The sequence below is a fragment of the Paenibacillus sp. H1-7 genome (assembly GCF_022354825.1).
Taxonomy (GTDB): domain Bacteria; phylum Bacillota; class Bacilli; order Paenibacillales; family NBRC-103111; genus Paenibacillus_S.
In genome coordinates, this window is sequence record NZ_CP031168.1 from 807501 (window position 1) to 922843 (window position 115343).

A 115343-nucleotide genomic window follows, 5' to 3' on the forward strand; every position below is an offset into this window, starting at 1 on the left:
CCCAAGTGTGTGTTAAGTGGGAAAGGATGTGGAGTTGCGCAGACAACCAGGATGTTGGCTTAGAAGCAGCCACCATTGAAAGAGTGCGTAATAGCTCACTGGTCGAGTGACTCTGCGCCGAAAATGTAACGGGGCTAAACACGCCACCGAAGCTATGGATGCAGAAATGCGTGGTAGGGGAGCGTTGTGTATACGTTGAAGGTGTACCGTAAGGAGCGCTGGAGAGTACACAAGTGAGAATGCCGGTATGAGTAACGAAAAGACAAGTGAGAATCTTGTCCGCCGAAAGCCTAAGGGTTCCTGAGGAAGGCTCGTCCGCTCAGGGTAAGTCGGGACCTAAGGCGAGGCCGAAAGGCGTAGTCGAAGGACAACAGGTTGATATTCCTGTACCACCGTGAACCGTTATGAGCAATGGGGTGACGCAGAAGGATAGTGACGCGGGCTGATGGATGCCCGTCCAAGCAGAGAGGCTGATGTGTAGGCAAATCCGCACATCGATAAGGCTGGTCTGTGATGGGGAGTGAAAATTATAGTAGCGAAGGTCATGAGTTCAGGCTGCCAAGAAAAGCCTCTAGCCAGGGAGAAGGTGCCCGTACCGCAAACCGACACAGGTAGGCGAGCAGAGCATGCTAAGGCGCGCGGAAGAACTCTCGTTAAGGAACTCGGCAAAATGACCCCGTAACTTCGGGAGAAGGGGTGCCTCGGTAGGGTGAATAGCCCGAGGGGGCCGCAGTGAAAAGGCCCAAGCGACTGTTTAGCAAAAACACAGGTCTGTGCGAAGCCGCAAGGCGAAGTATACGGGCTGACGCCTGCCCGGTGCTGGAAGGTTAAGGGGAGTGGTTAGGGGTAACCCGAAGCTATGAACCGAAGCCCCAGTAAACGGCGGCCGTAACTATAACGGTCCTAAGGTAGCGAAATTCCTTGTCAGGTAAATTCTGACCCGCACGAATGGCGTAACGACTTGGGCGCTGTCTCAACGAGAGATCCGGTGAAATTTTAATACCTGTGAAGATGCAGGTTACCCGCGACAAGACGGAAAGACCCCATGGAGCTTTACTGCAGCTTGATATTGGACTTTGGTACGATCTGTACAGGATAGGTGGGAGCCTAAGAAGCATGAGCGCCAGCTTGTGTGGAGGCGACGTTGGGATACCACCCTGATCGTATCGGAGTTCTAACCCGCGGCCGTGATCCGGTCGGGGAACAGTGTCAGGTGGGCAGTTTGACTGGGGCGGTCGCCTCCTAAAAAGTAACGGAGGCGCCCCAAGGTTCCCTCAGAATGGTTGGAAATCATTCGAAGAGTGCAAAGGCATAAGGGAGCTTGACTGCGAGACAAACAGGTCGAGCAGGGACGAAAGTCGGGCTTAGTGATCCGGTGGTACCGAATGGAAGGGCCATCGCTCAACGGATAAAAGCTACCCTGGGGATAACAGGCTTATCTCCCCCAAGAGTCCACATCGACGGGGAGGTTTGGCACCTCGATGTCGGCTCATCGCATCCTGGGGCTGAAGTAGGTCCCAAGGGTTGGGCTGTTCGCCCATTAAAGCGGTACGCGAGCTGGGTTCAGAACGTCGTGAGACAGTTCGGTCCCTATCTGTCGTGGGCGTAGGAAATTTGAGAGGAGCTGTCCTTAGTACGAGAGGACCGGGATGGACGTACCGCTGGTGTACCAGTTGTTCCGCCAGGAGCACGGCTGGATAGCTACGTACGGACGGGATAAGCGCTGAAAGCATCTAAGCGTGAAGCCCCCCTCAAGATGAGATTTCCCAGTATGTAAGACCCCTTGAAGACGACGAGGTAGATAGGTTCGGGGTGGAAGCACGGTAACGTGTGGAGCTGACGAATACTAATCGGTCGAGGGCTTATCCAATCATCTGTCATACGAGGTATGGTCAGATATGCAGTACACTTGCTCATTACACGCATCGTTTCGTATCTAGTTTTCAAGGAATAAATCCTTGAGCTGCATGCCCTTTTTAAGGGCTGATATTTTCTCGCAGCGAATTCGAGGCCGTAACGCTTCGAAAAATCCCGTTTGGTGATGATGGCGGAAGGGAACCACGCGTACCCATACCGAACACGACCGTTAAGCCTTCCAGCGTCGATGGTACTTGGACCGAAGGGTCCTGGGAGAGTAGAACGTCGCCAAGCAAAAAGCAGTTGATCTTATTTAAAGATCAGCTGCTTTTTTATTTTCATTAATAAGCTCGGTCCTCGCCACAAGGCAGCTGTTTGACATCGAAGTCAAAACGAAAACGCTGCTTTGTGGTTTTTTTATGCCGATCTATGGTAATAAATGCCTTGGTAAAATATAATAAACATAGAAACTAGTATGTCTGGTATGAATCAGTAATACAGATTATAGTGTGGGGGCGGTCGCGATAAATACCAATTCACTTCGTTACTTGCAAGTCAAGGAGCAGCTGATACAGCATATTTCATCCTTAAGGCCGCATGAACGGCTGCCGTCCAGAACGGACTTGTCCAAGGTGTATCAGGCTGCACGGACAACGATTGAGAGGGCTATATCCGAATTGATCGGGGAAGGAATCCTGTACGCGAAGGACGGAAGCGGAACCTATGTCTCGGAAGCGATGCGCGGACGTGCGGTCCGGCGCAAAAACGAACTAACGACATGGGGACTTCTTATCCCCGACATCCTGCATTACATTTACCCGGGTATCGTCAGGGGCATAAGCGACGTAGCAAACGATCATGATGTCAATGTGCTGATCTGTAATACAGATAATAGTTATGAGAAGCAAACGAAACACATAAACAAGTTAATAGACAGCGGAGTACAAGGAATGATCATAGTGCCGGCTATCAGCGGGACGATCGATTTAGAACCTTTTTATAAGCTGACGGAGGCGGGAATCCCGTTTGTATTTTGCCATCGTATGGTGGAAGGCATCCAGGCTCCCAGGGTAATCTCAAACAACTTTTACGCGGGCTATATGGCAACTAAGCATTTGATCGCAGCTGGATGTACGAGGATTGCCTTCATTTCAAGGCCGGTCTATTCGACGTCTTCGGAAAGATACCAAGGTTATGCAAGCGCCCTCGCAGAAGCCAGCATGCCGCTGCGGCAGGATCAAGTTGTATTTGAAGCTACCTTTGATACGGACGGGGAGGGATATGCCAGCGCACAGCAGCTGCTCAGGCAGGAGGAACGGCCGGACGGAATTTTTTGCTTTAACGATGGGATTGCGAAAGGGGCTTACGATGCATTAACCGAGCTAGGGCTGAAAGTGGGGCAAGATATTAAAATCGTAGCCTGCGACAATACGAACATATGCGAGACCCTGCCGACGAAGTTGAGCTCTGTGAAATTACCGACCTATGAGATGGGGGTTCAAGCTGCTCAGATGCTTGTCGACCATGACGCCTCTCTGCGTAACCCGACCTTATTATTGCAGCCGGAATTGATTATTAGAGAAAGCTCAGGGCCTGTTGTATAAGAAAGTATCCAAGGAACAAGGAGGTAAGAAAAACATGTTCCGGTGGTTTGCTGTATTGAATAAGTTGAAGAGGCGCAGCTTCTTCATCAAGCTGATCATGACTACCGTACTGATTGCCACAATTCCTAATCTGCTGTCCGATCTGGTGGCGTACCGCAAAGTGACCCGAACGTTCGAGCAGGAGACGGGGCAAAACAAGCTGCAATATTTGAACCAAACGATCAACGTGATGGAAATTGTATTGAACCGGATTAAGGAAAATTCCAACCTGCTGGTGCTGAATCAGTCTTTTCAGGACTTCGAGCGGTACCCGAACGGCAGCTACTATGAAGCGATACAGGGAGAAATATTGAAAGAGGATTTGCCCGCCCTATACGGGTACTTGGAGGCCAAGAAGAATGCGATTCTGACGATTAACGCGTTCAAGACGTCCAACGAATATGTCGATTCTGTCTATTTTTACGATAAGAACAAAAACCTCATCATGACCTCGGAAAGCGACGGAGCCAATAGGCAGTTCCCTCCGGAAGCTTTTTATGATAGTAACTGGTACAGTGCGCTAGCCGACTCCCATTATCTTGTTACCATGGAAACCCGAATGGCCAAACAGTATCATTCCTCTGAAAAGCATGTTTTATCCATCATCTACAAATCAACCAAAGGACAGAACGCCCTCATTATCAATCTCGATGCCGCTTTGATATACACCGAAATCATGAACAAGCTGAACCGTCAGGATGACATGTACGTGGTATCTCCGGAAGGAACGGTTTTGTTCCACAGCGATCCACACCGAATGTTCAAGTCACTGGACACCATACTGCCGGATAACAGTCGCATCTTTGGCGGCACAGGCTCTTTCGTAACGGAGCTGAATCAAAAGCAAATGCTGGTCAGCCACGCCACATCCAAACTTTTAAATTGGACGTTTATAAGCATCTCGGATATGCAAGCGCTTTCGAAAGGGACGGCTTCCATTAAGCAAACCATAGCGTTATCGGCGTTACTGCTGTTATTGCTCTCTGTTGCGCTGGCATACTTTTTCTCCAAAAGCTTGTATAAGCCCATTTCTTTACTTAGTGCGCTTACGATCGGCAAATGGGAGCGAAAGGCGGAGCATGCCGATGAAATTCATAGTATAGGCAGCTTCGTGCAATCTACGATTCACGAAAGGGATTTTTATAAAGAGAAGCTGGAGGAAAGCTTGCCGTTTTACCGCGAAAAGTTCAAGTATACGCTGCTGCACCGGCATTCTCTGACCATGGAGGAAATGGAAGAGAAGAAGCACTACTTGGGTCTCACTATCGCATCGCATGATTTGGCGGTATTGCTGCTCTCTTTGGAGGACGGGCGCGGCCGTATAACGGGGAGCGATATGATCACAAGCGATCTTTACAAAATGCGGGTCATCGAGGCGATTGATCGGTGTTCCGTGATGCGGGACGGCTATTTTGTCGTGGATTCGGAGAAAGATAAAATTGCGATTGTGGTCCATTGTCCGGGAAGCGACCGGCAGCAGGTGTTTCAGCTTGCGCAAAAGCTGCTGGATGAAGTGAACCTCGAGCTGCAGAGCGAGCTGACGCTGGGAATCGGAAGACTCTGCCCGACGATTCTGGACTTACCCCAAGGGTATGAGGAAGCGCTGGAAGCCCTCAAATACCGTATTTTGTATGGGCAAGGGGATGTCATCTCCATCGACGATAGAATGATCGACAGCGAAAGCGAATTTACGTTTCCGAAGTTGAAGGAGGAGCTGCTGCTCAGCCATATTAAGACGGCCAGAGAAGCGGAAGCGATTCAGGTGCTCAACGAGATCGTCATGGAGATCCAAGCCTGTAAAAACACGCTGCACTATAACCATATCCAACCGATCTTCATGCAGCTGCTGACCGGAATTATGAATACATATCACCAGTTGGGGGCTGACGTACGCGCTGTGCTAGGCAATGAAGCGGATCCGTACCGTGAGCTGCTGGATCAGGACTCACTGGATAGCATCGGGCGGTGGTTTCACAGGCTTATCGGCCTTACGGTTGCTTATATTGAGCGGGAAACGAGTGCCAGAGGGAACCAGCACATTGCCAAGGTGATCGATATTCTTGAGCGGGATTACAGCCAGGACATCTCCCTAAACTCGGTGGCGGAGCAATTGAACTTGAACCCTGCCTATATAAGCCGGTTGTTTAAGCAGAGCACCGGTCATCCGTTCGTCGATTATTTGAAGCGTGTCCGCATAGAGAGGAGCAAGGTGCTGCTGGCGGAGAGCGATATGAAAATCAATGAAATCGGCAAGCGGGTCGGTTACGGTAACTCGTATTATTTTATTAAGGTGTTTAAAGAGATGATGGGCTTGACGCCGGGCGAATATAAAAAAATAGTCGGTTCTTGAGCTGGCCCCTGTCACTGCCTGATGCAGCGGTGGCGGGGGTTTATTGTTGGCAAATGCATAATAACATTTTGATATGTAAAAATCGTAGTACGGATGTACGATATTTATTATTTAAAAACGCTTACATTGCATGCTACCGTTAGCTCAGAGTCAAGGTCCTGCACGTCGGGATCTGAAGCCAAAAGGGAGGAAAAGGGATGGTAAGCAAAAAAACGATCAGTCTATCCGTCATTGTTGCTTTATCTGCATCCGCATTAGCGGCATGCTCCGGCTCCGGTACGAGCGGTACGGCAAATCAAGGGAAAGAGGCGTCCAACGGGAACGGTGAAGCGAAGGCGTTGCCCAAAATTTATATTTATCAGAACACGGGCGCATTGAACCAAAAGCCGGAGGGAAGCGTGCCGGAGAAGCTCGAAGAGATGAAGAAAATGTACGTGGATAAGCTGGGCATTGAACCGATAGCGATTGTGCCGCCAAAAGGATCCGAAGGGGAGAAGCTGAACCTTCTGCTCGGCTCCAAGGATGAAATCGACACGTTCCAAGGCAATTGGGACGAATACGCGTCCAAGGGAGCGATTATTCCTTTGAATGATTTGCTCGATAAGTACGGGCAGGACATTAAGAAGGCATGGCCACAGGAAGCATGGGAGTACATGAAAGATAAGGACGGGAAAATATGGGGAATACCCCGTGGGGTACCATCGGTTCATTACCCGACTTGGGTTCGCTCAGACTGGGTTAAGAAGCTGAATTTGAAAACTCCGCAAACGATTGATGAGCTGGAGGCGGTGCTCAAAGCTTTTAAAGAGCAGGACCCCGACGGCAACGGTAAAGCCGATACGATTCCAATGATGACCGATCTGAATGGCATCAAGAATGCTCTGATGGGAGGCTTTGTAGAGCACGGGAACAGCAATTGGGTGGACCCTGCAGATAAGAAGCTGAAGCCGGTGGAGCTTGCTCCCGGATTCAAGGATTTTGTCGCCAAAATGGCCGACTGGTACCAGAAAGGCTACATCTATAAAGAAGCGTTCGCCAAGTTCGATCCGCTGGAGCTTCTGAAAACGAACCGGGTGGGCACTTCGACCATGTGGTATTCGAGAATCACGCTGCTATTCCCGCAAATCAAGCCGAGCCTTCCGCCGGAAGCGAATTATGAGATCGTGCGGGATATTCAAGGCCCCAAAGGCAAGCTGATCACAGCAACCGCAGCGAACACCAGCTCGATGGTCATTACGAAGAAAGCGAAGCATCCGGATGCGGTAATGAAGTTCATCAATTATCAATATCAGGATATGCCGACGAACACGCTGAACGCCGCCTTCGGAACGAACTGGAAATATACAGGGAACAACAAGTTCGATATTGAGCTGTTAAACAAGGATTTGTCGTATGCAGGCGAGTACATGGTGTCGCTCGGCATTGCTACGGAAAATAAATACGGCTTCAACGATCCGGTCAAAAAAATGCATGCGGATTATTTGAACAAGGAAGCACTGAATGTGAGCGTGGCGAAAATGCCGGTAGACGCAACCATCATGTACGATAAAAAAATGCTTCAGGAGAAAATCCCTACATTAGGCGATTTGGACCGTCTGCGCAGTGAAGAACTGGTGAAATTCGTTACGGGCGCAAGACCATTGAGCGATTTTGACAAATACATCGATCAGTTATACAAAGCCGGTTTGGACAAATGGATTGAAGAGTACACGAGACAATATAACGAAAAGAAGAAGTGAGGATTTGATCAAATGGAAGCTGCTGTAGGGCGGGAGTACGCTTATATCATGCAATGTGCGACGAGCTCGTTCGGGAATAAGGACGGGACCGTTCGCTGCAGATCCTGCCCCTTGCGGCTTGCCGTACCGTGAACGCATCATTTTTGTTGAAAGGAGGAAGCAGGTGTGAATACAAATACAAACGCAGAGCTGCCGCTTAGTCAAGCCTCCGCCTCCGCCAGGCAGTCCGTTTCCAGGAAAAAGCTATGGTCCGCGATCAAAATACACCGGTTTTACTACTATTTAATCATCCCGGGCATGCTGTATTTCCTGATTTTCGACTACATTCCGATGTTCGGCGTCATCATCGCTTTTAAAGACATTTCGCCCTTTGAAGGCGTCGAGGCGATTTTGACCGGACAATGGGTCGGGTTCAAGCATTTTATCCGCTTCTGGAATTCGTATTATTTCTGGAACGTGATGAGAAATACGCTGTTAATCAGCAGCTACAAGCTGTTTTTCGGCTTTCCCGCCTCCATTATTTTGGCCCTAATGCTCAACGAGCTGAGGCATGCTGTGTTCAAACGAGTCGTTCAGACGATTTCGTATTTGCCGCATTTCATCTCTACGGTTGTGGCAGCGGGGCTTGTCATGATGATTCTTTCCACCGATAAAGGACTGGTCAACGCGATTGTCGTTGCTTTCGGAGGGGAACCGGTCCATTTTCTCGGAGATCCCGATTATTTCCGGACGATTCTGGTAGCATCTCATGTATGGCAGACGATCGGTTGGGGGAGCATTTTGTATTTGGCGGCTATGTCCGGGATCGATCCGGGCTTGTACGAGGCGGCCAGAATGGACGGAGCTAGCCGGTTTCGGCAAATGTGGCATATTACGCTGCCGGGAATTACGCATGTTATCGTGATCATGCTGATCTTCTCCATCGGCGGTCTGTTGAATGCAGGCTTCGAGAAGGTATTGCTGCTGTATTCTCCGGCCGTGTACGAGGTCGCCGATATTATCGATACGTACGTGTACCGGGAAGGGTTAATTTCACTCGATTATTCGTTTGCTACGGCGGTCGGCTTGTTCAAGAACCTATTGGCCATGATTCTCATTCTTGGAGCCAATTATATAGCCAAAAAAATGAACCAGACGGGTATCTGGTAATGAAAGGAGGAAGTCTGGATGAGTTCCTTAAAGCCGACGGCAGGCGAGAGGTTGTTTGACGGTGTTAATATGGCGGTGCTGGTTATGCTGTCACTGATGTTCTTGATTCCGTTCGTAGCGGTACTGTCCACCTCGTTCATCAGTGCGGAGGAGTCGATGCGCAGAGGGGCGTTCGTCCTCATTCCGGAAAAGCTCGATTTTACCGCCTATGACCTGCTCTTAAATCGTGGACCGCTCATTTTTAATGCGTATAAAGTGACGATTTTCAAGGTGGTGGTCGGGACCTTCCTCAATCTGCTGTTTACGGCGACGCTGGCATATGGCTTATCGCGCAAGCAGCTCCCGGGTAGAAACGGGCTGGTGCTGATCATTTTTCTTACGATGATATTTCATGGCGGGCTGATTCCGACATACATGCTCATCGACAACTTGGGCATTAAGGATACGCTGTGGGCGCTTATTATTCCCGGTTTGGTGAGTGCGTGGAATTTGTTCATTTTGCGTAATTTTTTCATGAGCCTGCCGGAGGAGCTGGAGGAGTCGGCCATTATTGACGGGGCGTCGCCGGCGGTCATTTTGTGGAAAATCGTCATTCCGCTGTCGATGCCAGCCATCGCTACGATCGGGCTGTTCTATGCGGTCCATCATTGGAATGACTGGTTCGGCGCCTCCATTTACATTAACGAACAGAGCAAGCTTCCGATTCAGGTTGTGATGAGAAATATTTTGTTAAGCGGTGTAACGCAAAACGAGACGCAGCTGGAGTTCGTTCACGATCCGCCTCCGGCGGCGACACTGAAATCGGCGATCATTATCGTGAGTACGCTTCCGATCTTGTTCGTGTATCCGTTCATTCAAAGATATTTCGTGAAGGGCGTCATGGTCGGCTCGATCAAAGGATGAAGGCTGAAGGCTGGAACACCACTGGAGTAAAAGAGGAGGATTTATAAAGATGCTGCAGCAGGACGTATTGTTTGTGTCAGGACAGGACGGCTATCATACGTATCGGATCCCGTCCCTGCTTGTTACTTTGGAGGGCACGGTGCTTGCATTTTGCGAAGCGAGGAAAAACGGGGCGGGCGACGCGGGCGATATTGACGTCGTCGTTCGGCGCAGCCGGGATCACGGCAAAACGTGGGAGCCGTATCGGATTATCGCCGATGACGGCACGAACACGATCGGCAATCCTTGTCCGGTTCAGGACAGGGAGACAGGGACGATCTGGCTGCTGCTCTGCCGCAATGCGGAGGACGGCCATGAGAAAGATATTCTCGCCGGGAGGGCGGCGAGAGAGGTGCTCGTCATGAAAAGCGACGATGATGGAGTCACCTGGAGCGAACCGCGAAACATCACGCGGGATGTGAAGCGTCCGGAGTGGACCTGGTACGCAACCGGGCCGTGCCATGCGATTCAGCTAAAGAGCGGCAGGCTGCTCGTCCCCTGCAACCATGCAGTGCTTCAGCCCGAAGCAGGGCGGTCGGGCCCGTATACTGCACACGTGATCTACAGCGACGATCACGGGGAGAGCTGGCACCTCGGCGGCATCGTCGGCGAGAATACGAACGAATGCGCCGTCGCCGAGCTGCCGGATGGCACAGTGTACATCAATATGCGGAGCTACCATGGCCGCAACCGGCGCGCTTCCGCGTGGAGCCGGGATGAAGGGCGCACCTGGTCGGAGATCGCGCTGGACGAGGCATTGACGGAGCCGGTATGCCAAGGCTCCGTGCTGGAGGACGGGCGGGGCGGCATCTTGTTCTCGAATCCGGCCAGCACAGCGAGAGAGAAGCTGACGGTGCGAAGCAGCCGGGACGGAGGCAGAACATGGGCTGTACAGCAGGTGCTGCATGAAGGACCGGCCGCCTATTCCGATTTGGCCGTAACGAAGGACGGCCACGTCCTGTGCTTTTACGAATGCGGCGACGAAAGATGCTACGAGCGCATCACTTTGGCGCGTTATCCGCTCGAATAGACGTTCGGGCGAAGGTGCGCGTCGTCCGCAGAAGAAACGGAAGAAGGAGGCAGGAACGATGAGGAGACAGCGACTCTTGCTTATCATCGCTTTCTTATTGGCGTTAGGTCAGGCGATTCCCTTGTTTGCCGCCGGTGTTCAGGCGGCTGAAAGAGAGGAGGCGGCGGATACGGACCCTTATTATCGCAATATGGATCTATATGCAGCAGGGACGGAAGGATATCATACGTTTCGCATACCTTCGGTTTTGACGACCTCGTCGGGAACGCTGCTGGCTTTTGCCGAAGGGCGGAAAAACAGCGCATCCGATACGGGAGACATCGATCTGGTGCTGAAGCGCAGCTTCGATGAAGGGCGCACGTGGCAGCCGCTGCAGATCGTCTGCAACGATGGGATCAACACTTGCGGCAATCCGACTCCGGTGCAGGATGAGAGCACGGGCCGCATATGGCTGTTCATGACCCATAATTACGGCGAGGACACGATAGAGGAAATCAATAACGGCACGAGCAGAGGAGTCCGCACGATCTGGAGCTCATACAGTGACGACGAAGGTGCGACCTGGTCGGCGCCGGTCAACCGGTTCAACGAGGTGCAGCAGCCGAATACCCGGTGGGATGCGACAGGTCCCGGCATCGGCATCCAGCTTCGGCATGGTCCGCACAAGGGGCGGCTCGTCATTCCGGCTATCGGCCGCAACCTGCAAAGCGACGACCACGGCCTGACGTGGCAGGAGAGCGGCAGAATGCCTGCCGGAACGAACGAAGCTACGGTCGTCGAGCTGACGGACGGCACGCTGATGCACAACGACCGGCTCTCCACGCATCAGGAAGTGAGGAGGCGGGCGATCTCGACAAGCAGCGACCAAGGGGCTACCTGGTCGCCGATCCGTTACGCCGCAGAGCTGATCGATCCGATCTGCGAAGCGAGCATCATCCGGTATATGCCGGCCGACAACGGGCAAGGCAACCGGATGCTGCTGTTCGCGAACCCGGCGGACGAGAACCGCCGGGAGAAGATGACGCTGCGCCTGAGCGAGGACGACGGCGCAACGTGGACGATGGCGAAGACCGTATTCAAAGGGCCTTCCGCCTATTCGTCCCTGACGGTGCTGCCTAACGGGCACGTCGGCTTGCTGTTCGAAGGCGGAGAGAACAACGCCTACGAGAAGATCATGTTCGCGACGGTGAATCTTGCCTGGCTGTCTGTCGTCGAGCCCGATCTGGACAACGTAGTCATACCCGAAGGAGCATTAAGCCCCGTGTTCCGCGGGGATATCGAGGAATATCGGCTTCAGGTGTTCCCCGACATGGAGCAGGTGACGGTAACACCCGTCTCCTCGAACGGAAACATTACGATCGCGATCAACGGCGTGCAGGCGGTGGCTGGAGCTCCTAATGCCGTCCGTATTGCCGGGCTGGATACGATAACTATCCAAGCGAAGCTCGGGCAGCGAGTGAGGGATTATACGATACGGATCGATCGAACGAGGCAGAGGCCGGAGCTCATGCTGCACTGGAATTTCGATCAGACGAACTCTGGCGCCACCGTTACCGACCTGACCGGCAAGGGACACGCCGGGCTGCTGAAAAACGGGGCTGTCCTGCGGCAGGGAGCGGGAGCGTTAAGCGGATCGCTCTACTTAAACGGGAGCGGCGCTCATACGGAGATAACGAACGTTGAAGATTTGCATACCGGTACGGGTGACTTTACGTACTCCGTATGGGTGAAGCCCGAAGCGCTCGTGCAGCAGCGGCACATCATCTATTGGTACGGGCAAGCCGGCAAAGGTCTGCCGCAATGGTGGCTAGCCGTGGAAAAAAACGGCGCGGTCCGGATGAATATGACCGGATTGCCCTTGAAAGCCGAAGTGAGTGCCGTGACCCCTTCCGGATTAATCAAAGCCGGACAATGGGCGCATATCGCCGGAGTGAGGGACGGCTCCGTGCTGAAGGTATACGTGAACGGCGAATTGGCGAGCGCCGCCGTTACGTTCGACAGCGCCGGAATGGACATTACGAACCGCAGCGTACCTCCGCTCGTCGGCTTGGATAAAGGGACGGTGAACAACCGTCATTGGCTGGGTGAGCTTGACGAGCTGCGCATCTATAAGCATGCGATGAATGCGCATGAGATCAAGGGCTTGTACTGGAACGGCGATCAAGCCAAGCCGGTAACGGAGGCATCGGTGGAGCCTCAGCAGCCTAACGGGAAGAACGGCTGGTATACTTCCGACGTTACGGTGACGTTATCCGTCTACGACGACTTATCCGTCTACGACGACTTATCCGGAGCCGCCGGCACCGAATACCGGCTCAACGGAGGCGGTTGGAAGCCGTATACCGCTCTTGTCGCAGTAGATACGGAAGGCGTCAACCGGCTGGAATACCGGAGTACGGACCGGGCGGGACACGTAGAAGATCCCAAGGCGCTGACGCTGCCCGTGGATAAGACGGCGCCGATGCTCAGCGTCACACCGGATAAGCTCAGCCTGTGGCCGCCGAACCACAAATGGATTCCTATCCAGGTGACCATTGATGCGAAGGATCGGTCATCCGGCAACGTATCCGTCGTGCTCGACTCCATAACAAGCAGCGAGCGCTCCGGCGGCGCGGCGAACGATTTCGTGCAGGAAGCGCAGTTCGGAACCGACGACCGGAGCTTCCTTCTGAAAGCCGAGCGAAACGACGGCGGAGCGGGCCGGGTATATACCATCGTCTATACGGCAGAGGACGAAGCGGGAAATCGGGCGAGTGGAACGGCAGCTGTGACGGTTCCGCACGACCAATCGAAGTAAGCGGCTTGAGAACGAAAACAGCTTTTTACAGAGGAGAGAGACCATGACCATGGATACTGCAAAATTCAAGGGTATATTTACGGCGCTGTTGACGCCTATGCAGGAAGACGGCAGCTTGGATTTGGAATCGCTGAACCGGTTGGTGGAGCACCAAATAGAACAGGGTATCAAAGGCTTCTATGTGGGGGGCAGCACCGGAGAAGGCTTTATTTTGACAAGCGAAGAACGGATGACCGTACTGGAGACCGTCGTGCGTGCCGCCAGAGGCCGAGTCACCGTAATCGCCCATGTCGGCTGCATAAGCACGATGGAGAGCATCCGGCTGGCAAGGCATGCCGAGGAGCTCGGCGTCGACGCGATATCGGCGGTCGTCCCGTTTTATTACAAGGTCGGACCGCAAGAAATTCGCGCGCACTATGAATCCATCATGGAGGCTTCGCAGCTTCCGATGATCGTGTATCATTTTCCGGGGGCGACAGGCGTTCAGCTGTCTCTCGAATTTTACGAGCAGATGGCCCGCCATCCCCGCTGTCTCGGCGTGAAATTCACTTCGCTTAATTTGTTCGAAATGCAGCAAATCCGCAGCCGCTGCGGAAGCGGCTTCCTGATCTGGAACGGCCACGATGAGGTGTACGCCGGAGGAAGCTTGATGGGAGCGGATGGGGCTATCGGCAGCACCTTTAATATGATGCCCGGGCTGTTCGTGGAGCTGTTCTCGCAAGCGTCGAGCAGCCGGTGGGAGGCTGTGCAAAGCCTGCAGGCGAATGCCAACGAAATCATCGCTCATATGCTGAATTATGACGTGATCCCTTACGAGAAATATATCTTGTTCCTGCAAGGAATCATTCGCACCCCAGCCGTCCGCCAGCCTTTAAGACAGTTTACGGAGGAGGAGAAAGCGGGCATGGAAGCCTTCTTCTCGAACTCCCCGATTCTGCAAGGGAAAGGCAAGTAAGTCTGTACAGGCAGGGTCCTCCATTAGCAGTCCCTTTACGGTGGTTCGCCGTAGGGGGGCTTTTTTTGCATGCATACGCTGCCATAATAAAAAATTTATAGGAAATAAAATTTCAAAAATGTATTTACAATGAGAAATTTTATTTTATAATGAAATTGTAAAGAACAGTTACCGGTAGTTTATAAAAACCAGTTCAAAGGAGTCTATCGATGTTAAACGGCGGTCTGATCGGAATCAAGGAAGCGATGGAATCATTAAAGCCCATGGAGCAAAAAGTCGCACAATACATTCTGGAGCACCCTGAGACGGTAGTTAACGCATCGGTGCAAAAGGTCGCGGAGCTCGCCGGCGTGAGCGAGGCGACGATTATCAGGCTGGCGCGATCGCTTCATTTGAAAGGGTTTCAGGAATTGAAGCTGCGGATTGCAGCGGATTTGGCGAAGGCGTCTATCCCTGCGGATAGGACGTCGTATCAGGAAATCCAAATCGACGGTACAGTGCAAGACCTGATCCAATCCATCTCCCATAACAATATGCTGTCGATTCAGGATACGCTGACCGTTTTGTCACCCAAGGACGTAGAGAGGGCTATCGATTGCTTGAGTGAAGCACGGCGGGTCTATTTCTTCGGTGTCGGCGCTTCAGCCGTCATAGCGCAGGATTTCAAGCAGAAGCTGTCGCGGATTAACCGGTGGTGCGAGGCTGCTACGGACTTTGATTCGCAGGCGACGCTTGCAGCCAATATGACGGAGGAGGACGTAGCGTTCGGCATTTCGTACTCCGGGCAGACGGAGAATATTATTCAAAGTCTGGAAATAGCGAAGGCGACTGGAGCCACTGTCATCTCGCTTACCAAGTTCGGCAACAATCCTGTAGCGGAGACGGCAGACATCCGATTGTTCACGAGCTCTCTGGAGCAAAGCATCCGAAGCGGGGCTATGGCGTCACGAATAGCGCAGCTGAACGTGATCGATATTTTGTACGTCGGCATAGCGAGCCGAACATACGAAGAGAGCATTCAGGCGCTGGAGAAAACGAGAAAAGCCGTCAGCGGGTCGAAGCGCAATGGATAGCGTCGTCCGGCTCGTCGATCGTTGGGTCGAGGAACGTTCCATTCCCGGCGCCGTGCTGCATATTTCGCTCGGAAGCCGTTATCGGTGGCAGCAAGCGTTCGGGGAGGCGGACGTATCCTCTGAAAAGAAACCGTTTACAATCGATACGCGGTTTGACGCCGCCTCCTTGACGAAGGTTAGTGCGACGCTGCCCGCCATCTTAACGCTTGAGGCTCGCGGTTTCCTTGCGCTGAACGACCCGGTGCAACGATTTATACCGGAATTTCGCCATCGCAACGTAACGATAGCCCATTTACTGCAGCATGCTTCCGGTCTTCCGGCGGATTTGCCGGGCATGGAGCGCAGCGTGTACAGAGATGTCATGGAGGAAGCGTACCGGCAGGAGCTGCTGTTTGAACCGGGTCGTCAAGTGCTGTACAGCGACTTGGGTTTTATTTTGCTCGGAGCTGTAGTAGAGCGAATTACAGGTGAGAAGCTTGCTGAGTTCGTCCGCCGGGAAATCCATCAGCCGCTCGGGATGGCGGATACCGGATTTGTACCCGCGGAGTCGGAGCGGTACCGGATTGCGCCGACGGAGTTGTACCGTGGCTCATATATTACCGGAGAAGTCCACGACGAGAAAAGCTATCACCTAGGCGGCGTATCGGGAAGCGCCGGGCTGTTCACGACCGCTGCGGATTTGGCGCGGTACGGGGAGAGCTGGCTGCAGCCGGACGGCCCGGTTGTCCGGCGGGAATGGCGCGAGATATGCTGCGCGCAGCCTTTCATGGGACGCGGGCTCGGCTGGGAAGTATGGCACGGACAGGAGCCGGCGCCCAGCTGCAGCGACCGTTGGCCGCAAGGCAGCTTCGGCCATACCGGCTTTACCGGAACGAGTCTGTGGATCGAGCCGCAGAGCAAGCTGGTCGTCGTCTTCCTGACGAATGCGGTTCATTTCGGCAGAGCGAATCCGATCCGGCGTCTGCGCCCTCTTTTGCATGATGTTATTTATTCCTCGATTTCAGGGGTTAAATAAAAACACAAAGAACAATCCAAGGAGGAATAACAAGAATGAAACAGGTTTCTCTGATTGTTGCAGCCGCAGTAGCGGTATCATTGGCAGGGTGCAGCTCGTCGACGACGCCCCCGGCCCAGCAACCGGCCAAAGAAGGTAATGGGGGACAGGTTCAAACGCCGCCTGCGCAAAAGGTGAAGCTGACCATGGGCAGCTGGCGGACGGAAGATAAAGAAGCGTATGAGAAAATCATCAAGGAATATCAAAAGAAAAACCCGAACGTCGAAATCGAGTTCAAGCCTACGAAAAATACCGAATATAATACGGTATTGAACACGTCGCTGCAAACGGGCAGCGGTCCGGACATCATCCAGCTGCGGCCTTATGCGGCGGGTATCGCTTTGGCGGATGCGGGATATCTCGAGCCGCTCGATTCGGTCAAAGGCTTGAGCGTCATGTCGAAGGAGACATTGGCGGCGGCGACGGGCAAGGACGGCAAAGTATACGGCGTCCCTACCGTGTTCAGCTCTACGCAAATCTTTTATAACAAGAAGCTGTTCAAAAAGTTCAATATCGAGGAGCCGAAAACGTGGGACGATCTTATTAAGGCGGCCGAGACGCTGAAGCAGAACAAGGTGGCACCGTTTGCATTCGGTTCGAAGGAAGGCTGGATCTTATCGCTGACGCACGGGGCGCTCGGACCGGTATTTTACGGCGGAACCGACTTCGTGAACAAAGTCACCTCCGGCCAAACGAACTTCAAGGATAAAGCGTTCCTCGATTCGATACAAACGATGCAGGGGTTGACCAAATATTTCCCGGATAATTACGTCGGGCTGTCGATGGACGATATGCGTAATCTGTTCGTTACGGAGCAAGCCGGGATGATGGTGATGGGCGACTGGGAATTTGCCGTGATGAAGAAGATGAACCCGGCGCTGGAGATGGATGTCTTCCCGGTTCCTGCTCCTGCTGGCGGCAAAACGTCGGTAACGACATGGGTGGACGGCTCGTTCTCGGTGAACAAGGCGTCGAAAAATAAAGCGGAAGCATTGAAATTCATCGAGTTCATGACGACCAAGGAATTCGGTGCTCTTGTGGCAAACGAGCTGATGAAGCCGAGCACGATCCCGGGCGTGGAAGCGACGGACCCTACAGTAACGAAAATATCCAAGTTCGCCAACAGCATTTCTACTCCTTATTTATTCGTCGTCCATTTCAACTCGGGTAATCCGACATCGAAATCCGCATTTGAAGGTCTGCTGCAGGGGATGTACTTGAACAAACAGACGCCGCAGCAGGTGACGGAAGAGCTGCAAAAAAGCGTAGACTCCTGGTTTAAACCGGCCGGGAAATAATTTATTGGAAAAGGCGGCGAGGCGCATATGAAGGGGACGAACGTCCAATTGCAAACAGCCAGCTCAAAGCACAAACCATTCAACTGGAGAAAAGGGCTTGTCCATCTGTTCCCCCTCCCGGCCCTCGTCGTCTATACCCTGTTCATCGTTTATCCGATTGTGGCCGCTTTCAGCTACAGCTTGTTCGAATGGCAGGGGCTGCAAAAGGGCGGATTCATCGGGCTGGGGAACTTCGTTACTCTGTTCACGGTTGAGCCATTCAACGAGCGGTTCTGGAATGCGTTCGGGCATAACGCCTATTATTTTCTTCTTGAAATGGTCGTACAGAACGGAATCGCTTTCGTATTAGCGTACATCATCTTTTCCAAAGTAAAGGGTGCCGAGCTGTTCAAGATGGCGTACTTTTTGCCGAGGCTGCTGTCGGTTATCGTAGTAGGCTTCTTGTGGAAGCTGCTGCTGAATCCGAACTTTGGCGCGGTGAATGTCGTGTTGAAGCAGATCGGGCTGGAGGCTTGGGCCAAGCCATGGCTGGGAGATCCGGCTACAGCGCTGACAGCGATCATTTTGGCTAACTGCTGGTTCGGTATCGGATTTTCGGTGCTGATCTTTTTGGCGGGGCTTCAATCGATCTCGCAGGAGGTGCTGGAAGCGGCGAAGCTGGACGGCGCCAGAGGGCTTCGTCTTATCCGCTCTGTGACTCTGCCGATGATGATGCAATCCATTATCATTATTACGGTGTTCACGTTCGTTCACGCGTTTGAGGCGTTCGAGCTGATCTACGCGATGCAGGGCTCGCAAGGGGAGCCTTACTTTTCGACAGATACGCTTGCAGTCTTCTTTTACCGTACGGCCTTCGGCGGTTCGAGCGGGGACGGTGTGGCTATCGGGCTGGGATCTGCGCTTGCGGTTACCTTGTTCTTCATTATTGCGGTGCTGTCGGCGGGATTCATGGCCTGGATGAAAAAAAGGGATCTGGAGTAGGAGGCGAATAAGGTGAAACAACAAAAAGGAATCCGCATTGTCCAGTACGTTATTGCATGGTTGTTCGCGCTTGTAAGCCTCTACCCGATCGGCTTGATGCTGTTGTCCTCGTTCAAAACGAACATCGAGATTTTCAAAAATCCGATGGCTTTGCCGCAAGCCTGGAGCTTGGCTGCTTACCGCAAGCTGCTCGAACAGCTGCCGTATTTCGGCTATTTCTGGAACAGCGTTATCGTTAGCGTCGTATCGGTTGCCTTGATTATCGCTTTCGGCGCTCTGGCTTCCTTTTATATCGCGCGTTTTCCTTTCAAGTGGAACCCGGCACTGTTCTTCTTCTTTTTGCTGGGGATGATGATTCCGATCAAGCTGGGGATCGTCCCGCTGTTCATGCTGATGAAAAGCATGCAGCTGCTGAATACGCAGATGTCGTTGGTGCTCGTGTATACTGCGATTGGGCTTCCGCTGTCGGTGCTTATATTGACCGGGTTTTTCAAGACGCTGCCGAAGGAGCTGGAAGAGGCGGGAAAAATCGACGGCTGCTCGAACCTGGGCATTTTGCTTCGCATCATCGCTCCTCTTATGAGACCGGCGCTCGGTACGGTGATGATCATGAATTTTATTACGGTATGGAACGATTTTTTCTTTCCGCTCATCTTCGTCCAGGAGGAGGCACGAAAGACGATTCCGGTAGGGATGCTGACGCTGTTCAGCGAATACTCGACCGATTGGAGCGTGCTGTTCGCAGGCTTGACGTTATCGTCGCTGCCGATGATCGTGTTGTTCGCCGCAGCTTCCAAGCAATTTATGGACGGCATGACGGCCGGAGCGGTCAAATAGAGCAAGATGCTGGTAGGGAGGAGGAGCGGCATAGTGGAAAAGGACTCGTATCGGATGGATGATAGCGGAGGCGAGTATGGGACGAGGCGTAATATGGCTTTTGGAAGCGAGCCTGAAAGTCTAGGTCCCAGTCCAGGAGCTGGAGGGCGCAGGTTCATCGGCATTGACGGCGGGGGAACGAAAACCGCCTGCATGATCGGAGATGAGTGCGGTACAATAGGCGCCGTTTGCTACGGACCGTCCAGCAGCATTACATCGCGTCCGTGGGACGAGGTCAAGCGCGTGCTGTCCGATCTTATTGCCCAGTCGCTGGAGCAGTCGCGAAGCGAGCTGTCCCAGCTGGAGGGGATTTTCCTCGGGATGGCGGGAGCGGATCGTTCGGAAGCCAAGGAGCGGTTGTACGCCTATATGCGCGAGCTGCTGCCGGAGCGTGTGACGGTAACGATCCATAACGATGCGGTTACTGTACTGACTGCAGGTACATGGGGAGAGAAGGGCATCGTGCTCATCTCTGGAACGGGATCGATTGCATGCGGCTATATTCCGGAATCCGACATTTATGTAAGAGTCGGGGGCTGGGGGTATTTGCTCGGGGATGAGGGCAGCGGCTACGATATCGGGCGGCAAACGCTGAATGCGGTTATGAAGCAGCATGACGGGCGCGGCAAGAGAACCGTGCTGACGGAGCGGGTGCTGGAGCATTGGTCGCTGCCTGATCCGAACCGGATTATAACGCATGTGTACGGCCAGCCGAATGTACGGACGGCGATTGCCGAGGTGTCCAAGCTGACGGTGCTGGCGGCGCAGGAAGGCGATGAGGTTGCCGATGCGATTGTTACTTCAGCTGTAGAGGAGCTTGCTGTCTTGGCGGCATCGGCAGCGGCCGGATTGGTGGAAAGGCAGCCTGGATTGCAGGCGGCGGAAATGCCGCTCGTCCTGAGCGGAGGGTTGTTCCAGGACAATTGGTTCATGAACCGGTTGGCCGGTCATGAGCTGATCCGGTCCAACGGATTTCATGTGAACCGATTGACGGTTCCGCCCGTGACCGGCTGTTATTTGTTGGCGTTAAAGCAAACGGGTGTTCGGATCGATGAGGGCATCCGGCAGCGAGTGGAAGAGTGGAGACAGGGAGGGAAGCATATTGAATAAACACTACACTAGTCAACCTGTAACCGAGCAAAGAAACGCTAAATCGGAGCAGTTGGACCGAGCCGGCGTCCTTGACATTATAAAAATAATGAATGAAGAGGATCAAACCGTCGCTTTGGCGGTGGAACGGGCTTTGCCTCGTATCGCCGAAGCGATTGAAGCGATTGTGCAGGTTATGCAGCACGGAGGCCGGCTCTTCTACGTCGGAGCCGGGACGAGCGGGAGGCTCGGCGTACTCGACGCTTCCGAGTGTCCGCCGACGTTCGGCGTGGACCGTACGCTTGTGACGGGCCTCATCGCAGGTGGCGAAGCGGCGATCACAACGGCGATTGAAAACGCCGAAGATGACGAGGAAGCAGGAGCGAGGGAGATCACCGCACACATTACGGCGGGCGATGCAGTAGTAGGGATCGCCGCAAGCGGCAGCACGCCGTATGTGATCGGCGCCATTCGCCGGGCGAGGGAGCTTGGCGCCTTGACGGCGAGTATTTCCTGCAACGACTCCGCAGCGCTAAGCGAGGCGGCGGAATACGGGATCGAGGTGCCGGTAGGTCCCGAAGTCGTGACGGGCTCGACCCGGTTGAAGGCGGGGACGGCAACGAAAATGGTGCTGAACATGATCACGACGACCGCGATGATCAAGCTCGGCAAGGTGTACGGCAACCTGATGGTTAACGTACAGGCGACGAACGAAAAGCTGCGCGATCGCGTCGTACGCATCGTTAGCGAGGCGACCGGAGCAGCGCAGGTAACCGCTGCGCACTATGTGCAGCAGGCGGACGGAGACGCCCGTGTCGCGATATTGATGCTTCGCTTCGGCGTGGCGAAGGAGCAGGCGATGGAGGCGCTGCAGGCGTGCCGATATCATTTCGGCGACGCGGTGGCACGATTGGAGCAGAAGCAGGAGAGCGTGTAGTAACGCGTGATCCGCTTGTGTGCTGTAGGGTATGTGGCGCATTGAGTGTGGTGTTTCAGCATGGGGGATTCGTGAGTGCACTGCTAGGCGGATGGATCATGCCGGAAGGCGGGAGAGACATGGCGTGGTGCTATACGATGGAACGTACCGGAAGGGCGGAAGAGTCGAGGCGTGGTGCCAAGCGATGGATCGTGTGGAAGTGTGGAAGAGGCGAGGTGCGCGGCCTGGCGGCAATGGATCATGCCGGAAGGCGGGAGAGACATAGCGAGCTGCTACACGATGGAACGTACCGGAAGGGCGGAAGAGTCGAAGAGTGGTGTCGAGTGATGGATCGTGCCGGAAGTGAGGAAGAGGCGAGGCGTGGTGCGGAGTGATGGATCGTGCCGGAAGGGCGGAAGAGTCGAGGCGTGGTGACAAGCGATGGATCGTGCCGGAAGGGTGGAAGAGTCGAGGCGAGCTGGCAAGCGATGGATCTTGCCGGAAGGCGGGAGAGACATGCGAGCTGCTATGCGATGGAACGTACCGGAAGGGTGGAAGAGTCGAGGCGTGGTATCAAGCGATGGATCGTGTGGAAGTGTGGAAGAGGCGAGGTGCACGGCCTGGCGGCAATGGATCATGCCGGAAGTGAGCAAGGGTTGAAGCGTGATGCATAGCGCACTATGGATGATTTGGTTAGAAATGGGGGTATGGTGTAAGGTGTTGATTATCGGGGAGGGGAGAGGATGTGAGGTTGAGTGCGGCTGGAGTTCGGAGGTAATTTTCACTCACGGTCTGCGCAGGGAGTACATTGATACGGAGTAGGCTTGAGGGAAATAGGGAAACAGGCTTATGCCATGCCGAGGTAGCGGTTGATTCCAATGCGCCCAAATCCCAAGCGAGTTTCGGAGCCACGTGGCGATAGGTCAAACCCTACATTGGCAGAGAGGGTATGCGAGGATGAGTGCAGCCGTGGTTCAGGAGCAAACTGGCTGCGATCTGCACAGGGTGAACGGAGTGGTACGCAGTGGACTGAAGGAAGAGGGTAACACTGGTGTTTGCACAGGTATGGAGGGAACGGCACCGGCACCGGGAAGCTTCATTTGAGAAGAAATAGGTGTGCATGGTGGAGATGCAGTCTGGCGTTGCGATCTGAGTAGCCTAAAACGTACTCATGGCTGTTGGGAGATTGGTTGTTGGTATAGAGTAACTTAGGGTCCCGTCCATCCCCAAAAGAAACCGTCCCGATCCCATGCCGCTTTTCCGTGATGCAGTTTTTTAAATATCTTTTTGACCTCTTTGGCGATCGACTGATTCCCGTTTTCATTCACATAGATAAACTCTTCGCCAAAGTTAGCCAAAATATAATTAACCGCGTCCTGCTGATACAGGATCCCTGCAAACCTGACTTCCTTCAGCATCCATTCAGCAACATCGTTTGCTGTAATATCCATAATTTTCACTCCTAACAATTAATGATGTGATTCCTGATTGTAACATAAGGCTGGGTGAGTTGCACGTGATGTTGCATTAGGGAAAACCGAGTGAGGAGAGAGTAAATCGGCTGAAGTTGCTGGAGGACGTCTTTTGTAGCGCGGAAAAACCGACTTACAGCAGCCGATGAAGGGATTGAGGGAGCTGTAACTCGGAAAAACCGCGTTAGGAAGGGTGAATCGGCTGTGAAGGCAGAAGAGCGGTTCTGTAGCGCGGAAAAACCGTCTTACAGCAGCCGATGAAGGGATTTGATGAGCTGTAACGCGGAAAAACCGCGTTAGAGAAGGGTGAATCGGCTGTGAAGGCAGAAGAGCGGATCTGTAGCGCGGAAAAACCGACTTACAGCAGCGGATGAAGGGATTGAGGGAGCTGTAACGCGGAAAAACCGCGTTAGGGAAGCGTAAACCGGCTGAGCTAGCGTAAAGCGGTTCAGCTGTGATGGTAGAAATGCGGGGGTAAAACCCGCATTACAAATACAACCGCGGCCGTGGCGGCGAAAGCACCGGGAAAGCTCCAGCAGCATTCCCGGCTTGAGGCCTACGCCACGTTCCCGCCCCGCTCGCGATGCTTGCGCCGCCCGCGAGCCAAACCCAAATACCCCGGCCAGCTCCACATATGGGAGCTGGCCGGGGTATTCGTGCACCCGCTCTTCGCGCAAGCGAAGAGCGCGACGCTGCCTTGCCGCACCTAGAGCGGCAAGCCTTACAACAGTACGCGTCCTTGCGACCAGACGCGTTCGAGCTCCAGCTGCTGATTGAGCAGCAGCACGTCGGCTTGCTTGCCCGGCGCGAGGGAGCCGGTCAGCCGGTCAATGCCGAGCCTGCGGGCAGGTGTGCCGCTGGCCATCCGGCTGGCGTGCTCGACGCTGATGCCGACTTCGCGTACCGCATAGCGGAACGCTTCGATCATCGTGAGCGTGCTGCCCGCGAGGCTGTCGCCTTCCTTGAGGCGCGCGACGCCGCCGTTGACGACAACGTCAAGCCCGCCAAGCTTGTATTCGCCGTTGCCGAGTCCGGCGGCGGACATGGCGTCGGTGATGAGCAGCAGGTTGTCGGGGCCCTTCGTCTGCGCGAGCAGGCGAATGCATGCGGGATGCACGTGATGGCCGTCGGCGATCACTTCCGCCATGATGCCGGGATTGGTCAGCACGGCGCCGACCGTGCCCGGATCGCGATGATGCAGGCGCGTCATCGCGTTGAACGTATGCACCGCGTGGCTTAAGCCATGCTCCACCGCGAGCTGCACTTGATCGTACGTAGCGTCGGTGTGACCGAGCGCCGCAATGATCCCTTTGCCGGTCAAAGCTTCGATGTAGGCAAGAGCGCCTTCGGTTTCCGGCGCGAGCGTCTGCATGCTGATGAGACCCGGGAAGCGCTGCGTCCAATCCTCCAGCCAGGCAGGCTGAGGCGCTACAATGTGCTGCGGGTTTTGTGCTCCCGGCCATTTGGCGCTTATGTACGGCCCTTCCAGGTGGACGCCGTGCAGCTGCGCGTAAGGCATTCCGGCCTCCCGATACGCATGTACGCGCTCAAGCACCTGATCCAAGTCCGCTTTCGGAGCCGTTACTGTCGTTGCCAGCATCACGGTCGTACCGTTTTGTCCGTGAAAACGGGTAATCTCGTCAAGGCCCTTTGCATCCGCATCCATAAAATCATGGCCGTAGCCGCCATGGACATGGACATCGATGAAGCCCGGCAGCACGTATCCGCCTTGGCCGTCAATCACTTCACAATGCTGTGCGAGCGTGCGCGCATGCTCTACGCTTCCGGTTTCTTTGCCTATAGCGGAAATTCGCCCGTCAGTAAGGAGAATCCATCCGTTTTTCACGGTTGTATCGGGTGTGACAATGGTTGCGTTATAGATATATGTTGTTTTTACTTCATTCATTTGAACAGCCTCCCTGCTTCGGAATCCAGTAGTACGACCAGGTGCGGATGCGTCTGCAGGAGCGATGCCGGGCAGTCCGTCGTGATCGGCCCGGTCAGGGCGCGGTGAACGATTTCGGCTTTGTCGGCTCCCTTAACGACGAGCAGAATCATTTTCGCCTTCAAAATCGTCCCTACACCCATAGTCAATGCATGCGTAGGCACCTGATCCATCGAATCGAAAAAGCGGGCGTTCGCTTTGCGGGTTTGCTCCCGCAGCTCTACGACATGCGTGCCGCTGATCAGGGCGTGATCCGGCTCGTTAAAGCCGATATGCCCGTTGTGGCCGAGGCCGAGCAGCTGCAGGTCGATTTGCTTGGCTTGCTCCAGCAGCTTGTCATAACGCTTGCACTCCGCTGCCGGATCGGCTGCGTTGCCGTCGGGAATGTGCGCTTGGCTGCGGGGCAGATCGATATGATTGAACAGATGCATGTTCATATAATTGCGGTAGCTCTCCGCGTGGTCCTCGGGAAGCCCGACATATTCGTCGAGATTGAACGACGTGACGTCACGGAAGGAAACGATGCCGCGCTGGTAGCTTTTGACGATTTCCTCGTAAATGCCTACCGGCGTTCCGCCGGTGGCCAGTCCGAGCACCGAGCGGGGATTCGTTTGGACGAGGCCGGTAATAATGCTGGCCCCGGATTCATGCAGCTTGTCATGAGAATCGAAAGTAAGTAAATTCACGGGTATCTGCTCCTTGTGACTAACGGTATTTTTTAACCATTTGAAATGAATTTTCGAGACGGGGCACCAGGTCGTCGAACTGCTCGCTGATCAAGCCCACGAACAAAATATCGATGACATGCAGCTGAGCGATCCGCGAAGCCATATCTCCGCGCCGCATCCCTTCCTCCAGCGTAGAGGTGAACAATGAGATCGAGGCGAGGGAGGTCAGCGTGTTCGCGCCGAATTTCGTTAAGGAAATCGTCGTTGCTCCGTTCTCGGCCGCACATTTTAACGCCGCTATCGTCTCCGCCGTTTCCCCGGAATAAGAGATGCCGATCGCCACATCCTGCTCTGTCAGGCTGGAGGCCGAAGTGACCTGCATGTGCGGGTCCGAAAACGTCACGGCCCGCTTGCCGATCCGGATCAGCTTCTGGTAAAAATCCTGCGCGACGAGACCGGACGTCGCCACTCCGTACAGATCGATCTGCCGTGCCGACTTGAGCGCATCGATCGCCTTCTGCAGCTGCTTCATGTCAAGCAGCCGTGTCGTATCGGTAATCGAATTGACGTGATTCGCCTCCATGGCGGCAACGATGCTCGTAAGCGGGTTGCCTGCGACGATATCCTGATAGGACTGCACGCCGGATGGCGGCTGCTGTGCAAGCTCGGCGGCCAGCTTGACCTTGAACTCCATATATCCTGCAAAATGAAAATGCTTGCAGAAGCGGGAGATGGTCGCCGTGCTGCTCCCGGACTGCTGAGATAGGTCGGTAATGCCCATCTGGACTACGTCGTGGGAGTGGGCGAGGACGTAGGCTGCGATTTCTTTTTCCTTCGGATTCATCGTGTCCATTTGTTCTTGAATCGCGCTTAAAATTCCTGGCATAGGCTTCCTCATTATAAGAAAATATTTTTCATAAATCATTAATATTGAAGAAAATGTTTTACATTTTAACTATACCGAATTTCACGGCCAATAGCAATACGCTGCCGTACCCTTGTACATAATAGGGCGGTTCAACAGACACACTAGAGCGTGATAGACCGTCTATTGACGCAGGAGGTGAATATTATGGTCGAGAACAAGGAGCTTCGGGATCTGAAGACGCACCAGATGGGTGCGGTGGGGATGCATGAAACGCGTACGACGGACAAGCCCGTGCAAATAAATCCCCCGGTTTCGCCGAATCCGGGACCGGTCGATATGCGTGACGGGGACGAAGACGTTCAAGAATAAAAACGAAGGGAAGGTTCGGCCTGGCGCCGGATCTTTTCTTTTTGTCCATGCCCTCAATCCTCGTTTCGGACGTGCTGCCGGACAGTAATGGGACGATAAGATAGCGGTTCCAAAATTGAGAAGACGATTCCATAATTTATAAGACGACCCGTACCCGCGGGTGTAGAATGAAGCTTGCAATGAACTTGTAAAACCGAGGTGAAGGAAGAATGAGCGGGAATAGGGTATCCATTTTATTGGTCGGCATTGGCGGCTATGGAGCCAACTATGTTAACGAAATGCTGAACGGAAACTATGAAAATGAAGCTTTTATCGCAGGGGTAGTCGATGTAAAGCCGGAAACGAGCAAGTTTTACGAGGCGCTGAAGGAACGGAACGTGCCGTTTTATCCGACGATGGAAAGCTTTTATGCTCAAAGCACGGCGGATCTTGCCGTAATATCCACACCGATACAATTTCACTGCGAGCAGACCTGCCTGGCGCTGTCGAAGGGGAGCAACGTGCTGTGCGAGAAGCCGATTTCTCCTACGGTACAAGACGTTCACAAGATGATGGAAGCACGGGACCGTGCAGGAAAGTTCGTGGCCATCGGCTTCGACTGGTCGTTTACGCCGCAAATTCAGCAGCTGAAGCAGGATATTTCCGGCGGCTTGTTCGGGAAGCCGAAGCGGCTTAAGTCCATCGTGCTGTGGAGACGGACAGACAGCTATTTCATGAGCGGGTGGAAAGGCCGGAAAAAAGGCGATAACGGCGAGTGGATTTTGGACAGCGTAGCTCATAACGCTACGTCTCATTATTTGCACAATATGTTTTATGTCCTGGGAGGCCAGACGGATCGCAGTCTGCCGCTGCAAACCGTAGAGGCGGAGCTGTACAGGGCGAACAAGATTGAAAATTTCGATACGTGTGCGCTCAGGGCTTATGGCGATAACGGCGTGGAGGTTTTGTTTTACGCTACCCATGCAGTTAGCGACAACTACGGTCCTGCGCTTCATTTTGAATTTGAAAACGCTGTTATTACCTATTCGTCAGGAACAAACGAGAACCGTATCGAGGCGGTATTTAATGACGGTACGGTCAAGCACTATGCGCAGCAAAAATACAGTAAGCTCGGCACCTGCATCAAAGCTGTCTCTAACGGCGGATCAACCATTCCGTGCGGACTGGAAGCGGCGTATGCGGAAGTGCTGTGCATGAACGGGATGCTGGAATCGATGCCGGCTATCCGCACGTTCCCTGAGGAGCTGATCCAAAGGGACGAGGAAGTGAAGTTCAATTGGGTGCTAGGCTTGCGCGAAGCATTGCTGGACAGCTTCCATCGCGGGTCTCTGCCATCGGAGCTCGGGTACGAATGGGCGGCTAAAGGGCGCAGCACCGAATTGACTGAATACCGTGCTTATACAGGATAAAATGAATAGGAACGGGAAAACCGCTGATTCAAGCTGAGGCTTGAACCGGCGGTTTTATTTTTGTTTAGGAAATTATGCGGAGCAATTTCCTATGGATAATGGGGGCTCCCCCAAAAGCAACAGGATTAAGCTTCGAAGCATGATCTTAACCTTTGGGGGATTTGTTTTTAAGCCGGTGTGGTCCGGTGCGGAATTTTTCAATACCCAATCCCATGCGTTACAATAGAAGAAATCCGTCATGGGCTGGAGGGATGGCGTTGTATCGCAGAGACTATCTTTTACGAATGATTGAGCAGTTCACGGTTACAATGGCGCAGGTGCTGCTGAAGCGGCAAAACCGCAGGCTCGCGGAAGCGATGGAGCTTATCGCCCAGGCGATGAAGCAGCTGCTTGGACTCAATTCCAAGCTGGTCCGGGCGCTGTCCGTCAAGGATATCATTGGCTTGCTTTCGGCTAACGGCCATTTTGATGCGGGAAAAGGATTGCTGCTGAGCGACATGCTGAAGGCGGAAGGGGAGCTGCTTGGTGATGCCGGTGAGCCGTTGGAAGCGGAGAGCTGTTTCTTGAAGTCGCTGGAGCTGCTTCTGGAAATACGGCAAATGGAAGATGCGGAAGAGCTGCATCGTGACGCGGAGGAACGGGTGAGCATCCTACTGCCTCAAGTGAAGCAGACCAGAATGAATTTGCGGCTGATGGAGCTGTTGCTCGGCCACTACGATGCGACGGGCCAGCTGGCGAAGGCGGAGGACATGCTGTTTTTCATGCTCGACGACGATCCGGGCAATCCTAAGCTGGTGGAGCGCGGCATCGACATGTACGAGCGTTGGTCTGAGCTTGAGCCGGAGCAGTGGGCGGAGGGCAATTTGAGCGGGGAGGAAATTCAGGAAAGCCGTGAATTGTTGATTAAAATGAAACAAAATGGGAGTTAACTCCACATTTTGCCCGGTTATGCTATTTGAAATGCGAACTTTATAGGATTCTGATTCACATAATGTTCGTCTTTTTTTGTTGACACATGCCTTCCATCACTGGTAAACTAAAAGTGTAATCGTAACGTGGATTTTTAGCTGAAAATGTCAAATTTTCTCGTATAATGTCGGGGATATGGCCCGGAAGTATCTACCCAAAAACCATAAATTTTTGGACTACGAGTATGCGTGTTCGAAGGTCGGCACACCGGTGCTCGGCCTTAGCTTGCGCTGTGCAATACTCGTCGTCCTGCCGATAGACCATTACGGTGCCTATCTGCCGGGCGTTTTGTGTTTAATCAGGAAAATAGACGACGGAGGTTATTATGTCTGCTCTTGTTGGAGTGATCATGGGAAGCAAGTCCGATTGGGAAACCATGAAGCATGCTTGCGACATGCTGGAGGAACTCGGGGTGCCTTACGAGAAGCAAGTCGTATCGGCTCACCGTACGCCGGATTTAATGTTCGAGTATGCGGCGTCCGCGGCCGAACGCGGATTGAAGGTTATTATCGCGGGAGCGGGCGGAGCCGCTCATCTGCCCGGCATGGTCGCCGCAAAAACGGAGCTGCCGGTTATTGGCGTGCCTGTCAAAACGTCCACGCTGAACGGAATGGACTCGCTGCTGTCGATCGTGCAAATGCCGGGCGGCATTCCTGTGGCGACGGTAGCCATCGGTCATGCCGGCGCAACGAACGCCGGACTGCTGGCAGCACAAATCCTGGGCGCGTTCGATGCCGAGCTGCAGCAAAAGGTGCGTGACCGCCGCGAGCGGATTCGCCAATCGGTCATAGAAAGCAGCGTGCTCGAATGAGCCAAGCACAGAACAACAACGAGACGGGCAAGGTAATTCGTCCCGGAGGCACGATCGGCGTACTTGGCGGCGGCCAGCTGGGCCGCATGCTCGCATTGGCCGGAAGGGCCATGGGCTACCGCTTCGTGACGCTGGATCCGACCCCGGATGCGCCTTGCGGACAAGTGGCCGACCGGCAGATCGTCGCTTCCTATGATGATGTGGAAGCTGCAAGAGCTTTGGCGGAGCAATCGGACGTCATCACGTATGAGTTCGAAAATGTCGACGCCGACGTAACCGGCCTGCTGATGGCCGAATCGTACGTCCCGCAGGGAAGCCAGCTGCTGTATACGACGCAGCATCGTCTGCGCGAGAAGCGGGCGATTGAAGCGGCGGGCGTGAAGGTGGCGCCTTATGCGGAAATTGCCAGCGCCGAACAGCTTCGCGAAGCGGTACAACGCTTCGGTACGCCGTGCGTGCTGAAGACGGCGACCGGCGGCTACGACGGCAAAGGCCAATGGGTCATCCGGTCGCTGGATGAAGTCGAGGAAGCTTTCGCAACGCTGAGTAAAGCGAAGACGGAGCTGGTGCTCGAACAGTTTATCCACTTCGAGAAGGAACTATCCGTCATAGCGGCAAGAAGCCCAAGAGGCGAAGTGAAAGCATTCCCTGCGGCGGAGAACATTCATATCAATAATATATTGCATCTATCCATTGTTCCTGCGAGAACGAGCGAGAGCATTCAGCAGGAGGCGGAGCGGCTAGCGATGAGAATCGCGGCATCGCTGAACGTGATCGGGCTGATCGCCGTGGAGATGTTCCTTACCCGCGACGGACAGCTGTTCGTCAATGAGCTGGCTCCAAGGCCGCACAATTCGGGGCATTACACGATGGAGGCTTGCGCCACGTCGCAGTTTGAGCAGCATGTGCGCGCCATCTGCAATTTGCCTCTCGGATCAACGGAGCTTTTGACCCCGGTGGTGATGGTCAACGTGCTCGGACAGCATGTCGAGCCGCTGCTGGATTGGATCGTGAAGCCGGAATCGGAGCAGGTTGCTCCGGGCGTTACGGCTAAGGTTCATCTGTACGGCAAGAGCGAGAGCAAGCATAACCGGAAGATGGGGCACGTCAACGTGCTGGCCGGATCGACGGATGCGGCTATGCAGTGGATAGAGGCTTCGGACATATGGAAATCTAATAATTAGAACGAAAAGCATAGAATCGGAGGAAATACAATGATCGATCGTTACACAAGACCGGAAATGGCACGCATTTGGACTGAAGAGAACAGATTCAACGCATGGCTTGAAGTAGAGCTGCTTTCCTGCGAAGCATGGGCTGAGCTCGGCGTTATTCCGAAAGAAGACGTCAAGGAGCTGCGTAAGAACGCCGCATTCGATATCGACCGCATTTATGAAATCGAGCTGGAAACACGCCACGACGTAATCGCGTTTACCCGCGCCGTTTCCGAGAAGGTCGGACCGGAGCGCAAATGGGTGCATTACGGCTTGACTTCCACCGACGTGGTGGATACTGCTCTTGGCTACTTGCTGAAGCAAGCCAACGAGATTTTAGAGAAGGACATTATCAATTTCATCGAAATTTTGAAAAACAAAGCAATCGAGCACAAAGATACGGCAATGATGGGCCGTACGCATGGAGTACATGCCGAGCCGACAACGTTCGGATTGAAAATGGCTCTCTGGTACGAAGAGATGAAACGGAATCTCGAGCGCTTCCGCTTTGCGGCTGACGGCGTACAGTACGGGAAAATTTCCGGCGCGGTAGGCACGTACGCGAACATCGATCCTTTCGTGGAAAAGTACGTCTGCGACAAGCTCGGAACGAACCCGGCTCCGATCTCGACCCAAACGCTGCAGCGTGACCGTCACGCTGAATATATGGCTACGCTGGCGCTGGTTGCCACTTCGCTCGACAAGTTTGCTACCGAAATTCGCGCGCTGCAAAAGAGCGAATTCCGCGAAGTCGAGGAGCCGTTCGCCAAAGGGCAAAAGGGCTCGTCCGCGATGCCGCACAAGCGCAACCCGATCGGCTGCGAAAGCATCTCCGGCTTGTCCCGCGTGATCCGCGGCCACATGATTTCCGCTTACGAGAATGTAACGCTGTGGCATGAGCGCGACATTTCGCACTCGTCCGTAGAGCGCATTATTTTGCCGGATGCGACGACGCTTTTGAACTACATGCTGAACCGTCTCGGCAATATCATCAAGAACTTGACCGTGTTCCCAGAGAATATGAAGCGCAATATGCAAAGCACGTACGGCGTTCCGTTCTCCGGCCGCGTGATGACGAAGCTGATCGACAAAGGCTTCAGCCGCGAGCAAGCGTACGATACCGTACAGCCTAGAGCAATGCAGGCTTGGGAGCAGCAGCGTTCGTTCCGCGAGATCATCGAGAGCACGCCGGAAATCCGCGAGCAGCTGAGCCTGGAGGAAATCGAGGATTGCTTCAATCCTAGCTGGCATTTGAAGCATGTGGATACGATCTTCGAGCGTTTGGGCTTAATTTAATCTATAAATAAAACGTGTTTGAAGCATGATCAGGGCGGACAAGTAATGGTATAGGATCTCAGCTCTCATGCTTCAGGCACCTTTGGGGAGGACCAACTCAATCATGGCCGTAACGAAGGCGATTTCTAGCGCTGAACCTTTTGTCAAAGCACCACTGCTGTATAAAGGCAAAGTCCGCGAGCTGTACGATCTGGGAGAGTATTATCTTATCGCGGTAACCGACCGCATCTCGGCGTTTGACTGGGTGCTCTCGCCAGCCGTAACCGATAAAGGGAACGTGCTGAACAGCTTGAGCAAGTTCTGGTTTGAGCAAACGAAACACATGATGCCTAACCATGTGGTACATGGCGATGTAGAGCAGCTCGGCGATATCGTCACCGACCGCGACATCATGAAGGACCGCTTCATGGTGACCAAGAAAGCGGAGCGGATCGACATTGAATGCGTCGTGCGCGGCTACATAACCGGCGGCGGCTGGCGTCAGTATGAGAAGACAGGCGAGATCAACGGGCACAAGCTGCCTGAAGGAATGCGCAAAAACGAGCGTTTCCCGAAGCCGATCTTCACTCCTGCCGCGAAAAACGACGTAGGCCACGACGAAGACATTTCGATCGAGCGTATGAAGGAGCTTGTCGGCGCCGAGCTGACGGAGCAGCTGGAAGCGAAGAGCATCATGCTGTATGAATTTGCCCGCCAGTTTTGCGAGGAGCGGGGCATCATTTTGGCGGATACGAAATTCGAGTTCGGCCTGATCGACGGAGAAATTATTTTAATAGATGAAATTTTCACTCCGGACTCCTCCCGTTTTTGGGCGAAGGAAAACTACGCATTCGACATCGAGATCGACAGCATGGATAAAGAACCGGTCCGGACCTACTTGTCGGGAACCGATTGGGACAAAAACAGCGAGCCGGACCCGCTGCCGGATGACGTCGTTGAGGAAACGTCCCGCCGCTACAGAGCGATTTACGACCGTTTGGTGAAATGATTCGACGACCGAATTATTAGCGCCGTTCACGATATACGAGATCCATCATTTATAGTGTGAAAGAAACCACTTACTCCCAAGGAGGATTCACCCCATGTTAAAAGCAACCGTTTATGTAACGATCAAGCAAAGCGTACTCGATCCGCAAGGCGTAGCCGTTCAAGGCGCTCTTCATTCCATGGGCTTTGACGAAGTGGGCAAAGTGCGCGTAGGCAAATACTTGGAGCTGGAGCTCGGCACGACAGACCGCGCTGTAGCGGAAGAACGCGTAAAGGCGATGTGCGAGAAGCTGTTGGCTAACACCGTTATCGAAGATTACCGCTACGAGCTCGTTTAATCCAGACTACCATCCGGACACGACGGATTTATAAATCGACAGAGAATAGATCGACCCTTAAAGGAGGAGCACGTGATGAATTTCGCTGTACTGGTGTTTCCCGGCTCTAATTGTGACATCGACTGTTATAAAGCGGTAGAGGACACGATCGGCCAGCCTGTTAGCTACGTTTGGCATACCGAAACGGATTTATCTTCTTATGACTGTATCATCGTTCCAGGAGGCTTCTCTTACGGAGACTACCTGCGCTGCGGCGCTATCGCCCGCTTTGCTCCGGTAATGAATGCGCTCGTTCAAGCTGCGGAGCAGGGAAAATATATTATCGGGATTTGCAACGGATTTCAAATTTTGCTTGAATCGGGCTTGCTTCCTGGAGCTATGCTTCGCAACGAATCGCTCAAATTCCGCTGTCACGCAGCGATGCTGCAGGTGGAAAATACGGCGACTCCGTTTACGTCGGAGTACAAGCAAGGCGAGCTGATCAACATTCCGATCGCTCACGGCGAAGGCAACTACTACTGTGACGATGCAACATTGGCGGAGCTGAAAGCCAACAATCAGATCGTGTTCCGTTACGAAGCGGGCAGCAATCCTAACGGTTCCGTGGACGACATCGCGGGAATCTGCAGCAAAAACGGCAACGTGCTTGGCATGATGCCGCATCCGGAGCGCGCAGTGCACGAGCTGCTCGGTTCGGCGGACGGCAAACGGATGTTCACATCGATCTTGAGCACTTGGAGGGAAAAACATGGCGCAGCAACTATCGGCTAAGGAGCCAACTGCAGAACAAATCGCAGAACAACAAATTTACAAGCAGATGGGCGTAACCGATGCCGAATACGATAAAATTTGCGGCTTCCTCGGTCGTCAACCGAACTATGTGGAAATCGGCGTATTCAGCGTTATGTGGTCCGAGCACTGTTCTTATAAAAATTCCAAGCCTGTACTTCGCAAGTTCCCGGTAACGGGTCCTCGCGTATTGATGGGACCGGGCGAAGGCGCGGGAATCGTCGATATCGGCGACAACCAGGCGGTCGTATTTAAAATCGAAAGCCATAACCATCCGTCCGCGATCGAGCCTTATCAAGGCGCAGCGACAGGGGTCGGCGGCATTATCCGCGACATTTTCTCGATGGGTGCGCGTCCGGTAGCATTGCTGAACAGCTTGCGCTTCGGCCGTCTCGAGAATGAGCGCGTCAAATATTTGTTCGAGCATGTAGTATCCGGGATTGCAGGCTACGGTAACTGTATCGGCATTCCGACCGTCGGCGGCGAAGTGATGTTCGACGAGAGCTACGAAGGCAATCCGCTCGTTAACGCAATGTGCGTAGGGATCATCGATCACGACAAAATTCAAAAAGGCGTAGCCAAAGGGGTAGGCAACCCTGTGTTCTACGTAGGTCCGGCAACGGGCCGCGACGGCATCCACGGTGCGACGTTCGCATCCGAGGAACTGACCGCCGAATCCGAAGCGAAGCGTCCGGCTGTGCAAGTCGGCGATCCGTTCATGGAGAAGCTCGTATTGGAAGCTTGTCTTGATCTGATCAACTCCGGCATCGTGCTCGGTATTCAAGATATGGGTGCCGCAGGCTTGACTTGCTCCAGTGCGGAAATGGCAAGCAAAGCGGGCAACGGTATGGAGCTGTACCTCGACGAGGTTCCTCAGCGCGAGGAAGGCATGACGCCTTACGAAATGATGCTGTCCGAATCGCAGGAGCGCATGCTGTTCGTTGTCGAGCCTAAGCATGAAGCTCAAGCCAAAGCAATCTTCGAGCGTTGGGGCCTTCACTGCGCGAAGGTCGGCAAAGTTACCGACGACGGCCGTCTGAAGCTCTTTCACAAAGGCGGGCTGGTAGGCGACATGCCTGTAACCGCGCTTGTAGACGAGTGCCCGGTATACAACAAGCCTTCCCAGGTTCCTGCTTATTATGTTGACAATGCTTCCGTCGATACGACTCGGTATCCGGAAGTGACCGATTTGAACGGCGCTTTGGAAAAAGTGCTCGCATCCCCTACGGTTGCAAGCAAAGAGTGGGTTTACAACCAATACGATTACATGGTTCGCACCAGCACGGCGGTACGCCCCGGCTCCGATGCGGCTGTAGTAACGATTAACGGCTCGCGCAAAGCGTTGTCGATGTCCACGGACTGCAACGGCCGCTATGTGTACCTCGATCCGGAAGTAGGCGGTATGATTGCGGTTGCCGAAGGCGCACGCAACAACGTATGCTCCGGTGCGGAGCCATTGGCGATTACGGATAACTTGAACTTCGGAAGCCCGGAGAAGCCGGATATTTTCTGGCAGCTGGAAAAAGCGGCGGACGGTATGGCGGAAGCTTGCCGCAAGCTGGAGACTCCGGTTATCGGCGGTAACGTCAGCTTGTACAACGAAAACGCAAAAGGCGCGATTTACCCGACGCCGGTTGTCGGCATGGTAGGTCTCGTACACGATACGGATCACATTACAACACAAGGCTTCAAAAAAGAAGGCGACATCATCATCCTGCTCGGCGAGACGAAAGCGGAGCTGGGCGGAAGCGAGTTCCAATACGTGCTTCACGGCGTAACGGAAGGACGTCCTCCGCAAATCGATCTGGATGTAGAGAAAAAGCTTTTGAATACCGTTCTTGGCGCGATCCAAAAAGGGTACGTTGCTTCTGCGCATGACTTGTCCGACGGCGGCTTGGCCGTTGCTTTGGCCGAAAGCTGCATCAGCGGCCGTCTGGGAGCCAGCGTGAACTTCACCTCCGAGCTGCGCAACGATATCGCGCTGTTCAGCGAGAGCCAATCCCGTATCCTGCTAAGCGCATCGCCTGAACAAGCCGGAGCATTGAAGCAGTGGATCGCCGAGCAAGGCGTACCGTATCAAGAGCTAGGCCAGGTTCAAGGCAACGAATTACAAATCCAAGTGAACGCTAAACCAGTCATCCAAGCACCTGTTGCACAACTAGAAAAGGTTTGGAAGGATGCGATTCCATGTCTGATGAAGTAATGCAGCCGCAACCGCAGCTTTGGACAGGACGTTTCTATAATGATGGAATCAACAGCCATGACGGTCTGTTTGACAAGCTTCGCGAGGAATGCGGCGTATTCGGAGTGTACGGTCACTCCGAAGCCGCAAACCTTTCGTACTACGGGCTTCATGCTTTGCAGCACCGCGGTCAGGAAAGCGCAGGCATTTGCGTAGCCAACGGAACCGACTTTCATTATCACCGCGGCATGGGTCTGGTCAAGGAAGTATTCAACAACGACAATCTCAGTACCATGACGGGATCCAATGCGATCGGCCATGTCCGATATTCCACGGCTGGCGAGAGCAAGCTGGCGAACGCTCAGCCGCTGGTGTTCAAATACCGTGGAGGCGATCTTGCCATCGCTACGAACGGGAATCTGCACAACGCGGGCGAGATCAAGAAAGAGCTGGAGGCTCAAGGGTCGATCTTTCAAACGACGAGCGATACCGAGGTTATAGCTCACTTGATCGCCCGTTCCAAGCAGGATGATATCGTAGCGGCTATTAAGGAAGCGCTGCTCCGGGTAGACGGAGCGTATGCCTTCTTGTTCCAAACCAAAGATAAAGTGATCGCTGCTCGCGACCCGCACGGCCTGCGCCCGTTCGTTATGGGGCGCCTCGGCACCGCGTACTTGTTCGCGTCCGAGACCTGTGCGTTCGATGCGGTCGGCGGCACGTATTACCGCGATGTCGAGCCGGGCGAGCTGCTTGTGCTCGACCCGAAGCACGGCTTGAAGGAAGACCGTTTCTCGCCGATCAAGCAGCGCGCTATCTGCGCAATGGAGTACATTTACTTTGCGCGTCCGGACAGCGATATCGACGCGATCAACATCCATTCCGCGCGCAAGCGGATGGGCCGTCAGCTCGCGCTTGAGTCGTTCGTGGACGCCGATGTCGTTACCGGCGTGCCGGATTCCAGCATCTCGGCTGCCATCGGCTATGCGGAGCAGACCGGTATCCCTTATGAGCTTGGGCTCATTAAGAACCGGTATACCGGCCGCACGTTCATTCAGCCGAGCCAGGAGCTGCGCGAGCAGGGCGTGAAGATGAAGCTGAGCGCCGTGCGCAGCATCGTAGCGGGCAAACGCGTCGTCATGATTGACGACTCCATCGTCCGCGGCACGACTTCGCTGCGCATCGTCAATCTGCTTCGCGAAGCGGGGGCTACCGAAGTGCACGTGCGCATCAGCTCGCCGCCGTTCAAGAACCCTTGCTTCTACGGCATCGATACGCCGGACCGCAAGGAATTGATCGCCGCTCAGAAGTCGATCGAGGAAATTCGCAAAGCGATCAACGCCGATTCGCTGCATTTCTTGAGCAAGGACGGCCTGCTCGCTTCGATCGGCCGTCCGAACGTCGAATTCAACCGCGGCCATTGCACGGCCTGTTTTGACAACAGCTACCCTACTCGCGTCACGGAGGAGTCTTCTATCAGCTGCGGCTGTGATTAAGGTATTGTCGCTATAATTAGGCTAATCAGAAGCCTGCGATGAAGTCCAGCGAGAAATAGGTGGCGAGCAGCGCCTGCAAAGGGCGCTCTGCAATGCCACCAGCAATCTTATTAAAAACCAAGGCGGAGGAGGATAACGACTCCGCCATTCTATACTAAACGCAGCCGAGTTTGAGGCGCGTTGGAAGCGGTCTGGCTAAGCCGCCAAGGCACCATGAGCCACACACCTTTTCCAAGCGCCACAAATCTCGGCCCTAACTGAGGAGTGAAACCCTGTGTCGGATGCATATAAAAAAGCCGGCGTCGATATCGCGGCGGGCAACGAAGCGGTAGAACGAATGAAGAAGCACGTGAAAACGACGTTCCGTCCCGAGGTATTGACCGATTTGGGCGGATTCGGCGCGCTTTTCGGCTTGAACAAAGACAAATACGAGGAGCCGGTGCTCGTTTCCGGTACGGACGGCGTAGGCACGAAGCTGAAAATTGCTTTTGCCATGGATAAGCATGACACCATCGGTATCGACGCGGTTGCCATGTGCGTCAACGATATCGTGGTACAAGGCGCGGAGCCGCTGTTTTTCCTGGATTACCTCGCCTGCGACAAAGTGATCCCTGAGAAAATCGAAGCGATCATCAAAGGGATCAGCGACGGCTGCGTGCAATCCGGCTGTGCCTTGATCGGCGGCGAAACGGCGGAGATGCCGGGCATGTATTCCGAAGGCGAGTACGATATCGCCGGCTTCACCGTAGGGATCGTGGACAAAAAGAAAATCATCGACGGCTCGACCATTCGTCCGGGCGATGTCGTGCTTGGCCTTGCATCCAGCGGCGTACACAGCAACGGGTTCTCGCTCGTCCGCAAGCTGCTGCTTGAAGAAAAAGGCTACAGCCTGCATGACCACATCGATGCGCTGGGCGGCAAGCTGGGCGACGTCGTTTTGGAGCCGACCAAAATTTACGTGAAATCCGTATTGGCAGCATTGGAGTCCGTTCAGCTTAAAGGCTTGGCGCACATTACAGGCGGCGGTTTTATCGAGAACATTCCTCGTATGCTTCCGGCTGGCGTCAATGTAGAGATCGATTACGGCTCCTGGCCGATTTTGCCGATCTTCCAGCTGATGCAGCAAGAGGGCGCGATCAGCAACAACGACATGTTCCGTACGTTTAACATGGGCATCGGCATGGTGATTGTCGTTTCCGAACAGCAAGCAGCGGAAGCAGCGCGCATTTTCGAACAGCACGGAGAGAAAGTATATACGTTAGGCCGAGTGACAGCAGGTGAACGCATCGTAACGTTTAACGGGGCGGTAGTATGAATAAGCCCCTTCGCATAGCCATATTCGCGTCCGGAAGCGGGTCGAATTTCCAGGCCATTGCGGATGCGGTACAAGGTGGCAAGCTCGATGCGAGCATCGAGCTTTTGGTTTGCGACCGGCCTCAAGCGCCGGTCGTTCAGCGCGCGCAGGAAGCGGGGGTAGCGGTACATACGTTCCGGCCGAAGGAATATCCGTCGCGCGAAGCGTACGAGCAGGAAATATTGGAGCTGCTGCGCGGCAAGCAGGTTGATCTGGTGGTGCTTGCCGGCTACATGCGGATTTTGACCGATGTGCTGGTCGGAGCTTATTGGGGACGGATGATCAACATTCACCCGTCGCTCTTACCGTCTTTTCCGGGATTGCATGCGGTGCGTCAGGCGCTGGTGCATGGCGTCAAGGTGACCGGCATTACGGTACATGTGGTCGACGGCGGGCTCGACAGCGGGCCGATTTTGGCACAGCGCGCACTCGATATTGTTCCCGGTGATACCGAGCAATCGCTCAGCGAGCGCATTCATCCGATGGAGCACGAACTGCTGCCGCACGTCATAAGCCAGATCGCTTCAGGACAAATTGATCTAGAACCTTATATAAATCTCAAACCGAAGGATGGGATCCACTCATGAGCCAGACTACGAACGGGACGAACGTGCTGGAATTGCGTTACGGCATGAACCCGCATCAAAAACAAGCGAAGCTCTACACCGAAGGTGAACTGCCGATCAAAGTTCTGAACGGGGACCCGGGTTTCATTAACCTGCTGGACGCGCTTAACGGGTTCCAATTGGCACGCGAGCTTCGCCTTGCGACCGGTTTGCCAGCAGCAGCATCGTTCAAGCATGTCAGCCCTGCAGGCGCTGCAGTAGCAGCACCGCTCACAGACGATCTGAAAAAAGCTTACTTCGTCGAAGGCTTGGAGCTGTCTCCGCTCGCGACGGCATATGCACGCGCGCGCGGAGCGGACCGGATGTCCTCCTTCGGTGACGCAGCCGCACTGAGCGACGTAGTGGATGCTTCCACGGCATTGCTGCTGAAGCGCGAAGTGTCCGACTTGGTCGTTGCACCTGGTTATACGGATGAAGCGCTGGAAATTTTGAAAGCGAAGAAGAACGGCGGCTACCTCATCTTGCAAATCGATCCGGACTATGTGCCGAATCCGGTAGAAACGCGCACGCTGTTCGGCTTGACGATGCAGCAGGAGCGCAATAACGGCGTTATCGACGCGTCCGCTTTGGACAAAATCGTAACGGAGAACAAAGACCTTCCCGACAATGCGAAGCGTGACCTTCTGATCGCGCTCGTGACGTTGAAATATACCCAATCCAACTCGATCTGCTATACGCTCGACGGACAGACGATCGGTATTGGAGCGGGGCAGCAGTCCCGGATTCACTGTACCCGACTTGCCGGCGATAAAGCGGACCGTTGGTTCCTTCGCCAGCATCCGCAGGCGCTCAACATGAAATTCCGCCAAGGGCTTTCCCGCGCGGAGCAAAACAACGCCATCGACCTGTGGCTCGAAGAAGAGCTGACTCCGGTAGAGCAGGCGGCATGGGAAGCATGCTTCGAGGAAGTACCTGCACGATTGACCCGCGACGAGAAGCGCGCATGGCTCAGCAAGCTGACGGGCGTATCCTACGGCTCCGACGCTTTCCTGCCGTTCCGCGACAATCTTGACCGTGCGAGCCGCAGCGGCGTGAAATACGTCGTTCAAGCGGGCAGCTCCATGCGTGACGAAGAAGTGGTCAAAGCCGCTAACGACTACGGTATGGTCATGTGCTATTCCGGCGTTCGTTTGTTCCATCACTAATCCACGCATAAGCCTAGGGAGGATATAAACCGTGACAACGACAAGAGCCGCTCAAGCGGATCAATATTTGAACAGCTTGCAAAACAATGTGTATCCGGGCCGCGGTATCGTGATTGGCGCAACGCCGGACGGTACCCGACTCGTACAGGTGTACTGGATCATGGGACGCAGCGAAAACAGCCGCAACCGGGTGTTTATCCAGGAAGACAACGGCTTTGTACGCACGGAAGCCAAAGATCCCGCGAAATTGACGGATCCTTCGCTTATTATTTACTATCCGGCAAGACATGTGGACGGAGCTCATATCATTACGAACGGGGACCAAACCGATACGATCTATGAAGCTCTGCAATCCGGCGGCACGTTCGAATCGGCGCTTGCAACCCGTACTTATGAGCCGGACACACCGAATTTCACGCCGCGCATCAGCGGACTGGTCGATCGGAAGGACGGCCAATTTGCTTATAAGCTGTCGATTTTGAAATCGAACGACAATGTGGAAGACCAGACGCTTCGTCATACGTATACTTACGAAAAAGCGATTCCAGGCTACGGCCATTGCATTCATACGTACCAAGGAGACGGCAACCCTCTGCCGTCGTTCCAGGGCGAGCCGGCGCTGGTTCCTCTGTCCGACGACATTCGTGAAATCGCCGACGTGTACTGGAAGGCGCTGAACGAAGAGAACAAAATCTCTTTGCTTGTCAAAACGATTCAAATCGGAAGCGGCGAAACCGAGCTGCTTGTTGTGAACAAACAGTAAAGGGGAGCTTAATACCGTGCGGATATTAGTAGTTGGCGGCGGAGGCCGCGAGCATGCGATTTGCTGGGCGCTGAAGAAAAGCCCGAAGGTGCGCGAGCTGTACTGCGCTCCGGGTAACGGCGGCATTGCCGAGGTTGCGGAATGCATCCCGCTGCAGGTCAATCAGTTCAATGAGATCGGCGAATTCGCCATCGACAATGCGATCGATCTGGTCGTTATCGGACCGGACGATCCGTTGTCCGAAGGGATCGTGGATCATCTGGAAGCAAAGAACATCCCGGTCTTCGGACCGCGTCAAAATGCCGCGATTCTAGAATCGAGCAAGGTGTTCTCGAAGCAATTGTTCAAGAAATACAACATTCCTACCGCTGCCTACGAGTCGTTCGACGATTATGAAGCCGCGCTTGCCTATTTGCGCAAGCAATCGATTCCTACGGTTATTAAGGCGGACGGCCTTGCGGCCGGCAAAGGCGTCGTCGTAGCGCAATCGATGGAAGAAGCGGAGAAGGCGCTTCACGATATTATGGTGAGCAAAATTTTCGGCGATTCCGGCAATCAGGTCGTGATCGAGGAGTTCCTCACCGGTCAGGAAATGTCGATTCTGTCGTTCGTCGACGGCAGCGTCGTCCGTCCGATGGTACCGGCTCAGGATCATAAAGCCGTATTTGACGGCGACAAGGGACCGAATACCGGCGGTATGGGCACTTATACGCCGCTGCCGCATATTCCGCAAGCCGTGATCGACGAAGCGATCGAAACGATCATCAAGCCGACGGCGGCTGCGATGGTCAGCGAAGGCCGCCCGTTCCGCGGCGTGCTGTTCGCGGGACTTATGATCACGCCGCAAGGGCCTAAGACGATCGAGTTCAACGCACGCTTCGGCGACCCGGAAACCCAAGTCGTGCTGCCGCGGCTGAAAACCGATCTGCTCGATATTTTCCTTGCTGCCGTGAATGGCCATCTGGAGCAAATGGATATTCAATGGTCCGATGAAGCCGCCGTATGCGTCATTCTCGCTTCGGAAGGCTATCCTGGCTCGTACCCGAAAGGCTTGCCTATCGAAGGCTTGAACGAGGTTCAAGGCTCCGTCGTCTTCCACGCAGGCACTGCCCTGAAGGACGGTCAGATCGTGACGAACGGAGGCCGTGTGCTCGGTGTTACCGCGCTTGGCAAGGATATTGCCGATGCCCGCGCCAAAGCGTACGCAGACGCGGACCGCATTCGTTTCCAAGGTAAGCATTACCGTACCGATATCGCCAAAAAAGCGCTTGTATAAAGCGCTGCGGCAAGCCTGAAAGAATTCGTTCTTTCAGGCTTTTTTTCTTTTTTCGGGCGGGGCCGTAATCAGGGCTGATAGAACGTGTAGGAGTGACTGCTCACTTTCGGCCGCTGCCCTTAATAATAATCCGGTCCCAATTTTTATAGACAAGAATGGCTGCCCCGATAAGTCCTACAATGAGTACGGACGAAAGCCAGTAGTGATGAAAATAATAGGAAAAACCGTTCATGGCTTATCCCTCCCGGCTGCATTTTTCCTTATCGTTTCCTGCCGCTCCTCAGTTCATTCCGGACCGTGAAAAAGTTCACCGGTCCTCCATCATCTTTTACCCCAAAAGCTGTTATACTAAAAGGATATACAGTGGAATTTGAAAAACCGGGAGTGATAAAGCCGATGATGGTTATTAAAACAAAAAGCGAAATTGAGCTTATGCATGAAGCCGGCAAGCTGCTTGCCGCCTGTCATAGAGAAATTGCCAAGCTAATCAAGCCGGGCGTTACCGGGTTGGATATCGACCGATTCGTCGATAAGTTTTTGGCGGAGCATGGCGCAACACCGGAGCAAAAAGGATATAATGGGTATCCGTTCGCGACATGCTCCTCGGTGAACGATGTTATATGCCACGGGTTCCCTACCGATAAGCCATACGAGGACGGCGATATCGTCACGATCGATATGGTAGTGAATCTGAACGGCTGGCTTGCAGACTCCGCCTGGTCGTATCGGGTCGGCAGCGTGTCGCCGGAAGCTGACAAACTGCTGCGGGTTACGGAAGAAGCCTTGTACAAGGGAATCGAGCAGGCAGTAGAAGGAAATCGGATTGGGGACATCTCCCATGCGATTCAGGTGTATGCCGAGGCGGAGGGGCTGTCCGTAGTGCGGGATTTCGTAGGTCACGGGATCGGCAGCAAAATGCACGAGGAGCCGCAGGTGCCGCATTACGGCCCGGCGGGCAAAGGCCCGAGATTGAAGGAGGGCATGGTCATTACGATTGAACCGATGCTCAATATCGGCGGCTTTAAGGCAAAAGTCGATGCCGACGGATGGACGGCGCGAACCGTGGACGGAAGCTTGTCGGCGCAGTATGAGCATACTATCGCCATTACGGCGGAAGGTCCTCTGATTCTTACGAAGCAATAAGGGAAAAAGCTCCGAAACCGTTGGATACGGGTTCGGAGCTTTTTTGCTGAGAAACCAAAGGAAATCGAATTTTGATTGTATACTCCGATGGCGGGGTACGCCCCTTCAGACAGGCTGCGAAGGATCGGACAGGAGATCCGTTATTTCGTGAAATCATGATGTTTTTGGGGAGCGATCGGACCGAGAGGCCGTTATTTGCTATTTTTACCTCGAAAACAAGTGAATTTCCGCGAAATAAAGGTTCTGTAGTCCGATCATCCTGCAAATTGAGCCATTTTTGGTAAAATAGCGGATTCAGGGTCCATAGAGCTTGCCGAGAAACCTTACTAGCGGCAATTTTCTGAAAACAAAGCCGAGCGCATGCGCTCCTTCAACAGATACCCCGCCTACCCCCTAAGGCATTTTCGAGTAAAAATACTCGACAATCTGAACGGACTTACGGTCCGCAACTCAAGTACGTTCACCAACGGATGGGTACACTAACGAGTTGGGAGTCAACAGCCTGGCTCCGAGTCGTTCAATACGGTTCGGAGCTTTTCTGTAATAATAGTCGCGCCTCACACTTAATAGCGTCTTCGGGAGCGGCTACTTGGATACAGGAACCGCGTTATAATATTCCTCCATCGTGATGCCTTTGCTTGCAATCTCTTTGGCGATGGACTCTCCTACATAACGGAGATGCCATGGCTCATATTGATAGCCGGTGATAGACTCCTTGCCTTTCGGATAGCGGATGATGAAGCCGTACTCTTGAGCGTGCTTGGCAAGCCATTCGGCTTCCTTCGTTCCTCCGAAGCAGTCCTGTGCGGCGCATTTGCCGTCGCTGCCGGATACGTCGATGGCGAGTCCGGTTTCGTGCTCGCTTGTTCCGGGAACCGCACTGTACATCTTCGCTTTTTCTTCCCCGTCTTTTTTGACGTAGTTGTTGAACAATGTTGTTTGTGTCGCATGGGAGCGGTAGGCGGATACACCGGCCAGCGAAATGCCGCTCTTTTTGGCGCCGGCAAACATTTTCTCCAGCGCCCCTGCAGCTTCCTTACGCATTTGGCGTTTCTCTATTTTCTCTTTAAAGGTAAAAGGAACGTCAGGGTATACGAGATCCGCAGGCGCGTATTTATCCGGAAGGGAGAACTGCTTGTTCACCAGTACGGTAATGCTTTCTGGCTTGGCCACGACCTGGATGGATCCTTTGCCGGCGTCCGAGGTTTTCCCTTTATCGCTATTTCCCGCTGACCCTCCAGGAGCAGGAGTTGAGGAAGGGGTAGGTGTCGGTGTAGAGCTTGAACCGGGCTTCGGCGTCCCTCCCGCCTGATTGGCAGGCGGTGTAGCGGCCGTATTGTTGTTTTGCGCAGCCGGCGGAGGCGTCTCGGATGGATTGGCGGCCGAGTCCGTCTTGGAGCTTTCGCAGCCCGCAAATAAAGCAAGAGATGAAGCAAGCAGCAAAGCGGTTAAAGATGTTTTTTTCATAATTCCTCCGTTGTCCTTGATGAATCTATCGTTTTCATTTGAATTGCGAAGCGGAGCATGGTTCCGCAAGTCGCATTTTCTTATCATACTATAGACTGTGGTTTGCCTTCAAAAGTTACACGTATGCTATGAAAATCCCGAAACGGTTGACTTGCCCATCGTTTTCGTAAACGATAGATACAGAGACTGGCAACGGAGCCGGAACATCGGGAGGAGAAACAAATGAGCATTGCTTACGGAGTGCTAAAGTGCAAAGCGATCGGCCGGAAGGCGGGAACGGGAGCCCATCCCCATTTCCAGATCCATGGCATAGCCGGAGGAGTACAATATCGGATAGCCGTAAACGTAAAATCACAGCTTCATCCATCGGAATTGCTGTATTACACCGACGAATGGTTCGAGCATGAAGTGACGGCGGGCCTGCCTGAGCTGCCGTTCGGCTTTACACGTCTGCCGAACCGGCCCGGAGGCATGGCGCTGGATTATATTCGCGGTAACTTGTTCGACCGGCGGAACCTGGTTCCGCTTGCGTTTGATGTCCCGGGACGGGATAACGATTTAAACGAGAAGCTGGAAATGTACATCAAACGCGCTATGGATTGCGAAGATGCCGTGCTGTATGCGTATGGCGATCCATGGGGGCCGGAGCCGAAGCTGCCGGACACCGTGTTCGGCTTCGTTCCCGGCAGCGGAGTTCATGATATTCACATGAATCAAGGCAATTCCGGCTCCTACGCTAAGGATAACGGCGTATATCGGGACGGGGGCCTGCTGATCCATTTCCCGGCGGATCGCCGCTGGATCGCGATCTTTCTCGCGTTTCAATCGCAATCGTGGCATACGGACGACCGGACGGGCAGTCCGCTCGATTGGGACGGGCAGACAGAGCATGGCCCGTCTCCAAATGCCATAACGGCACCGGAGGAAGCCGTTACCATTGTCGGCGCTGTCGTCCTGCCCGCGAGACGGGCAGGCTTCGCGACGGTCACGCTGCTGAACGCTTCGGAACAAACCGTCCTGCTGGACGGATGGTCTCTCGCGAACAAGCTGAAGCAAAAATACCGGCTGTCAGGCGGCATCGCTCCCGGCCAATTCAGGACGCTGGAGCTGGAGGGACAGCCGGATTTCCTCAAGCAGCGGGGAGACATTATTACGCTGCTCGATCCGCGCGGACTGAAGGTCCACGGCGTCTCCTACACCCGCCGTCAAGTCCGCCCCGGCTGGACGATCCGCTTCTAGTAGCTGCAGCATCCGATAACCCCATCACCCCGATGGGGGTCTTTGTGTTGTTCGGATGACAAATGTCATATGAAATCGATGACGTTCATGAATACCTTAACCGGCGCTGCGCCTTTACACTAAGTACATGAAATAAACGACGAGGTGAACGAAATGAATCCGGCTATCCAACTGGAGCATGTGAGCAAGCATTATAAAGGAAAGATTGCCGTAGACGATCTGTCCTTGACGATAGAAGAAGGCAGCGTCGTCGCGCTGCTCGGGCCCAACGGTGCAGGCAAAACGACGACGGTGTCGATGACGCTCGGGCTGCAGCAGCCGACGTCGGGCACGATCCGGCTGCTGGACGGGAGCCCACAGGACCGGCATGTCAAAAACCGGCTGGGCGCGATGCTGCAGGATGTGAACGTCATTGACGGGCTCAAGGTAGGAGAGACCATCGAGCTGTTCCGCCACTATTACACGAATCCGCTGTCCATGAAGCAGCTGCTGAAGCTGTCCGATCTGGAGGCGGAGAAGGGCAAGATGGCGACTTCGCTGTCCGGAGGCCAGAAGCGCCGGCTGAATTTCGCCTTGGCTCTGGCGGGCGATCCGTCGATTATGTTCCTGGACGAACCGACGGTCGGAATGGATGTGACGTCGCGGCGCACGTTCTGGGAGGCGATAAGAGAGATGGCCGGGAGCGGACGCACCATCATATTGACGACGCACTATTTGGAGGAAGCGGATGCCATTGCGGACCGCATCGTGGTCGTAAATAACGGGCGCCTGATCGCAGACGGCACGCCTGCATCCATCAAAGCGTCCGTTAGCGGACGGACGCTGTCGTTTACAGCGGGAGCGGGCGTAACGGACGAAACCGTCCGGCGTCTGCCTGGAGTCCGCCGGACCGATTGGCACGGGCGCAGAGTGAGCATTGTGAGCGATGATACGGATCTTCTCGTCAAGGCTATTGTGCTGCATGAGCTCGAAGCCAAAGATATCGAGATCCGAAGCGGCGGTCTGGAAGAGGCGTTCCAGCAGCTGGTGCATCATGAAGCCAAAGAGCAAGAATTTGAAAGGAGATGAACCTGATGACGGGCATGATAGCTCAATGCAAGGCGGAAATATTGCGTACGCTAAGAAACCGGAAATTCGTTGTGACGGCTTTGCTGATGCCGGCCATCTTTTACTTTATATTTACAAGCACGATGGATGCGAATATGAATATCGGCGGAATTCAATGGAAAGCGTATTACTTAATGTCCATGACTGTATTCGGAGTCATCGGGGGGAGTATGAACACGATCAGCATCCGGTTCGCGCAAGAGCGCAAGCAGGGCTGGGTGCAGCTGCTGCGCATCACGCCGCTTCCGTCCGGAGCGTATGTATTTTCAAAAATCGCCGCTCAGTCGGTTATAAATCTCGGCACGATTGTGTTCATGTTTCTTATCGGCGGTCTGTTCAAAGGAGTGGAGCTGACGTTCGTACAATGGCTTTCCTGCGGGTTGTGGATTTGGATCGGCATTCTCCCCTTTCTTGCTCTTGGAACGCTCATAGGGACTATCCGCAGCGTTGAGGTGGTACAAGTGATATCACAGGTGATCTTCATTGTCATGTCGGCGCTCGGCGGTCTTTGGATGCCCATTCAGTCCATGCCGTCGCTAATGCAGCACATTGCGGAATGGCTTCCTTCGTACCGGTACGGACAAGGAGCGTGGAATATGGTGGCGGGAGCTTCTCCGGATTGGATAGGCATTGCTCTGCTTGCTGCTTACGCCGCCGTCTTTATGGTATTATCTTCCTATAGAATCAAGAGACAGGAAGCGATATAAGCGATGTTCAAGAAAGCGTCCGAGCCTTTCGGCAGCGGAATCAGTATTTTCCAAATGATTTGGCTGGTGTATATGGCTGCTCCCATCTACAGCATGCTGCAAAAGCCGGTTCCCGAAATGTGGATCGGTTTTCCTTTATTGATATTATTTGTAGCCTTAAATATCGCCTCGTACAGGGATGTGCCGCGCCGGCTCCTGTATGTGCTTCTGATGTACGGCATCGTGGTCTATTTATGCTTCCGCTACGATATCACCTTTTGGTTCATGGGCTTCTATGCGGCTCCGATCATTGGGCTGCTTCCCTCCAGGAAGCAATTTTACTCGGGCATGGCTGTTATGCTGCTCTTGTTTGTATTTGTATTCGGCTCACATACGCATCATTTCACCGGGAGCGATCTGGTGCTTATGATCCCTTCCTCGGCGCTGATGATCGGATTGCCGTTCATTCTCCGTGCCGGTGTGAGGTCAAGGGAGCTTAAGGCCAAGCTGCATTCGGCCAACGAGGAAATAGCAAGGCTTGTGCAAATAGAGGAAAGGCAGCGCATATCCCGGGATTTGCACGATACGCTGGGACATACGTTATCTTTGATCACGTTAAAAAGCGAGCTCGCGGAAAAGCTGGTGTTGAAGCAGCCGGAGCGTGCCGTACAGGAAGTCAGGGATATTCAGATGACGGCTCGCGCTGCGCTGAAGCAGGTGCGTGAGCTTGTATCGGGAATGAATGCGGTGACGCTGACGGAGGAAATTCAGCATGCAGGACGGATATTAGCTGCAGCCAATATGGAGCTTACCGTGGAAGGAGATGCTTCGCAGCTCAAAGCGTCGCCTGTCATCCAAAACATCCTCGGCATGTGTCTGCGAGAGGCAGTTACGAATGTCGTCAAGCACAGCAAAGCGACATGCTGTGGGATTGTTGTGCAGGAAGACCGAAGCGAAATTACCGTCACAGTCCGTGACAACGGCGTCGGACTGCAGGAGGCGGCTGTCGCAGCATCGCCCTCCGGCCATGGACTGGTAGGGATGAAGGAACGTCTCGACTTGATCGACGGCAGGCTGGAGCTGCAATCGGAACCGGGAAAAGGGACGCAGGTCACACTATCCGTACCCAATATCGTGAAGAATCAACAGGCAGGTGACAATAAACGATGAAAGTGATTATTGCAGAGGACCAACGAATGCTGCGGGGCGCCCTGAGCGCTCTTCTCGATCTGGAGGACGATATCGAAATCATCGGACAGGCGGAGCAAGGGGAGGAAGCGCTGCGCATGATTGTGGAGCTGAATCCCGATTTGTGCCTGCTCGATATTGAAATGCCGCGGATGACCGGCCTCGACATCGCCGAGCGGCTGCAGGAGCTTGGGCATCCGTGCCGTGTCGTCATTTTGACGACGTTTTCCCGTGCCGGCTACTTTCAACGGGCGATGAAGGCGGGAGTGCAAGGGTACTTGCTTAAGGATTCGCCTATCGACGAACTTAGCAGCGCGCTGCGCAAAGTTCACGCCGGGGGCAAAGCGATCAGTCCCGAGCTGGCCTTCTCGTTCTGGGAGGCGGAGAATCCGCTCACGGATCGGGAGCAGGAGGTGCTGATGCTGGTGGCCCAGGGCATGTCGGCGAATGAAATCGCCCGGGAGCTGTTCTTGTCGGGCGGGACGGTACGTAATTACGTATCGGAAATTATGCAAAAGCTGGAGGCAAAAAATCGGATCGAAGCCATCCAGATCGCCGAGAAAAAGGGTTGGCTGAAATAAAAGGGACGGTGAAGGGGCAACAAAGCATGCGACGGCTCGGACAAGGGGTCACGATTTACGAAAAATGCAGAATGAGTGAGCAGGAGGCAGTATTCTAGAGATCGATCTTTAAGTAAGCGTTACCATGATTTGAATTCGTTTTATATCATCGCACAAGTCCCTCGGGTGTTCTTTACAGAAAGGAGCAACAGGCGTAATATACAATTCATGATTTGTTAATGTAGTTTCGATTCTTGATCGCTCAATTTCCGTAACTGGAAAGCGGGGGAACCAACGAAGCGGTGCGCGTACGGTGTGAGAGCCGTTCGGGTATTGCTAGGGGTGAATCCCAAGGCATTCGCAGCAATGCTTTGGGTAGGGCGACTCTCACCGCCCGAATCCGACAGCTAACCTCGTCAGCGTGGATAGACATGGCTTGTTTATAAGCAAAGCGGACATGTCAATGAGAGAGGATGATGAAGCTTGTGATCGTTTATTACGGCCACAGGGCTTATGCCTCTGTGGTCTTTTTTGCGTTCAAACATAGCAAAATGAATCGCTGAGTCCTTGGGCTATAGGTCTTAAGGATCGGGGGAACCGACGAGCCAAATGGCTCATGGGGTGAATCTTGCAGCAGGAGCGGTTAATCCAGGGTGCAAGTAGGGCGACTCTCACGCCCGAATCCGACAGCTAACCTCGTAAGCGTATCGGGAGAGGCAACTAATATCGTGTGCAGGCACAGCGGAATGCTGTGCTCTTAAAGAAGCCGCGAGAAGAGTTCTCTTCTCGCAGGCTTCTTTTTTGCTGCCTCGGAAACGGACGATACTAATTTTCGTTGCCGTCAGGGATGAGGCCAAAATTTGCGGATATAAAAAATGGCAGATTTGTGCGTCTCCCGGGGATAACGGTTGCCTCCTCAAGGGAGAATAGGAGGAAGAGATCGATGAACGCCACGCAAGAGTACATTCTTGTATCGGCACCAAACAAAACCGGAGAAAGCTTCATCCGGATGCTCATGTCCAAAGAAATTCCCTTCGCCGTCATAACAAACAGCAAGGGAGAGCAGGGCCGGCTCGCCCGGATTGGCGTAAAGCATATTATTTTCATTGATACGAACGAATATGAATCATGGGTGTTACCCGAGCTTCCCATCGGCAAAGTATTTTTATTCGAAAGCTCCTTAAATTTATGCTGCCGGTTTATCCAAATATGCAGAACGTGGACGTCCCAAGATATATGCGTTATCACGCACAATAGCAATCCGAGGCTCGTATATAAAGGCCTTGGAGCGGATGAAGTGATTCATACGCCGAGCCACGAAGTGTCCTTTTTGGTAGAGGGCAGGGTGCAATAGCTTGCCGGCAGACGGTGTCATTTATCAATCCGGGAGGATGCCATGGAAACCTTTAGAGGGAAAACGCCGGAGGAAATACTGTTATCCATCTCCAGGCTCCATCGCGGAAGACTGAAGGTGTACATCGGCGCTGTCAGCGGCTCCGGCAAAACCTACCACATGCTCCGTGAAGGGCAGGCGCTCAAGCAGCAGGGGATCGATGTGGTTATCTGCGCGGTCTCGACGATGCAACGGCCGGAGACGGTAGAGCAAATAGGCGACCTGGAGCGGGTGCCGAGCATCCATTGGCACGGCAAGGAAGGTACGGAGAAGAAGGATTTGAATCTGGAAGCGCTGCTTAAGCGTAATCCCGAGGTTGTTCTGGTTGACGGATTGGCCCACCGGAACCGCAAGGATGCCCGTTACCCTACCCGTCTGGATGACATCAAGCAGCTGCTCAGCCATGGCATAAGCGTTATTACGACGATCAACGTGTATGAGCTGGAAGGAGCGACGGAGCTGGCCAAACGGTGGACCGGTATCGAAGTGCGCGAAACCGTACCAGCCGACACGCTGGAGCTGGCGGATGAGGTCGTGCTCATCGACGTGACGCCGGAAACGCTGCTGACCCGTGCGGCTGAAGGGCAAATGCGGCTCAGCTGCGAAGCGGATATTTACAAGCGGGGGAACCTGGCCGTGCTGCGGGAGCTGGCGCTTCGTCTCGTTGCCGAAGGCGTGAACGACACGCTGGAGAAGCACCGCGAGGAAATGGGGCTCCTGGGGCCCTCAGGCGCCGCAGAGCGCATTCTCGTGTCCGCGCAATACCATTGGAACGGATCGATCCACGTGCGCCGCGGACAGCAGATCGCCAAGCGGCTGAACGGCGAGCTGGTCGTCGTAACCTTCAAGGGGAAGCGGGAGATGACCAAGGAGGAGGCCGCCTTCAAACGGTCGATCGTGAAGCTGACCGAGAAGGTAGGCGGAAGCTTCGAGGAGCTTCCTTTGGGCTCGCGCCGGGCACTCCCGAAGCGGCTGGTAGATTATGCGATCGAGCACAATGTAACGAGAATCGTCATGGGCCATTCCAAGCAAACGCGATGGCAGGAGCTGTGGCAAGGCTCGATCGTTCACGACATGCTGAAGCGGACGAAGAATATCGACATCTTCATCGTTGCGGACCGGGCGGAGCACGAGGGAGAACGGATTCTTCCGGCCCGGATGACAAGGCAGGCGGACGACCCTTACCGCCGGCTCAGCATGAAGGAAGTGGAGAAGCGGATCCAGCAGATCAAACGGGGACGGCTTAAGGTATATATCGGTGCCGCGCCCGGAGTAGGCAAAACCTATACGATGCTGCGAGAGGGCAACGATCTGCTACGCAAAGGCGTATCGGTAAAGATCGGCTTGCTGGAAACCCACGGCCGTAAGGAGACCAAAGATCAGATCGGCGCACTGGACACGATTCCCCGCAAGGTCATTGATTACCGGGGAACCCGCCTCGAAGAAATGGATACGGACGAGATTATCCGTCTCGCTCCGGAAATTGTTCTCGTAGATGAGCTGGCGCATACGAATGTGCCGGGCAGCAAATACAAGAAGCGCTATGAGGACGTATTGGAAATATTGGATGCCGGCATTTCCGTCATTTCCACGGTCAACGTGCAGCATCTCGAAAGCTTGAACGATGCGGTGGAACAAATGACCGGTGTCCGTGTCCGGGAAACCGTACCGGACCGTATATTGCGGCTTGCGGATGAAGTACAGCTGATCGATGTCGCTCCAGCGTCGTTGCAGCAGCGGATGAAGGAAGGCAAAATCTACGCGATGGACAAAGTGAACCAGGCGCTGGGCAACTTCTTCAAGACGGGCAATCTTATCGCCCTCAGGGAGCTGGCGCTTCGGGAAATCGCCGATGATGTAGACGAACGCCTGGAATCGCTGGAGCGCAAAGGCTCTCTACGGGGTCCGTGGCGTCGCCGTGAGGTCATCTACGTCGGTGTCAGCAGCACGCCTAAGGCGGAGCGGCTCGTAAGAAGAGGCTTCCGGATCGCGCATCGGCTAAAGGCGGCTTGGTATGTCACTTATGTGCAGACCAAGCATAGGAAGCAGCCGGATGATCTGGAAGAGAGACTGGAGCAAATCCGAAAGCTGACCGAGCGTCTCGGGGGAACGTTCGAGATGCAGGCCGCGGATCACCGCAGCCAAATTGCCGACGTGCTCGTAGCCAAAGCCAAGGAGTACAAGGCTACGCAATTAATCATCGGCCAATCGGGGCAGACCGTGTGGCAGGAGTGGTGGCACGGCTCGCTGGTCAAAAAGCTGCTGCGCTTGTCACGGCATGCCGATGTGCTGGTCGTTGCCGATTATGACCCGAATCTTCAGCTTCAGCCAGGCCAAGAGTAACAAAGAAACGAATCAACTTAGGGAGAGATGTACTTACAATGGGGATATTTGTGTTTGTGTTCGTCTGTCTGTTTGCAGCAGGATACTTAATCATTAACATGTTCGACAACCGGCGCACATCGAACAAGGAGGGTGTCCGCAAACGGATTATCATTTCGATTAGTCAGGCGGCCATCATCTCCAGCATCATTCAGCTGATTATACATGAATAGCAAAACAGCGACGGGAAGGTCTTCTTGGCGGTGCTGCGCGAGATGACCTTTCCGTTTGGGTTTTAAGCCGCGAGGGCTAGGTGTTCTTGCGAGGAAGGGACTGTGGCAGAAGCTTCTTATTGATTGATGAAGGTTTTCAACGGACCTATCATCAGATTCATTCCGTCAACCATGCCTTGCAAATAGATCACCTTTTCTTTATCCTGCGGTACCTGCTCCGATACATCCGTCAGCTTTCTGCGAAACTTGTACTGAGTTTGCTCAAGATTTTCAACCAGTCCTGCGAAATCCTTGACGGCTTTCTGGCAATCGGTAAAGTCATGCTCGGTGAACAGATCGTTATTTTTCTCAATAAGCTCTTTAATAAAATGCTCGGTTGAATTCATGGCAGCTTCACCTCCCACCCGTAGAATCGGTTAGGTAAGCCTTTTTTATACATGGGGAAAGGGCCCTTGACAATTATAACTGTAATCAATATAATAACAGATAAGAAGCAGATGAGATTCCAAGCAGAAGTCGGGAGGTTGCATTATTTTGAATAGCGAGTTTACCATTGCGGTTCATAGCCTAGTATTGCTCGCTTACCGGCCTGATCATATGGCAACCAGCGATATGATCGCCCACAATGTATGCACACATCCCGCCCGGGTGCGAAAGGTCATGGCTCTGCTTCGCAAGCACGGGTACGTTGCAGCCAAGGAAGGAACGGGAGGCGGTTTCTTGCTTCACTGCGAACCGGCGGAAGTAACGCTGGCGGATATGTACCGTCTGACCTCTCTGGGTTCGGTTAAGCCCGGCTGGTGCTCAGGCGACGTGGAGCAGGATTGCATGATTGCGTGCAATATGGCCACGGTAATGGATCATATTTTTTCCGGGGCGGAGAAGCAGTTGATCGATTATTTCGGGCATTGGACGATTCACGATGTACTCGAGCAGCTGCGTAAGGAGCAGGATAAGAAATAGCCCTTGTTTTGTTTTCGTGAAACTGTAATCGGGTAACTATCAGTTAGAGGGAGATTTCATTTCTGCACCTGCATCGTTAGGTGGAAGCCGAAGCATTGCAATCTTTTATTTGAACTGTTACTTAAATCGTTTCAGTTAATTCAATGTCAGGTACAGATGGAAGGAGAGTGGCAGGTATGGCGGTGGCAAAACAAGAGTGGATTCGGGTAGGAGATTGGGTTAGCGGCACTTCAACGGAGGATGAGAAGTTCATCGGCTATGTGGAGTCGGTTGACGTATTCGGCGGCGCAAGAGTTCGCGTTACGCAATGCGACCATGAAGCGGCGATCGGTGAATTGGTGGATAGCACGCTCAGCAAAATCGAGAAGCTTGCCGACTATGTGCCGGCGGAAGAAGCCGACCTGCGCAGCTTGATGGATCTGGCTCTGATGACACGGGATCAAGCGTGGTTTGATGACTTGTACGCATCATTGAGAATGATTCAATTCGACAGCAAAAACGGCAGTAAGCCAACGAAAGGTTATGGATCAGGTCCGTTCACCAGCCGCGTCAAGATCGATTGATAGGATGCTGGACGCTGGATTGATATAAATATTAATTAAGGAGTGGATTCCTATGGCATTGATTAAAGTGGAAGACAACAATTTCAAAGAAACGATAGCACAAGACGGTTTGGTGCTTGTAGATTTCTGGGCCCCTTGGTGCGGTCCTTGCAAAATGATTGCTCCCGTCCTTGAGGAAATGAACGCTCAATTGGGGGACAAATTGACCATCGCCAAAATGAACGTCGACGACAATCCTGAAACTCCAGGAGCGTACGGGATCATGAGCATTCCTACAATGAAGCTGTTCAAAAACGGGGTGGAGGTTTCCACAACGGTAGGCTTCAGACCGCTGCAGGATATGCTGTCTTGGGTAGAGCCTCATTTGGCATAATAGTTTATTGCGTTAAATAATTTCAGCCGGGATTCAAGGCAGGACGAATAACCCTATCGGGATTGCTTATGCAGCCGTTAGGGTTCTTTGTCGTTATGAAGTTAGAAGTCTTTACGGCGGAACATGAGTAAGCCAAGTCCAAGCGCAGCGAGTGTATAACAAGCGGAATACAGCAGAAAAGCGTTGGACGGGATTTGTCCGATACCGAACGGTCCGAGGTCCATATCGAACGGCACCAGCTCCCGCATCTCGGACAACGAGAACAACTCCGACAGCATGCGATGCTGCAGCGACTCCGTTGGCATGAGGAGAGACATGATGCCGGCAATGGTCATCAGAGGCTTCACGGCTTCGTCCTCCAGCCGGGCGAAGCTGCCCACCTTCTCGATCATACCCCCGAGCCAGCCGGCGCCGTACAGCATCGTCATGAACACGCCGTTGCCAAGGGCGGAGAACAGGCAGGAGCCGAGCATTGAGATCGAGACAAGGATGGGTACGATCCATGCAAACAGCAAAAACGATTTGATTAAAGATACCGGTTCCGCGGGAATGCTGGAATTAGCGTTCGTAATGAGCAGGATCGAAAGGAACAGCAGAGCGGCGTAGCCTATGCCCAGGCTTACATATCCGATCCATCGGCCCATGTACCAGTGCCAGCGGGGCAGCGGCCGCGGAAGCAGCGCCTGCAGCACTCCCTGCTCGGCTTCGCCGGATATGACGGAGAACGAACTGAATATCGATAAGAAAGCGATGACGAAAGCGCCGAAGAAAAAGCCCAGCGTCAAGGTGATGCTGCCGAGCTGGAAGCTTTCGATCAGGTAAGCGGTGCTTGTTTTGTCTTGCAGGTAAGGGGAGTCGAGACGTTCTCCCAAAGTTTTGGCGACAAACCAGAACGCCAGCAAGAACACGGCAGTCATAAGCAGCGTTAGTATCATGACCCGTTTGCGGAGCAGCTCCTTCCAGGTCATTCCAATGATCGTTATCATGCGCGTTCCCCCCTATGGCTTAATCCGGAAACCGCGCTCATGAACCATTCGTCCAGTCTGGTTTTCGATTTTTTGACCTCATATAGCGTCATTCCTTGCTCGATGACGAGACTGTTCAGCCAGCCGATCTGCTCGTCGTCCTCCAGGACGGCTTCGAGCCAGACCGAATCGCTGCCGGCCGGTACCGGCAGCGGTACCGTACTCACCGGCATCCCGATCATGTCGCTCAGCCAGGCCGCCGCAAACGGCGTGAACCCGCCGACACGCAGGTGCCAGCGGGTTTTCTCCTGCAACACGTCGGCGACAGCGCCGGTGTGCAGGATTTGTCCATTATTTAATAGTGCGACGCGATCGCACAGCATTTCGACATCCTCAAGCAAATGGGAGTTGAGGAAGATCGTCTTGCCTTGCTTGCGCAGCTCGCGAAGCAGCTCGCGGACCTCCATCCGGCCGATCGGGTCGAGGGCGGATGCGGGCTCGTCCAGAAAGACGAGCTTCGGGTCGTTGACAAGGGCGCATGCCAAGCCAAGCCGCTGCTGCATTCCCTTGGAGTAATGCTTCACCCTGTCGCGTCCGCGGAGGCCGATGCCGACCCGATCGAGCAGCTCGGGAATGCGCTTCTTAGCGAGGGCGGGTTCGATGCCGCACAGCTTCGCGTGCAGGCTTACGACCTCCTCGCCGCTAAGCCATTCCTGATAGCGGTACAGCTCCGGCAAGTAGCCGATATGGCGTCTTGCCTCGATGGTTCCGATAGGCTCGCCCATGATCGTCGCCGAGCCTCCGGTAGGACGGATGAGTCCGACGAGCATTTTGACGAAGGTGCTCTTGCCGGCTCCATTCGGCCCGAGGAAGCCGAAGGCTTCCCCTTTGCCGACTTGAAGCGTAATGTTGCGGCAGCCGCGTCCGTTGCCGTAATCTTTGCTTAAACCGCGAGCTTCAATCATTGGATGAATCAAGACTTGATCAACTCCGATACTTTGTTCACTACGGCTTCCTTATCCGTTAGGAGATTATTTCCGCTCAAGCGGAACAGCTGTCCTTCCTTAACCCAGGTCGCCGTGAAGTAAGTGCGCTGCTGCTTTTCGTCGTTATACGAAGTGCCCGATACAATGACTTCGACGCCGTCCACTTTCACCTTTTCTACTTGGCCTGATTCGATAATAGGCAGCGGAACGGAGCCGCCCTGCAGGATGCCCGCCGTTTGCAGGTTCTGCCTGATGTCATCCGGTAACAGAGGGAACTGCATAATGGCATCCAATGCTTCCTTCATTGGGATCGAAGGATCTACCGTAACGGTAGGAAGCGGCGTTTGGGTCAGGGAATAGCCTTTTGTATTTTTTTTATCTTCCGATTGATTCGAAACGTACAGATGAGTGGATGATCCCATTTCCAGCGTAATCGGTTTGCCGTCAACGGATTGCGGCATCAATTTCTTCGCTCCGAGACGCTGCATCGCCTTGTTCACTTCATCCACATTCATCTTGAACGTAATGCTGTTGGAAGGGGAGACGTATATTTTTTCTTTTCCGTCGTAATCCTTAGGGATGACGACTTTATGTCCGAGCGCTTTGGCCGCTTCGTTCGCATCGGCTTCACCGATCGCTTTGCCGGACACCTGCGTGAATTCTCCGAATGTATTGATCGACTGGCGTTCCTTTCCGTCGCCGAAGGCCCCGTTCAGTATCGCTTGCAAGTCGTTCTCCTGAACGACGGTCAGCTGCTGCATGCGGAACTTGTTCAAAATGGCGGCGAGCGCCTGATTGCCGGCCGGTGTTGCAATAGTAACGGCAACTACGCTGACGGCCGCTGCCGCTGCAACCCATCTTTTGCGCTTGCGCATCCACTCGCCGAAAGCATTCGGCTTGCGGGCAGCGGCTGCGCCGTCCGCCTCGGCGGAAAGCTGAACGCGGCTATGCTGCGTGGACGAACCGCACGCTTCAGCCGCAGGCGCGTCCTCTGCATCCTCGCTGCCGGCCGGCATCATCGAGGATGCGGCGGTGAGCTGTGCGGACCAGCGGGACCATTGCGGCGATTCCGCTTCGCCGGAAAGCTTTTGCTGGAGGCGGGCCCAGGCGGCGTCCGTCAGCTCCATGTCGTTCTTTTTATTGGCTTCACTCATGTATTTGTTCCTCCTAATTCAATCTAGAGCCTGTGCATGCGTCTGCTGCTCGGCATGGCGTCTTAACCGTTCCGTAGCCCGGTGGAGCAGAGTTCCGACCAGCGGCGGCCTGACTTGCAGCTGCTCGGCAATTTCAGCGTAGCTGTAACCCGAGTACCGCAGCAGCAGAGCCTTGCGATCCCGTTCCGGCAGCTCCTCGAGCCACTCGCGCACCTCTTCCTGATCGAGCTGCCTCATCAGCAGCTGCTCGTTCGACGGCTGTTCGCCGTCCAGGCTGAGCACGTTCAGCGTCTGTTTCTCGTGAAGGGCGCGTTCCCGCGATTTTTTGTTCAGGTGGTCGTAAGCGATCCTCGTCAATACCCGGTGCAGCCAGGCACCCATGAGAGAAGGATCGTCCGGCGGGTTGCGGTAGAGCCGCAAGAACACCTCCTGAGCCAAATCTTCGGCAGCGGCCTCGTCACGTACAAGCGCGATCAGCTTGCGGCGCACGGTAGGGTAATGTATATAAAATACTTCTCGAAAAAACTCGGTTGTCGTTTGTTGCGTTTGTTGCTGTTCCAATCGATTGTCCTCCTTTCAGCTGCAGCTATATATAAGACGGACCCTAATGTTATTTTGTATCACAGAAGCGAACAAAATCATGATACTATAAAAATAAGACAGGATGAACGGGTCTTGTAAAGGGCGGAAACGGGCATGAAATCGACTTGTGCCGCATAATGAATACCGTTTGGCTGCGGTAACAGCCGGGAAGATGCCGGGCCGGGATGGAACAGCCCAAGAAGAAATCGTTAGCGAAATAGGACGTATAGGGGGCGAAGGTTGATGGTTCCAGCTTTGTTCGTTGCTCATGGCATTCCATCCATCGTATTGGAATCAAGCCGGTATACGAAATTTTTGCGCCAGCTCGGCATGCTTTTGCCCAAACCTACCGGCATTGTTATCCTCAGCGCTCATTGGGAGGATGCAGTTCAGCAAATAGCGGCGGCTCCTCAGCCTGAAACGATGTACGATTTTTTCGGCTATCTCCCGCAGCTGTACGAAATGACGTATCCCGCGAGCGGCGATCTGGTTCTCAGCCTGGAGATCGAGAGCTTGTTTGCAGCGGAGGGCATACGGTGCGAGTTGAATCACCACAGGGGCTTGGATCATGGAGCGTGGTCGGTGTTATCGCTGATGTATCCTGCCGCGGCCATCCCGGTTGTAGCGCTCTCGGTAAATCCGAAGCTTGTCCCCGAGGAGCAGTACCGGATCGGAAAGGCGCTGTTGCCGCTCAGAGCCAAAAACATCATGATCATCGGCAGCGGAGGGACGGTCCACAATTTATCTAAGCTGCAGTGGAACAACGACGCCGCGGACAGGTGGGCGATCCGGTTCGATCAATGGTTAGCGGAGGCTGTCAGCGTGTGGGATCTCGAGGCTTTGTTCGATTATGAGCAAAGGGCTCCGTACGCCGCGGATGCGGCACCGACCAAAGAGCATCTGATGCCGCTGTTCATTGCAATGGGAGCCGGGGATAAGCATCGTTCCGGGCGATTGCTGCATCAGCAGTATGATTATGGGACTATGAGCCTTATGACGTGGATGTTCAAGTAAATGCTCTAGAAAATGAAAGAAAGTTATCTGAATTTTTAAAATGTTCACGTTAACATAGATAAAAAGGACGGAGCCTGTTATAATTTCATTAGGCTAAACCGCTTCTCCAATAGGGTAGCACAAACTTATAAACAAGCTGGAGGTTAAGTGATGAAACTGTCCGTATTTACTGTCGTTACGCCGGATTTGACACCGGAAGAGCTTGCCGTCGCCGCTAAAGAGGCAGGGATTGAAGGCATTGAATGGCGTTTTAAAGAAGTACCGGAGGAATTCAAAAACGAGAAGCCGTCGTTCTGGCGCAACAATCTGTGCTCGATCGATCCTGCAGCAACCGATGAAGAGCTGGAGCGCTTCGCCAAAGCAGCCCGCGATAACGGTCTGCAAACGATCAGCGTGACGCCTTATGTTAAGGCAGGGGATATCGAAGCTACGGAGCGGGTGCTTGAAGTAGCCCAAAAGCTGGGAGCGCAAGTGATCCGTGTCGGCGTGCCGGTATATGACCGTTCCACGCATTATAACGAGCTGTTCGAGCAAGAAGTCCGCTATTTGCAAGCCGTAGAGCCATTGGCGAAAAAATATGGCGTCAAATGCCTCGTAGAAACGCATCACAACACGATCATCGCCAGCGCTTCCGCGGCGCTTCGACTGGTAAGCCAGTTCGATCCGAAGCACATCGGCGTGCTGTTCGATCCGGGCAACATGGTGCACGAAGGCTACGAAAACTTCCGTATGGGCTTGGAAATGCTGGGACCTTACCTTGCACATGTTCATATTAAAAATACCGGCTGGAAAAAAACAGATGTCCGCGAAGACGGCTCGCAAGCATGGACTTCCTACTGGGAGCCAAACCTGGGCGGCATCGTAAACTGGAAGCAAGTGCTGTCCGACCTGAAGGCTATCGGCTACGACGGCTATTTGGGAGTGGAGGATTTCAGCGGCAAGTACGGCTCCAAGGAGCTGCTGAAGCAATACGGCGAGGAAGTCCGCGCTATTTTGGCAGAAATTTAATCCGTTAGGCTGCGCATTTACTGCGGAGGCTCTGGCATGACTAAACCCGTTCATCGGTTCACACCGGTGGCGGGTTTTTTGATTTGTTGCGGAAGGGATCGGTAGAGCTAGGAGAAAAATAGTTTCAGACACTCTTTACAACGTAACAGTGTTATGTTACATTACTGGATGAAGATGCTTATGCTTATAAACGGAATGATGGTACGGCTGGATGAGGCTTGGATTCATTCCGGCCGCAATATACAGCCAATCGGCTGTCGGCTTATAAGCATCGTATGCATTTTAATTCCGAAATAGTTCAATAAAACAAAAATCGAGACATCAAATCGTCTGGTTAACGTAACAATGTTTTGTTTAGTTGAGCTTCTATACGGAACAAACTTGTGACTAGGCCTCCGTCTCCGTTCCCACTCTTCTCATTAGAGGCAGGATGCGAAGCGGAATACGGAAGGCGGGCCGCCGTAGTTCATTAAACAGGAGGTTGAGTAATTTTGGATACACCATTGGCAAATGACAAAGCTCCCGGTCTGCTGCGTAATCGTTTCATGCAGGTGATTTTGTTATCCAATTTGCTGCTGCAGCTTGGGATTTGGGTGAGGAATTTCGCCATTCTCCTCTATGTTGCCGATACTACGAACAACGATCCGTCAGCCATTTCGTTGATCAGTGTAGCGGAATTCGCGCCCATCTTCGTCTTTTCATTCATTGGAGGCACGTTCGCCGATCGCTGGCTGCCGAAACGGACGATGATTTGGTGCGATTTCCTATCCGCCGTATCGGTGTTCGCCGTGCTGCTGACCATTCATTTCGGTTCCTGGCAGTCCGTTTACTTTGTCACCTTCATTTCGGCTGTTCTTTCGCAATTCTCGCAGCCTTCGGCGCTCGCTTGTTCAAGCAGCATGTGCCGGAAGAGCAGCTGCAGCAGGCGATGGCCTTGTTCCAGACGTTAGTAGCGATGTTCATGGTACTCGGACCGATGCTCGGAACCTTCACTTACAGCACGTTTGGTCTAGAAACGTCCATCGCGGTAATGGGAGTCATCTTTCTGCTTTCTGCACTCGTCTTGTTTCTATTGCCCAAAGATATGCAGCAATCGCAGACAGGTGGCGTGAACGGGGAATTCCACCAGCAATTCATGGAGGGCTTTCGTTATGTATGGCGGAGTCCAGTGCTGCGGATGCTTGGAGCCGCATTTATTGTCGCCGGTCTCGGCGTAGGCATTTCCCAAACGCTTAATTTGTTCGTTGTCACGGAGCGGCTTGGCAGAAATGAGGAATTTCTTCAATACCTGCTGATGGTGAACGGGGCCGCCATGCTGGTCGGAGGAGGGGCCGTGGCCGTTTTCGCCAAGCGCGTCACGCCGCAGCTCCTGCTTGCCATAGGCATGCTGGTCAGCGCCGTCTGCACTGTCTTTATAGGGTATTCGACCAGCGTTCCGCTGACACTATTCGTGCAATTTTTGAGCGGACTCGCGTTCCCGTGTATTCATACCGGAATCAGCACAATGATTATGAAATGGTCGGATTCCTCCATAGTCGGCAGGGTGAACGGAGTGCTGAATCCGCTGTTCATCGGCATGATGGTCGTGTCCATGTCATTAGCCGGCGCATTGAAGGATATGTTCTCGCTTGTTTCGATCTTTATAGGTGCTGGAGTGCTGTACCTTATTGGCGCCTTGGCTATGGTGCCGATCATGAATCAACAAAAGCCGGAAAATGCGCAGGCCGCCCCGCCAGCCGCCGCCGTATTGGATATGGATAGAAGATGAACAGCTTAAGTCTTGCAATAGTGCGTTATAAAGCAAACACGGCTTCCGATCCAGGTCGGCAGACGTGTTTTTTTTTTTCAAAAATTACAGACCCTTTATTTTTTTCTCGATTGAGGAGACAATAGATATAAGAGGAAATCGGAGTGAAGGAGAGTGCTTCATGAATCCTGTAGCCAAAATGCTCATTATCGGAGGTATCGTGCTGATCGTGATCGGGCTGTTATGGGCGGTCGGGAGCAAATTTTTGCCGCTGGGCCGTCTGCCCGGAGATATCGTGGTGGAGAAGGAGAACTTCAAGTTCTACTTTCCTATCGTCACTTGCATTGCCGTAAGTGCAGGCTTGTCGCTCATTATGTATTTGATCCGGCTGTTCACCAAGTAATATTGATGGTCCGGAGCAGGCGACCCATAACGAACTGCATCACGAAGTTCTAAACTGTTGGCATCCCTCTGACAAACTTATAACAAAAACATGGGGGGAGGTGTATCTTTTTATTTTGTGAGGAGCCTCATCATAACATATCGCATTATTCGACAAGATTGAGACCAAGCTCCTCGCCAGCAGAGAGTCGAAAGGTATGCTCAAATACATCCTCCTCAAAACGGTCATTATAATGGCCAATGGGATGAAATCTACTCTCGAACGAACATGTAATGATTAGGACTTGAAATAAAAAAAGCAAAGTCCTATAAGAACTTCGCTTTTAGTTAATTCCTATCATCTTCTACGGTTATATTCGTCTCGGTCTATTCCAAGTTGTTTTTTGATGATTCTATCCAACAAACCTTTGCCGAGTTCGCCCGTCCCCTTGGAAACCGCAGTTCTTCGAATGGTACCGTCTGGCTCTGTCTTCTCATAAATTTTGTCTCGACCTGTGTCACGAACAAGAGTCCAACCTTTTTTATTTAACCATCGTTCGTGGTCTTTCCAACGTCCGATGTACATAGTGTACGGAATGTACATTCTTAATATCTTATTTGTTTCCTTAAACGAATATGATTAAACATACGGAAGGGTGGGGAAGTAGTACTCGATTCGACACCCATTGTTAGCCGGGACAGATGACCCGGCCTCTTTGCGCTATCCGATTTCAAATATGGAATCGACGATGATCGGCAAATTGTCGCGCAGCGAATTGGCGCCGAGCACGGAACGGGCGTGCAAGCCTTGGTCGCCGAATACCTCCAGCATCAAATCCGAAAAGCCGTTCAGCACTTTATGGTGCTCCTCGAACTGAGGGTCGGAGTTAACGAAGCCCTGCACCTTGACGACACTCTTCACCAGGTCCAGCGAACCGAGCGCGGATTGCACGACGGCGAGCACTTCAAGGCCGGTCTGGCGGGCGAAACGGTAGCCTTCTTCCGTAGTAAACTGCTGCCCCAGCTTTCCTCTCGGCTTTCCGGCCGGGCCCTTGCCCGATACATACAGCAGGCCGTTCACCTTAACGAAGTTGGCGTATTTGGCTGCGGGCTCACTGGCTTCCGGAAGAATAATACCCAAAGCTTGCAAACGTTGAGTAGCGGTTTCGGCGGACATAGGTCTGAACCTCCTCCAAATGGTCCTTGCCAAAAGCAAGGGGATAGCGTTACAATTTGGAAAAATTATACTCCCATGTCTGTAACGGGTCAACGTTTTCTCTGCATCGGATTCTATTTTTGCGATTAGTAGAATATAGATTAGTAGACAACGGTTAACAGAGGTGAGTTCATAATGACATTCCAATATAGTAATAGCAATAACAACAGTAATAGAAACAGCAAAAGCGAAAGAGGAAGCAATAACGAAAGCAAAAGCGGAAGTAATAGCGAAAGCAAAAGCGCAAGCAAAAGCGGAAGTAATAGCGAAAGCAAAAGCGGTAGCGCCGCTTCGTGGCGCAGCAGACTGCGGCGCGGCGGCTTGCTCGCGCTCGCGGGAGGCCTGCTGGCTGTCGCAGCAGCAGGCTGCAACGGCAACGACGCCGCTCCGTCCGGCGTCGGCGACAATGGCTCCGCCGCCACCGTGGCCCAGCCCGCAGGCGGCGGCGAGCCGAACCGCCCGGCCGCTGCCCAGCAGGCGGCCGCGTACCGCTTCCCGCTGACCGGCGCGGTCAGCGGAGAGCCTGTCCATGACCGTCCGGTGACGGTCATGGTGGAGAATGCGCCGCAGGCCCGGCCGCAGAGCGGACTCGATCAGGCCGATCTCGTCTACGAGATATTGGCCGAGGGCGAGATCACGCGCTTTGTGGCCGTGTACCAGGCCCAGGCGCCCAAAGTGATCGGGCCGGTGCGCAGCATCCGGCCGTACTTCGTCAAGCTCGGCGAGGCACTGGACGCCGTGATCGTGCATGCGGGCTGGAGCCAGGATGCAATGGATCTCATCGCCGCCCACAAGCTGGAGCATCTCGATGAGGTGTACGGCGACGGCGCTTATTATTGGCGGGCAAGCGACCGCAAAATGCCGCACAACCTGTACACGAGCATCGAGAAAATACGGCAGGGCGCCGAGAAGAAAAAGTTCCGCACCGAATGGAACCTGCAGGAGGCCCGGTTTGCTTTTGCCGCGGATCAACCGCCGCTTACGGACGGCAAGCCGGTGACGAAAGCAACCGTTAATTATATTCGCGGCTATAACGTAACCTACCAATACAACCCGAACAGCGGGTTATACGACCGGTTTATGGCAGGGAAGCCCCATGTCGATAAGGAGACAGGCAAGCAGCTGACGGCCGCCAATATTCTCGTCTGCGAGAGCAAGCATCAAGTGCTGGACAGCGAAGGAAGGCGAGATGTCGATGTGGACGGACCCGGCAAAGGGTATTTGCTGCAGGGAGGACGCATGAAGGAAGTGACTTGGGAGCAGAAAAACGGCATGATCCGGGCATTCTCGGACGGCAGGGAGCTGGCGATGGTCCCCGGGCAAACGTGGATCCAGATCGTTCCCGAAGGCTGGGGAATCGACGCACAGTAGCGGGAGGCCGCAGGTCTCTGCGCCGATAGGTTCACCCTATGGAGTGAAGAGACGCTTCAGCCCTTGACCGGAAAAGGTATGGGCGGCTACCGTGGCAATCGGTGCCCATTTGAGAAAAGACAAAAGGATCCAAGGCGCGTTTCAGGAAGAAGCGCGGTCCGGATCCTTTTTTACTGCGTCTTATAAGCTTAAGGTTTGATTGCGATGGGCTAGGGCAAGCTTCGTTAGAAGCTGATAACCCCGTAGCCTATCAGCACGATGATGATCAAAACGATAATGAAGCCAATCCACATCGGAGCTGTCGGCTGCTTTCTGCGGCGGCGGGCAACGATCATCTCCATTAACCCTATCAGGATGATCGCCAACACCCCTTTGAGAATAAACAGAAGCGGGAAGCCGAGAATGGCCAGCATGCCGATACCCGAGACGAGCATGATCAGGTAAAACAGTCTTTGGATCATCAAGGTAACTTTTTGATTTGAGAAAATGACACTGAGGACGAACAAAATGACCGTCAACAGCCACGAACCGGCGTGGGACTGATAAAAAATGTTAAACATTTCAGAACCTCCTGTGATAAGCTGTATACGTAAACGTATGTGCGTTTGCACATAATATCATCCTGATTATATAGCTCGCGGCAGGCAAAAGCAATGCTTGGCCCTATTTGCAACAATTTGTTCATATAACATTCGAAGCGTGGGAAAGGAACCTTACTACTATGTCACTGCGATACGCTCTGCTTGGACTGTTAGCCAAAAAATCATCTACCGGCTATGAGCTGCACCAGCAGTTCAAAGAAAAGCTGGTCTATTTCTGGAATGTTCACCACACCCAAATTTACCGGGAGCTTAACAAAATGGAGAAGGACGAGCTGGTCACGTCCGAAACGATACAGCAAGAGACCCACCCGGACAAAAAAATATATACGCTGACACCCGGAGGCACGAAAGATTTGATTCATTGGCTCATGCAGTCATCGATTCCCTCGGCTCATATAAAGGATGAATTTCTTGTGCGCGTGGCGGGCTTCCCGCTGATATCGGCCGATGAAGCCATCAGGCTGTTGGAGCAGGTAAAACGCCGCGAGCAGCGTCATTACGATATGACCCGGAAATGGAGAGAGGCCCATTTTCCAAAAGAGGGACCGCCCCCTTACGAGCTGATCGGCGAATATATGACTTCCGAATACGGGCTGATCTATTCCCGAAGCTATATCGAGTGGTGCGATTGGGCGATCTCGGTGATGGAGACGATACGAGCTAAAGGTTGATTGAAAATTTCAAAATTTTTGATTGAAACGATCATAAATCCGAGTTATCATGTCCTCGTAACCGATGTTTTCCATAATTTTATTGAGGAGAGGATTCGGATGGTTCATGCAAACTCAATGGAGCAGCCGCTCACGGCGGTACTGATCGGAGCAGGGCAGCGATGTATGATCTATGCCTCATACGCCGAGAAGCACCCGGAGCGGCTGCGCATTACAGGCGTTGTAGAACCGGACGCGGAGCGAAGACAGCTGGCTGCCGCCCGGTTTCACATCGGTCCGGACCGGTGCTTCGAGTCGGTGGAACAATTGATTGCGCTTCCGCGATGTGCCGACGCCGCTATTAACGGAACGATGGATGAGCAGCATGTACCGACCACGCTTCCGCTGCTTGAGGCGGGCTATGATGTGCTGCTGGAGAAGCCGGCGGGCGTTACGGAGGAGGAAGTGCTGGAGCTGCAGCGTGCAGCCGATGTTCACGGCCGGACCGTGATGATCTGTCACGTCCTTAGATATGCGCCGTTCTACACGGCGATCCGCGAACGCATCGCTGCAGGAGAAATAGGCGAAATCGTCAGCATCCAGACATCCGAGCATGTGAGCTACCACCATATGGCCGTTTCGTTCATTCGCGGCAAATGGGGCTCCCAGGAAAAATGCAAGTCTTCGATGCTGATGGCCAAGTGCTGCCACGATCTCGATCTCATTACATGGCTGAACGAGGATGCCCGTCCCGTCAAAGTGAGCAGCTTCGGAAGCCTCTCGCATTTCCGCCCGGACCAAGCTCCGGAGGGAGCGGGGACCCGCTGCTTGACGGATTGCAGCATCGAGGCATCCTGTCCTTATTCGGCCAAGAAAAACTATATCGAACAGGGACGATGGGGCTTCTACGTATGGAACAACCACCATCTGGGCGCCAAATTAAGCCTGGAAGACAAGCTTGAAGCCTTACGCACGGACAATCCGTACGGACGCTGCGTATGGCATTGCGACAACGATGTGGTTGACCGCCAATCGGTCATTATCGAGTTCGACAACGGCAGCACGGCATCCCACAACATGATAGGAGCCACTTCGAAGCCTTGCCGGAAGATTCATATTGTCGGGATCAAGGGCGAAATCGAAGGTGTAATGGAAGACGGCAGCTTCGTTGTCCGCCATCCCGATCCGAGACCGGGTCATGAATTTACGGAAGAGCTCGTGAAGATGGGGGTTAAGAACGACGGGCATGGAGGCGGAGATCTGCGTTTAGTGGAGGATTTCGTCAAAGCGCTTCGCGGCGATCAAACGTCCGCTATGTCGACGACGCTCGATAAATCCGTCTCGGGCCATCGTATCGGCTTTGCTGCCGAGCGCTCCCGGCTGAAAGGAACCGTCGAACTGCTGTAGCCGGCTGTTCCCGGTGTACATGGATAACTGCAATTATGGTTAGCTTTATTGCATCAAGCATTAATTATTACGACCCTTAACGCTTAACGCCGTTAAGGGTCTTTCCATTTTTGCCCGAACCGCACGGAAACTGAAAAAAAACGGGTGCTTATACAGCACCCGTTTCCGCGCTTTATTTTACCACAATAGAGTTTATAGAGGTTTTCTCACCACATAGGAAAGTTTAAGTTCGGTAAAGCGATAATGCATTACGAAGATCTTCCCTATTGGCGATAAAACTACCATTGAACGAGGTTGCTCATCCTTGAAATACTTCGATAGGAGGTTTTCTCACATTGCCTGAGATTTGGTCTCCTCGATGGCCGAACGGCGGTTCAGTTTATCCGCCCATATACAGTAGCCCATCCCGACATACGTCAATCCCCAGAAAAAGGCGAAGTATTTGTTATCCTCGACCGGCAAAATCATCGAGATCAGCATGAGCACGAGCAGTCCCGGGACCCAACGCGGATATACGCGAGCCCGGAAGGTCAAGAAGGTGAATACCAGCGTGCCTCCCGTCATTCCAATCAACGATACAAAACGGGAAACGGTGAACAGCAGGCTGTCGGGATTGATCAGCGGCTGCACCGAGGCGAAAGACGACCACAGCATCGCCGTCGTTATAATATTGCCGATCGTAATGGCGATGGCAGTAATAAACCCTGTCACTCCGGTTTCCTTCGCTTGTACGGTGAAGGTAACAAGGGTCGTAAACGACATCAAGATGCAGGCGATCAGGCCGCATAGAAGCTCCGGTGTGCTATCGCTTCCCCACAGGATAGAGCTTGGCGTCATCCCTATTCGTGTTACTCCCGCAATGATACATAGCATACCCAGCCACTTAGTAACTTGTTTTTCCGTCATTTCTTTTCACCCTCCATTGGTTTGCATGTTCTCTTGAATTCGATTATACGAGCAGGAGCATCATGGAAAACAGAGTAGGACCCTCACCTGTTATGGGAAGTCGAGCCGTGATCATTTCGGGAAGAAAGGAGGAAGGGGTCGGGAAATTCCGAACCAACCGTATTCAAGCTTGATGACGCCGATTATAATGAAGGAAAACGGGGAATTTTTCCTCGGTATCGGTTTTCTTTTGCAAAAGAAGCTAGCCAGGTACCATGCAAAATCAAGGAAGGCGGATCGCAATGACCCTAGAAACCAAGGGCCGTTTGACAAAAGAGACGGATCTATTACCGCGAAACCACGGATTGATCAGGCTGCTGAGGCTGGCTGTTGTCTTTTTCAGCGCCGTCACGGTGATTATGTATGCCGGAAGTATTCCCGGTTATTACAATGAGCTGGTGTCCCGCTGTATTGTTCAAGGCTGCGGGCTGTGGATTCCGTCTATGCCATTGTCCAATGCCATGAATATTGATCTGTCGCTCGAAACGTATGGCGTGCTGTTCGTGTTGATCGACAGTTTGTTTACATTGCTATTTTACGGGGCTGCCTTCGTAATCTTTTGGAAGGGCAAGCGAGAGCCTATGGGATTGCTCGCCGTTCTTGCCATGGTTGCCTTCGGGACGTCGTTCCCGTCACTCATATGGGTTGCTTCCCAGGAATCCATATGGCATCAAAACTGGTTTATGATCGTTGCAACACTGGGCTGGGTCAGCTTGTCGCTTTTGTTCTTACTGTTTCCGAACGGATCGTTCGTGCCCAAATGGACGGGCTTCGCTTTTATATTTATCGCCGCCTTCGATGCTACGAATTTGTTTTATGGCGGAAGCATATGGACGGCGCTGGATATTCCCCCATACTTTCAATTACTCTGGTATACATCCTCTACCTTGATTCTGATTTACTCGCAAGTATACCGTTTCCGCAAAGTATCGTCGCCGGCGCAGCGGCAGCAGACCAAGTGGGTCGTGTTCGGGGTGTCGGTAGGCGTGGTCGGATTTATCGTGCTGAGCATCATGTTCGATCCAAACCATAACGACGGTACCGCGCTGACCTATGTCTTTTTGAATGCACTGCTCAATATGTCCTTGACGGCCATTCCGTTAACGTTAACTTTGGCGGTTCTGAGGCACCGGCTGTGGGATATCGACCCGCTGGTCAAGCGGACGCTCGTTTATTTGGCGCTTTCCGTCAGTGTGATAGCTCTCTATACGTTTGCCGTTCTGTATTTAAGCCGTTTGTTCCAGACCAAAGATAACTTCGTCGTCTCGCTTCTTGCCACGGCTGTCGTAGCGGTAGCGTTTGCTCCGCTCAAGGAATGGCTGCAGCGCTTCGTCAACCGATTGATGAAGGGGCGCCATGACGACCCTTACGCCGTACTGCTCGAGCTGGGCAGTCAGCTCGTTCAGCCTTTGGCGCCGGATGCAATGCTCGATGCGGTGGCCAAAACGGTCAAGGATGCGCTGAGGCTGCCGTACACGGGTATAGCGATTGGCGTAGGCGGCCAGGATACGCTGGTTGCAGCGGCAGGAGAGCCTGTCAATGAAATCATGCCATTCTCCATTATTCATCGCGGCAAAGAAATTGGAACCTTGCATTTGGCCAGCCGGTCGCCGGGCGAAGCTTTCTCGTCGGAGGACCTCAAATTTCTGGATGTGCTGCTGCACCAGGCCGGTCCGATTGTGGAAAATGTCAATATGACGCTTGGTATGAAGCTGCTGGCGCAGGATTTGCAGGAGTCGCGCGAACAGCTTGTGCTGGCGCGGGAGGAGGAACGCCGGCAAATCCGCAAAAACTTGCACGACGGCCTCGCCCCGAAGCTTGCTGCGCTTGCCCTGAATGCCGCAACGGCACAAAAGTATGTTGAGAAGGAGCCGGAGACGGCCATAGAAATGCTTACGGACCTGCGCAAGGTGATCCGCTCGACGGTAGATGAGATCCGGACGATGGTCCACGATTTGCGTCCGCCTACCTTGGATGAGCTCGGATTGATCAATGCGATCCAGGAAAGGATCGAGGAATTGACGAAGCCGGCCCGTCTGTTGGCCGATCAGGGAACAGCTGCGCTGCATGTGAAGCTGCTCGCCCCGCAGCCGCTGCCCGAGCTTCCGGCCGCCGTCGAAGTAGCTGCTTACCGGATCGTGACGGAGTCGCTGGTCAACGTCATCAAGCATGCCGAGGCGACATCCTGCACGGTTCGGCTCGACATCACGCCGTCCAGCCAGCTGATCGCCGAAGTGACGGACAACGGGTCGGGGCTGCATCCCCGGCCCCATCTCCAGCAAGCTTCAAACAAGGGCGGCATCGGCCTTGTATCGATCAAGGAGCGGGCCGCCGAGCTTGGGGGGCAGTGCACGATCGAGCGGATGGAGCAGGGGGGGACGCGGGTTTTGGCCATTATACCGCTGTAACAAGATAACGACAGCAGAAGCTGCTGTAGCTGCAGGAAAAAGGAAAGGGGACATTCATTTGAACATATTAATAGCCGACGATCACCCTCTGTTCCGCAACGGGGTGCGGAATTTGCTCAAGACGACGGACGATCTTCACGTCGTGGGCGAAGCTTCTACGGGAGATGAAGCTTTGGAGCTGGCCGGAACGCTGCGTCCGGATTTGATTCTGATGGACATCCGGATGCCGGGGTTGAACGGGATTGAGGCCACCCGCCTGATCAAAGCGCAATATCCTCAGATCGAAGTGATCATTCTGACGATGTTCCGCGAGGACCAATCGGTGTTTACCGCCTTGCGGGCGGGCGCCAAAGGCTACGTGCTCAAGGATGCCGATGAAACGGAGCTGCTGCAGTCGATCCGGATGGTCGGCAGCGGCGGAGCGGTGTTCGGATCGGATATTGCTGAGCGGATGATGCACTACTTCTCCACGTCCAGAACGGTGATGGCCGATGACGATACCTTTTCCGAGCTAACGCGGAGGGAAATGGAAATATTGGAGCGGATCGCCGAAGGCGACAGCAACGCGCAAATCGCCGCCCGGCTGCATATTAGCGCCAAGACCGTAGCCAACTATGTATCGAATCTGTTGAACAAGCTTCAGGTGGAGGACCGCAATGCCGCCAAGCGGCTGCTGCAAAAATCGCGGGACGTGTAGAGAAGACTGTGCCTGAATGCTGTATGGCTTGTCGAAAGGCTGCGGGATTGAGAATACTGCAGATTTCGGAGGAGCTCCTTAGTGGTTGTTCGAATCCCTTGGTGCAAGGGTGCGGAAATAAGCAGCTCATGTGAGCGGATGCGATTCATCGGACAGGAAATCCGCTATTTCCTGGATTATTCCTGCGTTTGGAGTGCGATCGGACATAGAGGTCGTTATTTGCTTATTTACCGGTGAACACAGTGTGTTTTGGCTAAATAGAGGATCTGTAGTCCGATCACTCTGCAAATGGAGCGATGTTTGGTGAAATAACGGAACCACGGTCCGCATCGGATCCGCATGGATCTCATACGAACGCGGCAGGCGCGTTACTGAACCGGATTGGCTTGCTCGTGAGCCGATGCGATGACTTACAAAGCCGATATTCTCCAAAAGGGAATGATCGGCTTTATCATTAAAATAGGTTATTTCGGCAATGTTGCCAGCATGGGGTGAAATTCCGTTGTCATTATACCTGCAATAACAGCAGGGTCTTCAGCGATGAGCTGCGGGACTTGAGCCTCATTCTCAACTTCAATGATGGCAAGTCCATGCGGAGAGGCCGGATTTCGAACCGGTCCGAACACCAGAGCAATTCCCTGATTCTGCTTATCCGTCCAATAAGCGATGTGCTGCATCATGATGCTTCGTTCTTCATTGGTCATGTCCTGAGGAAAAGTTGTTCTTGGTGGTGTGGACCATAACATAAAGTGCATTTTTCCCGAAGGGTTAGAGATTCTTTCTGACACGGTGACTCCTCCATATTGTTAATTTGGTTTTTCCAACTTCACTTATTTCATAAATCCGACGGAGCCATCGAATCGAGATTGAGAGGAAGCCGCACCGTAACCTGGGTTCCTTCACCGGGAGTGCTTGTAATGCTGATCGTGCCCTTATGCGATTGCGCGATACGGCGAGCGATGGCGAGTCCGAGACCGCTGCCGCCCGAAGTGCGGCTTCGCGCCTGATCCACGCGGTAAAACCGGTCAAACAGACGCGGGATTTCCGATTTTTCGATGCCGATCCCCTGATCGATAACCTGCAGCTCCACAATTTCCGGATCGCGGGGATCGTGCTTAAGCGTAATGAGCACCGGCTTGTGGCTGTATTTGATGGCATTGTCCAGCAAGATGATGAGCAGCTGCTTTACTTTTTCCGGATCTCCGAACATCCGGTTGATCTCGAGCTGGTTGTCCAGCTGGATGTCCCGGTGAAACGTTCGCTTCAAGGAAGCGGCGGTTGTCCTGACGACGTCGCCAAGCTCGAAATGGATCCAGCCCTTGTTCGCCTCCGCCTCCAGATTGGCGACCGTGAGCAGGGACTGGGTCAAATTGCGAAGACGCGCCGCTTCGGATTGGATAGCCTCAATCGCCTCCTCGCGCAGAGCCGCATCGTTGCCTCCCCAACGCTGCAGCAAATTCGCATAGCTTTCGATCACGGTAAGCGGCGTTTTCAATTCATGGGAAGCGTCGGCAATGAACTGCTGCTGCCGGGTGAAGTTGTTCTCCAGCTTGCCGATCATTGTGTTGAACGTATGCGTCAGCCTCCACAGCTCGTCCTGATGTTTGGTAGGGGTGAGAACGAGCCGTTTGAAAATCCCGTTGCGCTCGATCGACTCCATAATTTGTACCAGCTCATGGATCGGACGGAGAATCACCTTAGCGAAATACATGCCTCCGATCACGGAAAGGAACGCGGCACAGGCGGTGGTGAACATCAGAACGGTTGTCAGGATCGTCAAATATTCGTTCAGCGTATCCAGCTTGCGGCCGATCTGCAGAACGCCGAGCGTTTCGTCCTCGGCGCCCATTACCGGCATTTGGATATACACGATGAGCGCCTCGCGCGTCCATAACGTTTTGGAGAAGGTGCGGGTATCGAATACGGCGGGCAAGCTGTCCAGCTGTCCGGTGGAGTCAAGCTGAACGATGATATTGGACTTCGTATCGATCAGCCTTATAATCTCTTGGGGCAGCAGGAGAGGGCGAAGCCAGCTATCCCGGCCCCATAGCTCGGGACGAACAATATTCGGCTGGGACACTATCGTTTGGGCTGCATTCCATAAGAGCGTAATCTCGCTCTTGGTCGTTATTTTTACAACCATGTAATAGGTCAAAATGTTAAATAAAAAGAGCACCATCAAGATGGAGGAGGCGATCAGAAGCGATATTTTGGTCCGCAGCCTCATGTCTTCTGTTCGCTATCCTTGACGAGGTAGCCGACTCCCCGGAGCGTGTGGATCAGCTTGCTGGAGAAGCCTTTATCCATCTTTTGCCGCAGGTTCCGGATGTAGACATCCACGACGTTCGTATCCCCAATGAAATCGTAGCCCCACACCTCGGAAACGATTTGCTCGCGGGAAAGCACTTCGCCCTGATGGCTGATCAAATAGAGCAGCAGATCGAACTCCTTCGGCGTGATGTCGATTTGCTGTCCTTCGCGCATCACTTGGCGGGTGCGAATGTTCATGGTCAAATCGTCGACGCGCACCTCTTCGTCCGACGAAGCGGCCACAGCTGCAGGCTGCTGGGCCATGCGCAGCAAATTGCGGATGCGTGCCAGCAGCTCCTCTATAGCAAAGGGCTTCGTAACGTAGTCGTTGGCTCCCAGATCGAGCCCGCTGACGCGGTCGGGCACGGCGTCTCGGGCCGTCAGCAGGATGACGGGCAGCATGATTCCGTGCTCACGCACCCGCCGCAGCACCTCCAGACCGCTCAATTCAGGGAGCATAATATCAAGCAGCATCAGATCCCATCCGCCGGCAATAGCCATTTCGAACGCTTCCCTGCCATTGCCTGCGTGCATTACGCCATATCCGTCATGCTCCAGCTCCAGCTGAAGAATACGTGCGATTTTGTCCTCGTCTTCCACTACAAAAATGGTGTGTTTCATGAAAACCCCCGGCTTATCATCGATAGCTTTAGTATGCGATGGCTGATCTGGAACTATGTGCCCTTAATGCCTTAACCGACCGTCCGGTTTGGTGCGACCCCAACGGCTGTAACAGAGCTTAGTCCAATTGTAATGAAATTGAAATCTGTTTTTCATCTGGGTTTAATGAAAGGTGCCTATAATAAACAGTGACCCCCTTTTCATATATATACATTTTAGACCCGAAACCACCGTTTGGTTTGCGGGTCTCTTTTTTTGCATCAGCTTCACTTCCGGTGGGGTTGTCAGTATAATCAGAGGGAAGAAAAGGAAAAGAAAGGGAGTACGCAGATGAAGACGCTGAACGATATCCATATTCGCGACCCGTTTATTGTTCCGGTTGAAATAGAGCGCAAATATTACTTATACGGGACGCCGGGGGCAACGGCCTGGTCGGGGCGGCCGGACGGCTTTGACGTCTATATTAGCGACGATTTAACGCAATGGGACGGACCTTATCCGGCTTTTCGCCCGGATACCGGCTTCTGGGCGGACCGCCATTATTGGGCGCCCGAGGTACACGAGTGGAGAGGGCGATACTATATGTTCGCCAGCTTCAAGTCGGAATCGCAATGCCGCGCAACGCAAATCTTGGTCTCGGACCGTCCTGCGGGCCCGTTCGAGCCGCATGGCGCCGGACCCGTGACGCCTCCCGAATGGGAGTGCCTGGACGGGACGCTGTACATAGATCGCGCCGGCGACCCATGGATCGTATTTTGCCGTGAGTGGCTGCAGGTGAAGGACGGGGAAATATGCGCTATGAGGCTATCCCCGGATTTGAAGGAGGCGGCGAGCGAGCCGTTTACGCTGTTCCGCGCTTCGCAAGCGCCATGGGTACGGCCGGCTAGGGGAGACGATACTTACGTGACGGACGGGCCTTATCTTTACACGTCCAAAACGGGCGATTTGCTGCTGCTGTGGTCGAGCTACGGGGAAGAAGGCTATGCCATGGGCATTGCAAGGTCGTTGAACGGCGACATTGAGGGGCCGTGGGTGCATGAGCAGGAGCCGGTGTACCGCAAGGATGGAGGCCACGGCATGCTGTTCCACGGGTTTCTTGGCGGCTTGCTCATGACGATTCATCAGCCTAATAAAAACCCGAACGAACGGCCGCATATTTTGGCTGTAGAGGATCGGGGAACGACGATAGCGATTGCCGCTCCCGCTGATTAGACTTGTCCCATCAGCCTTCTCGATTCCAGATACAGCACTTGAATGAATTTTTTCGCATTGATGCGAACGGCGCTAGGGGAAGCTTCCTCGTGGTCCTCGATGTCGCGCATTTTTTTGCGGATTTCGGCCAAATCGAAAAACTTCGTTGCATACTGCTCGAATTTCGGGTTGGCGTAATCGATCAGGCCGAGCGTCGCCAAATGAATCAGCGACTGGTTAATAGCCCGTCGCACCCTTTGCTCGGAGGCTTTGATCTCTTTCTTCAAGTCAGCGGAAGCCGCGGCGGGTCCCAGCTTGGCTGCGGCCGCCCGATGGAATATTTCATTGAGCGGCGGGAAGCCTTGCTCGAGCCCGTTCTGCTGCTCATATTGGTATACGGATTCGAGGATATCAAGCAAATCCTTGCTGCCGCTTTCGCCGATCATGCCAAGCTCGGACAGCAAATAATTGCCCGCGGTCGAAATATCGTTCTTCCGGGGCGCCGGCTCCTTGCCGCCGCCAGGCTGCGGCATGCCGATGGAATTCAATGTCTGCTGGATGTTGCGGATCGATCGCTGCAGCATCATCCGTTCGGCAACCTTTTGCATGACAGCAATGACCTCCAGCCGGTTGACCGGCTTCGTTATGTAGTATTCGATCCCGAGCGAGTACGCCTCGCCGATCATCTCTTTGGATTCGACCTGGGAAATCATGATGATTTTCCCGTCGAAAGAGGGAGCCACGGCACGCACCGTCTCGATGCCGTCCCGGACGGGCATCAGCAAGTCGATCAGCAAAATATCCACCTGCTTGACGGCAAGCAGTGTAGGATCCACCTTACTGCCGTCATCCGCTTCTCCCACGACCTCGCCTATATCCGCGTCTTCGATAATTTGACCGAGCATCGAGCGAACCGCCGGATCGTCATCCGTAATAAAGCATCGCATGGATCGTTAATCTGCCTCCTTGGTTAAACTATGTATTGGGATATGCAGCGTGAATATCGTCCCTCGATCATCCTCCCCTGTTCGCAAATCTATCGTTCCCCCGAGCTGTTCCACCGCTTCTTTTACATAATAGAGACCGATCCCTGTAGACGGGTTGCCGGATGCGTCATATTTGGTCGTATAGCCGGGCTTGAATACAAGCTCACGCGCTTTCATCGGAATCCCCGGACCGCTGTCCTCAATCCGGAAGCCTACCCCATCCTTGGCCGGATAAACAAACAAGTCGATTTGTCCGGCGGAATCAATGGCTTCGACCGCATTGGCTACCAGATTATTAAGCAGCGACAGTGTGGTGTAAACGTGACAAGGAGGATACCTTCCTTGCATATGAAGCCCAAACTGTATGTCTTTGCCAAGCGACCGCGCATATTTACGGTTCGTCGCCACAATCAGCTCCGCGAGAGCCTCCATCGGCATATAATCCGATAGCGTTTCATCCGTCATGAGATCGGACAATCCGGCGTAGATGCGCTGGTTGTCCTTTTTGATTTCGTGGACTTGTCCCGCGATGGAGAGCGCCTTTTGAGCATAGCTCCCATCGAGCGGAGGATGATGATTCTTTAACGATTGATACAGTTCATACGATTCCCGGGTAATCGATTCGGCGTTTTGCAGCGTTTTCTTCAGATGAATCGATTCCTCGTGCAGATGGGAAATAAGCAGAAGCATCTCTTCATTGCGCTGCCGCTGCAAGGCTTCGGAGGCCTGAGATTGGCGAAGCTCCAGCAGATTAATAAAGCCTACCACAACAAAGCTGCGAAAAAAAGCAATGATCAGGATCTGATTCAATATCGTCAGCGTAATCAGCCTGTCGGTCAGAGAGTAGCGGAAGAACAATTCCGTACACGAAGCGGCCATTTCCAGCACTACGCCGAGCAGTCCGACCTGGATAGGCCGGCTCTTGAATTTATGGATTTGCGTTAGCGCAAACGTGGCTGCATAGGCGACATAGTAGAAGAAAACAGGGCCGTGGTGCTGCAGCGAAGCGTACCAATCGAAGGATTCCTCCCACATCCAGTCGAGCGCAATTCGAAATACAACTACCGACAGGCCGGCCAGGAAGCCGGGGATCCATGGAGAAGGGCGGCGCATCCACAGCAAAAAGAAGAAGAAAACGGGCGGGCCGAGACTGAATCGGAAATCGTCGTAAAACGGGCGGAATTTCAACTCCCCTGCCAGCGGGATGACGATGATGATAAGAAGCAGAATGAACCGGTATTCTTTCAAAATGGATGCACCTCGCGTTTGACAATCTGTTGAGCAAAGGCCGTCTGCCGCCAACTTGTATTATCTCCATAATAGAACTTTCGCTATGTGTGACCCAAATCATTTACAAAAAGATAAAAGCGTTTTGTAGATTTTCGTAGAGTTTTGTAGGTCGCCATTTACAATGCTTTATACAAGTCATTCATCACTTATGCCGCTGGACATCCGGACCAAAAAGAAAGCGTTTTTACAAAATGAACCAAGGTGGGATGATACATGAAAAAGTTTGGACTCGCAATACAAATTGTTATCGGTCTTATTCTCGGTATTATAGTCGGCGCCATCTTTTATGGCAACCCGATGATCGGAACGTATTTGCAGCCGATCGGGGATATTTTCATCCGTTTGATCAAAATGATCGTAGTGCCTATCGTCATCGCTTCGCTGATCATTGGTGTCGCCGGGGTCGGGGACATCAAGAAGCTGGGCAAGCTGGGCGGCAAATCGATTTTGTATTTTGAGATTATTACAACCGTGGCTATTCTTCTCGGGCTCTTGGTCGCGAATATCGTTCACCCGGGCAAAGGTGTAGATATGACGCATCTGGTGAAATCGGACATCCAGCAATATGTCGATGCTGCCGATAAAGCTTCGCATTCCCACAGCTTTACCGACACGATCGTCAATATCGTTCCGAAAAATATTTTCGATGCATTCGCTAGAGGCGATATGCTCGCCGTGATTTTCTTCTCCGTCATGTTCGGCCTCGGGATTGCGGCCATCGGCGAGAAGGGCAAGCCTGTCCTGGCGTTTTTCCAAGGGACGGCGGACGCCATGTTCTGGGTTACGAATCAGATTATGAAATTCGCGCCGCTTGGCGTATTTGCTCTCATCGGGATTACGGTTTCGAAGTTTGGCGTAAGCTCCTTGATTCCGCTAGGAAAGCTGGTCGTTTCGGTGTACGGTGCCATGTTCGTGTTCGTGCTCGTCGTTCTCGGGTTCGTGGCCCGTATGTGTGGAACGCGTATCACGTCGATTATCTCGATTCTGAAGGATGAAATCATTCTTGCGTACTCCACAGCCAGCTCGGAGACGGTGCTGCCGAAAATTATGGAGAAAATGGAGAAGTTCGGCGTTCCTAAGGCGATTACTTCCTTTGTCATTCCTACGGGGTACTCGTTCAATCTGGACGGCTCCACGCTGTACCAGGCTATTGCGGCATTGTTCATCGCGCAAATGTACGGCATTGATATGCCGATCAGCGCTCAAATTACGCTTGTTCTCGTCTTGATGGTCACTTCGAAAGGTATCGCGGGCGTGCCTGGAGTATCGTTCGTCGTGCTGCTGGCGACACTCGGCTCCGTCGGGATTCCGGTGGAAGGTCTTGCCTTCATTGCCGGTATCGACCGCATTCTGGATATGGCGCGCACGGTGGTGAACGTCATCGGCAACTCTCTTGCTGCCGTTGTTATGGCGAAGTGGGAAGGCCAATACGATAAAAAAGAAGGCGAAGCCTACTTGCTTACGATCAAGCAAGCGAAGCAGGGTAGTAAAGTGGAAGCGGCGTAAAGCTTGCTGCATCCATCGGTTTGAGATTCATATTGAAAAAAAGCTGCCGGATCGATCCGCAGCTTTTTTTGTCGTTGAAGGGAGAAGGCTCGCGGGTGGTTACAATGGCGTATAGCCGGTCTTTTCGACAAGCGATTGACCTTGCGGAGATAAAATCCATTGCAGCAGTGGGGCGACATTCGGGTTGCTGCTGCTAGTAGTAATTGCATAAAATTCCGCGGCAAGAGGATAATGTCCGTTTTGAATCGTGCTCCGATTCGGAGCGATCCCGTCAACCTCCAGCAGCCGTATTTCCCCTTGCTGAATCATTTGCGTAGCAAAGAACAGAAAGGAATACCCGATCGCCTGCTCGTAATTTCGGTAAACGGCAGTGTGATCGATAATTTCCCCCATCCCGGCTGCAATATCTTCTTTCGGAGGCGTCATCAGCGGCTTGTCCTCCATCCATCGCTGCAGCATCGATTGGCTGCCGCTATTTTCCGGACGCTGGAACGCACGGATTCGGCCGGGGCTGCCGCCAACCTCGCTCCAGTCCCGAATGTCCCCTGTATAGATGCCCTGCAGCTGGGCTTTGGACAGCCCCTGCACCGTATTGCGGGAATTGACGAAAAAGACGAACGCTTCGCGGCCGATAGGGGTCAGCTTCAGTTCGATGCCTTTGCTTCGCGCCGCTTCCAGCTGCTGCTTGGACGGCGCTGCGGCAAAAATCATATCGGCCTTTCCTTCCAGCAGATTGGAATAAGCGTCGGCCGTGGTGGTGCACATGACTTCGCTGTTCCGGAAATCGTATTCTTTTTCAGGGTATACGGCTCGTGCAAACGCAGCATAAAGGGGATACAGGGCGGTTGCGCCGTCCAGTCTAGGCATGTCGGCTGCTAGCTTTAAGGTCGAGGGCTCATCCAAGGAGACGGCCTTCGTGTTGCTCCCGAAAGGCTGATAGACGCGAAGATCTACGCCTTGCTCGTTCACGGTTGCCAGGCTGTCGCGAGCATGCCGGTTATATTCATATACCGAAACCGCCGATAAACCGGCGATAAGGCAGGTGACGAACAGGAGATTCGTCACTTTGGCTCTTACAAATGCAAACACCCACAGCACAATAAATACCGCCAGCGTACAAGCGGCTGCATCGGCAAACCGCAGGTAAAATCGTTGTCCAACCATCAGCAAAATAATAAAGCGGGCAAACACCCAACCGATAAACAAAAAGAAAAGCAGCAGTAAGCAGATCAACGACTTTTCCAGCACTGACTTCCAGTTCATTCCCTATCCTCCCGAATCAAGCAGGCATTCAGCGGTTAAGCGCCATAACATCAGTGTAATTCAGGATGGATTTTCCATATAGTACTAATTTTTAATAGTACTGCTGGTTACTGAAAATATTTTTACGAAAAAGTTTTAAATATTCCTTTACAGGAATATTCCCTTTGAGGTATATTATAAACATGAAAACGAAAACGGAGGAATGAATGATATGGCAGAGAGCAGCAATGCACTGAATGGCACGGTAGCGTCGGTACAGGATAGGGAGATTATCGTCAAGCGGCAGTTTCGTGCGCCTCGCGAGCTTGTATTTTCCGCTTGGACGGATCCGCAGCAAGTCCCGCATTGGTGGGGGCCGCAAGGGTTCACGATCACGATAAGTCACATGGACGTAAGACCGGGCGGCGTATGGAGCTATGTGATGCATGGTCCGGACGGAGTCGATTACGACAATAAAATCGTCTACATTGAAGTCGTAAGACCCGAACGGTTGGTATACTCCCATGGCGATAATGAAGTAGAAGAACAATTCCGCGTGACGGTAACGTTCGAAGAGATGGGGAGCCAGACCGAGATCACGATGCGATCTCTGTTCAAATCGGCCGAGGAGCTGGAGAAGGTCGTCAGAGAGTATGGAGCGGTAGAGGGAGCGAAGCAAACGATGGAACGCCTTGCAGAACGTGTAGCTGTCATGGTTGGGCAGTAAGAAGACATTTAAACTATAAGGAGCGTGTGATTAATTATGAAAAAAACCGTTGTGTTCTACTATGTTTGTACCGTGTTGCTGTCGCTTGTTATGGGAGTCGGTTCCATTCCTAACATTATGTCCGCACCTGAAGCCGTTGTTTTATTCGAGCATCTTGGCTATCCTGCCTATCTTCTGCCCTTCTTGGGAGTCGCCAAATTGCTGGGTGTCATAGCCATTTGGATCCCAGGCTTTCCGCGGATTAAAGAATGGGCGTATGCCGGCCTGGCCTTTGATATGGCAGGTGCTATGTATTCAATTATCGCTGTAGGAGATCCAGCCAGCGGATATCTGACGTTTATTATCTTCTTCGCTATATTGGCAGGCTCTTACATTTGTCATCACCGGCTGGCTGCATTTAAAAGTCAAGCGAAGAAGCATTCAGAAGGAAACCGGATGAACGCGGAGTCGATTCAATCCGTATAATCGGATTCAGGATGCTATCTGGCATCTGCCGATAAAAAAGCCGCTTACTTCCATTGAGGGAGGTAAGCGGCTTTCTGCTTCGGTTATATAGTCGCCTAGAGTGCGTCTGCGCTTTCCTAGAGCCAAGCATTGGCCAGAGCCACGGCGCCTCTCGCTGCGGCGGTCCCGGCCAGTGCATTCAGCATGACAAAGTCATGGATGATGCCCTGGAACCGGACCGCCGTCACTCTCACGCCGGCTTCGCGAAGCTTGTTGGCGTAAGCCTCCCCCTCATCGCGCAGAACATCGGCTTCCGCCGTAATGATTAGCGCCGGGGGGAGTCCGGCGAGCTGCTCTACGGAAGCGCGGAGAGGGGACGCTGTAATGTGTGACCGCTCCGCCGGATCGGTCGTGTACTGGTCCCAGAACCACTGCATGCCTTCGCGGCTCAGAAAGTATCCTTCTGCGAACTGCTTGTAAGATCCGGTATCGAACGAGGCGTCCGTTACCGGATAAAACAGCAATTGCTTATGGATCGCAGGCCCTCCGCGCTCCTTGGCCATCAGTGTGACGGCGGCGGTCATGTTGCCGCCTACGCTGTCACCGGCGACCGTCAGTCTGGAAGGGTCTGCGCCGATTACCGGGCCGCGCTCGGCCACCCATTGGACGACGGCGTAAATCTCCTCGATAGCCGTCGGATACTTGCTCTCCGGAGATAGGCTGTAATTCGGGAAGACGACGGCGGACTGCGATCCGACGGCCAGCTCGCGGATCAGCCGGTCGTGCGTGTGCGCGTTGCCGAATACCCAGCCTGCCCCATGGATGTAGACGATAACAGGCAGCGGGGCTGAGGCGTTTTTCGGTTTTACCATCGTTACCGGCACCTTCCCGCCAGGGCCTCCGGGTATCGTGAGCTCGGTTATTTCCGCATCCGGCTTCGTAACCGGATCGGATTGCACTTCGTCTACCTTTTTGCGGCCTTTCTCGGGGCCGAGATCATACAGGTACGGGGGATTGGCCGCAGCCTCCACGAAGGCTTGCGCTTCCGGCTCCAGCCGGACTTTTTCATGGGACATCGGTATCACTCCTTTCGGGTTTGGGCTGTACTATGGTTTACCCGAAAGCTGAAGAAATATAACTCTGTTTCATGATTCGCATCTAACAACTGCTTATATCGTTATGCGTTTATCCTTCCACAGGCATAGCAGGACCCTTCAAATCCAATTGATAAAAAGCAAGATCAAGCCATTGATCAAATTTGTATCCTGCTTTTTTATGACTCCGGAATATTCAAAGCCCAATTTTTCATGAAGCTTAATACTTTTCCCATTTGCAGCGTCGATTCCGGCAACTAATGTAGCGTATTCTCTGTCGGTAGCTATATGGATTAGCTCTTTTAGTAGCTTGGTTGCAATACCTTCATTTCTAATGGAGAAAGCTAAACCGAAGAGTCTATAAAACCGGATTCTAAATTTCCGCTTTTGAAATAGTTTCTAGTTGTTAGACAGCATGTCATTTAGTACAAGCACGAGCATTCATTGGTTCATAAGATATCCTATCTTATTTTTAGGAGGAATCTTATGGCGGCCACAGTCAGGCAAGTATTATTTGAAATTGCTAGATTAAATACGAAATTGGCGGATGACGTACAGTTCAGAAAGAAATTTGAAGATATTATTGGCGATACGCAAACAGGCACCAACAAAAGAGTCCTGCAAATGAGAGCTCTGTTAAGATCAGCCGGCTTCAGATCACCGACTCGGGTACGGATATTTAATGATTTGGGAGAGACGCCAAGGGTTATCATTTCTTATGATGCCACCGACGTCCAATTACAAACAGCCGTAACCCTTTCCTTTACGTTTCAATTGAACCCAGGACCATAAGGAAGATAGCGATAACGATGAACAAGGACGCCTAAAGGGTGTCCTTTTTGTTTTGAAAATTTCCATAAGAATCACATCCATCCGTATCCTGTAATGCGTTGACAGGACACTTCTTAGTGTCAATAATATGAGTAGGACGACATGCACTACATTGAGGATGATTGGAGAGGGTGGTATGGAGGACGATCAATCACAAGATATTTACGCCGCCGTCGCAGATCCAACTCGGCGTAAGCTGCTGCGTTTGCTGGCAGATGCGGGAGAGCTGCCTCTCAATGCATTAACGGTACATTTTCAGATGGGTCGTACTGCAGTTTCTAAGCATTTGACTATTCTTAAGGATGCCGGTCTCGTAACCAGCCAAAAGGTGGGAAGGGAAACGAGATATCGGCTGAATGCCGCTCCATTGAGAGAAATTGAGGATTGGTTATCGTTTTACAGGAAGTTTTGGATGGAAAGAATGCAACTTTTAAACCAGCTGTTACTGGAGGAGCAAGAATGAATCCGACCGTTCGGCATAACGCGGCTGCTGATTTGCCGGCAGCCGCTTCCTTATGATTTGCCGCTATCGAAGAATAGAGCCCAGCTGCTCCACCTCATGAACGATAAAAGTCGGATTCGCCTTATGCAGCTCGTCGAAGCTCCCATATCCGTAAGCGACTCCTATGGAGTCGATCCCCATATTTTTCGCCCCGATGATGTCATGCTTTCTATCGCCTATCATAATAAAATCCTGCTTCTTATAGGAGCTCAGCTCATCCAGAATGTATTGAATGATTTCGGTCTTGGAGATTCTCGTACCATCGAGATGGCTGCCGACAACAAAATCAAAATAAGAATTGATACGGAAATATTGCAAAATACGCTCAGCAAACACGGTAGGCTTCGAGGTGGCGACCGCGAGCCGCTTGCCCTCTGCCTTCAGCTGTGCCAACAGGGGTTCGATACCGGGGTACAGCTCGTTCTCAAACATGCCGGTTTCTTTGAATCGCTCTCTGTAATAATCAATGGCGAGCTTTGTCTTCTCATCATCAAATGCATAGACGGCCGAGAATGATTCCTGCAGCGGCGGGCCGATAAAGGGCTCAAGCCGATCCAGATCGGGCTCGACAACCCCTAGCTTTTCGAGGGCGTATTGAACGCTCCGGGTAATTCCTTCTTTGGGATCGGATAAGGTTCCGTCCAAGTCAAAGAGAATGATTTTGTACTTGTTCATTCGGCTTCCTCCACATTTCCTTGCTCCTTCATGCCGACAGCAAAGGTCTCAAAGCCTAAATGTCGGTAATAATCGGCTTTATCCTCCGTGCAAAACAGCTGAATATGAAGACGCGATTCCCGGCACTTGCTCACCAGTCCGCGAACGATGTCCGAGCCGATGCCCTGCCTCCGGTAATCGGGATGCACGGCGATCCCGCATAGTACGGCATTGATGACTCCATCTGAAATGACGCGCCCTGTCCCAATCAGCTTTTCATCGTCGTAAACATGGATCGCATACCAGCTTTGTTCTATGGCTTGGAACAGACGCTCTTTGGACAGCTGTAAAAATTCGTTCCACTGTACGGAATCATACAAATCGAACAAGGCTTGCGGCTCCGGGGCTAGCTCACTGAAGCGGTAATTCAAACGCGTCGCCTCCTGTTGGATTTTTCTTACAAGCATAGCAGTCCAAGGATTCTTGTACAACCGAAAATTATAATGAATTGTTCAAATGGGTATTGAATCATCATATGTTTTGTACTATATTGAAAATAGATATGATGAATTTATTATTTATGCATCGAAAATTGATTTGTGAAGAAGAGTTTGCAGGTGATGAAGCTGAGTAAAAAACTGACTTATGAAACCGTTTACGACCAAATCAAGCAAAACATCAAAGAAGGCGTTTGGAAGCAGGGAGAGCAGCTTCCGCCGTTGGAGCAGCTCTCCGCCGAGCTCGGTGTCGGCATTTCGTCCGTTCGCGAAGCGGTGCGAATTCTCGGCAAGCAAAAAATATTGCGCATCGAGCAGGGCAGAGGAACGTATGTGGACAACGAATTGTCCGATGCGCCGGCCAACCGGCTCGATTTCCTGGAGCGGGCAACGATGCTGCAGCTCACGGAAGCCCGGCTGATCGTCGAGCCGGAGCTAGCTGCGCTTGCCGCGGAGAAGGCTTCGGCCGAGGAGGCGCAAGCGATTCTGGAGGCGGCCGAGGCGATGAAGCGGAAAATCGAGAAGAAGCGCGATTTTCTGAAGGAAGATATGCTGTTTCACGAGCTTATCGCCAAAGCTTCTCACAACGAGATCATGTATCACATGCTTGACCGGATTGGCGATCTGCTGATAGACAGCAGACGGCAATCGATGAAGTGGGAGGGGATGGACGAGAAAGCGTCGTCCTACCATTTCCTGATCGCTAAGGCCATCATCGAGCGAAATCCGACGCAAGCGCGGACGCTGATGAAGTGTCATCTCGAAGATATGCTCACTGAATTCCGCAAAGGAGAGGATCATTCATGAAGATCAGATCAATGGAGTTGTTCAAGGTACCGCCGCGATGGCTGTTTCTGAAGGTGACGACGGACGACGGCATCGTCGGCTGGGGGGAGCCGATCGTCGAAGGGAAAGCCGATACGGTGCGTGCCGCCGTGGAGGAGATGAGCGAGTTTCTGATCGGCAGGGATCCGGGCCACATCGAAGACTTGTGGCAGGTGCTGTATCGCGGCGGCTTTTACCGCGGCGGGCCGATTTTGACCAGCGCCATATCGGGAATCGAGCAGGCGCTGTGGGACATCAAGGGCAAGAGCCTCGGCGTGCCTGTGTACGATTTGTTAGGCGGACCGGTGCGCGACAAGATGCGCGTCTACGCCTGGATCGGCGGAGACAAGCCATCTGATGTGGCTGAGTCCGCCAAGGAGAAGATCGCGCAGGGCTATACTGCGATCAAGATGAACGGCACCGCCGAGATGGAGTGGATCGACTCTTTCCAGAAGGTGGAGGAAGCGGTCGAGCGTTTGGCGGCGGTGCGCGAGGCGATCGGCAGCGGGCACGGCATCGGCGTCGATCTGCACGGCCGCGTCCATAAGACGATGGCCAAGGTGCTGATCAAGGAGATGGAGCCGTTCAAGCCGATGTTCATCGAAGAGCCGGTGCTCTCCGAGAACAATGAAGCGCTGCTCGAAATCACCAAGGGTTCGAGCGTACCTATAGCCACCGGCGAGCGGATGTATACGCGGTGGGACTTCAAGCGCCTCCTTACGCAGGGCGGCGTCGATATTATCCAGCCGGACTTAAGCCACGCCGGCGGCATCTGGGAAGTGCGCAAAATCGCCGCAATGGCTGAGGCGTTCGACGTAGCTGTAGCCCCGCATTGCCCGCTCGGCCCGATCGCACTCGCCTCGTCGCTGCAGCTCGATTTCTGCACGCCGAACGCGTTTATCCAGGAGCAGAGCCTCGGCATCCATTATAATCAAGGCTCCGACCTGCTCGATTATTTGGCCGATCCTTCCGTGTTCGAATACGAGGCAGGCTTCGTTAAACGGCTGACCAAGCCTGGGCTGGGCATTGAGATCAATGAAGAGAAAGTGCGCGAGATGGCCGCTATAGGCCACCAATGGCGCAATCCGGTATGGCGTACGGTGGACGGCACCGTAACCGAATGGTAATAGGAAGCTCAATGGTAGTAGAGCAGCACGGTGGTAGAAACAGTGTTTAGTGGAGATAGAACAATAGTTGGTTATGCGGTCAGGATGTAGATGGTGTTGAGTGACATTAGGGCTTGGAGCGATACGTTGAGGTAGTGGAGTAGTAAGATAACAGAGTAACAGGGCATGAGGCAATAGTATGGTAATGAGTAGCACATTCGTGTGGAGAATCAGGTATATGTAATAGTATCCGGTAGGTTAAGACGCTTTACGTTAAGTTAATAGAGTAACATTAGGGAATTTAGAGTAACACATAGTAGGATGCAGCACGTAATGAGTTAGCAGATTGGTAAGGAGATACATGAAAAATTAATAGAGTAACAGGATGTACGGAGAGATACGTCTGGTAGAAGAGTAACGTAAGGCTATGAAGTAATTCGTAATGATAGTGGAGTAACATAAGGACATAGATGCAATACGTATATGGTTACGGAGTAGCACAAGGTATGGAGCAAATAATGATAGTAGATTAACATCAGGAGTTGTTGGGTAACACAGAGTATGAGGCAGCATGTAGGTATGGAGAGACCCACTTCTAACGCGCACTGGATTCCAGTGCGCGGTTTTAGGTTGGTGATCATGACACATCGGACATGGGTTCCGCTATTTTGCCAAAATCACCACATTTGCCTACACGATCGGACAGGAAATCCGCTATTTTGCAAAATCTCCTCTGAATTTGCCCATTTTAGGGGCAAATAACGGATCCTGAGTCCGATCCCCCATGCTTTTGGGGCTCAAAACGCTAAATAACGGATCTACGGTCCGCAAAGTTTCCCGTGAGGAAATCTACCCGCGAAGCAGCATGCTCGGAGCTATGCGCAAAGGCGGATCTCCTCTCGTGCCCGCCATCCCGCATTTCCGCCCACGCCCGCACCCGCACCCGCACCCCCGCACCCGCGCTACCGCAGCATCCCCGAATGGATGAGATCGATATTCACATCGATCTCTGCCAACGAATCCTTTTCCAGCGTGAGCTGCTTTGCTCCGGTAAGCCTTTTCCAATCCTTGTAATGATCCAGGTACAGGGCATATTCCAATTGGAGCACGTCGGCGCCCAAAGCAAGGCTTTTTTCGAAGGTGGTGCGGACTTCCTTCTTGACCGTCTCCTCGGCGAGCCGCTTTAGCATGGCTTCGTCGTTGAAGTTACCGACCATTTCGACGATGTTGCCTTTCATCGAAATCTGGAGCGTATACCGCGGATGGCTGGAAGGATCGCTTACTCTGACCTGAACTGACGGGTTCTCCAGCGAAACGACGCCCAGCTTCTTATTCCGGTCTGTTACGAGCAGCGGAGAGCGGTTGGTTTGTCTTGTAACCCAACGCAGACCGTCGAGCTCGCCCATACTTAAATGACCCTTGTATTTCTGCTCGCTCAGAAGGAGAGCTCCGTCGATCTCCATTTTGCCATGAGGTGACTTCAACTTGTACCACTGGTCCGGATTGATGGTTAACATCGGAAGGATCGCGGTCTTGGCAGGCTCCTTCAGGTCGGCCAGAAACGTCATATACTTAATCGGCGTAATAAACGATTTTTGCTTATAGCTGGCTTCGGGGGAATGAGATATGGTCTCGAGCGGCGACAGGTTGAAAAAAGCCTCCGATGTCAAAATATCCGGTATCGGCATCCGTGTTCCAAAAACCCACGGCGTTAAGCGGACTTCCCGGAAGCGGACAATGGCATCAACAAACGTGGAAAAGCCGTGCCGGATGGCCTCCTCACTAGTCAGGATCGTCGTGACATGACTCCAGATGATTTTTCGCTGAGCCGTGCTGTACAGCTCGTTCATGGCGATATTGAGCGTATCGCCTTCGCCCTTGCCGACCCAGACGGTCGCCGGAGTACGGGCTTGGGTTCCTTCTTGTTTTGCAATGGAGCCGAAGCTCATCATTTGCCCGTAGACGATAAATTTCGATTTTTGGTAATCGATACCGAGGGCGGTAATATAGTTGATTTTCTCCACACTGGTGGAATCCCAGCATCCGGTTGTAATCGTGATGATGCCAAGGAGGGCGATGCCCAGCTTGCATGCTGCTTTCATCTACGAATCTTTTCCTTCCCGCGTAGTATCTGTCGTATCGAGGATGGAGGGACGGCGTGTATCTTCCGACCGTGGTCTCGATGCAACGGCTGCGACGATTTCTTTGAGCGAACCGGGGGGCGATAACGGAGCCAGATACGGAACCCCGAACGATCGCAAGCCGGATAGGTAAACGACCGTAAAGAACATAGATAAGAAGTACCCGTACAAGCCAAGGACGGAGGAACACAGCAGAATGATCAGTCTCAAAATACTGACCGTTCCGCTGAGCGATTGGTTCACAAGCGTAAAGGTAGCTACGGCCGTCACGGATGACATAATGAGCATGGTAGGGGAAGCAAGTCCCGCACGGATGGCCGCATCGCCGATAATGAGTCCACCCACTACGGCTATCGTTTGTCCTACGGCTTTGGGAAGGCGGACGCCCGCTTCCCGGAATATTTCAAACAAGAACAGCATCAGCACGGCTTCCAACGGAGCGGAAGTAGGAAGACCGATGCGGGAGGTCGCGACGGTAGCGAGCAAAGGAAACGGTAGCTGCTCCATATTGTAGGTGCTGAGAGCGACCCAGAAGCCGGGTGTGAAGATGGCCACAAACAATCCGACCAGCCTTATCATTCTCTCAAAGCCAACGAAATAAAAGGTAAAGTGCAGGTCTTCCGGTGATTTGATTTGTTCCGTTAGATTGGATGGAGCAATGAGCGCCATCGGAGAACCGTCCACCAGGATGGCGAACCGGCCCCGAATCAAGCTTTCCGCTACAAAATCCGGCCGGCCGATATAGTCGATGAGCGGGAACATGCTGAACGAGGAGTCGGATATGCCTTCCTCCAGCTCGGCACTGCTTAGCAGCGCGTCGATATGTATGCCGTTAAGCCGTTTCCTTGCTTCCTGAATCGTATCCGGATTCGCGATATCGTTGATATACAGCAGGGAAACCCGCGTCCGGCTTCTCTTGCCGATCTCGAACATTTCATTGCACAGGGAAGGGGTGCGCAGCCGTTTGCGGATTAGCGCGATATTCGTCGACAGCTCTTCGGTAAAGGCGTCGCGCGGACCCTTCACCGAAATTTCCGTTGTCGATTCTTCAGGTGTCCGCTGCGGAATTTGCGGGATGTTAACCGAGTACATCAAGGAAAGCGACTCGAAGAACACAATAAGCTGACCGCTGAATAAACAGCTGTACAGACACGTATCAGTTCGGACGGACTGCATCTGAAGCGTAGCGGTTAATTCCGCGATATTTTCCTGCCAATCGTCCGACCGGTTCATATGATGGTCCAGAATCGGCAAAGCCCACTCCATAAATTGTCTCGAGTCGATCATGCCGGTGCAGTAAATCAGCACAAGCTTCGGACACGATTCGTTCGCATACCGGTGCTCCACAATTTGAACGTCTCCGGATTTATCGAAAAAAGAACGCAGCATCTCCTCGTTCCAGTCGGACATGACCTGAGAAGGCTGCTTATCGTCAAAAGGCGTTCTGGTTTGCTGGTTTAGCCGATTGCGCATCCAACGGATAAGATTCATAGATTGTTCCCTTTCGATTTGCTTTTTATGGATACTACGGCAAACAAGAGCAGCGAGCCGAGCAGCACGGCAATGAAAGTGGCGGCGTAATAGTGAGGAACGACGGTAAGATACTCCATGTCGTTAAAAGGCAGCATCCCGGCAATAAACAGGGCGGCACAAAGCAGATTGATGGTCAGAAAGCGTCTTTGCTTCGCCTCTATTTTCAGTACGTCCACAATTAAAAAAATCGACAAAGACACGCGCAGAAAGCTTCCGGACAACCACTGATAGATCGAAAAGAAATCGACATGCGCCACATAATCGCCGATTTGCACCAATCTCCACTGCTCATAAGCCGGATAGCGCAGCATGGCTGCTTGTTCCGGACCGAAGGAAGCGATAGACCCGATCAACGGGCCCATAGTCAGGCCGACCATTATCGCGAGCAGAATGAAATAGTGGATCCAGCGGACGCGCTGCTTCAGATGATGCTGCATAAACAAAATCATGATCAGCTCAATTAACCCTCCGCCCACATACAGCGCGCTTCTAACAATGGCGGACGGATCGTTCGTAAACAGCGGAAACAGCAGCACATACCGCTTATATTGAAAGTTGGCACCCATAACGAAGTAACCGAGCGCTATAACGAACGGCAGCAGCAGGCCAGCGGTAATGGCGATCGATTGGATGCCCTTGCGGGCTGTATAGCTGCATAGCAGCAGAAACCCTGCCACAATGACCAGCAGGGGGGTGTGAGGCAGATAGGTGACCTTGGTCCAGACGGTCGTTTCCTTCAAGGCGACGATAGCGATGGAAAATAAATATAGCGATACGCCGCATTGCATAACAAGGGAAAACCACCGGCCGACATGGACCGTCAGCCAGTCGGCAAGATGCATTTGATTGGTCCTTTTGCCAATGGCGTACGGAATCCAGATCCAGGCGGTGAAGATGAGGAAGGCGGCGGCGACGCCAAGCCATGAGTCTCTTTTTGCCGTTTGCAGCAGCAAGGGAATCATGGTGACATGATTGGCCAGTCCGACCGTCATCATAAGGATGCAGGACATCTGAAGCACGGATATTTTATTGGAAAAGTTCATAATGGCAGGTCATCCCCCCGAATCCGACCTTATCAGTCATGTCCAAAAGGGGATGGTTTTAGACGGAGTATCTGCGTAAAGCGCGAAAGCGAAAGTGTACGGGAGTACAGCCTTCTGAGGGGAGTATCAACGGTTCATTAAGCGCCGGATTTCGTTCAGAATCGTGCGGACCCCTTGCTCGATATCCTCTTTATTGACATTGCTAATATTCAGCCGGATTAAGCTTTCTGCAGGAACGCCGTCTAAGTAATAACCGTCAATCGATTCGATCCGAATACGCTGCTTCCTTAAGCGCTCCTTCAATGTGCTCATGGCAATAGGCGACTTCAGGACGATATGTGTATGCGCGCCTGTCGTAACCGGGGCGAACTCCATCGTGTCTGCGGACGCATGCTGGTGCAGCGCTTCGTTAAGCGTCAAGACCCGCTCTTTGTAAGTCGATTTGATCCTTTCCTTATGACGGTCGAACATCCCGCTCTTCAAATAAATTTCCAGCGCTGCCTGCGACAGCATGGAGCTGTCGATGTCGAGCAGCTTTTTGTGCTTGTTGAACGTCTCTTCCAGAATAGCAGGGATGACGGCAACGCCGACGCGCAGTCCGGGAAATAAAATTTTGGAGTAGCTCTTGAGATAGATGACGTGAGCCGAACGGTCATACGCGTAGATCGGGTCCGCTTTGGAATCATCCTCCAGATCGGCCAAATAATCATCCTCGACGATGAACACATCGTAGGCTTCCGCCAAGGCGGCGATCGTTTTTTTCTCATCGGCGGAATACGACGTTCCGAGCGGGTTATGAAATCGCGGAACCGTATAGAAAAGCTTGATGGTGCCGGATTGGAACAGCCGCTCCAGCTCCGCCAAATCGATGCCTCGGGACGTTCTGCGGATGCCCACGGCAGGGATTCCGTAGGTCGTAAGAAGCTGGTTGAGCAAATGATATCCGGGCTGCTCGACGAGAACGGCGCTGCGTCCGTTAGGGAACGGCATGGACGCCAAAATCGCCAGCGCCTGCTGCACGCCGGATGTAATGCAAATGCGGTTCGTGCCGGGAAATACTTGATAATCGGCCAAATACTTCGGCAGCATGCGAATGAGGGAGGGAAGGCCTCTCGGAGTTCCGTACTGGAATAGATCGTCTTTGTACATGTCGATGGCTTTATTGATGCAATGCTGAAAATCGATATAAGGAAACACGTTCGGATCGGGGGCGACCGATGCGAAATCAAGCATTGCTTCCGTCCCTTTGTCGTCCGCATGGCGGTCCTGCTTGACGACATAATAGCCGCTCTTAGGAATCGCGTAGATGATATGCTTGCGCTCCAGCTCGGCGTAGGCGCTAATGACGGTGCTTTTGCTGCAGCCGTACTGCTCCGCCAGTTCACGAATGGCCGGCAGCTTTTGGCCGTCTTTGAGCTCCCCGCGCCAGATACGCAATTCGATATCATGGATAAGCTGCGAATATTTATGCATACATGGCCTCCAGTCGCCTCTGTACCGGTACAGATCGCTTTAATTCCGATTGTTCGTAAGCCGCTCCTGACCTATAGTTAAGCTACCGGCCGGTAAATCTTAGCAGCTATCCGAATAGCGTTCAGGAGTGATTCGAATGAATAGTGAATCCAAAGGAAAAGCGTATGCAGCCGCTGTGCTGTACGCCCTCATTATAAGTTTCTCTTTTCTGTTTGTAAAACTGGCTTTGACCGTTTCCGAGCCTATGGATGCCATAGCGCACCGCTTTACCGTATCGTTCGTTGCCATTGGTATTCCTGTGCTGCTGGGATGGATCAAACTAAACATCGGTTGGAAGGACATCCTGCGCATTTTGCCGCTTTCTCTGCTCTATCCGGCGATGTTCTTCAGCCTTCAGGTGTTTGGGCTTCGCTACAGCTCCTCGTCAGAGGGCGGGATCATTCAAGCTACGGTGCCGATTTTCACCATGGTGCTGGCTTCTCTCTTCTTGAAGGAACGGTCCAATGGCTGGCAAAAGCTGTCCGTCGTCCTGTCCGTAGGAGGCGTGATGTACATCTTCCTGATGCAGGGAGCGTCGTTAGAGGGAAGCCACGTACAGGGCATCTCCCTGCTGCTGCTGTCGTGCGTGTCCTTTGCGGGCTATAGTGTGCTGGCCCGGCCTTTGAGCCGGCAATACAAGCCGATGGATTTGTCCTTTATTATGCTGACCATAGGTTTTCTGTTCTTCAACGGGGTTTCGCTCGTCAAGCACGGTCTGGAAGGCAGTATGGACAAATTCGTGGAGCCGCTCTCGAGCCCGCTGTTTATCGTTTCGGTGTTGTACCTGGGCATCTTCGCGGCACTGTTTACGACTTTGCTGCTGTCCTACGCGGTATCCAAGCTGGAGGCTTCCAAATTGAGCGTGTTCGGCAATCTGTCGACGCTGATCTCGATGGCAGCGGGAGTGGTCTTTTTGGATGAAACGCTGCACTATTATCATTGGATCGGTGCGGTAATGATCGTGGCAGGCGTACTGGGGGTCAACTTCCTGGATAATGCCGGTCAGAGAACGGAAATGAGCGTAAAGACCCGTAACAAGCCGCTGTCTTCGTAAATCATTCAATCATACGCCTTTTGCGGCTCACATATATTTATCTCATCTGAATTTACGTGGTGAGGTGAAAAGTATGGAAAAACCGCCCCGTGGTCCGCTTCCCTCCAGCTCGATACCGCAGCCTATTCGCAGCGACGGAGCAGGCTGGGTGGATAAAGGCCCGAGAGATATCATGAGGGATATGGAGAATCCCGACATGCTCGTCCCCCCGGCGACCGATGCGGGACTCATTCCGAACTTGCGATTCTCTTTTTCCGATACTCATATGACGCTGAATCAAGGCGGCTGGTCTCGAGAGGTTACCATCCGTGAAATGCCGATTGCAACTACGATGGCTGGCGTCAACATGGCCCTGACTCCCGGGGGAGTCCGCGAGCTGCATTGGCATCAGCAAGCGGAGTGGTCGTACATGCTCCTCGGTCATGCGAGAATAACCGCGGTCGATCAAAACGGGAAAAACTTCATTGCCGATGTCGGACCCGGCGATTTATGGTATTTCCCTCCCGGGATTCCCCATTCTATACAGGGGCTGGAGGATGGCTGTGAATTTTTGCTCGTGTTTGACGACGGACATTTCTCGGATTTGAATACGTTGTCGATATCGGATTGGTTTGCCCATACCCCCAAAGAAGTGTTGTCGGCGAATTTCGGCGTTCCTATTGACGCGTTTGCCGGGATTCCGTCACAACAGGTTTATATTTATCAAGATAAAGTACCGGGTCCCATTGACACGCAAAAGGTGCAATCCCCCTACGGACCCATCCCGCTGAGCTTCAAACATCAATTGCTTGCCCAAACCCCTATCAAAACGCCTGGCGGCAGTGTACGGATTGTCGACTCCGCCAATTTCCCGATTTCCAAGACCATAGCCGCCGCACTCGTTGAGATTGAACCCGGGGCCATGCGGGAGCTGCATTGGCATCCCAACAATGACGAATGGCAGTATTACCTTAGCGGGCAAGGCCGAATGACGGTCTTCTCGGGTAACGGCGCGGCAAGAACCTTCGATTACCGGGCGGGAGACGTGGGCTATGTCCCGTTTGCGTTCGGTCATTACATTCAGAATACCGGAACGGAGACGCTGTGGTTTCTCGAAATGTTCAAGAGCGACAGGTTCCAGGATGTATCGCTGAATCAATGGATGGCGCTCACTCCAACCGAGCTGGTACAGAGCAATTTGAATGTCGGGCCGGAGCTGCTTCATGCGTTGAGGAAGGAAAAATGGCCGGTCGTCAAATATCCCGGGTTCTCTTATTATCCCAAGTAACGGACTCCATGCTGGTAAAAATACCCTTGACATAAAAGTTAACTTCAGTTAATTTATTAATTGAAGTTAACTTTTTATTTTTCCACGAAAGGGTTTTGTCCGAATTGGAAGAACAACCGATTGCTTTGCGGGAGCTGAAGAAAGCCCGCGCCAAGCTTGCCCTCTATGAAGCCAGCCTTGAATTGATCGGGGAGAAGTCGTTTCGCGACGTGTACCTGGATGATATATGCCGGAAGGCGGAAGTGTCCAAGGTGACGTTTTTCAAGTTTTTCCGGCAGAAGGAGGATGTGCTCGTCTATTACATGAGAGTATGGCTTACGCTCCGGATCATCGAGCTGTCCGAGGAGCCGAAGCGGGGAATCGCGGCCGTAAGGCACTTGCTGCTTGCCGTAGCGGCAGAGGCGAAGAGGCGGCCCGGCTTGATGCTCAGCCTGATCAGCTTTTTGTCGGAAATGAGAATGCATCCGTGCATGCCGGAATTGAGCGAGGCGGAGATTTCTCTGCTGTTTCCCGAGCACAGACGGATCGGCCGTGAAGAGCCGAATTTGTTTCTGCTGTTTCAGCAGCTGGCGGAAGAAGCGGAAGCGGACGGGGAGCTGAGGGAAGGGATTACCTCCGAGACCGGAGCACAGCTGCTGCTCACGATTTTTTACGGCGGCTTTCTCACGGCTCATCTATACCAGTCGCAGGATGTGATGGAAGTGTACGAAGCCCACTTGCGTTTGTTGAGGCGGGACTAAGGCGGAGCTGCAGAGGAGTTTGTAGACAAGCATTAGACGATAAAGGAGCGGGAAGACGTATGCCCGAGGTGATTCCTGGACGTTACATGGCCCAAAAGGATGGTTCGTTCGTCGTATTTATGATCGGGATGCGCATCAATAAGCTGTGGGCGGTTCACAAATGGCTGCCGGTCATGCAGGCGATGCCCAAGATGCTGAAGGAGCTGTACCAAAATCCCGATCTCGGTTTTTTATCGGCAAGCTATTTTATTTCATGGCGCGGTATTACAATCGTGCAGTACTGGAACTCCTTCGAGCAATTGGAGCATTACGCAAGAAAGGGTGCCATCCATATGAAGGCATGGCGGGAGTTTAACCAGAAGGTCGGCACGAGCGGCACGGTCGGCATTTACCACGAAACGTATATGATCGACGAAGGCAAGTACGAGTGCTTCTATAATAACATGCCCGTATTCGGACTGGCTCAGGCGGGCCGGCACGTTCCGGTAACCAAGAGGGCGGAGAGCGCGCGCGAGCGGCTTACCCATTCCCGGTCCGGATCCGGAACTGAATCCGGAGCCGAAGCGGAGATGACATCAAAATAAAACACGCTCGAATAAAACCATTGACAACAAGATTCCGGCGTCCAGCTCCGTATCCATCAAGAAAGAGCCGCTTCTTCAGGGAACATCCCTTAAGGAGCGGCTCTTTGTCCTGTCCGGACACTGATGCGAAAAGCTATGCCGGATAGGATATCAAGCTGACGGCCTGCGGCCTAACAGCAGGGTCACGACAAACAAGATCAGGAACAGCACGAACAGCACTTTGGCAATGCCCGCGGCTGCGGACGCGATTCCCAGGAATCCGAAGACCCCGGCGATGATCGCGATGACCAGAAACAACAGTGCCCAGCTTAACATACGCCTCACCTCCCGGATTGGACCAATCGGTTTCACGTAAATTTAGCGATACGGTTTCAAGCTCCAGCGTCAGCTTACCAAATGCCTCCGGCAGGTCCGGAACGGTCGGACATGTACATCGGCGGCACGACGGTTTCATCGTTTCTTCGGAGATTTCTGCGGTAAGCTTCCTCGCGATCGTAGCGATCCGTGTCGTCATACCACGCCATCACGAGAATTTTACCCATGTCGAGCTCTTTCTCGAAATGATTGGACTCCGCTTCACTTAACCCAAGCGACTGCATTTTGGACCTTAGCTGGTCGCCCTTGGAACGGAACAAATTGGCAAAAGAGTTGGCGATACCTTCCTCATACAAGCCGACTTTGTTCGTGTTCATCAGGTCGGCGAGACCTTCTGTCGTCTTGTCGTCATGGGCAAGCACGTAAATTTCCTCCAGCGCGTACCCTTCCCTTCGAAAGGCTCTGATTTCCTCAATCGCCTGCTCCTCTGTCATTACCAGTTTTACTTTGTTATCCATGGTAATCCCTCCTCAGAGTTATCGCGAGACGGCTTATCTCAATCGGTAAGCCCCCCGCTGATTTTGCGATGTTCCGCAAGCCGGATCGCCCCGGTGCTTGCTTAGAGTTCATCCAGTTGCTGGGACTGGCATGCTTCTTTTTAACCGTAACGGCGGGAGTTGAAACAAATCGCGGCTGTTTCAAACGGCCGGCCCAAGGTTACATAATTAAAGAATTACATTTATAATAGAGGATGGACACGCTTAAACATTAAGGGGATAAAGCCATGAACATTGTGATTGTGGACGACAATCCCGTCAATTTGATGGTGATTGAAAAAATATTGAAAAGCGTCGGCTATACGCATTTTATTAAGCTTCCCTCCGGACTGGAGCTGCTCGAGCTGCTGCATGCAGGAAGCGATGCGGTGCCTGAGGCGCCGATCGATCTCATTTTGCTCGATATGATGATGCCGGAGATGGACGGGCTGGAAACGTGCCGCCGCATTCAGGAGCACGAAAACTTAAGAGACATCCCGATTATCGTCGTTACGGCGATGGGCGATTCGAATTTGCTGGCGGAAGTGCTGGAAGCCGGAGCGAGCGACTACGTGATGAAGCCGGTCAATAAGGTCGAGCTGGTTGCGCGGATCCGCGTCGCCCTGCGCCTGAAATACGAAAAGGACTGGCACAAGGAGAACGAAGCCCGCATCAAGAGCGAGCTGGAGCTGGCCAAACAGGTGCAGAGCAGTGTACTGAGCCAGCCTATTGCCATGGATCGGCTGGATATTTGCGCTTCCTATCACCCTTCGTTCGAGCTTGCAGGCGATTTGTACTCATGGTACCGGATCGACGATCACCGTTACGGAATTATTTTGCTCGATATGATGGGACACGGTATTTCCTCCTCGCTTGTATGTATGTTCATCTCCTCGGTCATGCAGGACACCATCACCCGCTTCGTGTCGCCCGAGCTTGTCATTGCTGAGCTGAACCGCTATATGAATCAGCTGAACAACCGCAAGGACAACCCGATCAATTATTATTTCACGGCGATTTACCTGCTCATGGATACGTCGAACAGCACTATCGAGTATGTCAATGCCGGGCACCCTCCCGGATTGCTGTTTGAAGAAGGGAAGCCTGTCAAGCTGCTGGAAACCGGGAGCTGTGCCGTAGGCTTTTTCGAGCAGATGCATATTGAAAAAGAGCTGATCCAATATGAGCGCCCGCTCCGGCTGTTTATGTTCACCGACGGTCTTCTGGAAGCGTTGGAGGAAGAGGGGCGCTGCGAGATGGACAAGCTGACGGGCTTTCTCAGAGCATCCCGTTCGGAGGAAAAGCTGGAAGCAATCGTAGAGCGGATCGTCCCGCCGGAGGTTTGGGACATGCAGGAAGACGATATTTGCATGGTCAGAGTGCAAGCAAGATAGAAGCAGGCGGGAGGAGACAAGAAGATGAAGATCAGAACCAAGCTGTTTCTTGGCTTCGGGACGCTGATGCTGTTAATGTTTATGCTGGCCGGCATCGGCATCAACCGGCTGGCGACGATAGATAAGAGCATGAAGGAAATATTCGACAACCGCTACATGAAAGTACAGCTCGCTTCGGAGCTGCGCAACAACATGACGGATTTGGCCAAGGTGATGGCCAATTTGCTGCTGAACGACAATCCTTCGGAAGTCGCCAAGCGAATGGAAGCGGTAAGGGCGACAAGCAGCAAGGTTACCAAGTCTTTGGAACAGATCCAAACCGAATTTAAAGGGATCAACGAGCAGCCGATCGTTGCGGATATAACCAATAAGGGCAGGAAATTTCTGGAGTACAAGGACGAAGTGACGAAGCTGTACGGAGCCGCCAAGCAAAATGATGCGTCGGAGCTTCGAAGCTCCGTAGGCGTGGCTGCGCAGGACGATTTCATGAATAGTATTAACGCCATGACCGACTATCAGGACAAGGCCATGAAGGAGGCGCTGCAGCAAGCTGAGGAAGAAAACTCGCGAACTTATGCGTATACAGCGGCATTGACGATCATAAGCCTCCTCCTAGGCATCGCGATTATGTTCTGGATTGTGCTGGGAGTGACCCGCGGGCTCGGGATGCTGTCGGGGATCATTGCGAATTTTGGGGCCGAGAAGGAGAATGGGAGCTGGCACGGCTCCTACCGGATCGATATTAAGACAACGGACGAGTTTGCCGACATCGCCCATATTTTCAACGAAATCGCGGAGGATCTGGAGGAATCGACGGCGAACGAGCGATCGTTAAGCAAGATGAATGCAGATCAGGCATGGATCGAGTCGAACATTTCGCACATTTCTACCGTCATGCAAGGGGCTCAACGGTACGACGAAATGGCGCAGGCCTTTATCGGGGAATTGTGCCGGATCGTCGGGGCCCAGAACGGAGCGGTATACGTTGCCGAATCGGATATGGAAGGCAAAACCGCAGTCAAGCAGCAGTACAAACTTAAAGGCGCCTATGCCCATGCCGGAATGGCGGAATCGGCTCCGGCCGTTACGTTGGGTGAAGGGCTGATCGGCCAGTGCGCATTGGACGGCCAGCCTATCGACGTCAGGCAGGTGCCGGCTGATTATATCAAAATCAGCTCGGCTTTCGGCGAAATCGCTCCGCTGACATTAGCCATTCGCCCGGCGATTTCTTACGAAGAGGTGGTGGCGGTATTCGAAGTGGCTTCGCTCAAGCCATTCTCCGAATTAGAGCTGCAGCTGCTTGACCGCTTGAGCGATATCCTGGCGGTGACGATCCACCGCATCCGTGCCATGCTGCGGGTAGAGGAGCTGCTGCGCATTTCGCAGATGCTGACCGACGAGCTGCAAAGCCAGTCCGAGGAGCTGCTGACGCAGCAGGACGAGCTGAGAGCTTCCAACGAGAAGCTCGAGGAGCAGACCAAAGCGCTGCAGGTATCCGAAGAACTGCTGCAGCGCCAGCAGGAGGATTTGGAGCAGACCAACGAAGAGCTGCTGCGCAAAACGAGCCTGCTCGAGGAGCAGATCAAGGAGACCGAGGAGGTCAACCGGCAAATCGAGCAGGCTAAGGAAGCCCTTGAGAAGCAGGCGCTGGAGCTTGCTTTCGCTTCCAAATACAAGTCGGAGTTTTTGGCTAATATGTCGCATGAGCTGCGTACGCCTCTTAACAGCCTGCTCATATTGTCGCAGCTGCTGAAGGAGAACCGGGAAGGGAACTTGACCGCCAAGCAGGTGGAATATGCCGAGACGATATTTACTTCCGGTACCGATTTGCTGAAGCTGATCGACGATGTCCTCGATCTGGCCAAGGTCGAATCGGGGCGGATGGAGCTCCATACCGAGCATGTGCTGGTCCGAGACATTATCGATTCGCTGCAAAAGTCGTTCATGCCGCTGGCGCGCAAGAAGCGGCTTGGTTTCGACATTCATATGGATGAAGCTGCGCCTTCGGAGCTGGTTACCGATAGCTTGCGGCTGCAGCAAATATTGAAAAACCTGCTCTCGAATGCGTTCAAATTTACCGCCCGAGGCAAGGTGGCGATACACGTCCGCCCTATGGCGGAAGACCCGTCGATGCTAAGCATTGCCATCGAGGATACGGGCATCGGCATTCCACAGGACAAGCAGGCGATGATATTCGAGGCGTTCCAGCAAGCGGATGGTACGACAAGCCGCAATTATGGCGGAACCGGACTGGGGCTGTCGATCAGCCGACAGCTGGCCGGACTGCTTGGCGGCTGCATCGAGCTGGAGAGCGCGGAAGGAGAGGGCAGCCGTTTTACGCTGTATTTGCCGATGACGCCGGACGCCTCATTGTATGGGGCGGCAAGACGGGAAGCGGCTCCGACAGTGGAAGCAATGGCGGAGACCATGATCCGTCAGCTGCAGCCGGAGAAGCCTGTGCCGGTCGAGTCACCGCAAACGCCATCGTGGACGGAGGAATCGCCGCAGCTGGCGGATGACCGCGATTCCATAGCCGAGAGCGATCGGGTGCTGCTGATCATTGAGGATGATGTCCATTTTGCGCAAATATTGATCGATACCGCGCGGGAACGGGGCTTTAAGACGATTGCCGCGCTTCAGGGCGATACGGGACTGCAGCTTGCGAAGGAATATAAGCCGGACGCCATCCTGCTCGATATTCAGCTGCCCGTTATCGATGGCTGGTCGATTCTTGTTCACTTGAAAAACGACTCTAGCACGCGGCATATTCCAATCCACATCGTGTCGGTCGTCGATGAAATTCAGCAAGGCTTGTCGCTCGGGGCGATGGCGTATTTGCAGAAGCCTTCGAGCAAGGAAAGCCTCGAGCAGGCTTTTGTCCAGATCGAAGCGTTCCTGGATAAAGACTTCCGTAGGCTGCTGCTGGTCGGCAAGGACGAGCTGCAGCGCAACCGTCTGATAGAGCTGATAGGGCACGACGATGTCCTGATCGTAAGCGCGGCGGACGGTCAGCAGGCTTGGAAGGAGCTGCAGGAGCAGCCTTTTGACTGTATGGTTATCGATATGGGGCCGACGGATTTGGCCGAATTCGAGCTGCTCGACCGGATTAAATCGGAGGAACGTCTGCGCCGGCTGCCGATCGTCATCTATACTGAGCACAAGTGGGAGCACAAAGAGAAGCTGCGGCTGAAGAAGTACGCGGAATCTATCATTATAAAAGATGTGAAATCGAAGGAGCGTCTGCTGGACGAGACGGCCATGTTCCTGCACAGAGTCGAAGAACATTTGCCGGAGGAAAAGCGCCGCATCCTTCAGAAGCTGCACAGCAAGGAAGAGGTGTTCGCCGGGAAACAGGTGCTCGTCGTCGACGATGACATCCGCAACGTCTTCGCCCTGTCGAATTTGCTGGAAAGCTACGACATGAAGGTTACGTTCGCGGAGACCGGCAAGCAGGCTATGGAACGCTTGGAGGGGAATCCGGACTTTGACCTTGTCCTTATGGATATTATGATGCCGGAAATGGACGGCTATGAAGCGATGCGCGCCATCCGCGGCAAGCCGGAGTTCGACCGGCTGCCGATCATCGCGTTGACGGCCAAAGCGATGAAGGACGACCGGGACAAATGCGTGCAGGCGGGGGCGTCCGATTATATAACGAAGCCGATCCATACGGAGCAGCTGTTATCGCTAATCCGCGTGTGGCTGTGTAAATAGCAGGTCAAGACGGTGTTGCAGGCAGAGAGGGGAATACATGTGGATTTTGACTTAGGAGTACCTGACATCAGAAGGCTTGGAGTCGGGTATTCCGATGATGAAACCGAGCGGGAACAAATCGAAATCGAGCTGCTGCTGGAGGGAATGTATCGTCTATACGGCTACGATTTCCGCCATTACGCTTATCCGACGCTCCGCCGGCGCATATGGCACCGTATTTACGGGGAGCGGCTTGAGACCGTGTCCGAGCTCCAATCAAGAGTGCTTCATGACCGCAGCTGCATGGAGCGTCTCGTGTCCGACCTGGTCATCCATGTGACCGAAATGTTTCGCGATCCGGGGCTGTTCGCCTCATTCCGTAAGCACGTGGTGCCGGTGCTGCGGAATCTGCCTGCGATTCGCATATGGCATGCGGGGTGCTCGACGGGGGAGGAAGTGTACTCCATGGCGATCCTGCTGCATGAGGAGGGCTTGTACGAGCGGACAACCTTGTACGCTACCGATATGAACGAAGATGTGCTGGCCCGCGCGGAGCAGGGAATCTATCCGCTCACAAAAATGCGCGACTATACGAAGAACTATATACAAGCCGGCGGAACCGACGCCTTTTCCCGCTATTATACGACCAGCGAGGATGCGGCGGCGCTTCACCCGTTTTTACGCAAGAATATCGTATTTGCTCAGCACAATTTGGTAACGGATCGCTCGTTTAACCAGTTTCATATTATTTTGTGCCGCAACGTTCTGATTTACTTTAATTCCGAGCTGCAAAGCCGGGTGCACGATCTGATGTACGAGAGCTTGTACAAATCCGGGATTCTTGTGCTGGGCGACAAAGAGACGATTACTTTTACCAAGCATGCGCCGGAGTATGAAGCCGTGATCCCGCATGAGAAAATGTACCGAAAGATCAAATAGCAAGGATTCCATTCTGAACCAAAGGAGCACCGATAACAAGATGAAATGGAGAAACGTGTTATGAACGAAGCTGAAGCGATTCATATCATGCTTGTGGACGATCAGCCGGAAAATTTGTTGGCGCTCGAAGCGATGCTGGGCGATGAGCCTTACCGACTGGTCAAGGCGAATTCGGGGGAGGAAGCGCTGCGGTGCCTGTTGACGCATGACTTCGCCGTTATCGTTATGGACGTGCAAATGCCAGGCATGGACGGGTTCGAAACCGCGCGTTGGATCAAGTCGCGAGAGAAGTCCAAGGCGGTCCCCATCATCTTTGTTACAGCGGCTTATCATGAGCAGGATCAATCGTTCACCGCCTACGAGGTCGGGGCTATCGATTATATGGTCAAGCCGGTGGTTCCGCATGTGTTCAAATCGAAGATCGCAGGGTTCGTCCATATTTATTTGACGCAGCAAAAGCTTCAGCAAAAATCGGCGCTGCTACAGGAGCGGACCCGCGAGCTGCAGCTTGCCAAGGAGGAGGCGGAGCAGGCGGCTAGAGCCAAATCGGAATTTTTGGCCGTCATGAGCCACGAAATACGGACTCCGCTCAACGGCGTGCTGGCAATGGCCGATTTGCTTCTCGATACGGAGCTGGGAGCCGAGCAGCGAGAGTTTGCGGAGACGATCCGCAAGAGCGGGGCGTCCTTGATGATGGTTTTGAACGCGGTGCTCGATTTGTCCAAGATCGAATCGGGCAAAATGGCCATAGCCAAGGAGCTGTTCCATCTTCGCTCCTGTCTTGAGGAGTCCATTCACCTGTTCCAGCTGGAGAGCAGAAGCAAGTCTCTGGGTATCACCTGCGAGATTGATCCCGCGTTGCCCGAGCTGCTTATAGGGGATGAAGGGCGATTGCGGCAAATTATTAATAATTTGCTGAACAACGCGCTGAAGTTCACCGAGCAGGGAGGCATCCATGTAGCGGCCCGCAAGCTGGCGCAGCTGGAGGACCATGAGCTGATGATCGAGTTCGCCGTGCAGGATACCGGCATCGGCATTCCGTCAGCGAAGCGCGACGTTCTGTTCAAGCCGTTCTCGCAGCTGGATTCTTCGACGACGCGCAAATACGGCGGGACCGGGCTCGGCCTGGCCATTTGCAAGAACATGACCGAGCTGCTCGGCGGCTCCATACGCTTGGACGAGGAATACACCGGCGGCGCCCGTTTCGTGTTCACGATCAAGAGTAGGGCCGGGGCGTTGGAGTAGTGACGGGGAGAGGATGAGTGGAATGTTTGAAATTGAGGTGGGGATAGCTCGGAGAAATGGATTGTCTGAGCTAGAGTAGTGACGGGGAGAGTATGAGTGGAAGGCTTGAAATTGAGGCGGGGATAGCTCGGAGTAGTGGATTGTCTGAGCTGGAGTAGTGACGGGGAGAGTATGAGTGGAAGGCTTGGAATTGAGGTGGGGATAGCTCGGAATAATGGATTGTCTGGGCTGGAGTAGTGACGGGGAGAGGATGAGTGGAATGTTTGAAATTGAGGTGGGGATAGCTCGGAGAAATGGATTGTCTGAGCTGGAGTAGTGACGGGGAGAGTATGAGTGGAAGGCTTGAAATTGAGGCGGGGATAGCTCGGAATAATGGATTGTCTGGGCATCAGAACATATAGCAGAGGGTAGAACATATTATGAAGTTTTTCCGAAGCACAAGTACAGGAGTCGACGGGTAAAACGGGTCATGGTGTGAAGCGGTTCAGACTTACGGTGCATTAAAGTAGCAATAAAAGGAACAGAGTTTCGTTGTATAAAACTATCGCGTATCCAGAGTACAGACCACCGTGCATCCCAGCACTAGAAGGAACGGAGAATCGGAACATGAGATCCTCTGAGCTCCGAAGCATTCGAACACAATGTATAGGAGCAACGAGGTTACGAAGTAAGAAGCTACGGGTCATCGGAACTGAGTTTGGCAGCGCGCACCAATCATCTTAAACAGCTCGCTGCAGCTCTGACCTGCATGAAGTTGTCAAAAAAAGCTCCAGATTCCGGGAGTCAACGATTCCGGCAGGCTTGCGGACCGTAGATCCGTTATTGCTCGAAATAAGGGGCAAAATGAGAGCCTTGCGGACACAGGGTACGTTATTGTCCCTCTTTGCCTCATTTTCTCGCCTGATTTCGGCGAATAAGGGCTCCTGAGTCCGATACCATGCCGGAAACGGCGGTTTTTGGCGGAATAACGGATCTGGTGTCCGATCCCTGAACCCGACGCTCGGTCCGCGATGCCCTGATCCCGACCTATGGAACCAGACCAGTAACGACGACCCATGAATCCGGAACCGCGAATTCGAACCGGACCCGGCTGGACACGAACCTGGCTGGACACGAACCCGAACCCGACCCGAACCCGACCCGAACCCGACCCGAACCCGACCTGAACCCGGCTGGACCCGAACCCGAACCGAACCCGACCTGGACCCGAACCCGCCCCCGGACCCGACCCGTAACGACGACCCGTGAATCCGGACCCGCGAATTCGAACCGTACCCGGCTAGAATCGAACCCGCCCCGCCCCCGAACCAAACCGATCCCGAACTCCGGTAGCGCCTCTCTGGGCACGAATTAAGACAATTCACGGCGGTCGATCCGACCGTAATAATCAAGTACAAGCAAAGGGCTGCTCCTGAGCGGACGAGCCCCTCCCAGCTCCACCAGGATGCAACCTGTCTGGAGCAAGGAGGAGCCGTCCTATTCAGGAGACAGCCCTTTTTGTTTTAGAAGAAAATAATATAGATGACCAGTGCGAGAACAATACGGTAAATAGCGAATGGTATGAGCTTGATTCTATTAATGAGCTTAAGGAAGAAACGAATGGAAATCAGGGCGAATATGAAGGAGCTGATAAAGCCGGCGATAAAAAACGGCAGCGCATCGAGCGTGAAATACTCCCAGTTCTTGAGCAGCGACAGGGCGCTCGCTCCGAACATGATCGGAACCGCCATGATGAACGTGAAATCGGCTGCGGCACGGTGGCTCAAGCCTAGCAGCACCCCGCCTGAGATCGTCGAGCCGGAACGGGAAAATCCAGGCCACAAGGAAAGGCATTGAAACAGGCCGATCGCCAGCGCTTGCTTGTACGTAATCTGGTCCGCCGTCTCCACCGTCGGCCGCTTCGGTCCGAATTTATCGGCCACAATCATCAGGATGGCGCCGATCACGAGGCCAATCAGTACCGTGGCTGACGAGAACAGGTGGTCGTCGATATAATCGTCGAACAGTACGCCGAGCACGCCCGCAGGGATTAATCCGACAATCACCTGCGACAGCTTCAACCGCTGCGTTCTCCGGCCTGCTCCGCTAGCATTTTGCATGCGTTTCAATCCTAACAGGTCCAGGAAACGGTCTTTAAAAATAATAATAACGGCCAGTATCGAGCCAAGCTGGATGACGATTTTGAATGTATTGGCAACATATTTGGTCAAAAATTGCTCCGACTGCAGCCACATGTCGTCGACGATAACCATGTGACCGGTAGACGAGACGGGAGCGAACTCGGTGAGTCCTTCTACGATACCTAAAATAATGGCTTTTAAAATTGTTAGAAAATCCATCTTGGTTAAGTTTCTCTCCTTATTTTCTATGGTATGTGAAACAACAGGTGCTAGGGCCGCAGGATGCCGCAGACACCCATACACATTGTAATCACTATTGGCGCGTCATACAAGCATCAAGATTCGATTGGCAATCATCTCCGAGCATGGGACGGCCTTAAGCAAGCCGCTCTACTGCTTACGCAGTCCTACAATAGACGAATCCTCATTCCGAAAACCCTCGCTGTCGGTTACCCCTCCTCCACGTATACAAAAGCTTCCAATGTGCAATATAACGTATAGTTCGGCAATAGGAGCGAGCCATAGCCTGCCTGCAGTCCGTTTCTAGGAAAGAAGGTACGAGAATGAGTGATCAACCTGATGGGATGAAAGAAGGCTCACTGACGGTTACCGTCAAAAAAGAGATTTTAGCCGGCGCGGTCTCCTTTTTTACGATTGTCTATATTATTGCGGTCAATGCTTCGATATTGGAGGACGCCGGTATTCCGCTGGAAGCCGGCATTATGGCAACGGTGCTGACTTCTTTCGCGGGCTGCCTGCTCATGGGGCTGTGGGCCGACGCACCGATTATTCTCGTACCCGGAATGGGAATCAACGCGCTGTTCACTTTTACGATCGTTCAGACGATGGGGCTGACTTGGCAGGAGGCGCTGGGGGCCGTTTTCGTGTCCGGGCTGCTGTTCGCGCTGGTAGCCTTTACTTCACTTGCTCATACGATTACCGTTTCCATCCCCGACTCGCTGAAGGAAGCGACAACGGTGGGGATCGGGCTGTTTCTTACTTTTATCGGCTTGCAAAAAGGCGGAATTGTCGTCGGAAGCGAGACAACGTTCGTAGCGATTGGAAGCCTGGGGTCGCCCCACACGCTGCTTACTCTTGTAACGCTGGTTATCGCACTCGTCCTGTTTATACGGAACGTTACCGGCAACTTTCTTATCACGATTGCGGCGGGCACCTTGTTAGCGATCGGTTTTGGACAGGCGGACATCAGCTCTTTGGCAGGCGCAAAGTTCACATTGCAGCCTTATTTGTCCGTGGTGGGAGGATTGTCGTTCGGCAAAATAACTACGATCAGCTTCTGGATCGCTTCCTTTACGTTGGCGCTGGTTATCGTATTTGAAAATATCGGCATGGTTCACAGCCATTTGCGAATGGTCGGCGAGCCTGACAAATTCCGGCGCGCGCTGCAGGCCAACGCGATTTCCGTCATAACCGCCGGTATATTCGGTACGAGCCCCACGGTCTCTACGGTAGAAAGCGCGGCGGGCATTACGGCAGGAGGAAGAACCGGACTTACCGCGGTGACGACCGGGATGCTGTTTCTCGTTGCGATGTTCTGCATTCCCGTTATCAAGCTTATCCCGGACAGTGCGGTGGCGCCGGTGCTGATCATTGTCGGCGGGCTCATGATCGCAGGCATCCAGCGGATCAACTTCAAGCAGTTTTCCGAGGGCTTTCCGGCGTTCCTCATCGTGGCGTTAATTCCGCTAACCTACAGTATTGTCGACGGCATGGCATTCGGTTTTATCGCCTATGTCATTTTGCGGATCGCGCTCGGCAAGGCAAAGCAGGTATCGCTGCCGCTGTATTTGATTGCGGCGCTGTTTCTTGTTAATTTTATTTTCCATGCCGTGTAGAAGTAAGGGTGCAGCAGCGATGAGCCCACTCCTGCTTGCCGGATGGAGGCGTGCCCGGCCGATCCGGGCTTTTTTCGAATTCATAGATTCCAAGGCTCATTCCGCAACCAAACCGGCCGTTCCTTCGTTTAAACCCTTAGGCAAATGGAAAAAGATAGGGAAACAAGGGAGGAGCCATACTTATGCTAGTAGCGACACATATGCTCGCCGCATCGGCGATTTATAAATTGTCCTCCGTCCGGCAATTACCCGGCAAAACCGCTATTGCGGCCGTACCCGCCGTACTCGCATTATCTTTCGCCTCTCACTTCGCATTGGATGCGGTGCCTCACCACGAAATGCAGATGACGGGCAATGTGCTGGTCGGGCTCGCGGTGATCGTTTTTTTGTGCCGGGTCGCGTGGCGGGATAAGGACCTTCTGCTGCTGGCAGCGGCCTTCCTGGGCGCGCTGCCCGACGCGATGTGGGTGCTGAAGATCAGTCCGGCGTACGACGCCATCCATTCCGCGCTTCATTTCAGCGGAGTCCGCGTACCGTTCTATGCGCTGATCATAGAGTTCATAGGTATGGCCGTGCTGCTCGTCATCAACAGCAAGCGCCCGGGAAGCAGAACGGCCTGAACCTACCGGGCCATCAGCATGTTTAAGCTTGTCCCGGCTGCGCTGCCTGTCGACGCCGCTGCAGATCGGCGAAGCGCGTTCGTCGAGTCGAGCTCGACCCAGGGCGAGAGCGCAAATTAACACAACAGAAGAGCCTTCCAATCGTGAATCGCGAATTGGGAGGTTTTTTTGCATGTCCAAAAACATGTTAAGCCTGTGCTCGATTTCACATGCATATCCAGAGTGAAATCAATTTTACTGACCATACTAATCGAGGGATCTGTGATCGAAATGCTTTGTTTCAACAACAACCCCTTCGTGTAATCAATAGTATGAGGTCGTTAGCCTACATAACAAAAAGAAAGGTTTGGTGATGACGGGATGACACAAAAGCAATGTGTAGCTATGCTGCTCGCCGGAGGGGAAGGGCGCAGGCTCGGAATTTTGACGCATAACAAAGCAAAGCCGGCCGTTCATTTTGGAGGCTCGGCCCGCATGATCGATTTTGCGCTCAGCAACTGCCGCCATTCCTGCCTGGATACGATCGGGGTAGTGACACAGTACCGGCCGGAAGCGCTGCACCATCACATCGGACTCGGCTCTGCATGGCTGGAGCACGCCGGGCGGGGAGAGGTTGCACTGCTGTCATCCCGCCAAGCACATGTCGGGGCATCGGGGTACGCCGGAACGGCCGACGCCATTTTCCGCAATCGGCCTTTTATCGAGAAGCATCATCCGGAGACCGTGCTTATTCTTTCCGGAGATCATATATATCATATGGATTACCGCAAGCTGGTGGAGAGCCATTTGCAGTCGGGAGCCGACGCAACGATCGCCGTCACTCCGGTGCCTATGTCGGAAGCGAGCCGTTTTGGCATCATGAAGACGGATGGCGGAGGACGGATTACCGAATTTACGGAAAAGCCCGAGGTTCCTGCCAGCAACTTGGCTTCGATGGGCATTTATATATTCAATACGGCGTATTTATTAAAGCAGCTGGAGCAGGATGCGGAGGACGAGACATCGTGCCATGATTTCGGCAAAAATGTGATTCCGTCCATGCTGGCCCAAGGTGCGAACCTGCACGCCTATGAGTTTGCGGGGTACTGGAAGGATGTCGGGACGATTGACAGCTTGTGGGAGGCGCATATGGATTTGCTGGGAGACGAGCCGCAGTTTGCGCTGAGCCCTTCCGCTTGGCCTCTTCTTAGCTCCAGAGGGGCTGCCGGGGCAAAATATATCGATGGCGCCGAGCGCCTGCGCAGCTCCATCGTTGGCGATGACTGCCTGCTCCATGGACAGGTAGAGCGTTCCGTCATTTCTTCGGGAGTGACCGTCGGCAAAGGAAGCCGGGTCACCGACAGCATCGTCATGCCCGGAGCGCAGATCGGAGACGGAGTGACCCTCCATCGCGCGATCATCGGCGAAGGGGCGATCGTACGAGACGGCTTCACGCTCGGATCGCTAAGCGGAGGGCCGATTGCGGTCGTCGGGGACCGGGAGGTCGTAGGCATGAAAAGCGAGAAAATGCCCAAAATTTTCATCCCCGCCAAGCAGCTGCAGGCGGAGCTTATCGGGTAACGGAAGCATGAGCGTGTTTTTGGATCCTAACACCATCTTATGGAGGGGGAAGGAGCATGAACAAAGAATCATGGATGTTATCGATAGGAGTTGTTATTTTATGGGCTGGCATCGGGGTTGTTCATACGGCACAGGAAGAAACCGTCTTGGCGATGAATTTGCCGGTGGAATCGTATGAGACTAGTGCTTTGGTGAGTAGCGAAGAGCCGGGGGAGCGAGCCGTCGCAATAGCTGCGGAAGCACCCTCTTCATTGTCTGCTGCCGGACTTGTGGATCGTGAGTCGGATTCGGACGCGGGCGCCGATACCGATGCATTGATGCCGCCGCTATTGTTTCACACCGTGAACGGTGTTGCCTTAACGGACGATTTGAAGACGGTGTACGAGATGAAGGGACAGCCCTCGGCAATTGTACAGGATGAGATCATTAAGAACATCAAAACCTATCAATTTGACGATTGCAGCATTACGATGATCGACGGAGCGATCGAATACGTTGTCGTTCCCGGTACGGCGAGTCGGATCGATATTGACGGGCAGCTCATTCCGCTAAACCTTGCCAGCATCAAGAAAAAGCTTGGAACGCCCTACTTCGTCAGCGAGGACGGAATCGTCTACCGAAACGGGACCAATGCGTTGAAAATTTATATCGATCCGGCCAGTAATAAACTGATGTCGGTGCATTATTTTCACACCACTTCGCAATAAGAGCAGACTCGGTTTCTGATGACGGGGGACCGGGTTTTTCTTCGTTCTCAGGACGCTGCTGCTGAAAAAAGATATCCTAGAGGCTTATCTTATGTCACTTGATAAAAAGGGAGTGCTCGGTTTATACTTTGAATAGGTATTGGTAATTGATCGATCAATAAAATCACGTGTAGATTCCGGGAAGTTTTCAACGATAGGAAGGAGAATGAATCGCTATGGCCAGACCACCCGTACAAAAAAAAAGCAAGCCAGATAGTCCGCTGCTAGCTTCCCGCAGGGAGGAAATATTGGAAGCGGCGGTCCAGGTTTTTGCGGACTACGGTTATTACAGTACAACGACTGCGCAAATCGCCGAAAAGGTCGGCATCTCTCAGCCTTATGTATTCAAGCTGTTCAAGAATAAGGAGGAGCTGTTCATCGTCGCGCTTGACCGTGCGTTCGAACGGACGCTTGCCAGCTTTACACAGGTGCATGCTCCTCCCGATCGGCTTGTGTTAGAGATGATCCGCGTCTATGAGCAGCTGATGGAGACGCACCATCACGAGATCGTCCTGCAGGTGCAGGC

105 protein-coding genes, 2 rRNA genes, 3 pseudogenes and 3 riboswitches (2 of these 113 cut by a window edge) are annotated in these 115343 nt (G+C 53.2%); of the genes and pseudogenes, 78 read left to right on the forward strand and 32 right to left on the reverse strand.

All coding sequences use genetic code 11. The annotated features are described in order from the left end of the window. The 20 genes from DVH26_RS03835 to DVH26_RS03930 form a co-directional block, all read left to right on the forward strand. Nucleotides 1–1870 (forward strand): 23S ribosomal RNA (locus DVH26_RS03835); it begins 1044 nt to the left of the window's first position. 164 nt (nt 1871–2034) lie between these two features. Beyond that, nucleotides 2035–2151, forward strand: a 5S ribosomal RNA gene (gene rrf / locus DVH26_RS03840). A gap of 215 nt (nt 2152–2366) precedes the next feature. Beyond that, a complete protein-coding gene (locus DVH26_RS03845) occupies nt 2367–3461 on the forward strand; it encodes a GntR family transcriptional regulator (RefSeq protein WP_239631262.1) in 1095 nt (364 codons plus the stop codon). Between the two features lie 34 nt (nt 3462–3495). Beyond that, nucleotides 3496–5850, forward strand: a complete 2355-nt coding sequence (locus DVH26_RS03850; protein WP_239631265.1) for a helix-turn-helix domain-containing protein — start codon at nt 3496–3498, stop codon at nt 5848–5850. 197 nt (nt 5851–6047) lie between these two features. Further along, on the forward strand, nt 6048–7589 hold the full coding sequence (locus DVH26_RS03855) for an extracellular solute-binding protein (protein ID WP_239631267.1): 1542 nt from the start codon (nt 6048–6050) through the stop codon (nt 7587–7589). A 189-nt stretch (nt 7590–7778) separates the two neighbouring features. Further along, complete coding sequence (locus DVH26_RS03860) at nt 7779–8738, forward strand: ABC transporter permease (protein ID WP_379456819.1); 960 nt, start codon at nt 7779–7781, stop codon at nt 8736–8738. A gap of 18 nt (nt 8739–8756) precedes the next feature. Next, the gene (locus DVH26_RS03865) at nt 8757–9641 is read left to right on the forward strand and encodes a carbohydrate ABC transporter permease (protein WP_239631272.1); all 885 of its coding nucleotides are present in this window, start codon (nt 8757–8759) and stop codon (nt 9639–9641) included. A 49-nt stretch (nt 9642–9690) separates the two neighbouring features. Then, nucleotides 9691–10710: a sialidase family protein gene (locus DVH26_RS03870; protein WP_239631275.1), complete on the forward strand. Its 1020-nt coding sequence runs from the start codon at nt 9691–9693 to the stop codon at nt 10708–10710. A 58-nt stretch (nt 10711–10768) separates the two neighbouring features. Further along, entirely contained in the window at nt 10769–13507 is a 2739-nt protein-coding gene (locus DVH26_RS03875; RefSeq protein ID WP_239631277.1) for an exo-alpha-sialidase, read from the forward strand. 49 nt (nt 13508–13556) lie between these two features. Continuing rightward, nucleotides 13557–14462 (forward strand): N-acetylneuraminate lyase, encoded by a 906-nt coding sequence (locus DVH26_RS03880; protein WP_239631279.1) that lies wholly within the window; start codon nt 13557–13559, stop codon nt 14460–14462. 209 nt (nt 14463–14671) lie between these two features. Continuing rightward, the gene (locus DVH26_RS03885) at nt 14672–15535 is read left to right on the forward strand and encodes a MurR/RpiR family transcriptional regulator (RefSeq protein ID WP_239631281.1); all 864 of its coding nucleotides are present in this window, start codon (nt 14672–14674) and stop codon (nt 15533–15535) included. After that, entirely contained in the window at nt 15528–16550 is a 1023-nt protein-coding gene (locus tag DVH26_RS03890) for a serine hydrolase domain-containing protein (RefSeq protein ID WP_239631283.1), read from the forward strand. Before DVH26_RS03885 ends, DVH26_RS03890 begins: the two co-directional genes overlap by 8 nt. 35 nt (nt 16551–16585) lie before the next feature. Beyond that, a complete protein-coding gene (locus DVH26_RS03895) occupies nt 16586–17887 on the forward strand; it encodes an ABC transporter substrate-binding protein (protein ID WP_239631285.1) in 1302 nt (433 codons plus the stop codon). Nucleotides 17888–17914: 27 nt separating this feature from the next. Next, complete coding sequence (locus DVH26_RS03900; protein WP_239631287.1) at nt 17915–18868, forward strand: carbohydrate ABC transporter permease; 954 nt, start codon at nt 17915–17917, stop codon at nt 18866–18868. Between the two features lie 12 nt (nt 18869–18880). Continuing rightward, nucleotides 18881–19705, forward strand: a complete 825-nt coding sequence (locus DVH26_RS03905; protein ID WP_239631290.1) for a carbohydrate ABC transporter permease — start codon at nt 18881–18883, stop codon at nt 19703–19705. 33 nt (nt 19706–19738) lie between these two features. Then, nucleotides 19739–20854 (forward strand): N-acetylglucosamine kinase, encoded by a 1116-nt coding sequence (locus DVH26_RS03910; protein ID WP_239631292.1) that lies wholly within the window; start codon nt 19739–19741, stop codon nt 20852–20854. Next, nucleotides 20847–21770 (forward strand): N-acetylmuramic acid 6-phosphate etherase, encoded by a 924-nt coding sequence (gene murQ / locus DVH26_RS03915; protein WP_481857572.1) that lies wholly within the window; start codon nt 20847–20849, stop codon nt 21768–21770. The genes DVH26_RS03910 and murQ overlap by 8 nt, the downstream gene beginning before the upstream one ends. A 71-nt stretch (nt 21771–21841) precedes the next feature. Then, nucleotides 21842–22144: a hypothetical protein gene (locus DVH26_RS03920; RefSeq protein ID WP_239631294.1), complete on the forward strand. Its 303-nt coding sequence runs from the start codon at nt 21842–21844 to the stop codon at nt 22142–22144. After that, on the forward strand, nt 22141–22398 hold the full coding sequence (locus tag DVH26_RS03925) for a hypothetical protein (protein WP_239631296.1): 258 nt from the start codon (nt 22141–22143) through the stop codon (nt 22396–22398). Before DVH26_RS03920 ends, DVH26_RS03925 begins: the two co-directional genes overlap by 4 nt. A 308-nt stretch (nt 22399–22706) precedes the next feature. Then, complete coding sequence (locus tag DVH26_RS03930; RefSeq protein ID WP_239631299.1) at nt 22707–22853, forward strand: hypothetical protein; 147 nt, start codon at nt 22707–22709, stop codon at nt 22851–22853. 104 nt (nt 22854–22957) lie between these two features. Here DVH26_RS03930 and DVH26_RS03935 read toward each other — a convergent pair whose 3' ends face one another. The 4 genes from DVH26_RS03935 to DVH26_RS03950 form a co-directional block, all read right to left on the reverse strand. Further along, nucleotides 22958–23200, reverse strand: coding sequence for a DUF6953 family protein (locus DVH26_RS03935; protein WP_239631302.1), 243 nt, complete (start codon nt 23198–23200; stop codon nt 22958–22960). Between the two features lie 742 nt (nt 23201–23942). Next, the gene (nagA, locus tag DVH26_RS03940) at nt 23943–25127 is read right to left on the reverse strand and encodes an N-acetylglucosamine-6-phosphate deacetylase (protein WP_239631304.1); all 1185 of its coding nucleotides are present in this window, start codon (nt 25125–25127) and stop codon (nt 23943–23945) included. Next, nucleotides 25124–25852: a glucosamine-6-phosphate deaminase gene (nagB, locus tag DVH26_RS03945; protein ID WP_239631306.1), complete on the reverse strand. Its 729-nt coding sequence runs from the start codon at nt 25850–25852 to the stop codon at nt 25124–25126. Before nagB ends, nagA begins: the two co-directional genes overlap by 4 nt. Before the next feature lie 19 nt (nt 25853–25871). After that, a complete protein-coding gene (locus DVH26_RS03950; protein ID WP_239631309.1) occupies nt 25872–26720 on the reverse strand; it encodes a MurR/RpiR family transcriptional regulator in 849 nt (282 codons plus the stop codon). A 186-nt stretch (nt 26721–26906) separates the two neighbouring features. Between DVH26_RS03950 and DVH26_RS03955 the strand changes: the two genes are divergently transcribed. From DVH26_RS03955 to purD, 16 genes are all read left to right on the forward strand, one after another. After that, on the forward strand, nt 26907–27071 hold the full coding sequence (locus tag DVH26_RS03955; protein ID WP_239631312.1) for a hypothetical protein: 165 nt from the start codon (nt 26907–26909) through the stop codon (nt 27069–27071). A gap of 209 nt (nt 27072–27280) precedes the next feature. After that, nucleotides 27281–28480 (forward strand): Gfo/Idh/MocA family protein, encoded by a 1200-nt coding sequence (locus tag DVH26_RS03960; RefSeq protein ID WP_239631314.1) that lies wholly within the window; start codon nt 27281–27283, stop codon nt 28478–28480. A gap of 257 nt (nt 28481–28737) precedes the next feature. After that, the gene (locus tag DVH26_RS03965; RefSeq protein WP_239631317.1) at nt 28738–29409 is read left to right on the forward strand and encodes a DUF6483 family protein; all 672 of its coding nucleotides are present in this window, start codon (nt 28738–28740) and stop codon (nt 29407–29409) included. A gap of 137 nt (nt 29410–29546) precedes the next feature. Continuing rightward, nucleotides 29547–29648: riboswitch (purine riboswitch) on the forward strand. Between the two features lie 126 nt (nt 29649–29774). Next, nucleotides 29775–30260, forward strand: coding sequence for a 5-(carboxyamino)imidazole ribonucleotide mutase (gene purE / locus DVH26_RS03970; RefSeq protein ID WP_239631319.1), 486 nt, complete (start codon nt 29775–29777; stop codon nt 30258–30260). Beyond that, entirely contained in the window at nt 30257–31444 is a 1188-nt protein-coding gene (gene purK / locus DVH26_RS03975) for a 5-(carboxyamino)imidazole ribonucleotide synthase (RefSeq protein WP_239631322.1), read from the forward strand. Before purE ends, purK begins: the two co-directional genes overlap by 4 nt. Nucleotides 31445–31474: 30 nt before the next feature. After that, entirely contained in the window at nt 31475–32770 is a 1296-nt protein-coding gene (gene purB / locus DVH26_RS03980) for an adenylosuccinate lyase (protein ID WP_239631324.1), read from the forward strand. A 103-nt stretch (nt 32771–32873) separates the two neighbouring features. Then, nucleotides 32874–33758, forward strand: coding sequence for a phosphoribosylaminoimidazolesuccinocarboxamide synthase (locus DVH26_RS03985; protein WP_239631327.1), 885 nt, complete (start codon nt 32874–32876; stop codon nt 33756–33758). A 94-nt stretch (nt 33759–33852) separates the two neighbouring features. Then, on the forward strand, nt 33853–34095 hold the full coding sequence (gene purS / locus DVH26_RS03990) for a phosphoribosylformylglycinamidine synthase subunit PurS (RefSeq protein WP_239631330.1): 243 nt from the start codon (nt 33853–33855) through the stop codon (nt 34093–34095). Between the two features lie 75 nt (nt 34096–34170). Beyond that, the gene (purQ, locus tag DVH26_RS03995; protein ID WP_239631333.1) at nt 34171–34866 is read left to right on the forward strand and encodes a phosphoribosylformylglycinamidine synthase subunit PurQ; all 696 of its coding nucleotides are present in this window, start codon (nt 34171–34173) and stop codon (nt 34864–34866) included. Continuing rightward, nucleotides 34844–37087, forward strand: coding sequence for a phosphoribosylformylglycinamidine synthase subunit PurL (gene purL / locus DVH26_RS04000; protein ID WP_239631335.1), 2244 nt, complete (start codon nt 34844–34846; stop codon nt 37085–37087). Before purQ ends, purL begins: the two co-directional genes overlap by 23 nt. Next, nucleotides 37072–38559, forward strand: coding sequence for an amidophosphoribosyltransferase (gene purF, locus DVH26_RS04005; protein ID WP_239631337.1), 1488 nt, complete (start codon nt 37072–37074; stop codon nt 38557–38559). The genes purL and purF overlap by 16 nt, the downstream gene beginning before the upstream one ends. 274 nt (nt 38560–38833) lie before the next feature. Continuing rightward, nucleotides 38834–39874, forward strand: coding sequence for a phosphoribosylformylglycinamidine cyclo-ligase (purM, locus tag DVH26_RS04010; RefSeq protein WP_239631340.1), 1041 nt, complete (start codon nt 38834–38836; stop codon nt 39872–39874). Continuing rightward, entirely contained in the window at nt 39871–40500 is a 630-nt protein-coding gene (purN, locus tag DVH26_RS04015) for a phosphoribosylglycinamide formyltransferase (RefSeq protein WP_239631342.1), read from the forward strand. The genes purM and purN overlap by 4 nt, the downstream gene beginning before the upstream one ends. After that, a complete protein-coding gene (locus DVH26_RS04020; RefSeq protein WP_239631344.1) occupies nt 40497–41684 on the forward strand; it encodes a phosphoribosylaminoimidazolecarboxamide formyltransferase in 1188 nt (395 codons plus the stop codon). The genes purN and DVH26_RS04020 overlap by 4 nt, the downstream gene beginning before the upstream one ends. 31 nt (nt 41685–41715) lie before the next feature. Beyond that, nucleotides 41716–42447 carry an IMP cyclohydrolase gene (locus tag DVH26_RS04025; protein ID WP_239631347.1) on the forward strand — a complete coding sequence of 244 codons (732 nt, stop codon included), beginning with the start codon at nt 41716–41718 and terminating at the stop codon, nt 42445–42447. A gap of 16 nt (nt 42448–42463) precedes the next feature. Continuing rightward, a complete protein-coding gene (gene purD / locus DVH26_RS04030) occupies nt 42464–43723 on the forward strand; it encodes a phosphoribosylamine--glycine ligase (RefSeq protein WP_239631349.1) in 1260 nt (419 codons plus the stop codon). Between the two features lie 100 nt (nt 43724–43823). On the opposite strand, the gene DVH26_RS37035 is transcribed toward purD, so the two are convergent. Beyond that, nucleotides 43824–43955 carry a hypothetical protein gene (locus DVH26_RS37035; protein ID WP_275590448.1) on the reverse strand — a complete coding sequence of 44 codons (132 nt, stop codon included), beginning with the start codon at nt 43953–43955 and terminating at the stop codon, nt 43824–43826. Nucleotides 43956–44119: 164 nt separating this feature from the next. Here DVH26_RS37035 and map point away from each other — a divergent pair, with 164 nt between their 5' ends. Then, complete coding sequence (gene map / locus DVH26_RS04035; RefSeq protein WP_239631351.1) at nt 44120–44866, forward strand: type I methionyl aminopeptidase; 747 nt, start codon at nt 44120–44122, stop codon at nt 44864–44866. A gap of 585 nt (nt 44867–45451) precedes the next feature. Here map and DVH26_RS04040 read toward each other — a convergent pair. Beyond that, on the reverse strand, nt 45452–46333 hold the full coding sequence (locus DVH26_RS04040; RefSeq protein ID WP_239631354.1) for a M15 family metallopeptidase: 882 nt from the start codon (nt 46331–46333) through the stop codon (nt 45452–45454). A gap of 222 nt (nt 46334–46555) precedes the next feature. On the opposite strand from DVH26_RS04040, the pseudogene DVH26_RS04045 reads away from it, so the two are divergent. From DVH26_RS04045 to DVH26_RS04080, 8 genes and pseudogenes are all read left to right on the forward strand, one after another. Further along, nucleotides 46556–47182 (forward strand): annotated as a pseudogene (locus tag DVH26_RS04045) (DUF2278 family protein); the annotation flags it as partial. A 543-nt stretch (nt 47183–47725) separates the two neighbouring features. Next, nucleotides 47726–48640 (forward strand): ABC transporter ATP-binding protein, encoded by a 915-nt coding sequence (locus DVH26_RS04050; RefSeq protein ID WP_239631356.1) that lies wholly within the window; start codon nt 47726–47728, stop codon nt 48638–48640. A gap of 5 nt (nt 48641–48645) precedes the next feature. After that, nucleotides 48646–49386 (forward strand): ABC transporter permease, encoded by a 741-nt coding sequence (locus DVH26_RS04055; protein WP_239631359.1) that lies wholly within the window; start codon nt 48646–48648, stop codon nt 49384–49386. Between the two features lie 3 nt (nt 49387–49389). Next, nucleotides 49390–50535, forward strand: a complete 1146-nt coding sequence (locus DVH26_RS04060) for a sensor histidine kinase (RefSeq protein WP_239631361.1) — start codon at nt 49390–49392, stop codon at nt 50533–50535. Next, nucleotides 50532–51134, forward strand: a complete 603-nt coding sequence (locus tag DVH26_RS04065) for a response regulator transcription factor (protein ID WP_239631362.1) — start codon at nt 50532–50534, stop codon at nt 51132–51134. The genes DVH26_RS04060 and DVH26_RS04065 overlap by 4 nt, the downstream gene beginning before the upstream one ends. A 228-nt stretch (nt 51135–51362) precedes the next feature. After that, nucleotides 51363–51551: riboswitch (cyclic di-AMP (ydaO/yuaA leader) on the forward strand. Nucleotides 51552–51660: 109 nt separating this feature from the next. Continuing rightward, a riboswitch (cyclic di-AMP (ydaO/yuaA leader) is annotated at nt 51661–51834 on the forward strand. 222 nt (nt 51835–52056) lie between these two features. Further along, a complete protein-coding gene (locus DVH26_RS04070; RefSeq protein WP_239631364.1) occupies nt 52057–52467 on the forward strand; it encodes a hypothetical protein in 411 nt (136 codons plus the stop codon). 42 nt (nt 52468–52509) lie between these two features. After that, complete coding sequence (locus DVH26_RS04075; protein WP_239631366.1) at nt 52510–54849, forward strand: universal stress protein; 2340 nt, start codon at nt 52510–52512, stop codon at nt 54847–54849. Nucleotides 54850–54887: 38 nt separating this feature from the next. After that, nucleotides 54888–55061, forward strand: coding sequence for a hypothetical protein (locus tag DVH26_RS04080; protein ID WP_239631369.1), 174 nt, complete (start codon nt 54888–54890; stop codon nt 55059–55061). Nucleotides 55062–55177: 116 nt separating this feature from the next. Here DVH26_RS04080 and DVH26_RS04085 read toward each other — a convergent pair whose 3' ends face one another. Next, on the reverse strand, nt 55178–55447 hold the full coding sequence (locus DVH26_RS04085) for a hypothetical protein (protein ID WP_239631371.1): 270 nt from the start codon (nt 55445–55447) through the stop codon (nt 55178–55180). A gap of 148 nt (nt 55448–55595) precedes the next feature. Between DVH26_RS04085 and DVH26_RS04090 the strand changes: the two genes are divergently transcribed. From DVH26_RS04090 to trxA, 3 genes are all read left to right on the forward strand, one after another. Beyond that, a complete protein-coding gene (locus tag DVH26_RS04090) occupies nt 55596–56024 on the forward strand; it encodes an RrF2 family transcriptional regulator (protein ID WP_239631374.1) in 429 nt (142 codons plus the stop codon). A 176-nt stretch (nt 56025–56200) separates the two neighbouring features. Continuing rightward, nucleotides 56201–56587, forward strand: a complete 387-nt coding sequence (locus tag DVH26_RS04095) for a group-specific protein (protein WP_239631376.1) — start codon at nt 56201–56203, stop codon at nt 56585–56587. 52 nt (nt 56588–56639) lie between these two features. Beyond that, nucleotides 56640–56960: a thioredoxin gene (gene trxA, locus DVH26_RS04100; RefSeq protein ID WP_239631378.1), complete on the forward strand. Its 321-nt coding sequence runs from the start codon at nt 56640–56642 to the stop codon at nt 56958–56960. 101 nt (nt 56961–57061) lie between these two features. Here trxA and DVH26_RS04105 read toward each other — a convergent pair whose 3' ends face one another. From DVH26_RS04105 to DVH26_RS04120, 4 genes are read right to left on the reverse strand one after another with little or no spacing between them, the layout of a single operon-like run. Next, complete coding sequence (locus DVH26_RS04105; RefSeq protein ID WP_239631380.1) at nt 57062–57946, reverse strand: ABC transporter permease subunit; 885 nt, start codon at nt 57944–57946, stop codon at nt 57062–57064. After that, nucleotides 57943–58899 carry an ABC transporter ATP-binding protein gene (locus tag DVH26_RS04110; RefSeq protein WP_239635274.1) on the reverse strand — a complete coding sequence of 319 codons (957 nt, stop codon included), beginning with the start codon at nt 58897–58899 and terminating at the stop codon, nt 57943–57945. Before DVH26_RS04110 ends, DVH26_RS04105 begins: the two co-directional genes overlap by 4 nt. Continuing rightward, nucleotides 58899–60065 carry a hypothetical protein gene (locus DVH26_RS04115; protein WP_239631382.1) on the reverse strand — a complete coding sequence of 389 codons (1167 nt, stop codon included), beginning with the start codon at nt 60063–60065 and terminating at the stop codon, nt 58899–58901. The genes DVH26_RS04110 and DVH26_RS04115 overlap by 1 nt, the downstream gene beginning before the upstream one ends. An 18-nt stretch (nt 60066–60083) precedes the next feature. Then, the gene (locus DVH26_RS04120; protein ID WP_239631384.1) at nt 60084–60626 is read right to left on the reverse strand and encodes a sigma-70 family RNA polymerase sigma factor; all 543 of its coding nucleotides are present in this window, start codon (nt 60624–60626) and stop codon (nt 60084–60086) included. 264 nt (nt 60627–60890) lie between these two features. On the opposite strand from DVH26_RS04120, the gene DVH26_RS04125 reads away from it, so the two are divergent. From DVH26_RS04125 to DVH26_RS04140, 4 genes and pseudogenes are all read left to right on the forward strand, one after another. Further along, a complete protein-coding gene (locus DVH26_RS04125; protein WP_239631386.1) occupies nt 60891–61661 on the forward strand; it encodes a DODA-type extradiol aromatic ring-opening family dioxygenase in 771 nt (256 codons plus the stop codon). A gap of 150 nt (nt 61662–61811) precedes the next feature. Further along, nucleotides 61812–62669 (forward strand): sugar phosphate isomerase/epimerase family protein, encoded by an 858-nt coding sequence (locus tag DVH26_RS04130; RefSeq protein ID WP_239631388.1) that lies wholly within the window; start codon nt 61812–61814, stop codon nt 62667–62669. A 545-nt stretch (nt 62670–63214) separates the two neighbouring features. Beyond that, nucleotides 63215–64437, forward strand: a pseudogene (locus DVH26_RS04135) (MFS transporter). Nucleotides 64438–64597: 160 nt separating this feature from the next. After that, nucleotides 64598–64819, forward strand: coding sequence for a DUF2905 domain-containing protein (locus tag DVH26_RS04140; protein ID WP_239631391.1), 222 nt, complete (start codon nt 64598–64600; stop codon nt 64817–64819). Nucleotides 64820–65155: 336 nt separating this feature from the next. Here DVH26_RS04140 and DVH26_RS37205 read toward each other — a convergent pair whose 3' ends face one another. Next, on the reverse strand, nt 65156–65401 hold the full coding sequence (locus tag DVH26_RS37205; protein WP_481857573.1) for a type II toxin-antitoxin system HicA family toxin: 246 nt from the start codon (nt 65399–65401) through the stop codon (nt 65156–65158). A 117-nt stretch (nt 65402–65518) separates the two neighbouring features. After that, nucleotides 65519–65974: a RidA family protein gene (locus tag DVH26_RS04145; RefSeq protein ID WP_239631394.1), complete on the reverse strand. Its 456-nt coding sequence runs from the start codon at nt 65972–65974 to the stop codon at nt 65519–65521. 174 nt (nt 65975–66148) lie between these two features. Between DVH26_RS04145 and DVH26_RS04150 the strand changes: the two genes are divergently transcribed. Then, the gene (locus DVH26_RS04150; RefSeq protein WP_239631397.1) at nt 66149–67384 is read left to right on the forward strand and encodes a DUF3048 domain-containing protein; all 1236 of its coding nucleotides are present in this window, start codon (nt 66149–66151) and stop codon (nt 67382–67384) included. 224 nt (nt 67385–67608) lie between these two features. Here the strand turns inward: DVH26_RS04150 and DVH26_RS04155 are convergent, their stop codons facing one another. Next, complete coding sequence (locus DVH26_RS04155) at nt 67609–67944, reverse strand: DUF1516 family protein (RefSeq protein WP_239631400.1); 336 nt, start codon at nt 67942–67944, stop codon at nt 67609–67611. A gap of 161 nt (nt 67945–68105) precedes the next feature. On the opposite strand from DVH26_RS04155, the gene DVH26_RS04160 reads away from it, so the two are divergent. Both DVH26_RS04160 and DVH26_RS04165 read left to right on the forward strand, forming a co-directional pair. After that, nucleotides 68106–68657: a PadR family transcriptional regulator gene (locus tag DVH26_RS04160; RefSeq protein WP_239631403.1), complete on the forward strand. Its 552-nt coding sequence runs from the start codon at nt 68106–68108 to the stop codon at nt 68655–68657. Between the two features lie 99 nt (nt 68658–68756). Continuing rightward, nucleotides 68757–70043, forward strand: a complete 1287-nt coding sequence (locus DVH26_RS04165; RefSeq protein WP_239631406.1) for a Gfo/Idh/MocA family protein — start codon at nt 68757–68759, stop codon at nt 70041–70043. A gap of 330 nt (nt 70044–70373) precedes the next feature. Here DVH26_RS04165 and DVH26_RS04170 read toward each other — a convergent pair whose 3' ends face one another. Then, the gene (locus DVH26_RS04170; RefSeq protein WP_239631408.1) at nt 70374–70949 is read right to left on the reverse strand and encodes a hypothetical protein; all 576 of its coding nucleotides are present in this window, start codon (nt 70947–70949) and stop codon (nt 70374–70376) included. Nucleotides 70950–71230: 281 nt separating this feature from the next. Here DVH26_RS04170 and DVH26_RS04175 point away from each other — a divergent pair, with 281 nt between their 5' ends. Further along, entirely contained in the window at nt 71231–73396 is a 2166-nt protein-coding gene (locus DVH26_RS04175; protein WP_239631411.1) for a sensor histidine kinase, read from the forward strand. 58 nt (nt 73397–73454) lie between these two features. Beyond that, nucleotides 73455–74093 carry a response regulator transcription factor gene (locus DVH26_RS04180; protein ID WP_239631413.1) on the forward strand — a complete coding sequence of 213 codons (639 nt, stop codon included), beginning with the start codon at nt 73455–73457 and terminating at the stop codon, nt 74091–74093. A gap of 464 nt (nt 74094–74557) precedes the next feature. Here the strand turns inward: DVH26_RS04180 and DVH26_RS04185 are convergent, their stop codons facing one another. The 3 genes from DVH26_RS04185 to DVH26_RS04195 are packed head-to-tail and all read right to left on the reverse strand — an operon-like array spanning nt 74558 to nt 77024. After that, nucleotides 74558–74881, reverse strand: coding sequence for a YciI family protein (locus tag DVH26_RS04185; protein WP_239631416.1), 324 nt, complete (start codon nt 74879–74881; stop codon nt 74558–74560). A 47-nt stretch (nt 74882–74928) separates the two neighbouring features. Next, nucleotides 74929–76320, reverse strand: a complete 1392-nt coding sequence (locus DVH26_RS04190; protein WP_239631418.1) for a sensor histidine kinase — start codon at nt 76318–76320, stop codon at nt 74929–74931. Beyond that, nucleotides 76317–77024, reverse strand: a complete 708-nt coding sequence (locus DVH26_RS04195) for a response regulator transcription factor (RefSeq protein WP_239631421.1) — start codon at nt 77022–77024, stop codon at nt 76317–76319. The genes DVH26_RS04190 and DVH26_RS04195 overlap by 4 nt, the downstream gene beginning before the upstream one ends. Nucleotides 77025–77354: 330 nt before the next feature. Here DVH26_RS04195 and DVH26_RS04200 point away from each other — a divergent pair, with 330 nt between their 5' ends. Further along, the gene (locus tag DVH26_RS04200) at nt 77355–78236 is read left to right on the forward strand and encodes a glycoside hydrolase family 43 protein (protein WP_239631423.1); all 882 of its coding nucleotides are present in this window, start codon (nt 77355–77357) and stop codon (nt 78234–78236) included. On the opposite strand, the gene DVH26_RS04205 is transcribed toward DVH26_RS04200, so the two are convergent. Together DVH26_RS04205 and DVH26_RS04210 are read right to left on the reverse strand one after the other, a co-directional pair. Beyond that, complete coding sequence (locus DVH26_RS04205) at nt 78233–79162, reverse strand: response regulator (protein WP_239631426.1); 930 nt, start codon at nt 79160–79162, stop codon at nt 78233–78235. The two genes, DVH26_RS04200 and DVH26_RS04205, sit on opposite strands and share 4 nt — an antisense overlap. Nucleotides 79163–79168: 6 nt before the next feature. Further along, nucleotides 79169–80449 carry a sensor histidine kinase gene (locus DVH26_RS04210; RefSeq protein ID WP_239631429.1) on the reverse strand — a complete coding sequence of 427 codons (1281 nt, stop codon included), beginning with the start codon at nt 80447–80449 and terminating at the stop codon, nt 79169–79171. 255 nt (nt 80450–80704) lie between these two features. On the opposite strand from DVH26_RS04210, the gene DVH26_RS04215 reads away from it, so the two are divergent. Beyond that, a complete protein-coding gene (locus tag DVH26_RS04215) occupies nt 80705–81997 on the forward strand; it encodes a cation:dicarboxylate symporter family transporter (RefSeq protein ID WP_239631432.1) in 1293 nt (430 codons plus the stop codon). A 99-nt stretch (nt 81998–82096) separates the two neighbouring features. Here the strand turns inward: DVH26_RS04215 and DVH26_RS04220 are convergent, their stop codons facing one another. Further along, nucleotides 82097–83260, reverse strand: coding sequence for a PstS family phosphate ABC transporter substrate-binding protein (locus DVH26_RS04220; RefSeq protein ID WP_239631435.1), 1164 nt, complete (start codon nt 83258–83260; stop codon nt 82097–82099). Between the two features lie 211 nt (nt 83261–83471). Between DVH26_RS04220 and DVH26_RS04225 the strand changes: the two genes are divergently transcribed. Both DVH26_RS04225 and DVH26_RS04230 read left to right on the forward strand, forming a co-directional pair. Then, the gene (locus DVH26_RS04225) at nt 83472–83966 is read left to right on the forward strand and encodes an SRPBCC family protein (protein WP_239631437.1); all 495 of its coding nucleotides are present in this window, start codon (nt 83472–83474) and stop codon (nt 83964–83966) included. 36 nt (nt 83967–84002) lie between these two features. Continuing rightward, complete coding sequence (locus tag DVH26_RS04230) at nt 84003–84431, forward strand: DoxX family protein (protein ID WP_239631440.1); 429 nt, start codon at nt 84003–84005, stop codon at nt 84429–84431. A gap of 116 nt (nt 84432–84547) precedes the next feature. Here DVH26_RS04230 and DVH26_RS04235 read toward each other — a convergent pair whose 3' ends face one another. Continuing rightward, nucleotides 84548–85486, reverse strand: a complete 939-nt coding sequence (locus DVH26_RS04235; protein ID WP_239631442.1) for an alpha/beta hydrolase — start codon at nt 85484–85486, stop codon at nt 84548–84550. 109 nt (nt 85487–85595) lie between these two features. Beyond that, nucleotides 85596–85837: pseudogene (locus DVH26_RS04240) on the reverse strand (N-acetyltransferase family protein); the annotation flags it as partial. 153 nt (nt 85838–85990) lie between these two features. Here DVH26_RS04240 and DVH26_RS04245 point away from each other — a divergent pair. Both DVH26_RS04245 and DVH26_RS04250 read left to right on the forward strand, forming a co-directional pair. Next, on the forward strand, nt 85991–86296 hold the full coding sequence (locus DVH26_RS04245) for a hypothetical protein (protein ID WP_239631445.1): 306 nt from the start codon (nt 85991–85993) through the stop codon (nt 86294–86296). A gap of 175 nt (nt 86297–86471) precedes the next feature. Beyond that, nucleotides 86472–86798: an ArsR/SmtB family transcription factor gene (locus DVH26_RS04250; protein ID WP_239631448.1), complete on the forward strand. Its 327-nt coding sequence runs from the start codon at nt 86472–86474 to the stop codon at nt 86796–86798. A 63-nt stretch (nt 86799–86861) separates the two neighbouring features. Here the strand turns inward: DVH26_RS04250 and DVH26_RS04255 are convergent, their stop codons facing one another. Continuing rightward, a complete protein-coding gene (locus tag DVH26_RS04255; protein ID WP_239631450.1) occupies nt 86862–87512 on the reverse strand; it encodes an HAD family hydrolase in 651 nt (216 codons plus the stop codon). Beyond that, nucleotides 87509–87922 carry a GNAT family N-acetyltransferase gene (locus DVH26_RS04260; RefSeq protein WP_239631452.1) on the reverse strand — a complete coding sequence of 138 codons (414 nt, stop codon included), beginning with the start codon at nt 87920–87922 and terminating at the stop codon, nt 87509–87511. Before DVH26_RS04260 ends, DVH26_RS04255 begins: the two co-directional genes overlap by 4 nt. A 189-nt stretch (nt 87923–88111) precedes the next feature. Here DVH26_RS04260 and DVH26_RS04265 point away from each other — a divergent pair, with 189 nt between their 5' ends. Together DVH26_RS04265 and dgoD are read left to right on the forward strand one after the other, a co-directional pair. After that, entirely contained in the window at nt 88112–88795 is a 684-nt protein-coding gene (locus DVH26_RS04265; RefSeq protein WP_239631454.1) for a FadR/GntR family transcriptional regulator, read from the forward strand. Next, nucleotides 88792–89940, forward strand: coding sequence for a galactonate dehydratase (dgoD, locus tag DVH26_RS04270; RefSeq protein ID WP_239631457.1), 1149 nt, complete (start codon nt 88792–88794; stop codon nt 89938–89940). The genes DVH26_RS04265 and dgoD overlap by 4 nt, the downstream gene beginning before the upstream one ends. Nucleotides 89941–90881: 941 nt before the next feature. On the opposite strand, the gene DVH26_RS04275 is transcribed toward dgoD, so the two are convergent. The 4 genes from DVH26_RS04275 to DVH26_RS04290 all read right to left on the reverse strand — a co-directional run bounded on the left by DVH26_RS04275 (nt 90882) and on the right by DVH26_RS04290 (nt 96109). Continuing rightward, the gene (locus DVH26_RS04275) at nt 90882–92021 is read right to left on the reverse strand and encodes a Ger(x)C family spore germination protein (protein WP_239631459.1); all 1140 of its coding nucleotides are present in this window, start codon (nt 92019–92021) and stop codon (nt 90882–90884) included. After that, entirely contained in the window at nt 92022–93551 is a 1530-nt protein-coding gene (locus tag DVH26_RS04280; RefSeq protein ID WP_239631461.1) for a spore germination protein, read from the reverse strand. Then, entirely contained in the window at nt 93548–94636 is a 1089-nt protein-coding gene (locus DVH26_RS04285) for a GerAB/ArcD/ProY family transporter (protein ID WP_239631463.1), read from the reverse strand. The genes DVH26_RS04280 and DVH26_RS04285 overlap by 4 nt, the downstream gene beginning before the upstream one ends. A 126-nt stretch (nt 94637–94762) precedes the next feature. Beyond that, nucleotides 94763–96109: an aminotransferase-like domain-containing protein gene (locus DVH26_RS04290; RefSeq protein WP_239631465.1), complete on the reverse strand. Its 1347-nt coding sequence runs from the start codon at nt 96107–96109 to the stop codon at nt 94763–94765. 136 nt (nt 96110–96245) lie between these two features. Between DVH26_RS04290 and DVH26_RS04295 the strand changes: the two genes are divergently transcribed. The 4 genes from DVH26_RS04295 (at nt 96246) to DVH26_RS04310 (ending at nt 99793) form a co-directional block, all read left to right on the forward strand. Then, complete coding sequence (locus DVH26_RS04295) at nt 96246–97202, forward strand: DMT family transporter (RefSeq protein WP_239631467.1); 957 nt, start codon at nt 96246–96248, stop codon at nt 97200–97202. 73 nt (nt 97203–97275) lie between these two features. After that, on the forward strand, nt 97276–98469 hold the full coding sequence (locus tag DVH26_RS04300; RefSeq protein ID WP_239631475.1) for an oxalate decarboxylase family bicupin: 1194 nt from the start codon (nt 97276–97278) through the stop codon (nt 98467–98469). Nucleotides 98470–98573: 104 nt separating this feature from the next. After that, nucleotides 98574–99209 (forward strand): TetR/AcrR family transcriptional regulator, encoded by a 636-nt coding sequence (locus DVH26_RS04305; protein WP_239631477.1) that lies wholly within the window; start codon nt 98574–98576, stop codon nt 99207–99209. A gap of 59 nt (nt 99210–99268) precedes the next feature. Beyond that, the gene (locus DVH26_RS04310; protein ID WP_239631479.1) at nt 99269–99793 is read left to right on the forward strand and encodes a DUF4188 domain-containing protein; all 525 of its coding nucleotides are present in this window, start codon (nt 99269–99271) and stop codon (nt 99791–99793) included. A 150-nt stretch (nt 99794–99943) separates the two neighbouring features. Here the strand turns inward: DVH26_RS04310 and DVH26_RS04315 are convergent, their stop codons facing one another. Continuing rightward, nucleotides 99944–100108: a DUF1328 domain-containing protein gene (locus tag DVH26_RS04315; protein ID WP_239631481.1), complete on the reverse strand. Its 165-nt coding sequence runs from the start codon at nt 100106–100108 to the stop codon at nt 99944–99946. Between the two features lie 74 nt (nt 100109–100182). Next, a complete protein-coding gene (locus DVH26_RS04320) occupies nt 100183–100626 on the reverse strand; it encodes a YflT domain-containing protein (protein ID WP_239631483.1) in 444 nt (147 codons plus the stop codon). A 266-nt stretch (nt 100627–100892) separates the two neighbouring features. Here DVH26_RS04320 and DVH26_RS04325 point away from each other — a divergent pair, with 266 nt between their 5' ends. The 4 genes from DVH26_RS04325 (at nt 100893) to DVH26_RS04340 (ending at nt 107915) form a co-directional block, all read left to right on the forward strand. Beyond that, the gene (locus tag DVH26_RS04325) at nt 100893–102038 is read left to right on the forward strand and encodes a PP2C family protein-serine/threonine phosphatase (protein ID WP_239631485.1); all 1146 of its coding nucleotides are present in this window, start codon (nt 100893–100895) and stop codon (nt 102036–102038) included. A 24-nt stretch (nt 102039–102062) separates the two neighbouring features. After that, nucleotides 102063–105752, forward strand: coding sequence for a response regulator (locus DVH26_RS04330; RefSeq protein ID WP_239631487.1), 3690 nt, complete (start codon nt 102063–102065; stop codon nt 105750–105752). 144 nt (nt 105753–105896) lie between these two features. Continuing rightward, complete coding sequence (locus DVH26_RS04335; RefSeq protein WP_239635275.1) at nt 105897–106670, forward strand: CheR family methyltransferase; 774 nt, start codon at nt 105897–105899, stop codon at nt 106668–106670. A 60-nt stretch (nt 106671–106730) separates the two neighbouring features. Further along, nucleotides 106731–107915, forward strand: a complete 1185-nt coding sequence (locus tag DVH26_RS04340) for an ATP-binding protein (protein ID WP_239631489.1) — start codon at nt 106731–106733, stop codon at nt 107913–107915. Between the two features lie 1502 nt (nt 107916–109417). Here the strand turns inward: DVH26_RS04340 and DVH26_RS04345 are convergent. Further along, the gene (locus tag DVH26_RS04345) at nt 109418–110254 is read right to left on the reverse strand and encodes an undecaprenyl-diphosphate phosphatase (protein ID WP_239631491.1); all 837 of its coding nucleotides are present in this window, start codon (nt 110252–110254) and stop codon (nt 109418–109420) included. A 344-nt stretch (nt 110255–110598) separates the two neighbouring features. On the opposite strand from DVH26_RS04345, the gene DVH26_RS04350 reads away from it, so the two are divergent. From DVH26_RS04350 to DVH26_RS04370, 5 genes are all read left to right on the forward strand, one after another. Continuing rightward, a complete protein-coding gene (locus tag DVH26_RS04350) occupies nt 110599–111891 on the forward strand; it encodes an NCS2 family permease (protein WP_239631494.1) in 1293 nt (430 codons plus the stop codon). A 182-nt stretch (nt 111892–112073) separates the two neighbouring features. Continuing rightward, nucleotides 112074–112511, forward strand: a complete 438-nt coding sequence (locus tag DVH26_RS04355; protein WP_239631496.1) for a hypothetical protein — start codon at nt 112074–112076, stop codon at nt 112509–112511. 360 nt (nt 112512–112871) lie between these two features. Next, nucleotides 112872–114071, forward strand: a complete 1200-nt coding sequence (locus DVH26_RS04360; protein WP_239631498.1) for a glucose-1-phosphate adenylyltransferase — start codon at nt 112872–112874, stop codon at nt 114069–114071. A gap of 56 nt (nt 114072–114127) precedes the next feature. After that, a complete protein-coding gene (locus DVH26_RS04365; protein ID WP_239631500.1) occupies nt 114128–114778 on the forward strand; it encodes a hypothetical protein in 651 nt (216 codons plus the stop codon). 215 nt (nt 114779–114993) lie between these two features. Next, nucleotides 114994–115343, forward strand: the 5' portion of a protein-coding gene (locus tag DVH26_RS04370; protein ID WP_239631502.1) for a TetR/AcrR family transcriptional regulator. 211 nt of this gene lie beyond the right edge of the window; the window shows 350 of its 561 coding nt (coding positions 1–350); the start codon lies at nt 114994–114996; the stop codon falls past the right edge of the window.

Excerpts from the sequence above, each read along its gene's own strand:
- DVH26_RS04355 (WP_239631496.1), top strand. The coding sequence starts at position 112,074 with ATGCTAGTAGCGACACATATGCTCGCCGCATCGGCGATTTATAAATTG.
- DVH26_RS04020 (WP_239631344.1), top strand. The coding sequence starts at position 40,497 with ATGAGCCAGACTACGAACGGGACGAACGTGCTGGAATTGCGTTACGGC.
- DVH26_RS04335 (WP_239635275.1), top strand. The coding sequence starts at position 105,897 with ATGTATCGTCTATACGGCTACGATTTCCGCCATTACGCTTATCCGACG.
- DVH26_RS04140 (WP_239631391.1), top strand. The coding sequence starts at position 64,598 with ATGAATCCTGTAGCCAAAATGCTCATTATCGGAGGTATCGTGCTGATC.
- DVH26_RS03870 (WP_239631275.1), top strand. The coding sequence starts at position 9,691 with ATGCTGCAGCAGGACGTATTGTTTGTGTCAGGACAGGACGGCTATCAT.
- DVH26_RS04080 (WP_239631369.1), top strand. The coding sequence starts at position 54,888 with ATGGGGATATTTGTGTTTGTGTTCGTCTGTCTGTTTGCAGCAGGATAC.
- DVH26_RS03890 (WP_239631283.1), top strand. The coding sequence starts at position 15,528 with ATGGATAGCGTCGTCCGGCTCGTCGATCGTTGGGTCGAGGAACGTTCC.
- DVH26_RS04360 (WP_239631498.1), top strand. The coding sequence starts at position 112,872 with ATGACACAAAAGCAATGTGTAGCTATGCTGCTCGCCGGAGGGGAAGGG.
- DVH26_RS04095 (WP_239631376.1), top strand. The coding sequence starts at position 56,201 with ATGGCGGTGGCAAAACAAGAGTGGATTCGGGTAGGAGATTGGGTTAGC.
- DVH26_RS03900 (WP_239631287.1), top strand. The coding sequence starts at position 17,915 with ATGAAGGGGACGAACGTCCAATTGCAAACAGCCAGCTCAAAGCACAAA.
- DVH26_RS04310 (WP_239631479.1), top strand. The coding sequence starts at position 99,269 with ATGCCCGAGGTGATTCCTGGACGTTACATGGCCCAAAAGGATGGTTCG.
- DVH26_RS03865 (WP_239631272.1), top strand. The coding sequence starts at position 8,757 with ATGAGTTCCTTAAAGCCGACGGCAGGCGAGAGGTTGTTTGACGGTGTT.
- DVH26_RS04290 (WP_239631465.1), bottom strand. The coding sequence starts at position 96,109 with ATGCATAAATATTCGCAGCTTATCCATGATATCGAATTGCGTATCTGG.
- DVH26_RS04340 (WP_239631489.1), top strand. The coding sequence starts at position 106,731 with ATGAACGAAGCTGAAGCGATTCATATCATGCTTGTGGACGATCAGCCG.
- DVH26_RS03880 (WP_239631279.1), top strand. The coding sequence starts at position 13,557 with ATGGATACTGCAAAATTCAAGGGTATATTTACGGCGCTGTTGACGCCT.
- nagA (WP_239631304.1), bottom strand. The coding sequence starts at position 25,127 with ATGAATGAAGTAAAAACAACATATATCTATAACGCAACCATTGTCACA.
- DVH26_RS04175 (WP_239631411.1), top strand. The coding sequence starts at position 71,231 with ATGACCCTAGAAACCAAGGGCCGTTTGACAAAAGAGACGGATCTATTA.
- DVH26_RS04250 (WP_239631448.1), top strand. The coding sequence starts at position 86,472 with ATGGAGGACGATCAATCACAAGATATTTACGCCGCCGTCGCAGATCCA.
- purQ (WP_239631333.1), top strand. The coding sequence starts at position 34,171 with ATGAATTTCGCTGTACTGGTGTTTCCCGGCTCTAATTGTGACATCGAC.
- DVH26_RS03950 (WP_239631309.1), bottom strand. The coding sequence starts at position 26,720 with ATGCCAGGAATTTTAAGCGCGATTCAAGAACAAATGGACACGATGAAT.
- purF (WP_239631337.1), top strand. The coding sequence starts at position 37,072 with ATGTCTGATGAAGTAATGCAGCCGCAACCGCAGCTTTGGACAGGACGT.
- DVH26_RS04315 (WP_239631481.1), bottom strand. The coding sequence starts at position 100,108 with ATGTTAAGCTGGGCACTGTTGTTTCTGGTCATCGCGATCATCGCCGGG.
- DVH26_RS04255 (WP_239631450.1), bottom strand. The coding sequence starts at position 87,512 with ATGAACAAGTACAAAATCATTCTCTTTGACTTGGACGGAACCTTATCC.
- DVH26_RS04070 (WP_239631364.1), top strand. The coding sequence starts at position 52,057 with ATGAACGCCACGCAAGAGTACATTCTTGTATCGGCACCAAACAAAACC.
- DVH26_RS04245 (WP_239631445.1), top strand. The coding sequence starts at position 85,991 with ATGGCGGCCACAGTCAGGCAAGTATTATTTGAAATTGCTAGATTAAAT.
- DVH26_RS04215 (WP_239631432.1), top strand. The coding sequence starts at position 80,705 with ATGAAAAAGTTTGGACTCGCAATACAAATTGTTATCGGTCTTATTCTC.
- map (WP_239631351.1), top strand. The coding sequence starts at position 44,120 with ATGATGGTTATTAAAACAAAAAGCGAAATTGAGCTTATGCATGAAGCC.
- DVH26_RS04325 (WP_239631485.1), top strand. The coding sequence starts at position 100,893 with ATGAACATTGTGATTGTGGACGACAATCCCGTCAATTTGATGGTGATT.
- DVH26_RS04275 (WP_239631459.1), bottom strand. The coding sequence starts at position 92,021 with ATGAAAGCAGCATGCAAGCTGGGCATCGCCCTCCTTGGCATCATCACG.
- DVH26_RS03850 (WP_239631265.1), top strand. The coding sequence starts at position 3,496 with ATGTTCCGGTGGTTTGCTGTATTGAATAAGTTGAAGAGGCGCAGCTTC.
- DVH26_RS04050 (WP_239631356.1), top strand. The coding sequence starts at position 47,726 with ATGAATCCGGCTATCCAACTGGAGCATGTGAGCAAGCATTATAAAGGA.
- DVH26_RS04040 (WP_239631354.1), bottom strand. The coding sequence starts at position 46,333 with ATGAAAAAAACATCTTTAACCGCTTTGCTGCTTGCTTCATCTCTTGCT.
- DVH26_RS04190 (WP_239631418.1), bottom strand. The coding sequence starts at position 76,320 with ATGAGGCTGCGGACCAAAATATCGCTTCTGATCGCCTCCTCCATCTTG.
- DVH26_RS04345 (WP_239631491.1), bottom strand. The coding sequence starts at position 110,254 with ATGGATTTTCTAACAATTTTAAAAGCCATTATTTTAGGTATCGTAGAA.
- DVH26_RS04295 (WP_239631467.1), top strand. The coding sequence starts at position 96,246 with ATGAATAGTGAATCCAAAGGAAAAGCGTATGCAGCCGCTGTGCTGTAC.
- purB (WP_239631324.1), top strand. The coding sequence starts at position 31,475 with ATGATCGATCGTTACACAAGACCGGAAATGGCACGCATTTGGACTGAA.
- DVH26_RS04130 (WP_239631388.1), top strand. The coding sequence starts at position 61,812 with ATGAAACTGTCCGTATTTACTGTCGTTACGCCGGATTTGACACCGGAA.
- DVH26_RS04320 (WP_239631483.1), bottom strand. The coding sequence starts at position 100,626 with ATGGATAACAAAGTAAAACTGGTAATGACAGAGGAGCAGGCGATTGAG.
- purE (WP_239631319.1), top strand. The coding sequence starts at position 29,775 with ATGTCTGCTCTTGTTGGAGTGATCATGGGAAGCAAGTCCGATTGGGAA.
- DVH26_RS04330 (WP_239631487.1), top strand. The coding sequence starts at position 102,063 with ATGAAGATCAGAACCAAGCTGTTTCTTGGCTTCGGGACGCTGATGCTG.
- purK (WP_239631322.1), top strand. The coding sequence starts at position 30,257 with ATGAGCCAAGCACAGAACAACAACGAGACGGGCAAGGTAATTCGTCCC.
- DVH26_RS37205 (WP_481857573.1), bottom strand. The coding sequence starts at position 65,401 with ATGTACATTCCGTACACTATGTACATCGGACGTTGGAAAGACCACGAA.
- DVH26_RS04230 (WP_239631440.1), top strand. The coding sequence starts at position 84,003 with ATGAAAAAAACCGTTGTGTTCTACTATGTTTGTACCGTGTTGCTGTCG.
- DVH26_RS04300 (WP_239631475.1), top strand. The coding sequence starts at position 97,276 with ATGGAAAAACCGCCCCGTGGTCCGCTTCCCTCCAGCTCGATACCGCAG.
- DVH26_RS03935 (WP_239631302.1), bottom strand. The coding sequence starts at position 23,200 with ATGGATATTACAGCAAACGATGTTGCTGAATGGATGCTGAAGGAAGTC.
- purS (WP_239631330.1), top strand. The coding sequence starts at position 33,853 with ATGTTAAAAGCAACCGTTTATGTAACGATCAAGCAAAGCGTACTCGAT.
- DVH26_RS04200 (WP_239631423.1), top strand. The coding sequence starts at position 77,355 with ATGAAGACGCTGAACGATATCCATATTCGCGACCCGTTTATTGTTCCG.
- DVH26_RS04160 (WP_239631403.1), top strand. The coding sequence starts at position 68,106 with ATGTCACTGCGATACGCTCTGCTTGGACTGTTAGCCAAAAAATCATCT.
- DVH26_RS04170 (WP_239631408.1), bottom strand. The coding sequence starts at position 70,949 with ATGACGGAAAAACAAGTTACTAAGTGGCTGGGTATGCTATGTATCATT.
- DVH26_RS04085 (WP_239631371.1), bottom strand. The coding sequence starts at position 55,447 with ATGAATTCAACCGAGCATTTTATTAAAGAGCTTATTGAGAAAAATAAC.
- DVH26_RS04125 (WP_239631386.1), top strand. The coding sequence starts at position 60,891 with ATGGTTCCAGCTTTGTTCGTTGCTCATGGCATTCCATCCATCGTATTG.
- DVH26_RS04075 (WP_239631366.1), top strand. The coding sequence starts at position 52,510 with ATGGAAACCTTTAGAGGGAAAACGCCGGAGGAAATACTGTTATCCATC.
- DVH26_RS04365 (WP_239631500.1), top strand. The coding sequence starts at position 114,128 with ATGAACAAAGAATCATGGATGTTATCGATAGGAGTTGTTATTTTATGG.
- DVH26_RS04105 (WP_239631380.1), bottom strand. The coding sequence starts at position 57,946 with ATGATAACGATCATTGGAATGACCTGGAAGGAGCTGCTCCGCAAACGG.
- trxA (WP_239631378.1), top strand. The coding sequence starts at position 56,640 with ATGGCATTGATTAAAGTGGAAGACAACAATTTCAAAGAAACGATAGCA.
- purL (WP_239631335.1), top strand. The coding sequence starts at position 34,844 with ATGGCGCAGCAACTATCGGCTAAGGAGCCAACTGCAGAACAAATCGCA.
- DVH26_RS03855 (WP_239631267.1), top strand. The coding sequence starts at position 6,048 with ATGGTAAGCAAAAAAACGATCAGTCTATCCGTCATTGTTGCTTTATCT.
- DVH26_RS04280 (WP_239631461.1), bottom strand. The coding sequence starts at position 93,551 with ATGAATCTTATCCGTTGGATGCGCAATCGGCTAAACCAGCAAACCAGA.
- DVH26_RS03930 (WP_239631299.1), top strand. The coding sequence starts at position 22,707 with ATGAGTGCAGCCGTGGTTCAGGAGCAAACTGGCTGCGATCTGCACAGG.
- DVH26_RS04350 (WP_239631494.1), top strand. The coding sequence starts at position 110,599 with ATGAGTGATCAACCTGATGGGATGAAAGAAGGCTCACTGACGGTTACC.
- DVH26_RS04220 (WP_239631435.1), bottom strand. The coding sequence starts at position 83,260 with ATGAACTGGAAGTCAGTGCTGGAAAAGTCGTTGATCTGCTTACTGCTG.
- DVH26_RS03875 (WP_239631277.1), top strand. The coding sequence starts at position 10,769 with ATGAGGAGACAGCGACTCTTGCTTATCATCGCTTTCTTATTGGCGTTA.
- DVH26_RS04285 (WP_239631463.1), bottom strand. The coding sequence starts at position 94,636 with ATGAACTTTTCCAATAAAATATCCGTGCTTCAGATGTCCTGCATCCTT.
- DVH26_RS03985 (WP_239631327.1), top strand. The coding sequence starts at position 32,874 with ATGGCCGTAACGAAGGCGATTTCTAGCGCTGAACCTTTTGTCAAAGCA.
- DVH26_RS04195 (WP_239631421.1), bottom strand. The coding sequence starts at position 77,024 with ATGAAACACACCATTTTTGTAGTGGAAGACGAGGACAAAATCGCACGT.
- DVH26_RS04205 (WP_239631426.1), bottom strand. The coding sequence starts at position 79,162 with ATGCGATGCTTTATTACGGATGACGATCCGGCGGTTCGCTCGATGCTC.
- DVH26_RS37035 (WP_275590448.1), bottom strand. The coding sequence starts at position 43,955 with ATGAACGGTTTTTCCTATTATTTTCATCACTACTGGCTTTCGTCCGTA.
- DVH26_RS03895 (WP_239631285.1), top strand. The coding sequence starts at position 16,586 with ATGAAACAGGTTTCTCTGATTGTTGCAGCCGCAGTAGCGGTATCATTG.
- dgoD (WP_239631457.1), top strand. The coding sequence starts at position 88,792 with ATGAAGATCAGATCAATGGAGTTGTTCAAGGTACCGCCGCGATGGCTG.
- DVH26_RS04265 (WP_239631454.1), top strand. The coding sequence starts at position 88,112 with ATGAAGCTGAGTAAAAAACTGACTTATGAAACCGTTTACGACCAAATC.
- DVH26_RS04235 (WP_239631442.1), bottom strand. The coding sequence starts at position 85,486 with ATGTCCCATGAAAAAGTCCGGCTGGAGCCGGAAGCGCAAGCCTTCGTG.
- DVH26_RS04165 (WP_239631406.1), top strand. The coding sequence starts at position 68,757 with ATGGTTCATGCAAACTCAATGGAGCAGCCGCTCACGGCGGTACTGATC.
- DVH26_RS03955 (WP_239631312.1), top strand. The coding sequence starts at position 26,907 with ATGGTCGAGAACAAGGAGCTTCGGGATCTGAAGACGCACCAGATGGGT.
- purN (WP_239631342.1), top strand. The coding sequence starts at position 39,871 with ATGAATAAGCCCCTTCGCATAGCCATATTCGCGTCCGGAAGCGGGTCG.
- DVH26_RS04225 (WP_239631437.1), top strand. The coding sequence starts at position 83,472 with ATGGCAGAGAGCAGCAATGCACTGAATGGCACGGTAGCGTCGGTACAG.
- DVH26_RS04115 (WP_239631382.1), bottom strand. The coding sequence starts at position 60,065 with ATGAGTGAAGCCAATAAAAAGAACGACATGGAGCTGACGGACGCCGCC.
- DVH26_RS04065 (WP_239631362.1), top strand. The coding sequence starts at position 50,532 with ATGAAAGTGATTATTGCAGAGGACCAACGAATGCTGCGGGGCGCCCTG.
- DVH26_RS03960 (WP_239631314.1), top strand. The coding sequence starts at position 27,281 with ATGAGCGGGAATAGGGTATCCATTTTATTGGTCGGCATTGGCGGCTAT.
- DVH26_RS03885 (WP_239631281.1), top strand. The coding sequence starts at position 14,672 with ATGTTAAACGGCGGTCTGATCGGAATCAAGGAAGCGATGGAATCATTA.
- DVH26_RS04145 (WP_239631394.1), bottom strand. The coding sequence starts at position 65,974 with ATGTCCGCCGAAACCGCTACTCAACGTTTGCAAGCTTTGGGTATTATT.
- DVH26_RS04155 (WP_239631400.1), bottom strand. The coding sequence starts at position 67,944 with ATGTTTAACATTTTTTATCAGTCCCACGCCGGTTCGTGGCTGTTGACG.
- DVH26_RS04150 (WP_239631397.1), top strand. The coding sequence starts at position 66,149 with ATGACATTCCAATATAGTAATAGCAATAACAACAGTAATAGAAACAGC.
- DVH26_RS04055 (WP_239631359.1), top strand. The coding sequence starts at position 48,646 with ATGACGGGCATGATAGCTCAATGCAAGGCGGAAATATTGCGTACGCTA.
- DVH26_RS04060 (WP_239631361.1), top strand. The coding sequence starts at position 49,390 with ATGTTCAAGAAAGCGTCCGAGCCTTTCGGCAGCGGAATCAGTATTTTC.